The organism is Niveispirillum irakense DSM 11586 (genome assembly GCF_000429645.1).
GTDB lineage: Bacteria > Pseudomonadota > Alphaproteobacteria > Azospirillales > Azospirillaceae > Niveispirillum > Niveispirillum irakense.
This window is the reverse complement of sequence record NZ_KE386933.1, coordinates 110,903-226,245: the sequence shown is the minus strand read 5'-3', so window position 1 is coordinate 226,245 and position 115,343 is coordinate 110,903. Positions and strand designations below refer to the sequence as shown.

The window sequence follows — 115,343 nt, the reverse complement described above, 5'->3', positions numbered from 1 at the left end:
GCGGCAGGTGCCGGTGCTGGCAGCGGTACATACGGCCCTGACCCACTATCTGGAAGCCTGCCCCTACAAACTGTCCGACAGCGCCCCCCTGTTCCTGGGGGTGCGGGGGGAGCGGCTGAACGCATCGGTCGCGCGGCGGAACATGCAGCAGTTGCGCGCCGTCATGGGCCTGCCGGACAGCGCTACACCCCATGCGCTGCGCCACAGCTTCGCGACCCATCTGCTGGGCGCTGGGGCGGATTTGCGCGCCATCCAGGATCTGCTGGGCCATGCCAGCCTGTCCACCACCCAGCGCTATACCGACGTGGATACCGAAAAGCTGCTGGAAGTGTATGAGAAAGCCCATCCCAGGGCGCGGTAGCGTTTCGTCCCGTGGTTCCATCCAGCAGCGCGTTCAGTGCCAAGATGGAAAAGGCACACCCTCTGGATAGGTTAAAAGGACGGCATCAAGAGCGATAAGTTAGACGGGTATTGGTTGTGGACAGTCGCAAGGCTGTTACTGCTGAGGGAAACACCCGATATGGCTTTAGGCATCATGCGTTTTGTGACGCTGCTGACGCTTTCCCTCGGCCCCGCGCTGGCCGCCATGGCGGCTGAAGATGCCAAACCCCTGCGTCTGGTCACCAATATCGCGCCCCCTTATCAGATGCTGGTGAACGGCAAACTCGGCGGCTCTTCCACCGAGGCACTCGATTGCATCATGAAAGCGATGAATGTGCCCTACGAGGTGGAAGTCGCCCCCTGGCCCCGGGCGCGGGAGCAGGTGCGGGTGGGCACCATGGATGGCTTCTTCTCCGTCGCGCCGGAATCGGAGCCGGATGCGGATGGCCGCCTGTCCCAGCCCCTGGCATTGGAGCGGTGGCTCTGGGTAATTCCGGCGGATAGCCAGATTACAAGCACGGGACTTCTATCCGGCAGGCCCGATGCCCGTGTGGGGGCCGTGATGGGGTCCAACCAGCTTAAATGGCTGCAGCGCAATCAATTCACCGCCGATGATTCCGCCCGCTCCGCCACTCAGCTCCTGCGCATGCTGGCCGGCGGGCGGCTTCAGGCTGTCCTGATGGATGAAGCCGGTTTGACCTTGGCCCTGACAGAAGCCGGTATTCCGCCAGAGAACGTAAAAACCAGTTTCCAGAAATATGCCCCGCTGGGTGTCTATTTCTCCGCTCAGCTTTTGCAGCAACAACCCGGTTTCCTGAAGGATTTCAATGACCGAATCGGTGCTTGTGCCGCTGCCAACTTCCAGCTCCCCGATCGGGAACGTGCAGAGGTGGAGCGCGATGCCCGCCGTATCCTGGAAAAACTGCGCCGCGACCCGGAACTGATCGACGCCATGACCGGCGGTTCCCGTCAGCATGCGGGGCTTACCAAGGCAGAATTGCTGGAACAGGACCGGCTCTATCTGGCCCAGTTGCAGGCCGGTGATGGCAGCATCCTCAAAGGTCTGCGCGAGGCCACCGCCTCCAAACGCCTGACCGACCTGCTGAAGATGGAAAAAGGGATCGTGGGAGAGTTGATGGCCTTCGACAGGAGTGGCCTCACCATCGCCGCAGCCCACCTGCCCAGCGACTATTGGCAGGGGGATGAAAGCAAATTCACCCGCACGGTCGCGGAAGGCGCCAACGCCCTTTTCATCGATACCATCGCCTTCGACCAGTCCAGCGGCCTGTTCCTGGTACAGGTCAGCCTGAGTGTGACCGATCCCGACAGCGGAGAGGTGATTGGCGGGCTGACCATCGGGCTGGATGTGGAACATGCCTTGATCAACTAAAGCGGACGGCCATGAAAAAGGCGGCGCCGGTTACCCGACGCCGCCTGGAACTTCGGACCTTCCGGTCCACACCTCACGGTGGAGATCACATATGGATCGCACGGCCATCGACGGCCAGGGCTGCTTCCTTGATCGCCTCGGTCAGGGTCGGGTGGGCATGGCTGGTACGGGCCACATCTTCCGAGGAGGCGCCGAACTCCACGGCCAGGCACAGTTCCTCGATCATCTCGCCGGCGGAAGCGCCGATGATATGGGCACCCAGGATCTTGTCCGTCTTGGCATCGGCCAGGATCTTCACGAAGCCATCGGTCGCGTTCATGGAACGGGCGCGGCCATTGGCGGTGAACGGGAACTTGCCGGCCTTGTAGGCGACGCCTTCGGCCTTCAACTGCTCTTCCGTCTTGCCGACGGTGGCGATTTCCGGCCAGGTGTAAACAACGCCGGGGATGGCGTCGTAATTCACATGCCCGGACTGGCCCGCCATCACCTCGGCGGCGACCACGCCCTCTTCTTCCGCCTTGTGGGCCAGCATCTGGCCGGCGATCACGTCACCGATGGCCCAGATGCCCGCCACATTGGTGCGGAAATGATGGTCGGTCTTGACGCGGCGGCGCTCATCCAGTTCCACGCCCACGGCTTCCAGGCCCAGCCCTTCCGTGTAGGGACGGCGACCGATGGCGACCAGCACGATATCGGCCTCGATCGTCTCCGCATTGCCGCCCTTGGCCGGCTCCACCGTCAGCTTCACGGTCTCACCTTCGACGGTGGCGCCCGTCACCTTGGTGGACAGCTTGAACTCAATCCCCTGCTTGCCGAAAATGCGCTGGGACTGCTTGGAGACCTCGCCATCCATGGTCGGCAGGATGCGGTCCAGATATTCGATCACGGTAACCTTGGCGCCCAGGCGCTGATAGACCGAGCCCAGTTCCAGACCGATCACGCCACCGCCGATGACCACCATGCGGCCCGGCACCTTCTCCAGCACCAGCGCGCCGGTGGAGGAGACGATCCGCTTCTCGTCGATGGTGACGCCGGGCAGCGGCATCACATCGGAACCGGTAGCGATCAGGATGTTCTTGGCGGTCACTTCCTCAGTGGCGCCATCTTCCTTGGTCACCAGGACCACGCCTTGGGCCTTGATGGAACCCTTGCCGAGGATGCGGGTGACCTTGTTCTTCTTGAACAGGAAATCCACGCCCGTGACGTTGGACTTCACCACCTCGTCCTTGTGCTTCATCAGGCCGGCATAATCCAGCTCGACCCCGGACACCTTCACGCCGAAGGAGGCCAGGTGATGCTGGGCCTCGTTATACTTTTCCGACGCGACCAGCAGGGCCTTGGACGGGATACAGCCGACATTCAGGCAGGTGCCGCCGAGAGTCTTGCGCATTTCCACGCACGCCACGCGCATGCCAAGCTGCGCCGCGCGGATGGCGGCAACATAACCGCCGGGACCGGCACCAATGACGACGAGATCGAATTGCGTGTCCGCCATGGGAATGACCATCCATTCAATGTTGGGCGCCCGTCCAGGGGCGTTTCTTCAGGCTGTGCCCGTTATGGCAAGCCACGGGGCCGCTGTCCACCGCCCGACCGTTGGGCCTGCTGCCGCCATCCGGCATGGCTTGGCGGTGACAAGGTCGGGAACGGGGGTGTATCGCGGAAAAATCGACCAAAGGCCTATAGCTTCGCGGCAGGCGAGCGTTCACCTTTAATGAAAAATGACAAACAAAAGTCGCAAGCGGGGATAGATCCAAATCCCCGCGGCCATCGGGAGGTACAATGGATCACGCCCATAGCTGGAATGATTCCGGCACCAAGGCCCATCGCACCAATGCCGCAATCGCGGAGCTTGCCCGTGAGATCGGCACCCTGGGCGTCACCATCGCGGATATTGCCGGCCATGTGGATGATGTCAGCGGCCGGGTATCCGAACAGGCCCATATTTTCGAGGCGCTGAAACAGGAAGCGCATGAAATGGCCACCGGCAATGCGCGGGTGACGGCCGCCACGGCCAAGGCGCGCGACGTGACCGCCAAGGCCCGGCGGGAGGCCGTGGCCAGCCGCGAACAGGTCGAACATGCGCTGGGGGAAATCCGCGCCCTTGCCGAGGATGTAACCGGGATCGAACAGCAGCTTGCCGGCCTGACCGAAGCGCTGAACCGGGTGGGCCGGGTGGCCGGCGAGATCAATACCATCGCCAAACAGACCAACCTTCTGGCCCTTAATGCCACCATCGAGGCGGCGCGTGCCGGCGATGCCGGGCGCGGTTTCGCCGTGGTGGCCACAGAGGTCAAGGCCCTGGCGAATAAGACCGCAGAAGCGACGCAGGAGATCGACGCCACCCTGCGCGACCTGACCGCCCAGGTAAAAGCCCTTTCCACACGCAGCGCCGCCGGTGTGGCCAAGGCCGGCAGCGTGCGCAGCGAAACCAACCAGATCGGCCAGGTGATGCGCAGTCTGGCCGACGCGATGGGCGAGGTGGACGGGGAGCAGGAGCAGATCGACGAGGCCGCCAACGCCATCGGCCGATCCATCGGCGCGGTGGATAGCCGCATCGGCGGGCTGGCCGGCGGGGTGGCAAATTCCAGCCGTTCCCTGACCCAGGCCAGCGAACGGCTGAACAGCCTGTTGAGCCTGTCGGAAAAGCTGATCGGCAATACGGCGGAACTGGATGTGGAGACGGTCGACACACCCTATATCCGCACCGTGCAGGAAGGGGCCGCGCGGATCAGTGCTGCTTTTGAGCGGGCGCTGGCCGATGGCACGATCCAGCTAGCCGACCTGTTTGACGAGCATTACGCGCCCATTGCCGGCAGTGACCCGCAACAGCACATGGCCCGCTTCACCACCCTGACCGACCGGCTGCTGCCGGAGGTGCAGGAGGCGGCCCTGGGCCTGTCGGACAAGGTGGTGTTCTGCGCGGCGGTGGACCGCAACGGCTATCTGCCCACGCACAACAAGAAATTCAGCCAGCCCCAACGGCCCGGCGACCCGGCCTGGAACGGCGCCAACTGCCGCAACCGCCGCATCTTCAATGACCGGGTGGGGCTGGCCGCCGGCCGCAACACAAGGCCCTTTCTGTTACAGGCCTATCGTCGCGACATGGGCAATGGCCGATTCGCGTTGATGAAGGATTGCTCCGCCCCCATCACCGTTGCCGGCCGCCACTGGGGCGGCCTGCGGCTGGCCTATCAGGTGTGATGGGGGGCGCTCGATACCAATCCGCCTAGAGTCTGTCAGGTTTAGTTGAAATCAGAAATGGTTCTCACCACCGTCACCCCGGCGCAGGCCGGGGTCCAGTTTCGTAGAGCAATGCGCTTGTGAGCCTGGACCCCGGCCGCAGCATGGGTGACGGTGTAGGTTGATCCAACCTAACCCTGACAAACTCTAGGGCAGATCGCGGAAAAGCGGAATCGCTTTGGAGCGTGAATCTGCTCGCTGAACAAGGCCCTAGAGCCGTGTGCGTTTCCGATTAAACGCACACGGCTCTAGGGCGCGGATGCGCCCGTCCCGGCGAGTGGGGGAGCACGAAATCTCCCGGATCAGTAAACCCCGCCGGTGCCGGTCCCGATGGAAGGCGGCGGCGGGGGGGCTGCGCCCGGCTGGCCGCCGGAAACAAAACTGGCGCCCCCGTCACCACCATCCAGCACGCCCTGCCCGCTGGTCGGCTCCGTGCCCGGAATGAAGCCCTCCCAGATGGCGCCGGGGGTGCCCGGCGGCACAGCGCGGCCATTCTCCGGGTTGACCCGCATCAGTTGCAGGCCGGGCGGGATACGGAAGGGCGTGGCCGGCTGGTCCTTCAAGGCCACGCTCATGAAATCCTTGAAGATCGGCACCGCGATGGAGGAGCCGGTTTCCCGGTCGCCGAGGGAGCGCGGCTGGTCATAACCGACAAAGACACCCACGGCCAGATCGGGGGAAAAGCCGACGAACCAGGCATCCATCGAATCGTTGGTGGTGCCTGTCTTGCCGGCCACCGGCTTGCCAATTTCCTTCAGCCGGGCGGCTGTACCCCGCTGAACCACACCTTCCAGCATGGAGACGACCTGATAGACGGTACGCGGATCATCCACCTGCTCGCGGTCATCGGGAACGACGGGGACGGTGTTGGGATCAGGCAGCGGCGGGGCCACCGGCAGGGCGCCGGTTGCGGCGGCAGGCATCACCTGGGGCACAGGGATGGTGCCATTTTCCGGCGGGGCGGCCACCGCTTCCAGCGGCATCTGGCAGCCGACGCAATCACGCTGATCATGCCGATAAACGGTCTTGCCGTTCCGGTCCTGCACCCGGTCGATGAAGCTGGGCTCGATCTTGCGGCCGCCATTGACCAGCATGGCGTAAGCCGTGGTCAGGCGCAGCACCGTCGTTTCCCCCGCCCCCAACGACATGGCAAGCTGATGGGGCAGATTATCGGTGATGCCAAAACGCCGGGCGGTTTCGGCTATCGGCTCCATCCCCACATATTGGGCCAGACGCACGGTCATGACATTGCGCGACTTCTCGATCCCGACGCGCAGCGGCGTGGGGCCATAGAATTTGTCGCTGTAATTGTTGGGCTTCCATTTCGGCAGGCCGGGCCCCTGGTCCAGGGCGATGGGCGCATCCAGCACCAGGGTGCTGGGCGTGAACCCATGGTCCAAAGCCGTCAGATAGACGAAGGGCTTGAAGGCGGAACCGGGCTGGCGCATCGCCTGGGTCGCGCGGTTGAACACGCTGATCCGGGCGCTGAACCCACCTGACATGGCCATGACGCGCCCCGTATGCGGGTCGATCGCCACCAGGGCGCCCTGCACTTCCGGGATCTGGCGCAGGGCGAACTGTCCGCCCTTGTCGCTCTTCTCCTCCTTGGTGCCCAGCGCCTCCACAAAGATGACATCGCCGGGCGACAGGGCGTCAGAGGCTTTCTGGATGGAAGGGCCGACATAGCGGCCATTTTCCACCTTGCGGGCCCATTTCAGCTCGGCCAGCGGGATCGTGCCCTCCCGGCCATCCGCCAGGGTGACGGAAACCGCATCGGCCCCGGTGCCCTGCACCACGGCCACATCCCATTCCTCCCCGCCGGGGGGGATGCGCACCTCGTCCAGCTTTTCCTGCCAGCCATCCAGGCTGTCCAGATGGGCGATGGGGCCGCGCCAGCCATCACGCCGGTCATAGGCCATCAAGCCCTGGCGCAGCGCGGTGGACGCGGCAGCCTGAAGATGCGGGTCCAGCGTGGTGCGGACGGACAGTCCGCCGGCATAAAGCGTCTGCTCGCCATAGAGCTTGGCCAGTTCGCGGCGCACTTCCTCGATGAAGTAATCGGCACGGACCTGCTCATCACCGCTGCGATCGGCGAAGGTCAGCGGCTCGGCCCTGGCGGCATCGGCCTCTTCACGGCTGATATAGCCATCATCCTGCATGCGGCCGATGACATAGTTGCGCCGGGCGATGGCCGCGTCGCGATGACGTTCGCGGTAATAGCGGTCCGGCGCCTTGGGCAGGCTGGCCAGGAAGGCCGCCTCGGCCACGGTCAATTCATCCAGCGACTTGTTGAAATAGTTGAGCGCCGCCGCCCCCACGCCATAGGCGCGGTTGCCCAGGAAAATCTCGTTCATATAGATTTCAAGGATCTGGTCCTTGGTCATCGCATCTTCGATGCGGTTGGCCAGGATCGCTTCCTTGATCTTGCGGACATAGGAGACTTCGTTGGACAGCAGGAAGATACGCGTCACCTGCTGGGTGATGGTGGACGCGCCGATGGGCCGCCGGCCGGACCCGATATTCTTGAGGTTCTGAAGCTGGGCGCGCACCACGGCCAGCCAGTCCACACCATGATGGCTGAAGAAATTCTGATCCTCGGCCGACACAAACGCATGAACGACGCGCGACGGCACGGCAGCAATGGGCACGAAGACGCGGCGTTCACTGGCGAATTCCGCCACCAGACGGCCATCGCCAGCATGGACGCGGGTGGCCACCGAGGGCGTGTAATTAGCAAGCTGCGTATGGTCGGGCAGTCCCTGGCTGTAATGCATATAGCCCAGCACACCAACGCCGACACCCGCACCAATTGCCACCGTGGCCAGCGCCACGCCGCCCAGCAGGATCCCCTTCGCCACGCGATTCATCGTTCAACCCGTCCGCCCGGCGCCTTTGATGCGGCACCGGTCCAATTTGCCCCAGATAGCAACAGAACAGCGGTGCCGCGCATTCGGCCCGCCGTCTACCGCACTTAATGTATCAATGTCCGGCGGATTATGTCGCGGTCATGACCGCTTCCGCCCCGCGCCCGGCGAAAAGTAGCCATCCACGGCACGCACGAGAGAAGCAGCCATGCGGCGGCGATGGGTGGCATTGTTCAGAAGGGACGCATCCTGGGCATGGGAGAGATAGCCCATCTCCACCAGGACAGACGGGACATCCGGCGCCGTCAGCACGCCAAAGCCGGCGGAACGCAGGGGCGATGGCAGAACCGCGATATTCTTGTCCAGGCTGGAAACCACCAGACCGGCGAAGCGGCGGGACTGGTTCATCTTTTCCCGCTGCGACAGGCTGATCAGGATATTGGCGACCTCTGCACTCTGGGTCTTCAGGTTCAGCCCGCCGGCCGCATCCGCCTTGTTTTCGCGCTGGGCCAGCATTTCTGCCTCACGGTCCGACGCCTTGTCCGACAGGGTATAGACCGACAGGCCGCGCACTTTCCTGGACGACATGCTGTCGGCATGAAGGGATATGAAAAGATGCGCGTCATTGGACCGCGCCACGGCTGCCCGATCACGCAGCGGCAGGAACACATCCTTGTCCCGCGTCATCACCACGCGGTACCGGCCCGTTGCCAATAGCTGGCGCCGCAATTCCCGCGCCATGGCCAGGGTCACATCCTTTTCATGGATGCCATTGACGCCGATGGCGCCGGGATCCTGCCCGCCATGGCCGGCATCCAGCACGATCAGCGGCAATTCCGGTGCCTTGGGCCGCTCCTTGGGGGGAATCGGCGGCCTGGGCGCCGATGCCAGGGAGGCGGCAACGGTGGCCGCACTGGTCCCGCCGGTACCCGGCAGCGGGGAAAGACTCCCCACCGCCCGGCGGTCGGCAGCCGCCCCGGCAGAAGGTTCCAGGTCCAGGATGAAGCGTGGTGGCTTGCCATCGCGCGGCGGGATCACTTCTGCCCAGGCGATGCGCACCGGCACGGTGGTGGCCAGCACCAGCCGCAGCCGATCCGCCGTCACCATCTCCGACGCGATGGCGGACACCAGCCCCCGCCCCGGCAGGATGCCACCGGCCCAGCGGGCATTGCCCAGTTCCACCACGACGCTGGCCGGGCTGGCCTGCGGTTCCACACGGAAGGCCACAGCCTCCGTCAGTTCCATGACGAAGCGGGTTTTGTCGGGATGCACACCCAGCCTTGCATCCAGCACCTGGGCCGGGACAGGCAATGGCGGGGCCTGGATGGCCGCGGTTTGCACCGGCTGCGCGCCCGCAAGGGCCGGCATCAGCGCGCACGCAAGCAGCCATGCCAGCAACGCCAAAAAGGCGCGCCAGGCACGGATGGGGACTGCAAATGCTGGCTGACAAGAACGCCGCACGCGCTCCGCTCCCCTCCCCCATGGACCGACGGGATCGTCTGATCCGTTATAGGCACGGAAAATCAGGCACTTCAACGGCGATGATGAGAAATCGCTTCATCTGCGGCGAATCTCAATCCGACCGTGGGATGGAAAACACACATCACGGCATGGCCCTGTACAAATCTTCCATTGTAGAAGGGGGCCGGGAATGTTTATGGTGTCGCTTGCGACAACCGCGTCCTGCCCAGGTCCTGCACCGGGCTTCGGCGTCGCGCTTCGGGACCCGTGCTGCCGGCTTTTGCTTTGTCGCCGTCGCCCCCGATGATCGTGACGCCTTCGGGATTGTCCCGGCGGGACGTGGTGCTGTGGAAACCTTGAGGCTGGCCTTGCTCCGGTTAACCGGAGCAAGACCCGGCAAAGGTCGGGATTGCGTCCTGGCTGCTTCCCAATTCCGGGCAGCGCTGTTCGACGCCGCGTACCGCCCTTTCCTGTGTGCCTCGCACCAATATGGTGGCAGGTCGTCGCCCTCCGTCCCGTCGCACGGGCGGGCGGCGCTTATGCCACGGGGAAGACATATGGCCAAGCGTATGCTTGTCGATGCCACGCATCCGGAAGAAACCCGGGTCGTCGTGGTCAATGGTAACCGCCTGGAAGAGCTTGATTTCGAGATCGCCTCCAGGAAGCAACTCAAGGGCAATATCTATCTCGCCCGGGTGATCCGGGTGGAGCCGTCGCTCCAGGCGGCCTTCGTCGAATATGGCGGCAACCGTCACGGTTTCCTCGCCTTCTCCGAAATCCATCCCGATTATTACCGCATCCCGGTCGCCGACCGTGAAGCCCTGCTGCGCGAACAGCAGGAACTGGCGGAAGAGCGGGAAGCCCGCGCGATGGAACGCGCGGAAGCTGAAACCGACGGCGAAGTGCCGATTGAACAGGCCCCGCCGCCGGCTGCCCCGGAGGATGTGGGCGGTGCCGCCCCCGCCCCGATTGAGGTGGATGAGGCCAATGGCGCTGGCTCTGTGCCGGCCTTTATCGGCGATGCCGATGGCGAAACCAGCGACAATAGCGACCCGACCGCCGAGGCAGGCGAGAATGGTGCCGCTGGCTCCCCCTTCACCCACAGCAATGGCCGGGGGGATGAACGGCGCGGCCGCCGCCGCCGGGGTCCGCCGCCGACTCAGCAGACCCAGGTCCAGCAGGATGATGCCGATCTGGTGGAAGAAGAGCTGGAAAGCGAAGAGAGCCGCCCGGCCCGTCGCCGCCCGCTGAAAAGCTACAAGATCCAGGAAGTCATCAAGCGCAAGCAGATCCTGCTGGTGCAGGTGACGAAGGAAGAGCGCGGCAACAAGGGCGCTGCCCTGACCACCTTCCTGTCGCTGCCCGGCCGTTATGCGGTGCTGATGCCCAACACCCCCCGCGGTGGTGGCATCTCCCGCAAGATCACCAACCCGGCTGATCGCAAGCGCCTGAAGGAAATGCTGGAGGATTTCGACGTGCCGTCGGGCATGTCCGTCATCCTGCGCACCGCCGGGATCGAACGGTCGAAGCCGGAAATCCGGCGCGATCTGGAATATCTGATGCGTCTGTGGGACAGCATCCGGGAAACGACGCTGCAATCCGTCGCCCCGGCGCTGATCTATGAAGAGGCCAACCTCATCAAGCGCACCATCCGCGATCTTTATTCCAGCGATATCGACGAGGTTTATGTCGAGGGCGAGCAGGGCCACCGCACCGCCAAGGATTTCATGCGGATGCTGATGCCCAGCCACGCCAAGAAAATTCAGCTTTACCAGGATGAGGGCATCCCGCTGTTCCACCGGTTCCAGGTGGAGGGCGCCATCGAGACGATGTTCAACCCCATCGTCCAGTTGAAGTCCGGCGGTTATATCGTCATCAACCAGACCGAAGCGCTGGTCGCCATCGACGTCAATTCCGGCCGCTCCACCAAGGAACGGAATATCGAGGAGACGGCGCTGCGCACCAACCTGGAAGCCGCCGAAGAGGTGGCCCGCCAGTTGCGTCTGCGCGACCTGGCCGGCCTGATCGTCATCGACTTCATCGATATGGAAGATAGCCGCAACAACGCGGCCGTCGAAAAGCGCCTGAAGGATGCGATGAAGGCCGACCGCGCCCGCATCCAGTTGGGTCGCATCTCCGCCTTCGGCCTGCTGGAACTGTCGCGTCAGCGCCTGCGTCCCAGCCTGCAGGAGATCAATTTCGAACGCTGCCCGCACTGCCAGGGCACCGGCCTGATCCGCAGCCAGGAAAGCGCGGCGCTCGCCGTGCTGCGCGCCGTGGAGGAAGAGGGTATCCGCAAGCGTTCGGCGGAAATCACCGTCACCTGCGCCACCCATGTCACGCTCTATATCCTGAACCACAAGCGTGAAGCGCTGGCCGATATTGAACGGCGCCATGGCTTGCGCGTCTACCTGCAAGCCGATGATCATCTGACCGGTACCGACCACCGGCTGGAGCGTCTGCGTGCCCGCACGGCTGCTGATGAAGCCGCGGTGGCACCCGTCAGCGCGGATCGCGTATTCGCCCAGACCGAACGCCAGATGGAGACCGAAGAGGTCGAGGTTGCCGAGGAAGCGATTGCCGCCGAGGAAGCCGAAGAGACGGTGGAAACCACCGCCCCGCAGGCCGCCCGTGGCGAAAGCAATGGCGATCGGGATCGCCGTCGCCGTCGTCGCCGTCGCCGCCGGGGTGAGCGGGGCGAAGGCTTTGGCCCCGAGGGCAATGGCGAGGCCGGCGAAGAGGATGCGGACGAAGGTGAGGTGGAAGCCTCTGCCGATGGTGTCGTGACCGAAGAAGCCACCGTCGCTGACGAAAGCTCCGAAACGGATGCTGCCCCCGACGCGACCAATGGCGACGACGAAAACGCGCAGAAGAAGCGCCGTCGTGGCAAGCGTGGTGGCCGTCGCCGTGGCCGTCGCGGTGAAGAGGGCATGTCCGATCTGGAGGCCACTGAAGGCGAGGCTGAAGGTGATGACGGGAGCGACGAGGCAGAGCCGGCCGCCGCCGAGCCTGTCGCCGCAGAAGCCCCGGTCGAGGCCACCCCGGTGGCTGAGCCGGCCATTGCCGCCGATGCACCGGTGGAACTGGTGAGCGAACCGGTTGTGGAAGCCGCCGAACCGGTAGCCGAAGAGGCTAAGCCGAAGAAGCGCCCCACCCGCAGCCGCAAAAAGGTTGCTGAACCGGCCGCCGAGGCAGCCGTGACCGAGACGGCACCCATCGCCGAACCGGTCGTGGTGACCCCGGTCGTGGAAGCCGAACCGGTGGCTGAAGAGGCAAAGCCGAAGAAGCGTCCCACCCGCAGCCGCAAAAAGGTTGCGGAACCGGCCGCCGAGGCAGCCGTGACCGAGACGGCACCCGTCGCCGAACCGGTTGTGGTCGCCCCGGCCGTGGAAGCCGAACCGGTGGCTGAAGAGGCAAAGCCGAAGAAGCGCCCCACCCGCAGCCGCAAAAAGGTTGCTGAACCGGCTGCCGAAGCAGCCGTGACCGAGACGGCACCTGTCGCCGAACCGGTTGTGGTGGCCCCGGTCGCAGAACCCGTACCCGCACCCGCACCCGCCGCCGAAGGCGAAGTCAAAGCCAAGCGGGGTTGGTGGAGCCGCAAGGGCTAAGGTTCATTCCTGAACCGAAATGATAAGGGGAAGGGCAATAACGTCCTTCCCCTTTTTCATTACGTACCCGTAACAAGCCTCCGCGGCGCCGTGCCACGCCAAAGGCAGCCCTTGATTGATGCCGGGATGCTTTCCCGGCTGGGCCGAATGCGCTAAGCAACCCACCATTCCCCCCTTCGCTGACAGGGACCGATATGAGTAGCGTCTCCCCCTCCCCCACCGGCCGTCTGGCGGGCCGTGTTGCCCTGATCACCGGCGCGTCACGCGGGATCGGTGCCGCCACGGCCGAGCAACTGGCCGCCGAGGGCGCCCATGTCGTGCTGGTCGCCCGGACCGTCGGCGGCCTGGAAGAACTGGACGATCGTATCCGGGCTGCCGGCGGCGCTGCGACCCTGATCCCCCAGGACCTGGCCGATGGTGCCAAGCTGGATGCGCTGGGCCCCGCCCTTTATGAGCGGTTCGGCCGGCTGGACATTCTGGTCCATGCCGCCGCGCAGCTCGGCACGCTGGGCCCCATCGCCCATTCCGATCCCAAGGATTGGGAGCGGGTCTTCGGGGTCAGCGTCGCCGCCCTGATGCGCCTGATCCGCACCACCGACCCGCTGCTGCGCCGGTCCGATGCCGGTCGTGCCCTGCTGTTGACCGACCGTGTGGGCCGGCAGCCCACCGCCTATTGGAGCGCCTATGCTGCCGCCAAGGCGGCTGCCGACATGATGGGGCGGACCTGGGCGGCGGAAACGCTGAACACCAGCCTGCGTATCAACATGGTCGATCCGGGGCCCGCCCGCACCGGCCTGCGCGCCAAGGCCTTTCCCGGCGAGGACACAGCCACCCAGGGCGATCCCGCGGACATTGCCCGCGCCCTGGTGGAATTTGTCGTCCCGGCCTGCGCCCTGCATGGTGAACTGATCGACTTGGCGACCGCGTAACGGCCTATCCGGAAGGGCGTAGAAAAAAGCGCACATGCTGGTGATGGGGGTCACAGCGAGCCCAGGTGGCCTGGGGCAAAGTCAAGCCACTGATCGTTCCCCGCTCAGTGGCCGGATGGGTCCCCCCTACCCCTTCTTCCCCGTCCGGCGCCAATAACCGCACCTGACCCGCCATCCGCCCCCGGATGGCGGGTTTTTCTTGGTCTCTCGCCCTTATGATCGCGGGGTCAGGGCGGGGCGGGCTTTCGCCGCGGGTGCACTTGGCCCTATAATCCCTTTTGAAAAGGGCGCTGTGCCGTCCAAGAAGCCGGTGCCGGAACAGACATGCTGGAAAAACTGGTCGAAGCCGCCATTGTGTTCGCCATTATCGGCGGCCTGTCCTATCTGGTGGGCATGGCGATCTCCCATAGTATGGAAAGCGCTTTGCGACGCCGGCTGGAGGGGGAAGGGCTGGATGGCCGGCTGATGCGCCTTAATCTGCTGGCCCAGCGCTTCCAGGCCCGCAAGGACAGTATGCTGCCCCGGCTGGTGAAGCTGGACGCGCAGGTAAAATCGGCCCGCCGCCGCCAATATATGATCACCAAAAAACTGAACGATCTGAAGATCGCCCGATCCCGGCTTATGCGTGTGCTGGGAGAGGAGGATGCCTTCCTGCGACCGGAGCGACCGGCCCGCAAATTCATCGCCGAGGTGGTGAACCGGCATGTGCAGCGCACCCTGTTTGAGCATAAGGAACACCCGTTCCTGTCCCGCGCCTGGTCACGCACACAGCAGGTGGTGATCTGGGCCCCGACCATCGGCGATGCCAAAGCGATGGCGGAAAAATCCTATCCTCCCGCCACAGGCTTTTTCATCGCTGGCATCACAGAGCCACAAAGCGATGCTGAGGAGGAATTGAGCGCCCTGGAAGAAGCCAGTTTGAAGGCAGCCGAAGCAGGACACAGCACCCCATGATGGAGCGCATTTTTGATCTGCTGCCGCTCTGGTTCGGAATATTGGCCGGCGGTGTCGTCGCCATGCAGGTGACCACCAGCATCTCCAAGCGTATCCGCCGCGCCCATGGCCTGCGCAAAGCGCAGTTGGGCCGGGTTGCCCAGGCCAGCAAAGTCCTGCGGGAAAAGGTTAAGGTGACCCTGGACCTGCGCCGCGAGGAACGCCAGATGGAGGTTGAACTGATAGTGCTCGACCGTTCCATCGCCGAGGGCGAGGCCCAGGCGGAACGGGAAAAGCGCACCGAATCCCAGATTTATGTCTTTGATGAACGCAAGAATACCGGTGATCAGGCCTTCCTGTTCACCATCACCCATCCCGATTTTAACAATCTGGCCCGCAACGCTCCGCCGGAAATCTGCACCTCCTGGCGCAGCGGCCGTCGCTATATGGTCTGGGCAGCCAGTGAGAAAATGGCCGCCGCCAAAGCCAATATGCGCTTCAACCAGGATAAGGGATATCGGGTGTCGCCGCCCCAGGCGGTTGAGGGCGATATGGAAGAATATTGAACTGTCGGGCAGATGAAATGTTGTAAAATAACCGAAAAATAGGGTCTTTCCGTTACATGATGCTTGTAGACGGCGCGCATCGTGGTATCAATTTGGTCTGCTTTGCCATCGGCCCCCGCCGGAGAAGGATGCTTCAATGTCCGCCTTGACCCAATCCCCCGCCTGGAAGGCGCTTGCTGCCCATCGTGCCGCCCTGGAAGGCACCAGCATGCGCGACCTGTTCGCCGCCGATACGGGACGGTTCGACCGGTACAAGGTGGGTTTCGACGGCATGCTGCTGGACTATGCCAAGAACCGCATCACCGATGAGACGATGGCATTGCTGGTCGATCTGGCCCGCCAGCAGAATGTTGAAGCCATGCGCGATGCCATGTTCGCCGGTGAAAAGATCAACATCACCGAAGATCGCGCCGTCCTGCATGTGGCCCTGCGCAACCGTGCCGACCGGCCGGTCCTGGTGGATGGCCAGGATGTGATGCCCGATGTACAGGGCGTTCTGGCCCGCATGTATGCCTTCTGTCATAAGGTGCGCGACGGGGAATGGCGCGGCTTCAGCGACCAGCCCATCACCGATATCGTCAATATCGGCATTGGCGGGTCCGATCTGGGCCCGGTAATGGTGACACAGGCGCTGACGCCCTGGCACCATCCGCATCTGGCCGCCCATTTCGTCTCCAATGTTGATGGCACCCATATCGCGGAAGTGCTGAAGAAGGTGGACCCGGCCACCACCCTGTTCATCATCGCGTCCAAGACCTTCACCACCCAGGAAACGCTCGCCAATGCCCATACGGCGCGGGACTGGTTCCTGGCCAATGGCGGGACGGAAGCCGATGTGGCCAAGCATTTCGTGGCCCTGTCCACCAATGCCGGCGAGGTGGCGAAATTCGGCATTGATACCGACAATATGTTTGGTTTCTGGGACTGGGTGGGCGGTCGTTACAGCCTGTGGTCAGCCATTGGCCTGCCCATCGCCCTGATGGTGGGGCCGGAGAAGTTCGGCGAATTGCTGGCCGGCGCCCATGCCATGGATGAACATTTCCGCACCGCCCCCCTGGCGCAGAACATGCCGGTGGTCCTGGGCCTGCTGGGCGTGTGGTACGGCAATTTCTGGGGTGCATCGGCCCATGCCGTGCTGCCTTATGACCAGTATCTGGCCCGCCTGCCGGCATACCTGCAGCAGTTGGATATGGAGAGCAACGGCAAGTCGGTGGACCGCCAGGGCAACCCGGTGGATTACACCACCGGCCCGATCATTTTCGGGGAGCCGGGGACCAATGGCCAGCACGCCTTCTATCAGTTGATCCACCAGGGCACCCACCTGATCCCGTGCGATTTTATCGCGCCCGTGGCCTCGCAGAACCCGGTGGGGCGCCACCATGCCATGCTGCTGTCCAACACCTTCGCCCAGACCGAAGCGCTGATGCGCGGCAAGAATGGCGATGAGGTGCGGGCCGAACTGGTGAAGGAAGGCAAGGAAGGCGACGCCCTGGAAGCCTTGCTGCCGCACAAGATTTTCACCGGCAACCGCCCCACCAACACCATTCTGGTGGATGCGATGGACCCGCACCGGCTGGGCATGCTGATCGCCCTTTACGAGCACAAGGTGTTTGTCCAGGGCATCATCTGGAACATCAACAGCTTCGACCAATGGGGCGTTGAGCTGGGCAAGCAACTGGCCAAGGTGATCCTGCCCGAGTTGGAGGGCGAGGCTGCCAAGGACCATGATGCCAGCACCAAGGGCCTGATCGCCGTGGCCAATGCGGGCAAGGTGGGGTGAGCTTCCCGGCGGACTGCGTAGCCTTGTAAACCCCCTGTCCCTGATCCATCATCGGGGACAGGATGGGAGGCAGCCATGGAAGTATCTGTTGGCGACGCTTTGGTACGTTGGCAGGAGTTGATCCAGCGGGCATAGCTATATAGGTGCTTTATGAAGGCCTTGCTTGGAGTTGCTGCTTTGATTGCAATGGCATGGGGCACAACAGCCTATGCCGCTGTTGAAGCAGACGCTATATGCCCTGTCCTTCCATCTGAAAGCGGACTCTCTTGGTCTCTCAAGCGCGGCCCTGATTTTTATGTTTGCTACGCCGAGGACAAGGGTACGATTTCGCCGGGATTGATTGGGGTTTATCTAGGGTTGGCGCCAAGTTTTGTCGCCAATAATGAGGCTTTCGTAGGTGAAGGTCTTATGGATGGGATGCCAGTCCGTTGGCAACGAAAGCCAGTGGATGGCTACAAGTTCGGACTTGAGTCACTGCGCGGGCAAATGATCCTGGAAGCCCCGCTAGAACAATCGGATAACTCGGCGATAGAGCCTCCGCCACCACCGCCGCCTCAGGATATAGGTCACATTTGGGTGCTGTCGAATGATGAGTTGACGCTGGAGTCCTTACGGGCCGTCGCAGAAAAACTCAGGTTTAAGCCAACGCGACGGTCTGGATGGTAAGTGGTGGCTAATGAAGCTCTGGCTAACGCCATCTTTCCGCCCAATCACCCCCTGATATAGCATCCTATCTTCGGGGGGATTTCCATGCTGCATCCATCCAGCGCCAGGGCGTGGCCCTTTCTGGCGCATTTCATTGACCGGGAAGCCCGGTTCGCCCAGGCCGCCGCCACCCGTGGCGGCCTGGCGCTGGCAGCTTATGAATTTGTCCGGTTTGGCGTGAAACAGGCCTGGGCCTGTTTTTATGGCGGATTGATGCTGGCCCTGCTGCTGGGGACCTGGCTGTTCTATCCCAGCGATCTGCCGCTGGCGCGTTATGATTTCCTCACCCTGGCCGCCCTCACCCTGCAGGTGGCGCTGATCACATTCCGGCTGGAAACGCGGGAGGAAGCGCTGGTCATCGCGCTTTTTCATATCGTCGGCACGGGCATGGAGATTTTCAAGACGGCCATGGGGTCATGGGTCTATCCGGAGCCCAGCCTGCTGCGCCTCGGCGGCGTGCCTTTGTTCACCGGCTTCATGTATGCCGCCGTCGGTTCCTATATTGCCAGGGCGTGGCGGTTGTTCGATTTTCGCTTCACCCGCCATCCGCCGCTCTGGGCCACGCTGGGATTCGCGGTCGCCGCCTATGTCAATTTCTTCACCCATCATTATTGGTGGGACATGCGCTGGGGCCTGTTCGCGCTGGCGGGGCTGCTGTTCGGGCCCTGCTGGGTGCATTTCCGCATCTGGCGCCGGCATCGCCATATGCCCCTGCTGCTGGGCTTCGCGCTGGTAGCCCTGTTCATCTGGTTTGCAGAGAATATCGGCACCTTTGCCGGGGCCTGGATCTATCCCAGCCAGAAGGCGGAATGGACCCTGGTATCGCCGGCCAAGTTTGGTTCCTGGTTCCTGCTGATGATCCTGTCCTACGCCCTGGTCTGCCTGGTGCGACGCCCCCTGCCATTGGGTGAGGTTTTTCATTATTGCGGATGGCGGATCATAGGGATAAGGCATCAGGTAGCAGCAACCGAAGGTCGCCCCGTTGAGCGAAGCAAGGCCGATCTATAAATTGACGCAGGCCCAGCTTGACCAGTTGGTCAAGCGGCATGAGATGTTCCGCAACGCCCGCATGGGCGGGGCCCGCGCCGTCCTGTCCAATTTTGATCTGACCGGGCTGGATCTGTCGGGCCGTGACCTAGCCCATGCCGACCTGACAGGCGCCATCCTGCGCCGCGCCAATCTGGCTGGCGCCAATCTGGATTGCACCAGCCTGTTCGCCGCCGACCTGCGGGAAACCGACATGACCGGCGCATCCTTGGTAAAGGCGGACCTGCGTGGTGCCTGCCTGCGCGGGGCGGACCTGTCGGGGGCCAATCTAGTCAATGCCGACCTGCGGGACGGGTCATTGGCCGAACGCGGGGCCGATGGCAGCCTGAAAATTGTGGTCGTGGATCAGGACAGTCCCACCGATATGCAGGGGGCCCGGCTGGCCAATGCCAACCTGTCCCAGGCCAAACTGTCCGGTGCGGTTGCCATGCACACGGATTTCACCGACGCGGTGATGCGTGGCACCAAGCTGGTCCGCGCCAATCTGCGCAATGCCACGCTGGATGGCGCCATCCTGGAAGGGGCGGACCTGTCGGGTGCCGATATACGCGGCGCCAGCCTGAAAGGCGCCGTGCTGACCCAGACCCAGATGGTGATGACGGAGCTGGGCGGCGCCAATCTGGAAGGCGCCCTGACCGACAAGCCCGCCGGCCGCCCCCTGGCCGACCTGCCCCAGTCGCTGGAAGAAATGGTGCGTCAGCATGCGCTGTGGGTTGGCAGCGCCGGGCAACAGGGCCGCGCACTGGACCTGTCCGGCTTCGACCTGCGTGGCACCGGCGCCCTGTCCCATGCCTGCCTGACCCGGTTGCTGGCGAAAGGGGCCGTACTGTATGGGGTGGACCTTTCATCGGCCCAGATTCAGGCTGGGCAGATGCAGGATGCCGATCTGCGCGGGGCCAACCTGTCAGCCAGCGACCTGCGGGGACTGAACCTGACTGGCGCCAATCTCAACAATGCCAATCTGGCGGGCGCCAACCTGGCCTATCTCCAGATCAGCGAGAGCCGTGTGGTGCGGGCGGAGCTTGCGGGGGCAAGGCTCCGCTATGCCGACCTGACAGGCGTGCGGCTGGTCCGGGCCAATCTGGCCGGTGCCGATCTGTCTTTTGCCAACCTGATGCGGGCGGAACTGAAAGGGGCAGACCTGACCGGCGCCCGCCTGTCCGGCGCCCGGATGCGGCGGGAGCAGTTGGAAGGGGTTATTGGGGTGAAGTACTAAGTGTCTGTCCGGAAGATTTTCGTTCTTTATCAACATGTTAATGCTTTAATCCCGTCACCCCGGCGAAGGCCGGGGTCCAGTTCGTAGAGCAAAGCGCCTGTGATTCTGGACCCCGGCCTTCGCCGGGGTGACGGTAGCGTTTAAAGATAAGACGTGTAAGACGTTGAGATAACGTGAAACTTTCCGGACGGACTCTAACACCCCCCGATATGGGGCCCACCTTGGCGGCCAGCCCCAATCGGTGCTATGACCTGGGCATGCCGATCATCCGCCGCCTGCCCGAAACGCTTGTCAACCAGATCGCCGCCGGCGAGGTGGTGGAGCGCCCTGCCGCCGCCGTGAAGGAACTGGTGGAAAACGCGCTGGATGCCGGCGCGCGGCGGATTGATGTCACCCTGCGCGACGGCGGCAAGGCGCTGCTGTCGGTGGTGGATGATGGCGTGGGCATGGTGCCGGAACAGTTGGAACTGGCGTTGGAGCGCCACGCCACGTCCAAACTGCCTGATGGCGACCTGACCGATATCCGCACCTTGGGTTTCCGCGGCGAGGCCCTGCCCTCCATCGGTGCTGTCAGCCGGCTGACCATCACCAGCCGCACGGCGGATGCCGACCATGCGAGCAGCATCCTGGTGGAAGGGGGGGCCAAGGGGCCCGTCGGCCCGGCACCGGGCGGCCAGGGCACACGGGTGGAGGTGCGCGACCTGTTTTTTGCCACGCCCGCGCGGCTGAAATTCCTGAAAGGCAGCCGCACCGAAAGCCAGCATGCGGTGGATGTGGTGGAGCGGCTGGCCATGGCGCACCCCCATGTCGCCTTCACGGTGAATGATGAGGGGCGCACGCCGGTAAGGCTGGCGGCCAGCACGGGGGAGGCGGAACAGGCCCGTCTGGTGCGGTTAGGCGCCGTGCTGGGACGGGAGTTCCAGGAAAATGCCATCCCCGTCAATGCCGAACGCGCAGGCGTGCGACTGACCGGCCATATCGGCCTGCCCACCTACAACAAGCCCACCGCCGCCGGGCAATATCTGTTCGTCAATGGCCGCCCGGTGAAGGATCGGCTGATGGTGGGAGCCGTGCGCGGTGCCTATGCCGATTTCCTGGCCCGTGACCGTCACCCCGTGCTGGCCCTGTTCCTGGACCTGGACCCGCATGAGGTGGATGTGAATGTGCATCCAGCCAAGACGGAGGTGCGGTTCCGCGATCAGGCCCTGGTGCGCGGGCTGATCGTGGGCGCCCTGAAACATGCGCTGGCCGCTGCCGGGCACCGGGCCAGTACCACGGTGGCCGCCGACACCCTGTCCAGCCTGACGCCGCGTGTCGCCCCGCAGACCAGCCTGTTGTGGGAACCGCCGGCCCGGCCCGCCGGGACCGGCTATAATCCCTACCAATATCAGGCCCCGCCGCCCGTGCCCCGCCAGATGGCGGAAGCGGCATGGCAGTTCCAGGCCCCGCTGCCGCCGGGGGAAACAGCGCCCCCCTCCGATGGCACGGGGGCCAGCTTCGCGCCTGCTGCCCGCAATGAGGTGGTGACGGATGCCGCCCCGCCGCCGGCCAGCCAATTCCCCCTGGGGGCTGCGCGGGCGCAATTGCACGCCACCTATATCGTCGCCCAGACGGAAAATGGCATCGTCATCGTGGACCAGCATGCCGCCCATGAACGGCTGGTCTATGAGCGGATGAAGCAGGACATGCTGGGCGGCGGGGTGAAGCGCCAGATGCTGCTGATCCCCGAAGTCGTGGAACTGGACCCGGCGGATGCCGACCGGGTGGGAGAACGGTCGGCGGAACTGGCGGAAATGGGCCTGATCCTGGAAACCTTCGGATCGGGTGCCGTGGTGGTACGGGAAGTGCCAGCCATGCTGGGGGCACGCGCCGATGTGCGCGGGCTGATCAAGGATATCGCGGACGAGCTGGCGGAGCTGGGCGATGCCCATGCCCTGAAGGAGAAGCTGGAGGCGATCTGTTCCCGCATGGCCTGCCATGGCAGCGTGCGCGCCGGCCGCCCGATGAATGTCGATGAGATGAACGCCCTGCTGCGCCAGATGGAGGCCACGCCCCATAGCGGCCAGTGCAACCATGGCCGCCCCACCTATGTGGAACTGAAGCTGGGGGATATTGAACGGCTGTTTGGCCGGCGCTGAGGAGAAAACCTGGCTGCGTTAAACGAAATCAGCCTGGCGCAGAAGATTGTGGAAATTGCGCAGCGCCTGGGCCTGTTCCTGCGGGCTGGACAAGCCTTCAACGAACTTGCCGTCGAAATTGGGCTGGCGCAGATGACCGACAATCTGGTCACGCACCATGCGCCGCGCCTTGGGGCTGGACAGCACATCATTGGCCGCGAACTGCATCAGACGGGTCGCCCGCACCCGCAGGCTGGCGCCAGGATCGTCCAGCTTCTCAATCACGCGGGATGCCACGATATAGTCGGCCACCATCCCATCCACCTGATCGGCCAACCGTTCCGCCTCCTCCCCCGGCAGGCCGCTGGCGCCTATGGCACGGTAGAGGGCGGCCATGGCCTGCATTTTGGGCTTCAACGGCACCTGCGCGCCGACCAGCGTGTTGACATCCATCCCCCGGCCCAGCAGCGGCCGCAGCCGCACGACCAACGTATCCATTTCCCGACGACCAAGGTCGCTATCGGCCAGTTCCGTCAGATACAGCGCCCGATCGCGCGGCAACGCAATGATGCCCAGCATGCCATCAATGGAAAGACGCCGGCCTTCCGACCCGCCCTGTTCCAGAAAACGCAGATAGCCAGAGGTCAGCGCCTCCGCCATGCGGCTGCCGCCGATCAAGCCGGACGGGGTGATGACACGCGCCGTCAACTGGCTGAAAGCCGCCCGGTTGCGTTGCGGATCACGCGCCAGCGGGGCCGTTCCCCGCAGGCTGCGCAGCAGGCTTTCAAACATCACCTGCCCGCTTTGCGGCGCCTGACCCGTGCCCAGCCAGCGGGAGAGGATAGCGGTAATGGCCGGGGCGCTTTCCCGCCCATCGGTTTCAAACTGCCCGTCCAGCACATCCAGCAGCCGGCCCAGCGCGGTGCCCAGATCGGGCTGGCGGCCCAGCAGATCCTGCACCACGCTGGGGAAGGAAATGGCATCCGCCACCAGCGTATCAATGATAGCGAGATGAGAGGCCGGTCCGTTGGCGGCATCCGCCGCTGTTTCCAGCAGCCATTCCACCTTGCCCAGCAGATTGCGGATCTGCACCAGATCGCGGCAGAAGACCACCTTGGACAGATAATCCACCGTTGCCGGATCGCCAGCGCCCAGCGCCGCCGCCTTGGTCATGGCGGTGGTGAAACCATCCTGCCGGATGGAAAAGGGCGCCCGCTTCTGCGCTGCATCGGCCCGGTTCTGCAATTCCGTCAGGCTGGCATAGATCTGGTCGCGGCGTTCGCGCATATCCAGGCTGGCGGCCTTGCCCTGAACGGTCGCGACACGGCCCACAGCAATGGGCACCATATTTTCGTAATTGAAGGCCCGCTTCATCTCGCCGGCATTATAGAGAAGCTCCGACGCCGTCAGCGACCGTTCCTCCAGATATTGCCGCAGCATGCGGGAAATGACCTGCCGGCTGCCTTCCTGCAGATAATCCGTGCTTTCCATGCATAACGGTGCCTCATCCACCGGCTGCACGGTGATGGCCCGGGTCTGCCCGTCCCGCATCTCGGAAAAAAGAATGGTCTGGGTGGGCGGCATGCCGGGGGCGCCCGTGAAATCGCGTACGATACGCACCCCTTCACGCAGGGGCAGCAGGCGCGTGGCAACCGCCTTCGCCTCTTCCTCAGAGGCGCAGATTTCCTCAATCACCCAGTGATCGACCTTATAGGCCTGTACTTCAAAATTTAGTCGCCGGCCAATCCCGCCTTTTGCGGTGCTGCCGCCAACCAGACTGGATAGCCACATTTTGCGCCCCGTCCGCCCACCCCGTTCGGATATATACCATCGGACAGTTCAGCGGGAAATTCAATTGGCCGCAAACAACCGCACAGTAATTAAGCGGCTACGATTTTATTGCGGCTTGCCCTTCACCCATACGGGATTGGCCGCGAACAGGGGCACCGAAGTGATGGACATCTTGGCAGAGGCATCCTTTACCTGACGGCTGTAGACGACATAGATCAGCGTGTCATTCTCCCGGTCATAGATGCGGCGCACCGCAATGGCCTTGAAAACAAGACTTTTACGTTCGGAGAAGACCTCTTCCCCCCGTTTGGACAGGTCGATATCGCCAATCTCGATGGGTCCGGTCTGGCGGCAGGCAATAGAAGCATTGGACGGATCCTCAAACCAGTTACCCTTGGACAGACGGTCAATCAGCGACCGGTCGAAATCCACGATATGGCAGGTGACGCCCTTGACCTCAGGGTCGCTGAAGGCCGTCACCTTGAGCCCGTTGCCCGTCCAGTCATTGCTGAATTCCCCCACCTCCTGCTGAGCAGCAGCGGGCAGCGCCGGCAGAAAAGCCAGCAGACAGACGGCGGCGAGGCGGCACAGGGATTTCATGGGGGCGATCCGGTAAGGATAAGGGATGGGCGCAGGCTATCCCGACCGCCTCTCCGCTTCAATGGCCGTCGCTCAGCATATCAACGCTACCAATAAAGCTGCGGACCTTCCCCGCCTGTACCGCGTTAAAGCATCGGTTTCATGACAGGGGGATTTGATGGGGATCGAGGACCGGGCAGGTACGGGGCGGGCGCTGGCCGCGAGGATGATGCCGGCGGTGAAGGGGCAGGAACAGATCCGCCGGGTCCAGACCTGGCTGCTGGGTTTTCTGTTGGCCCTGGCCGTGATGTACACGCTTTTTGTGGCGCAGGACATCCTGCTGCCCATCTTCCTCGCCATCCTGCTGGCGCTGCTGCTGCGACCGGCAGTGCGGGGGTTGAACCGCCTGCGCCTGCCTGATCCCGTTGGCGCGGCCCTTGTTATTGTCCTGGTCCTGGGGATTGCCGGCAGCGGCGTGCGGGTGCTGGCCGAACCGGCGGTGGCCTGGGTGGAGCGGGCGCCGCAGGTCATGGAAACTTTGCAGGACCGTATGCACGGCCTGCAGCGCGCCCTGGCCCCCGCCCGGCAGGCCACCGAACGGCTGCAACGCATGACCCGCAGCGAAGGCGCCCAACGGGAAGTGGTGATGCGAGGACCCTCCCTGGCAGAAGCCGTCATGGCCCAGGCGCAGGTGGTGGTAGGGCAAAGCCTGGTGGTGCTGGCCTTGACCTATTTCATCCTGGCCTTCGGCAAAAACACGCTGACCTGTGTATTATCCTCCCTGCCAAGGCGGGATGATCGCACGCATCTGTCCGATATCGTCGTGACAGTACAGACCAATATCACCCAATATCTGGTGACCATCACCATCATCAACAGCGCGCTGGCCCTTGTGACGGCGGGGGTCATGACGTTGCTGGGCGTCCCGTCCCCGATATTATGGGGCGCGCTGGCGGGTCTGTTCAATTTCGTGCCCTATCTGGGGCCGGCCGTGACAACGGCGATGCTGTTCGTCGTCGGTGTGGTCAGTTTCGACAACTGGACCCAATCCCTGCTGCCTGCGCTCTGTTTCATCGCCATCACCTCGATAGAAGGTAATTTCCTCACCCCCATGATCGTGGGACGGCGCTTGACGCTGAATCCGATTTTCGTTTTCGCCACCGTTTTGTTCTGGGGCTGGCTCTGGGGGATTGCCGGGGCGCTGCTGGCCGTCCCCATCCTGGCCGTGTTCCGCATCGTCTGCGAGGCGACCCCGGTTCTGCGTCCCATCGGCGCCCTGGTCGGCGGCGTACCTCTTCCGACCAGTCTGGCGAAATAGACCGTCCGGCGGTTGCATCCCGCTTGCGCCTTTCCCCACCTGGAATGATAGAATGGGGAAAGGGCCACAACGCATAAAGGGATGGAAAAGCATGGAGTTCGGTATTTTCGCCGGCGTGGTCGCCGTCTTTGGCATCCTGCTGGCCTTCGCCGGGATCAAGACCGTGCCCCAGGGGCAGGAATTCACGGTGGAGCGGTTCGGCCGCTATACCCATACCCTGCGCCCCGGCCTGCATTTCATCATTCCCTTCGTGGATCGGATCGGCACAAAGCTGAGCATGATGGAAACGGTGCTGGACGTGCCCAGCCAGGAAGTGATCACCAAGGACAATGCCATGGTGACCGTGGATGGCGTCGTCTTCTATCAGGTGCTGGATGCTGCCCGCGCCGCCTATGAGGTGAACCAGCTTCAACTGGCCATCCTGAACCTGACCATGACCAATGTGCGTACCGTCATGGGCTCCATGGACCTGGACGAGCTGCTGTCCCAGCGCGACCGCATCAACGCCCAGCTTCTGCATGTGGTCGATGATGCCACCCAGCCCTGGGGCATCAAGGTCACCCGCATCGAAATTCGCGATATCCAGCCGCCGCGCGATCTGGTGGACAGCATGGCCCGGCAGATGAAAGCCGAACGTGACCGTCGCGCCCAGATCCTGGAAGCAGAGGGCGCACGGCAATCCGCCATCCTGAAGGCGGAAGGCCAGAAGCAGGCCGCCATTCTGGAAGCCGAAGGCCGCCGGGAGGCCGCCTTCCGCGATGCCGAGGCGCGTGAACGCGAAGCGGAAGCCGAAGCCGCTGCCACCCGCATGGTGTCGGACGCCATTGCCGGCGGCAATGTCCAGGCCATCAACTATTTCGTGGCCCAGCAATATCTGACCACTTTCAAGGAATTTGCTCATAGCCCGAACCAGAAAGTGCTGTTCATGCCGATGGAAACCACCGGCATCATCGGCACGCTGGGCGGGTTGGCAGAAATTGCCCGTGACGCCTTCGGCCCGAAGGAGGGAGAGGGCAACAAGGGGCCGCGCCCGCCATCGCCAAACCGTCCGGCATCGCCGCCGCCCTCCCCCTGGGGCACGCCTCAGGGGCCGGCCTGACGCATCCATTATCCCATCTCCTATCCGACCCTTTGCCTTGAGGGAGGCGGCCCATGATCTTCTGGTACTGGTGGTGTCTGGCATTGGCGCTGGCGGCACTGGAAATGTTCATTCCAGGTGCCGCCTTTCTTTGGGTTGCGGGTGCGGCGGCGCTGACCGGCATCATCGCCTGGGTCCTGCCCGACATGGCCCTGGCGGTGGAACTGGTCCTGTTCGGCGTGCTGGCCGCCCTGGCCTATGCGCTGTCGCGCCGGTTTATGCCGCGTGGTCGGGAAGATGGGCCGGCCAGCACCTTGAACCGCAGGGCGGAGCAATATGTCGGCCATATCTTCACGCTGGAAACGGCGCTGAGCGGCGGGCGGGGCCGTGTCCATGTCGGTGACACGCTCTGGCCCGTGACGGCGGAAGAGGATTTGCCCGCCGGGGCAAAGGTGCGGGTGGTGGCGGTGGATGGCGCCCTGATGCGGGTCACCGCCGCCCCCGCCGCCGGCATATCCCCCCCCGGTCCGTGAAGCTTTCCACCCACCATTGTGCAAAGCCGCATGGTTTGCCATGATCCGGCCGGACGGCGCGCGTGGCCGTGCCCTTGAAGCCGGAGATCCCCGCCGACCATGGCAGCCAGCATGGCAACCAGCGCCGCCCCTGACGAGATGCCGGAGCCGCCCGCAATGCGGCCGGCGGCCCATTATGCGCCGGTCGATCTGGGCGGCCGGTGCGAGATCATGCCCGGCTCCCCCCTGGCCGGACTGGATTCGGCTGGCGGCAGCGCCTTTGCCAGCCGCATGGCCCGCGACCGCAAGACGGAAAGCTTCGCCATCATCACCGATCGCCCCGTCCCGGCGCGGGTGGAAGCACTGAGCGGGTTCCGCACCATCGAGAACCCCGCCCTGATGCGCCTGCTGGATTGGGGCACGGTGGACTGGACGCCCGATGGCAAGCGCCGCTTCGCCCTGGTCTATGAACGGCCCGGTGGCCGGCGGGTGATGAATGACCTGTCCGATGTGCGCGAACCATTCAACGATGATCTGGTGACGCGCACCCTGATGCCCAACCTGCTGTACGTCCTGCGGGAGATGAATGCGCGGGGCCTGACCTGCGGGGCGATCCGGCCGAACAATCTTTTTTACAAGGATACGGTTTCCAGCGCCGTCATGCTGGGCGACTGCCTGTCGACCCCGACCGGCTATGCCCAGCCGGTGCTGATGGAGACGATCGAGAGGGCCCAGGCCCAGCCCGCCGGGCGCGGCCCCGGCACGATCGGCGATGATCTCTATGCCCTGGGCATCACGCTGCTGGTGCTGGTGCTGGGCCGGCACCCCCTGCCCGACCTGGATGACGAGGGGCTGATCCGCGCCAAGATGGACCGGGGCACCTATTCCGCGCTGACGGGCCATCTGCGCCTGCCGCAAAGCCTGCTGGAACCGCTGCGCGGGCTGATGACGGATGATGCCAAACAGCGGTGGAGCCTGTCCGACCTGGATATGTGGCTGCAAGGCCGCCGCCATTCCTCCAAACAGCCGCAAATTCCCCGGCGCGGCGCCCGCCCGTTTGATTTCCAGGGCGACCAGTTGCTGCATTGCCGCTCACTGGCCCGCGCCCTGGCCCGGAATACGGCCGCCGCCGCCCCCCTGATCGAACGCGGGGAGGTGGAAAAATGGGTCCGCCGCAGCGTGGGCGACGAGACCCGGGCCGAGATGGTGCAGACGGCCATCACCTCCGCCAGTGTGGGCGGGCGGGCCGCCACGCAGGAAGAAAAGCTGGTCGCCCGCGTGACCATCGCCCTGGACCCGCCGTCCCCCATCCGCTATCGCGGCATCGCCGTCATGCCGGACGGGCTGGGACCAGCCATGGCGGAAGCGATGTGGCAGAATGGCAGCATACAGCCTTATGCCGAATTGGTGCTGGCGCAGTTGCCCATGTTCTGGGTGAATTGCCAGCCTGATTTCCGGCCCGAATATGTCCCCATGGTGCAGAGCTATGACGGGCAGCGGACCTTGCTGGAACATGTCGGGATGGGGTTCGGTATTGAGCGGGTGCTGTATGAACTCTGCCCCGCCTGCCCCTGCCTGGCACCGCACCTGCGCGATTATTATGTGCTGACCCCGGCAGAATTGCTGGCCGCACTGGAACAGATCGCCACCAAGCCGACACGCGGCCGTGACCCGGTGGATCGCCATGTCATGGCCTTCCTGACAACCCATCACAAAAAGCTGAACGACCGGCTGCTCCAGCCCCTGTCCAGCCAGCATGATCCGGCACGGCGGATCATTGCCATGATCAGCATCCTGGCCGATGTGCAGAACCGTTTCGGGCCGGCGCGGCTGCCCCATCTCTGCGCCTGGATGGTCACCTTGATGGAACCGGTGTTCAAACGGTTCAAGAACAAGGAAACCCGGGAGAAGATGAAGATAGAGGTGGCCCAGGCCGCCCGCGATGGCGTGCTGGATGCGCTGGTCCGCATCGTTGACAATATCGACGTGATCCGGGCCGACGATAAGGGCTTTCTGACCGCGATGCGGCAATATGAGTCCCTGACCCGGCAGATCGACCGGCTGCGGTCAGGTGCTTCATTGAAAAGCGATGCGACGGACCATGCCGGTCGGCAGATCGCAGCAGTTGTCACCTCCGTCATTGCCGGCCTGACCATGATCGGAACCGTCATCTTTATGCTGAGGGGCGGATGAGCCGGGGATATTACAATAATAACCGGAAGCCCCGGCGGCGGGGCCGCCGCTTGCTGCTGCTATGCCTGCTGCTGCTGCCGGTCGGCGTCATCATCCTCCCCACCAGCGCCCTGGTGCTGGCCGGGATGATCCCCACCTTCGTTGCCATCTTTGTGGATCGCGATCCGGAAAAATCCGCGGCCCTGACCGTAGGGGCAATGAACCTGTCCGGCGTCGCCCCCTATATCGTCCGGCTTTGGCAGCATGGGCATACGCTGGCCATCTCTTTCCAAATGCTGGCCACGCCCAGCACATGGCTGGTCATGTTCGGTGCCGCCGCCATCGGCTGGATGATGTATTTCTTCATCCCCCAGATCGTGACCGCCATCATCGCCCTGCGCAGCCAGTCCAAGATCAAGGAACTGGAAGAAAAGCGCGCCCTGCTGATCGCCGATTGGGGCACCGACATCATGGCAAAGCCCGATCCCGACCGGGCAGAGCCTGCCGGCCTGACCGACGGGGCATAGGGCGCCGGCAGCGGCAACCCCTTAAAGACACGACGAAAAAGCGAAACAGACCATCCCGGCATGAGGCTTGCTTGTTCACAAGAGAGGCTTCATCCGGGAGGTACATCGCATGTATGAGCGTCTGATCCGTCCGCCAACGGCCAAACCCAACGCTTTCGCCAAACGTGCCAAGGAAGGCGCCCGTTACAAGGGCCTGGGCGATGCGATGGATATGCCCCTGGCGGGCCAGGAAGACCGCGCAGGGAATGAAAGCCTGGCGGAAATTCTTGCCGCCCTCCCGGCACATCCTGCCGGGCCCGAAACCCGGCTGCAAGAGGTGGAGGAAGCGATCCGCCGCCATTGGACGGTGCTGCGCAATCTGGTGCGTGAGCACGCGGACCTGACAAAGGCCGCCCGCCAGGGCAGCATGGCTCCCGCCCTGCCGGACACGGAACGGGACGCCAAAGTGACCATTTTCATGCGGGGCCGAGGGGGCGTCGCGGCGGAATAACCGCAAGAGCAGGGCCTGTGACAAAAGCGGGCGATCAGCCACTATCACGGCATCACCGCCCAACTGCCCCCTACCGGCCCGCTCAATGACCGGCTTTCGCCGCAATCAGCGCCCAGATTACGGTTCATCGGCGAACCGGAGATCAGCGCCATGTCGGCCCCCATCAAAGCCACCCTTCTTATCAGCTTCGCGGCCCTTCTCGGGGCCTGCGCCGGCATGTGGGATATGACCGACGGGACGTTGGCCGTCACCCTGACGATCCTGGTTGTGTCCGCTTTTGCCCTTTCACTGTTCGTCCCCCGCTTGACCTGGGTCGTCGTTCTGGGGTTGGCCGCCGGGGTTCTGGTGGCCAATCTGGCTGGATGGCCGCCACCCGGTACGGAATTGCGGGAAATGGAGCGCAGCCTGATCGCAGCGGCTGTCGCCGCACTGCCCGCGACGTTGGGCGGTCTGCTGGGGCTATGTGCGGCCACGCTCGCCCGGCGACACATGCGGTAAGCGTCACCTTTCTCCCTGTTCTGCCGAGCATAGCTTCCATGAGAGAATGCAAACGCGATTGACTCGCACTTAACAATGCCCTTAGACCGGCGGCAACAAGCTGCCGAGATCAAGGGGATAGAGATGCGCGGTTCAATGCTGCTGGCGGGTGTGGCTGCCCTGGCGATGACAGGGATCATGCCGGCCCAGGCGCAACAAGTGGCGGATGCCGGTACGGTGGAAGAAATCATCGTCACCGGTCGCGCCCAGCGGCTGTACCGGGTGGAAGAAACCAGCATCGGCAAGATGCCGGCCAACATTCTGGACATTCCCCAGGCTGTGCAGGTCATCAATGAAGAGATGATCCGCGATATGGGCGCCCGCAATGTCATCGACCTTTATCGCAATATCTCCGGCGTCAGCTATTTCACCTATGGCGGCGTCACCTTCCGCGGCTTCCGCCAGGAACAGAATTATTACGATGGCATGCGCGGTGACCCGTTCATCGGCTTCGCCGTGCCGCAATTGTTCAATATTGAACGGGTGGAAGTGCTGAAGGGCCCGGCCGGGATGCTCTATGGCCCCGCCGCCCCCGGCGGCACCATCAACTATGTCACCAAGGGTCCGACGGACGAGTTCCAGGGCGATGTGCGCCTGACCATCGGCAATTACGACCGGATCGGCGGATCAGCCCAGATTTCCGGCCCCGCCGACCCCGAAGGGCGCTTCACCTACCGCGTCGGCGCCTTCTACGAGAAGATGGACAGTTTCCGTATCGGCGCCGGCAACGACACCAAGACGGGCGATGCCAGCCTGGGCATCAAACTGACCGACGATATCAAGCTCACCCTGCAGGCCATCCATTTCGACCAGACCCTGGCCGCCAACCGGCTGCGTGGCATCCCGGTCAGCGATGATGGTGTCTATCTGGGGCCGATCAGTTGGAACCATAATGAGCCGACGGATTTCTCCAAGCTGACCTCCAACGTGTTGCAGGCCAAGCTGGATGCAAGGATCACGGATAGCATCCGCCTGGATGCCGGTATCCGCTGGTTCAAATCCAACGAGCAGCAGAATTATCATGAGCCGCGCGGCACCTATGACAGCAACGGCGATGGCGTGCTGGATATGGTGCGGCGGGAGTTCCGCGACCAGCGTCGCGAAGGCGACGCCCTCGCCGTGGCCGCCAACCTGATCGCTGATGCCGAAACCGGCAGCATCCGTCACAAGATCCTGTTCGGCGCCGACTGGTACCGGGAAGATTCGCTGCTGCTGAGCCGTATCGCCCCCACGCAGGCATCGCGCGGCCCCGTTCCCGATGCCAGCCTGACCAACCGGGTCTATGGCCTGACATCGGCCGCCAATTACGCCGCCTATTTCGCCACCCGCCCCTATACCCCGACCGATACCAGGGCGGAGCGTGAAGGCATCTACCTGCAGGATCAGATCAGCCTGACCGAGCAATGGGACGTGATTGCCGGTGTCCGCTATGACCATTTCACCGATACCAATCGGGTCAATGATACCGACTATTCCGACGGGGATTATTCCTGGCGTGCCGGTCTGATCTACAAGCCCGTGGATGACGTGTCGGTCTATGCAAGCTGGTCCACCAGCTTTGAGCCGCAGGCGGTGGCCAACCAGGATGGCAGCGCCGGCGGCCCGTTTGACCCGATCACCGGCAAGCAGGTGGAAGCCGGTGTCAAGACCGCCCTGCTGGGCGGTCGCATCCAGGCCAATGGGGCCGTCTACCGCATCGTGCGGGAGAACATGCTGCAGACCGACACCACCCTGCCGCCGGTCAATGGTGTCAACCAGCTTTCTCCCATCGGGGAGGTGACGTCCAAGGGCTTTGAGCTGGACCTGTCCACCGACATCACGCCGGATTGGGTGTTCACCGCCAATTACGGCTATAATGATACCAAGATCACCGGCACCGTGCCGGGTCAGAGCCTGACCAACGCGGTGGGTGACCGGTTCGCCAATGCGCCGCGCAACAAGGTCGGCTTCTGGACCCGTTATCAGGTGCAGGAAATCAACACCGCCTTCGCCTTTGGCGGGGAATATGTCTCCCAGCGGGTCAGCCTGTCGGGCCAGACGGTGAAGCCCTACACGATCTTCGATAGCTCCATCATCACCGATCTGGGCTTTGCCGAGGCCATGTTCCGGGTGAAGAATATCTTCAACAAGGAATATGCCGCCTCTGGCTTTACCGTGCATAACGGCCACTTCCCCGGTGAGCCGCGCACCTGGTTCATCGAACTGCGCAAGCAGTTCTGATGGCGCGCAAGGGCCGATCCCTCTGGTGGTCTGTCCATGCCTGGGCAGGGTTGAAGCTCAGCCTGTTCATGGGCTTCATCCTGGCCACCGGCACGCTGGCCGTTTTCGCGCATGAATTGGACTGGCTGGTGACGCCATCGATGCGGGTGATGCCGCAGGATGCGGCGCCGGCCAGTTGGGGCCAGTTGGTGGATGGCGCGCAGGAAGCCGTGCCCGGCGCACGGCTGAACAGCCTCTATGCCCCCACCCATCCGGGCTTTGCCGCCGAAGCCTGGATGGATGCCGGCGGTGCCCGCATGGTGCGGGTCCATCTGGACCCCTATACCGGGGCCGCCACCGGCACGGCCCCCTGGTACAATATTCACCGCTTTCTGCGGGAAACGCACCGTCACCTGATGCTGCCGGTGAAGATCGGCGTGCCCATCGTCTGTACGCTGGCCCTGTTGCTGGTCGCCTCCCTGATCAGTGGCATCGTGACCTATAAGAAATGGTGGCGTGGCTTCTTCAAACGCCCGCGCGGCGGTGACGGGCGGCGGCTGACCGGTGACCTGCACCGGCTGGCGGGCCTGTGGAGCCTGTGGTTCACCGCCCTGATCGCCGTGACCGGGCTTTGGTACATGGTGGAATCGCTGGGGGGCGATGCCCCCGACCAGCCTTACCCCCCGGTGCTGGCCACCCCCTCCCCCACCCTTGACGGTGCCGCACTTGACCGGCTGGTGGCGGCGGGACTGGCCGCCTATCCGGGGTTGGAGATCCGGGAAATCCGTTTCCCCACCCCCAAGGGTGACCGGGGGTTGATGGTGATGGGGCAGGCCGATGCCTGGCTGGTGCGCGACCGGGCCAACGCCGTCTGGCTGGACCCGGCCAGCGGAGCGGTGCGTCTGGTGACGAAGGGGGAGGAACTGTCCGTCCACCAGCGTATTTCCGAAATGGCCGATCCGCTGCATTTCGGCACGCTGGGCGGCTTTGCCACCAAGATCATCTGGTTCATCGCCGGCCTGTTGCTGACCAGCCTGTCGGTGACCGGCGTGATGATCTACAGCCTGCGCCTGCATAATGGCCGCCCGGCCCCGGCGGCCCCGGCCAATGGTTGGGTCCGGGCCTGGCGCGGCATGGGGGTCTGGGCCTATCCGGCCTTGGGCCTGGTGATCCTGTCCCTGGCCTTGACGCCGGGGGCGATCATGGCAGCGGCGGGGTGACGGTGCGCCCACACTGCCCCGCCTTGCAGCCCTGTCATTTGCATTCAGCGCCGCAATCGCCCATAACCGGTGCCAATCCTGAACCATCCAAAGCAGCGAAGTACCACCCATGGGATTTAATTGCGGCATCGTCGGCCTGCCCAATGTCGGCAAGTCCACCCTGTTCAACGCGCTGACCAGCACGGCCGCGGCCGAGGCCGCGAATTACCCGTTCTGCACCATTGAGCCGAATGTCGGCCGCGTCGGCGTGCCTGACCCGCGCCTGGACAAGCTGGTGGAAATCGCCAAGTCGCAGAAGACGGTGCCCACCCAGCTTGAGTTCGTGGATATTGCCGGTCTGGTGCGTGGTGCGTCGAAGGGTGAAGGGCTGGGCAACCAGTTCCTGGCCAATATCCGTGAAGTGGACGCCATCGTCCATGTGCTGCGCTGCTTTGAAGATGGCGACATCACCCATGTCGAAGGCTCCATCGACCCCGTCCGCGATGCGGAGACGGTGGAGACGGAGCTGATGCTGGCCGACATGGAAAGCCTGGAAAAGCGCCTGCCGCCGTTGCAGAAAAAGGCCAAGGGCGGCGACAAGGACGCCAAGGCCCTGTCCGACCTGATGGAACGCGTGCTGGCCGTGCTGCGGGAGGGCAAGCCCGCCCGCACGGTGGAAGTCTCCAACGAAGAGCGCGATGCCTTCAAGCAGATGGCGCTGCTGACCGGCAAACCCGTGCTCTATGTCTGCAATGTGGAAGAGGAATCGGCCGGCAGCGGCAATTCGCTGTCCGCCAAGGTCGCTGAAATGGCCGCCCGCCAGGGTGCCGGCAGCGTCGTGATCTCCGCCGCCATTGAGGCGGAGCTGTCCCAACTGGCTGACGCGGACAAGCTGGATTATCTGGCCTCCCTGGGGCTGGAGGAGCCGGGCCTGAACCGGCTGATCCGCGCTGGCTACAGCCTGCTGGGCCTCTTGACCTTCTTCACCGTCGGCCCGAAGGAAGCCCGCGCCTGGACCGTGCGCAAGGGCGCCAAGGCCCCGGAAGCCGCCGGCGTCATCCACACCGATTTCGAGCGTGGCTTCATTAAGGCGGAAACGGTGGATTATAATTCCTACGTCACGCTGGGCGGCGAGTCCGGCGCCAAGGAAGCCGGCAAGATGCGCATGGAAGGGAAGGAATATCTCGTCCAGGATGGCGACATCTTCCATTTCCGCTTCAACGTCTGATGCGGCCCTAAGGACAGCATGACGAAGCGCACGCCCTTGTCGCGTTTCGTCGTGCTGTCCGGCTGTTCCGGCGGGGGCAAGTCCACCCTGCTGGCGGAACTGGCCCGCCGGGGCCATACCATTGTGGAAGAACCCGGTCGCCGCATTGTGGCGGCGGAAACCGCCTGTGGCGGAACAGCCTTGCCCTGGCTTGATATGGCGGGCTTTCTTGCCCGCGCCTTTGCCATGGCACAGGCCGATCTGGCGATGGCGGCGCAGGCCCCGCCGGGCTGGGTCTTTTTTGATCGCGGCATGATTGATGCCGCCTGCGGCTTGGCGCATGAGACGGGCGCCCCCAGCCTGGACGGGTTCAGGCCCGGCGCCCCTTACCATCCCCTGGTGTTTCTCACCCCACCCTGGCCGGAAATCTATGTCACGGACAAGGAGCGACGCCACGACATGGCCGCCGCCGTGGCGGAATATGACCGGTTGATAGAAGCCTATCGAGGGATCGGCCATCAGGTCGAGATTCTGGCGAAGGTGGATGTGGCGCGCCGCGCCGACCATATGCTGGATTTGCTGGGGTCAACCCCCGAGCCATGAGCCCCCCGACGGTTGGTCGCATTGACCGGCATGATGGAATGTGAGCTATCATCGCTCATCTTTTCGAAGCAGGAGCCATGGTCGCCAATGCGTACCCCCCGCATGATCACCGCCGCCCTTGCCACCGCGATTGCGCTGGCCGCCGGCATTTCCTCCGCCCAGGCCGCCGGTGATGCGGCCAAGGGTGAGAAGGTGTTCGCCCGCTGCAAGGCGTGCCACGCCATTGAAGCCAACGCGCCAAAGAAGATCGGCCCGCCGCTGCACGGCCTGTTCGGTCGCCATACCGCTGCGGTTGAGGGCTTCAACTATTCCGACGCGCTGAAGAAGGCCGATTTCGTCTGGAGCCAGGATAAGCTGGACCAGTGGCTGGCCTCGCCCAAGACCTTCCTGCCGGGCAACCGGATGGCCTTCCCCGGCGTGCCGAACCCGCAGGATCGCGCCGACCTGATTGCCTATCTGGAAGAAGCCTCCAAGTAAGAAAAGGCTGAGCCGGGCCATTTTTGACCAATGGCCCGGCTTCCCGCCTCAGAATAATAAGAAGAAATGCGATCCATACATCCCAGACGTGGATCAGTGCATTCGCTCTACCGCCTTCATCTGAGAGCTGCTGTGTTTAAGAACCAGAAAATATTCGCCATCGCGGCCCTTTCAGGGCTTCTTCTGGCCGGTTGCGGCGGCTCTGAGCCGTCAGAGGCGGATATACGCAGCGCCTTTGATCACCAGCTTGAGGGCGCCAACAGCCTCATCGGACGCCTTGGCACCGACCAGAAGGTGGAAATCCTTAGCCTGACCAAGCATCAGTGCAAGGAAAAGCAGGATTCGACGGCGGTGATATGCTCCTTCACCGTAAAAATGAAAATTCCCATGCTTGGGGAACAAGAACAGACCACCGAAAATGCCTTTATCAAAGGGCCGGATGGATGGCGTCTTCTGGGTAACTGACCAATAATCGACCGCGCATTGGCATCATCCCAAGCCGGAAACCGCTTCCGCCCTCGCTCATTGCGGGCGATCTGTTGCATAAGCGTCTCATAAGCATCAATTCCGGCCGGAAGTACCCACCTTCCGTAACGTCACCCCCTTTCCCCTGCCAAGCGCTCTGCGTTAGCCTTCCAACTGTAACAAACGGGCGCGTCCAAGCAGCCCGATCATGGGAGGTAGCGCATGAATTCGCGATTGCTGGGCGGCACCGCCCTTGCGGCTTTTCTTTGCCTTGGCGCTGGCGCGGCTCAGGCCCAGACGCTGGACTACTCCTCCTTCGTCGTGTTCGGTGATAGCCTCAGCGACACCGACAATCTGAAAAATCTTAATCCGGCGCTGCGCCCCGGCGCGCCCTATGTCAATGGCCGCTTCACCAATGGCCCTGTCTGGGCGGAGGGGTTTGCCGCCGCCCGTGGCCTGTCCCTGGACAGCCGGGCTTATGGTGGCGCGCGGGCCACCCGCACCGACCCGATCGACCTGACGGCACAGGTATCAGCCTATCTGGCCCGTAACAGCTCCATCCCGTCCGACCGCCTGGTCGGTATCTGGATCGGCGGCAATGATTATATCGCCGTACTGACCCAGCCGCAGACCAACCCGACGGCCGCGGCCCAGGCAGCGGTGGCCGCCACCGCCAATGCCGTGGCCACCCAGGCGGCACGGCTGGCCGGTGCCGGGGCAGAACATTTCGTGCTGATCAACCTGCCCCCCCTGGGCAGCATCCCGCTGACCAGCAGCCTGTCCGCCGCCGACCGCGCATCGGCCAACACTGTTGCCGATCTGCATGCCCAGGCCATTGCCCGCGTGGCCGAGGGGCTGCGGGAAAATGGGATGTCGGCAACGGTCGTGGATGTGAATGCCCTGTTCCGCGATCTGCTGGCCTCACCCCAGACCTATGGCCTGGCCAACGCCACCATCCCCTGCATTGCCCCGGTCGGTCCTGGCGGGTCCACGGTGGCGACGGGAGCCTGCGCCACGGCGGCGGGTGCGGCCAGCACCGTCTTCTTCGACCCGCTGCACCCCACAGCCGCCGCCCATGCCATTGTCGGGCAGTTTGTGGATGGCACCCTGTCCGCCACGTTTGAAGCACCGGCCATCAATGCCACGGCCACGGAAATCTCGCAGCGCCTGTACGATCTGGCCAACCAGGGCATCGCCTCCCGCATGGCCGGCGCCCGCAGCGGCCAGGGGTCGGTGAATATCACCGCTGCCCAGGCCGGCGCCGATGGCAGGGTCGGGATCTACGGCTTCGGCACCTATCTGGATGGCGAGCGCGATGCCACGACGGGCCGCATGGGCTATAAGTATGACGGCTTCAATGCCGGCATCGGCGCGGATTATCAGGTGGATGACAAGGTCACCGCCGGCCTCGCCTTTTCCTATGGCAAGGCGGATAGCTCCACGGACGGCAAGATGGGGTCGGTGGATGCCAAGGCCTATAATGTGACGGCCTATTTCACCGCCGCCGCATCGCGGGAATTGTGGATGGATGGCTATCTGTCCCTGAGCTTCGATGATTATGACCTGTCCCGCCAGACCCGGTTCGGCCCCTACGCCACCGCCGGTGGCAGCACCAAGGGCACGACCTATGGTGCGGGTGGTACGGTCGGCTATACGCCGGACATGGGCAGCTTCGGCATGGGTCCGGTCTTCGGCCTGCGCTATGCCCAGACCCGGATCGAAGGCTATGCCGAGCAGGGCGGCGGTCCCCTGGCGCTGACCTGGGATGATTGGGAAGCCAAGAGCCTGGTGGGCATGGCTGGTGTCCAGCTCAGCGGGTATGGCCACAGTTTCATCCCGCATATGCGCCTGGCGTATGAGCATGAATTCAACAATGACGGGCGCGAGGTGACCGGTCGCTTCGCCAATCTTGAACAAGCCCGTGGCGAAGCGGGTGCGGGCAAGCGCGGCCGTTTTGCCATCAGCACATCCGTGGCCATGGTGGCGGATGACAATGTGATGATCGGCATCGGCTATGATGGCCGGATTGAGGGCGGTTCCCCCAGCGACCATGCCTTCAACGCCCGGATCAAATTCACCTACTGACCTTAATCCAGCGGCAGGAAATCTTGACCTTTGGTCAATCTTTCCTGCCGCTCAAGCACCGGGCGGCGGCAGTCGCCGCCATACGAACGGTGATGAATTAGGGCCGTTCGCATTAGCCTGTCCCAAAAGAAAGGCCGCGGAGGATGCACCCTCCGCGGCCTTTTTCATGCCGGCATCGGACCTGCCTTTCCCTTGCCGGAAAGGCAGGCCCTCTCCCCTCAATGCGCCGCGAAGGTCCGCTTGGAGGCGCGCTTGACCTCCGCTTCGAACAGCTTCGGGAACAGCTTGTACAGCAGGGCCGCCACCGCTGGCAGCAGCACGATGGCGCCGATCATGTTGGCCAGGAAGATGAAGGTCAGCAATACGCCCATATCGGCCTGGAATTTCAGGTCAGAGAAAATCCAGGTCGCCGTACCCACGGCCAGGGTCAGGCCGGTGAACAGGACCGAGCTGCCGGTTTCCTGCAAGGTGCGGTAATAGGCATCCGCGAAACTCAACCCATGCTTCAGATAGCTCTGCAGCCGGTTGAAGATGTAAAGGCCGTAATCCACACCGATCCCCACGCCCAGCGCCGCCGCCGGCAGTGTGGAAATCTTCAACCCGATGCCCAGCCACGCCATCATGGCGTTGCACAGGATCGACACGACGATCAGCGGCAGCACCGTGGCCAGGGAGCCAACCAGGGACCGGAAGGTCAGGGCGCAGAACAGGATCACCGTGGCATAGACCAGCAGCAGCATCGGCTTTTCCGCCGTCATCACCGCCTCGTTCGTGGCGGCCATGACGCCGACATTGCCGGTCGCCAGCTTGAACTGCACCGTTTCCGACGGGTTGGCCTTGTTATAGGCCTCCACCGCATCAACGATGCCCTGGATGGTGCCCGCCTTATGGTCCTTGGTGTAGATCACCACGGGCATGACGGAGCAGTTGGAGTTCAACAGGCCGGTGGAAGTCTCAATCGGCGTGACCGTGCGCACCAGCACCTGGCTGTTGCGGGGCAGAACGCGCCAGTTCAGGTTGCCTTCGTTCCAGCCCGTATTCACCACCTTCATGGCCGTGGCCATGGATATGGTGGATTGCACGCCGGGCACATTGGTCATGGCCCAGGTGAAATCATCGATCTGTTTGATGATGCCGTAATCGATACAGCCATCAGCCTTGGTTTCGGCAATGACCTGGATGATATCCACGCCAATGGCGAACCGGTCGACGATCAGTTGCGCATCCAGATTATAGCGGCTGTCCGGCCAGAGTTCCGGCACGCCGGCCTCCGTATCGCCCACCGTCATGTTGCGCTGTTCGTAGAAGGAAACACCCAGCACGACCAGGGCCACCAGGATCATGGCGATGGCGCCTTTTGGCCGGGCGAAAATCGCCATCCGGCTCCATACCTTGTCGAAACGGCCCACCTGCCCTTCCACACGGCTGCGATATTTGTCGCCCAGCGGCAGATAGGAGAGGACGACAGGCAGGATCCAGAGATGGGTGATGATGATGATCAGCATGCCCACGGAGGCGGAGACCGCCAGTTCCTGGATCATCTGGATCTGGATGATGGCGATGGTGACGAAGGCCAGCGCATCGGTGATCAGCGCCGACCCGCCAGGGATCAGCAGACGTTCAAAGCTGATACGGGCTGCCGTTGTTGCATCCGCACCCTTGCTGATTTCCTGCGTCATGGTGCCGATATTCTGCACGCCATGGGAAATGGCGATGGCAAATACCAGGAACGGCACCAGGATGGACAGCGGATCAATGCCATAGCCCAGCAACACCAGCAGGCCGAACTGCCAGATCACGGTGCAGAGCGAGATGCCCAGCATGGCAAAGGTCATCATCCAGCTTTTGCCATAGCCATAGACCAGCACCGCCGTGATGACGAAGGCGATGGCGAAGAACATCACCACGCTTTTGGCGCCATCCGCGATATCGCCCATGGCCTTGGCAAAGCCGATGATATGGACCTGGATGCGCTCATCCTCGAACTTGGCGCGGATATCCTCCAACTGCTGCGCGACTTGCATATAGTCCAGCTTTTCGCCGGTACGCGGGTCGGTTTCCACCAGTTGCACGCTGACCAATGCTGCGGTGAAATCCTCTGCCACCAGCCGGCCGACCTGTCCGGATTTCAGCACATTCTCACGGACGATCGGCAGCCATTGGTCATTGGGCTGGAATTCCGCCGGGATGACATTGCCGCCGGCAAACCCATCCTCCACAATCTCAATGAAGCGCACATTCGGGGTGAAGAGGCTGGTCACACTGGCCCGGTCCACGCCGGGCACGAAGAAGACCGCATCCGTCACCTGCTTCAGCCGGGTCATGAATTCCGGCGTGTAGATATCGCCTTCCTTCACCGACAGGGCCACCAGCACCCGGTTGGCGCCGCCGAACTCCTTCATATGTTTGGTGAAGGTCTGCATATAGGGATGTTCGAGCGGCAGCGTCTTTTCAAACCCCGCATCGACACGCAGCTTCGCCCCCTGCCAGCCCATGAACAGGGTCAGCAGCGCAAAGATCACCAGCACCAGCCCCCGGTGACGGAAGGTCCAATATTCAAGCCGGGAAGGAAGGGACGGGGATTGGGACATGTCCGGGCACCTCGGGAAACGGTAGGGTCAGGCGGGTTACGGTCGGCGCGGATCAGGATCGCGCCCGGCCTTGTGTCAGGGATTGGCCGGTATCGGCCCCGCCTCCCCGAGAAGGATGAGACCGCCATTGGCAGCCTGGACGATATCGGCCAGACCAACACGGTCAGGCCGACGGGTCGCACTGAAACTGTGCCCGCCATCGCGGCTGGTCAGGATCGTGCCTTGCGCACCGACCAGCATGACGCCGCCATCGGTCAGCACGGCCCCGCCCATCAGGCCCGCCGTGCCGCCGCTATCAATTTCAGTCCAGGTGGCACCGGCATCATCGGTGCGGAAGATATGGCCTTGCAGCCCATAAACCAGGAAACTCTGCGGCCCCAGCACCAGCGCATCGAAGAAAGAACCGTCATAGGGGCTTTCCAGCGCCGTCCAGGTAGTACCGGCATCGGCACTGAACAGCAGCGTCCCCGCCTCCCCCGCAATCAGCCGCGTCTCAGGCGTAGGGGCCAGCACGGCATTGAAATGGAAATCATCCTCGCTGACGGTGCGTGGTGTCCAGGTGGCGCCGCCATCGGTGGTTTCCAGATACAGCCCATAGGCGCCGACAGCGATGCCGTTACTGGCATCGGTGAACAGCACATCCATCAGCGGCTGTTCCAGTTCGGGTTCAGCATGCTGAAGCGTCCAGGTCTCACCGCCATCCTGGGTGTGCAGGATCACGGCATCATGGCCGACAGCCCATCCGTGCCGTGCGTCAACGAACGTGACGCCGGTCAGAGCAGCATTGGCCGGGGACGGCACCTGACGCCAGGTGGTGCCATTATCATCGGAAAGCAGGATATGCCCCCGCTCCCCCACCGCGACCAGCCGATCGCCAGCGCGGGTGGCCGCCAGAACCAGGGAGTGGCTCGCCAGCGGTGCCATGATGGCAGGCCGCATGGAAGGCGCCGGCGTCTGCGCCAGCGCGGAAACGGGGAGGCCGGCGGCCAGGAGAAGGGCTGCGGCGATCCGGGCGGACGCTTGCACGATCATCTTGACCTATACGAGAATCAAAGGAAAAGGCCAGGGACGGCAAAGGGGCCGGCCCTCAGGCCGGCCCCCTGCCATCCAGATATCAGCGCACGCCGGCCCGACGCAGGCTGTCGGGAGAGAAGTCCGCGTCAGAGAACTGGGCGTCGAACTTGTAAGGCGCTTCCTGGTTGTCCAGACCCAGCACAGTGTAACGGCCGGACTGGAGATCATAGAGCGCATCCAGCGTCGACCAGTAGGCCGGCACCGAATAATAGTTCACACCATGGCTTTCAGCCACGCGCCACATCTGGCCGCGCGCGTCCAGATGGTCGGCAACCAGGATCTGCCAGCTATCCTCGTCAATATAGAAGCGGCGCTTGGCATAGATGTGGCTGGTGCCCTGCTTCAGCGTGGCTTCCACCACCCAGACGCGGTGCAACTCATACCGGGCCAGATCCTGGTTGATATGGCCCGGCTTGATGATGTCGTCGTACTTCGTGTCTTTGGAGTGGAGCTTGTAGCCGTTGTAAGGAACATACATTTCCTGGCGACCGACCAGCTTCCAGTCATACCGGTCGGGCGCGCCGGAATAGATGTCGAAATTGTCGGTGGTGCGCAGACCGTCCGACGCCGTGCCCGGATTGTCATAGGCGACATTGGGCGCACGGCGCACGCGGCGCTGGCCGGGATTGTAGGTCCAGGCGGAGCGCGGCTCCTTCACCTGATTGATCGTCTCATGCACCAGCAGGATTTCACCGGCCAGACGGGCCGGGCTGGTCACTTCCTGCAGGAAGTAGAGCGAGTTGTTGGAGTTGGTGCCACCCGGCGCGCCATAGAGATACTTCACCTTCTCACTGAGCATGATCAGGGTGTAGCTGCCATTGGTCTGCGGGTTGGCCTGGCCGACCATACGCTCCGTCGCGTTACCGCGATAACGCAGCAGATGGTTCCAGACCGCTTCCACCCCTTCCTTGGGGATCGGGAAGGGCACGCCTTCCTTGGCGCCTTCCACACCATTGCCGCCATCCACCAGCTTGGCCCGCTTGGCGTTGGCCATTGTCTCATCATAGATGCGCTGGGGAACCGACGCGCTGCGGCGGGTCGGATAAACATTCATCTTGTAGGAGGGATACTGCTTCAGCAGGGCCTTCAGCCCTTCCGGCAGCTTCGCCTCATACTGCGCCATGTTGGCGGCGGTGATGGTGAACTGCACCTTGTCATCGGGGAACGGATCGGTCTCGATCGTTCCTGGCTTCCAGCTTGCCGGCGGCTTGGTAATGCCACCGGTCCATTCCGGAATGGACCCATCGGCGTTACCGGCCTTGATGGCACCCATCGGGGTCAGCGTCTTGCCCAGATCATCGGCCGTCTGGGCCATGGCGGGAAGCGCCAGGCCAATGGCAAGGGCGCTGCCCAACAAAGCTGCTTTCATACTGAACATACGTTTCCTCCTCGGTCGCTCTTCCGTCTTGCGCGGCGTTTATTAGAAAGAATATTTGACGCTGGCCGACACGAAGTCGCGATCATTGATCAGGTTGTAGGCTCCTGCCCCGAAGAAGTTGGAATAGGAGAGGTCGATCGTGACCGTCTCGCGCACCACGGCGCGCAGGCCCAGGCTGACGGCCTTGCGGCCTTCCACAAAATTGCCCAGCGGCGACGGCGTGGTACCATTCACGTCATGCTGCCAGGAGATGCTGGGGAACAGGTTGATGCCCGGCAGCGCGTTCAGATAATCGAAGCGCGCCGCGACGCGATAACCCCAGGAGAAGGGATCGGCGAAACCATCCGTCGCCACATCCGCCATGCCGCCACGGCCCAGGAAGGCGGCATTGCCGCCAACAAAGGTGCCGGGGCCTTCATAGCGCATCTCGCTCTTGCCCGGCATATTGTGGATCCAGGTGCCACCCACTTCCGATACCAGCACCCACTGGTCGGCACCGAACGCACGCTCGAACGCCTTGGTGGCGGTCATCTGCGCCTGGGTAACGTCATGTTCCTTCCAGCCCTGGATACGGCGGCCAAACCAGTTGGTAGCCAGATCCTGCTGGATGGTAGCGGCCGTATTGCCCTTGATGCCGCCCAGATCGCGCACGACCTGATTGGTGTTGAACAGGGCCGCGCCCTGGTTGGCGGCACTATTGGCCCCGGCCGTGACAAAGGCCGCACGGGTGCCGCCGGGAGAGCCCGCGGCAGCGGCGATACCGGCGCTGATGGCACCGGCAGCCGCCGGGCTGGCCGCCTGGATCTGCTCAAACGTGCGACCAGTGAAGACAGCCAGCGCCGGGTTTGACGCAACGGCACGCGCCACGGCCTGATCGAAGGAGGCACTGCCCGCCGTCTGGCCCTGGGTAACCAAGCCGAGGATGGTGGGGGCAGCAAGGGTGGCCTGCAACAGTTCCACATCATCCAGCGCCAAAGGCTGGTCCTTGCGGAAGCTGACCTCACCCTGCAGGGAAACGCCGAAGATGTTGGTATTGAAGCTACCGCCGAACAGCTTGATATCTTCCGGATATTCCGCGCGATAACCGCTGAAATCGGTGAAGCGGGTGGTGTTTGACAGGAATTGCGGCAGCGGCGCCACGAAGCCGCTCAGCACCGGCAGACGGGAATGGTAGTTGATGAAATAGGCGCCAAACTCCGTATTGCCGAGATTTTCGGCGAAATAGCGGGCGGCAAAGCCATACTGGCCCGTATCGCTGGGCTTGTCATCATCCACACGCGGCACCACGGTACCGAACGGAGTCAGCGACTGCACCCCCCGGAAGCCATTCAGCTTGGGATCTGGGTAAAGATTGGTCGGGAAGACATTGCCGCCGGCCACTGCACCCTGATTACGGCTGTCGGTGAACAGATAGTTACCGAAGCCGATAAACAGATGGTCGCCACCCGGCGAGGCGAAATCATTGGTGGAGAAGAAGGAATTGGCTGCCTCCGGCTCCGTTCTCTTCCAGCCGAACTGATAGAACGCCTCCATCGAGAAATTCTGGTTGAAGGAGATGTTCACGTCGGCGATCGGGACGGGCAGGAATGCCTCGCGCAGTTCGGAGCCCGGCACGCGCAGGGCCGACACGTCGACGGGGTTGATCGTGTTGATACCGTTCTGGATGAAGGTGCTTTCGCCCCAGCTTAACACCTGGTTACCCAGGCGCACGTCAATGGAGCTGCTGTCACCAACCGCGAAATTGCCATAGACGAAGGCATCCAGCAGGTCGAAATCACGCCCCACCCGTTCCTGCGCATCATCGGACAGCGCAAAACGGTTGGTGCGGCCGAAACTGCTGCTGGATTTCTTGGCGTTCACCACATCGTAGAAATAGGTGCCACGGACGAAGGCGCCGAGATTGCCGTAATTCAGCTTCAACTCGTGCGTGGCGCGTCCGGCCAGTGAAACCAGGCCCTTGCCGTAATTCAGATTGCCGTTATCGCCATTGATCGAATGGGCCCGACCGCCATTTGCCACACCGATCAGGTCCGGGTCACGGTCCTGCACACGGAACAGGGCCCCGACAGTCAGGGTCGTATCGAAACTGCCACTGAGATCACCCCGATTGAACGTCGCAGCCGCCGCCGGGGCCGCCATCATCAGTGGCGTCAAAATGGCCGCGGCACTGACGCCGGCCAATATGCGTCGATCCAGGCGCGCCTGCGGCGTCGATTTCCGTGCCATGCGTTTCCTCCTCGCATCCCAATTCTTTTTCTTCCCCCGGCTTGCCGGTTGACCGGCACTTGGGGAGCGCGCGGGGAAGTGCGAATCCGAGTAAAAATCCGCCATGTGGAAGCGTCAAGGCTTCTATGCAACGGAAAACACGCGGCGAAGCGTTTGATCCGCACATTGGCAAAAAAGACACGATTTTTGGCCTTTTTCCAACGGTTTGCGCATTTAGTCAGCAGTGCATTCAAACGGTCGTTTGTTGTGCAGGCGCGAAGGACATGAGGGTGTTTTTGCACTTGCGGGATACGCTGAAGGGGAAAAGCCTTGTGACGTCTACGTCAACCTTTGCGGCAGGGCAACGGGAGACAGGCCCCCGATTCGCCCCCCGGCAGATCCCTTTCCTGGCCGATCAACCGGCCGGAAGCAGCAGGTCCTGACGCCGCAGGAAACGGGATTCCAGATCACCGGCCGGCAGGGGGCGGGAGAAATAGTAACCCTGCATCTCATCGCAATGATGGGCCCGCAGGAATTCCAGTTGCTCCTCCGTCTCGATCCCTTCCGCCACCACTTTCAGGCCAAGCTGGCGGCCCATGGCAATGATGGTGGCGGCGATGGCCCCGGTATCGGCATTGGTCGGCGCCTCGCTGACGAAGGAGCGGTCCACCTTCAGCGTCGTGATGGGCAAGCGCCGCAAATAGGAGAGGGAGGAGTAGCCCGTGCCGAAATCATCAATGGCGATGCGGAAGCCGTGGTTGCGGAGATCCGTCAAAGTATCAACGATATAGGCGAGATTGGACATCATCGCCGTTTCAGTGATCTCGATCTCCAGCAGGTCATGGCGCACGCCATATTCCTGGCACAGGGCCACAACCCTTTCACCGAATTGCGGCAGGGTGATCTGCCGGACCGAAACATTCACCGCCACCGGGATGGGCGCGAAACCACGGCTCTGCCAGTCGCGGATCTGCGCCAGGGCCGCCCGCATCACCCAGTCGCCTAAGGGCACGATCAGCCCGGTCTCCTCCGCGACGGGAATGAACTTGGCCGGGGAGATCATGCCGATCTCCGGATGCTGCCAGCGCAAAAGCGCCTCCACACCCACGGCGCGCATGGTCTGCATATCGATCTTGGGCTGGTAATGCAGGAAGAACTGACCCTGATCCAGGGCCTCCCGCATGGACCGCTCCAGCGACAGCCGCGCCACGGCGGCCTCGTTCATTTCAGGCGTGAAAAAGCGATAGCCGTTACCGCCCGCCGCCTTGGCATTGTGCATGGCGGTATCGGCATCGCGCATCAGGGCATGGATATCCTGCCCATCACCGGGGAACAGGCTGATCCCGATGGAACAGGTGACAAAAAGCTGCTGCCCGTCAACGCCGAACGGACGGGACAGGCCGACCAGGATCGTCTCCGCCACACGGCCAGCCATCTGCGGGTCGGACAGGTCTTCCGCGACCACCAGATATTCGTCCGCCCCCAGGCGGCCCACCGTGTCGGTGCCGCGCACACAGGCACCCAGGCGCTGTGCGATGGCACGCAGCAGCTTGTCCCCCACCTGATGGCCCAGACTGTCATTGACCAGCTTGAAACGGTCGACATCCAGCAGCAGGACGGCCACCGTGGTGCCCTTGCGGCTGGCATGGGCCAGCGCATGTTCCAGCCGGTCCTGCACCAGCGTCCGGTTGGGCAGCCCGGTCAGCGGATCATGTGTGCTGACATACATAAGCTGTTCTTCAAACCGCTTGCGGTCAGTCACGTCCGTCATGGTGCCGGTGAAGCGTAGCGGCCGGCCATGGTCATCACGGATGGCCTGGCCGCGCGCCTCGATCCAGACCCAGCTTCCATCGCGATGGCGCAGCCGGTAGACCGACAGATAATCGCCCACCTCCCCCTGGAGGTAGCGGTTGATCTGGCTCTGCGTGTTCTCCTTGTCATCGGGATGGATCAGGCCGTCGAACAGCTTGTTCGCCAGCAGGGCATCCACCGGCTCATATCCCAGCATTTCAATGAATTCCGGGCTCCACCAGTAGGTGTCCTTGACATAATTATTGTCGAACACGCCGGAACGGGTGGCACGCACGGCAAGCTTCAGCCGTTCCTCGCTTTCGCGCAGCGCCTGCTCGCCCCGCTTGCGCTGGGTGATGTCCTGCACCACGCAGATGGCGGTGCGACGTTCGCCCAGCCGCATCTGGCTGACGCCGAAGGCCATGGCGAAAATCTCGCCATGGCGGCGGCGTCCCTGAATTTCAGCCCGGTTTTCAGGGCGCTGTTCCTCGTCCCCCCGGCGCAGGCAGGCCATCAGCGCCACGGCAACACGGGTCCAGTCCCGCTCCTCAATCAGCGTCACAAAGGGCTGGCCCACCGCCGCTTCCCGTTCATAGCCGAACAGTTGCAGGGCGGCGGCATTCATGGTTTCGATCCGCAGATCCTCATCCAGGGTGATGATGCCGTCGGCGACATTATCCATGATCCCTGACAGGCGGGTTTCCCGCTCCCGCAGCGCCTGTTCAGCGCGCCCGCGCTCCACCAGCGAATGGTCGAACTGGACCAGCAGCGCGTTGGTCGTGTTGGCCAGCAGCCCCAGCTCGTCATCATGATGGCGATCCGGCACCTGCAGCAGCCGGGCCGCCGGCCGGGCCGGGTCCACTTCCGCGATGGCGGATGACATGCGCAGGAAGGGTTTGGTGATGGTGGAATAGAACATCACCACCAGGATCAGCGCCAGCCCCAGTGTCCAGATGATGCCGGTGGTCAGCACCAGACCGGACCGGCGGAAAAATTCCTGCGCGATGATCAGACGGTCGACGCTGACGCGCAGCTCCCCCACATTCTGATTGTTGCGCTCAATGACCAGGGGGATGGAGAAGGTCCGCTCAGCCGGCAGCAGGATCTCAATCAGCCATTTCAACCCACCCTCGATTTGCGGTCGTTCGCGGGCGGCAAGCTGGTTGCCGAAATCCTCCAGGATCACGGCGCGATAAACGGGACGATATTCAAAAAGGCCGGTCACTACCCGGTCGGCCAGGGCCTGATCAAAGGAGTAAGCGGCTTCCGCCGCCGGTTCCCGCAGGGTGGAAAGAACCTGATGGATCAGTTGGTCAGACTGTTTTTCCATATCCAGCAGGTCGATGCTGATCTGGGCCGTGCTGACCACAAAACCCAGAGCAAGCGTCAGCAAAGCCGTGTTGCGCGCCTGTTTGAACGACAGGCGCTTGCGCAACGGTACGCGCGCGGGTGCCACCGCAGCCCCCTTGTCCGCTTCCGGCCAATCCGCCTTCGCACCGCTCTTCACACCCACACCGCCTTCAAACCCGCCCCCCGGCGGCGCCTTTGCCTGGCCGCCCCGGATGGATCGTGCAACCCCACGCCTCCGGCAGCCTGACTCGACCGCACAATCGGCATAGTCTGCCCTCGACCTCGGGGGTATTACAATCCCTTTGCTCCATCCTTAAGTGGAGGAGATGGTAAATAGCGTGGGACGCGGCGGGAGCAAGACCATTGGCGGGGATCATATCGGGATTAGAGGATCGCGGCGCCCGCGCAGTGGACGGGCTGGCCCAGCTTGCGGCCCGCTTTTCCGGCGGCACCCTGCGCCTGGGCGTGACCGGGCTGCGCCGCGCCGGCAAGACCGTCTTCATCACCTCGCTGCTGCATAACCTTCTCCAGGCCGGGCGCCTGCCCTTTCTGGACGTGATGGCGCAGGGGCGCTTCATCGGGGCCCGCCTGCTGGCCCAACCCGATGGTGCCATTCCCCGTTTCGATTACGAGAATCATCTGGCCGCCCTGACAGCCGCATCGCCGGACTGGCCGCACGCCACCCGCGCCGTATCGGAAATCCGGGTGGCCTTGAAGTTCCGGCCCGCCGGGCTGGTGCGCCGGCGGTTGGGCGGGGTGGGGACGCTGAACCTGGATATCATCGATTATCCGGGGGAATGGCTGCTGGACCTGCCGATGCTGGGCCAGGATTATGCCACCTGGTCAGCCCAAACCCTGTCCCTGATGCAAACGGAACCCCGCCTCAGCCTGGCCGGCGCATTCCATGCGGCACTGACGGCTGTTGATCCGGGCGGGCCGGCGGATGAGACGGCGGCCCGCCATCTGGCCGGGCTTTATACCGATTTCCTGCGGGCCTGCCGCGACAGCAATGTCGGCCTTTCCCTGTTGCAGCCCGGCCGGTTCCTGGAGCCGGGGGAGATGGAGGGCGCCCCCATCCTGACATTCTGCCCCCTGCCACCGGGATCGGCGGAGGGCCGATCCGGCACCTTGGCCGGGCTGATGGCGGAACGGTTTGAGGGGTACAAGGACAAGGTCGTCCGCCGTTTCTTCCGCGATCATTTCGCGCGCCTGGACCGGCAGATCGTGCTGGTGGATCTGCTTTCAGCCCTGAATGCCGGGGAACCGGGGATGGAGGATCTGCGCCGGTCCCTGTCCGCCACGATGGAGAGTTTCCGCCATGGTCAGCGCAGTTGGCTGAACTGGCTGGGCGGCGCCAGGGTGGACCGGGTGCTGTTTGCCGCGACCAAGGCCGACCATGTCGCCGCCCCCCAGCACGCCGCGCTGACCCGCCTGATGGAAGGGTTGATGGAAGATCGCATGCGGCAAATCCGATTTGACGGCGCCGCGATGAAAAGCCTGTCGCTGGCCTCGGTCAAATGCACTGACAGCGTGCTGACCCGCCATGAAGGCCGGGAACTGGCCTGTGTCCAGGGCATCCCGCGGGGCCGGACACAGCCGACGGTGATCTTTCCCGGTGAATTGCCGGACAGCCATCTGGGCGTCGGCGCGGCGGTGGAAGACCGGTTCCGCTTTACCGACTTCCAGCCCCCACCCGGCCTGGGGCGCGACGGGCGCGGACTGCCCAATATCCGCCTGGACCAGGCGTTGGAATTCCTGATCGGGGACCGGCTGGCATGAAGACCGACACGCGCAATCAACCCGGCTGGGCACCGCCCATGGAGTTTGACCCGGCCGCCGCCATGCCGCTGCCGCCGGACCAGGAGGCCGACGGGGCCATACCGCTGGACGGTCATATCCTGCCACCGCGACGGCGGGGCCGTGGCGCTGCAAAGCTGCTGGTCCTGTCGCTGGCCGCCCTGGTGCTGGCCGCCATCGGGTTCGACACCGCCGATCTGGTCACCCGCGCCTTCGCCTGGTCGCCCTGGGCTGGCGGCGCGCTCGCCGCCCTGGCCGCAATGGCCGTGGGCAGCCTTTGCGTGATGACCGGGCGGGAAGCCCTGGCCTGGCGGCGGCTGCGCCGGGTGGATGGGTTGCGCCAGCACGCCATCCGGTTGCTGCGGACCGGCGGTACGGGGGCGGAGGCGAAAGGCCTGCGCCGGGACGTACAGGCACTGTACCAGCACCGGCCGGCACTGACCCCGGCGCTGCGGGAACTGGACGCCGCCATTACCGATGCCCATGACGCACGGGAAACATTGGTGCTGACCGACCGTATCCTGCTGGCCCCGGTGGATGCGGCGGCCTACCGGCTGGTGGTGGCGGCATCGCGTGATGTGGCAGTGGGAACGGCACTGAGCCCGGCGGCCCTGCTGGATGCCGCCCTGGTCCTGTGGCGCAATATGCGGCTGGTACGGGAAATCGCCACCCTTTATGCCGCCCGGCCGGGGCTGATCGGCTCCGCCCGGCTGGTGCGGCGCATGGCGGAAAATATCGGCGTGGCCGGCATTGCGGGAGGTGGCGACGGGCTGGTGGTCGATATGCTGGGCGGTACATTGGCCGCCGCCCTGTCCGCCCGGCTGGGCCAGGGCATGATCAACGGGCTGCTGACCGCCCGCATCGGCCTGACCGCCATGCATCTGTGCCGCCCCCTGCCCTTCCCCGGTGACCGGCAGCCGGGCCTGGATGATATCCGCAAGGAATTACTGCGCCTGCCACGGCAGGTATTGTGAGCCAAGCCCGCCCCCAGGCGGCATGGACAGCCAGAGAGAGTGTAAGCGATGCGTATCCTTTTCCTGGGCGCCGGCGGGGTCGGCGGTTATTTCGGCGGCCGTCTGATGGAAGCCGGCGCCAATGTCAGCTTCCTGGTCCGCCAGCGCCGCTATGCCCAGTTGATGGAAGGCCGGCTGCGGGTCACCAGCCAGCATGGCGACATGCTGCTGCCGGCCCAGGCCATCACCAAGGCCCGCAAGCCCTATGATCTGGTGGTGCTGACCTGCAAAGCCTATGACCTGGACAGCGCGATGGAAGCGATCGGGCCGGCTGTGGGGCCGGATACGATCATCATGCCGCTGCTGAACGGCCTGCGTCATATGGAGGTTCTGGACCGGCATTTCGGGCCTGAACGGGTGATGGGCGGGCTGTGCCATATCCCGATCACCCTGGATGGCGAAGGCGTGGTGCGCCACCTGTCCCCCATCCACCGGCTGATCTTCGGCGCCCGACAGCCGGAACAGAAGCTGATGGTGGACAAGCTGGCCAGCGCCCTGGCCCCGGCCAAGGTGGATTGGCAGCAAAGTGACGCCATCATGCAGGATATGTGGGAGAAGTTTGTCTTCCTGACCACGCTGGCCGCGGGCACCTGCCTGATGCGCGGCCCTGTCGGCGCCATCTGCCGCCAGCCCGGCGGTACCGCCTTCATGGAAGCGCTGCTGGCGGAATGTGCGGCGATTGCCACGGCGGAAGGCCATGCCCCGCGCCCGGCGGTGATGCAGGGTTATCGGGCCCAGGTCACCGACAAGACCAGTGATGTCGCTGCGTCCATGGCGCGTGACATGGCCCGCGGCAGCCGGACAGAGGTTGAGCATATCCTGGGCGATATGGTGCAAAAAGGCGCCGCAAAGGGGGTGACAACATCGCTGCTGTCACTGGCCCTGCTGCATCTGCGGGTGCATGAAGAAAAGGTGGCGGCAGCAAAACCGTGACAGACGGGGTCCTGGCGGATCAGGCGATCCGGCGCAGGGCTTCGCGCACGCTGCCGACATATTTATTGGCCGTCTGGGTGCTGTTGGCAATCTCGTCCACGCTATGGTGGATTTGGGCCACGGCACCCGATGCCCCCCGCATATTCGTGTTCATCAACCGGGCGACGGCGCTCTGTTCCTCGACCGCGCTGCTGGTGCCCATGACATAGTTGCGTACGGCATCAATGGCGCCCCGGATGGCGGCCAGCTTTTCCGCCACATCATCAGCCACGCCCTGCAGGCCGTTGATCTCCCCGGTAATCTTCTGCGTCGCATCGCTGGCCTGACGGGCAAGGCTCTTCACCTCCGCCGCGACGACAGCGAAGCCCCGCCCGGCATCGCCAGCCCGTGCGCTCTCAATAGTGGCATTCAGGGCCAGCATATTGATCTGGCCGGCAATATCGCCAATCAGCTTGACGATGCCCCCCATCGACTGGGTGGTGGTCAGCAGGCGTTGCGTCGCCTCATCTACGACAGTGGCTTCCGAAAAGGCCTTCTCCGTCGCTTCCTTCGACCGGGACATGCTGCGCGCAATTTCCTGGATGGAAGCATCGAGCTGTTCGGAACCGGAAGCGACCGCCGCAACATTGACCGATGTCTGCTGCGACGCGGATGCGGCCGTCAGGGCCTGATTGTTGGATTGCTCCACGGCCTGGACGATATCGCCGAGATATTTCTGCACCGCATCCAGCGTCTCTTCCTTGTCGTGGCGGGCCAGGACCGTTGCCGTAATGTCGGTTGCGAACTTCACGACCTTGAAAGGCTTACCCTCGCCATCCAGGATGGGATTGTAGGTTGCCTGGATATAGACAACCCGCCCCCCTTTACCCACACGCTTGAACTCCGACTGGGAATAACGGCCAGCGCGCAACCCTTCCCAGAAGGCGCGGTAATCGGGGCTGGCTGCCTCCTCCGGCGTCACGAACATGCGATGGTGACGGCCTTTGATTTCTCCCAGCGTATAGCCGACTGTCTTCAGGAAGTTGTCGTTGGCCTCCAGGATGGTGCCATCCATGTCGAAGGAAATGACCGCCTGGGACCGGTTCAGGGCCGCGATCTGGCCTTCCAGTTCCAGCATACGGCGATGCTCCTCGGTGACCAGAGAGGCAACCTTGACCACCTTGGTCACCCGGCCCTGCCGGTCAAAGACGGGATTATAGGAGCCGTGGATCCAGATTTCCCGGCCACCCTTGGCCAGGCGCTTGACCGTTTGGGCAATCCCTTTCTTGCCCTTGGCCAGGGCTTGCCAGAAATCGGCATAGTCGGCGCTGGCCTTGGTCACCGGGTCCACGAAAATGCTGTGATGCCGGCCCTTGATCTCTGTCAGAGCATATCCGACCGCCGCCAGAAAATTGGGGTTGGCGTTCAGAATGGTGCCATTCGGCGTGAACTCAATGATGGCCTGGGCATCACCGACCGCGTGAAGGACTGCCTCTGCATCATGATTGTTGAACAGCATCATATATCCCCTGATCCCGTCCCGGCCTATCTGGTGCCGGATTATGGGAGGAGCTTCGCACCTAAAAAATTAGAAGTAAATTATACGAACCATGTACTGAAGTTCATGTTTCCCATTTAATAGATAATAAACGATTTCCACACAAACAAAACCACAAGAACCATAATCCACGAATTCGAAATATAAAATGAATATAACATGTGTTTGTTTGGAAAATTCAGGAAATTGATACCAAAAATTGGCAAACAGAGAAAAGAGAACAGAAATTTACTGTTCTCTTGGCTGCCTACATCCGGATGTTTTGAGGGCTGAAAAGAAAAAAGCCCGGCTTGCGCCGGGCTTCTTATGGCTGGGGGACTAGGATTCGAACCTAGACTGGCGGAGTCAGAGTCCGCTGTCCTACCGTTAGACGATCCCCCATCAGATCGTCGACACCGGCTTTGAAGATTGTCTTCAGCGCCGCCGTCGGGGTGGGCGGGCTTATAGCACCCACCTCACGGGTTGGGAAGCCCTCAAGGCGAACAAATTTGCATATCTTGCATGCATTCAATGAACCATGACGAATAGCTACATGATATAAGCGCCTGATCACAGGTCGGACGCGGATGGATGCTTGCAGGCAGCCCATCAATGGTTACGATATGATATCGGAATGATGACATGGGGTGCGGACGCGCGTGGCGCAGCCCCCTGGACTGAGGATCAGAGCGTGGAGGTGGGGTTAGCGCAGCGACCTGCGGACAAGCAGGGTCTTGAACCGGCGGAGACGCCGGCAGGATCCCTATTGCCGCCCGGTGATACGCGCTACGCCATGTCGCCTTTTACCTGCCTGGAAGAATATGGACGCGCGCCTGTGCTGGCCGCGCTGGATCTGGGCACCAATAATTGCCGGCTGCTGATCGCCCGCCCCTGCCGGGAAGGGTTCCGCGTCGTGGACGCCTTTTCCCGCATCGTGCGGCTGGGTGAAGGCTTATCCCGGTCCGACACGCTGCGCGATGATGCCATGTCGCGCACAGTCCAGGCCCTGAAGGTCTGCCGGTCGAAAATGGAGCGGCGTGGCGTCAATCTGGTCCGCGCCGTCGGTACCGAAGCGTGCCGCCGGGCCGATAATTGTGATGCCTTCCTAGACCGGGTACAGACCGAAACCGGATTGCAGATCGAGATTATTTCCCCGAAGGAGGAGGCGCGGCTGGCCATGACCGGCTGCTCCCCCCTGCTGGACCCGACCATCCCCAACGCCCTGGTCTTCGATATTGGCGGCGGCTCCACAGAGATGATCTGGATCGAACTGATCCGCGGCCGCCCCGTGGTGCTGGACCAGATTTCCGTGCCATTGGGTGTGGTGAACCTGACGGAAACCTATGGCGGTGACCGCGTCTGCCCGCACGATTACCGCCGCATGATGGATAAGGTCGCCGCCGGACTGACCGATTTCGACCGGCGCAATGGCATCGCTGCCGCTGTGAAGACCGGGCGGGTACAGATGCTGGGCGCATCCGGCACCGTGACCACATTGGCCGGCATTCAGATGGGCCTGTCACGCTATGACCGGTCCCGCGTGGATGGGGCATGGCTGGACCGGGACCAGGCCCGCTCCATCTCTGAAACGCTGCTGGGGCTGGATTATATGGGCCGCGCCGGGCAACCCTGTGTCGGTCGCGACCGGGCCGATCTGGTGGTGGCGGGCTGTGCCATCCTGGATGCGATCTGGCGGCAATGGCCCGTACCGCAACTGCGCATCGCCGATCGGGGGGTGCGCGAAGGCATCCTGTTTGAACTGGCGGCCCAGGCCCGGCGCCGCCGGCGGTGATCTGTCCCGCAGCGGCGTGCCGATGGGCAGGGTTGCGGCCGCCGGTCTTGCGCGCCTGCTGCTTTCAGCCGATATCCGCCCTGTAGATCATTTTCTTTTCCTGGGTTTTTACGACCATGACGAAATCTTCCGGCAATATTCCCACCGGCCGTAATCAGGCCGTGCGCGTGAAGACGGCGAAGCGTCGGTCGGTATCCTCTGCCCGGTGGCTGGAACGCCAGCTTAACGACCCTTATGTGGTTGAAGCGAAGAAGCGGGGGCTGCGCAGCCGTGCCGCCTTCAAGCTGTTGCAGCTTGACGAGAAATTTGGCCTGCTGAAGCGGGGCCAGCGCGTCGTTGATCTGGGCGCCGCGCCGGGGGGCTGGACCCAGGTTGCGGTGGAAAAATCCAAATCCGACAAGGGTGGCACCGGACAGGTGATCGGCCTTGACCTGCTGGAGATGGAGCCGGTGCCTGGTGCCACCACCTTCCAGATGGATTTCACCGTGCCGGAAGCCCCGGAGCGGCTGAAATCGCTGTTGAAAGGCCCAGCCGATATCGTCATGTCCGACATGGCGGCCAACACGACCGGCCACACCCAGACCGACCATCTGCGCATCATGGGGCTGGCCGAAATGGCCTATCAGTTCGCCACCGAGGTGCTGGCGCCGGGCGGCCATTTCATCTGCAAGCTGTTCCAGGGCGGGGCGGAGCGGGAATTGCTGGCCCAGATGAAAAAGGACTTCACCACCGTCCGCCACGCCAAGCCCGCCGCCAGCCGGCAGGACAGCAGCGAGACCTATATTGTCGCCATGGGCTTCCGCGGTGGGGCTGCCGCGGCGCAGGAAGAGTAACTGGATAGAACGCTGGGGTCAGGAGCCGGCAAAGCCCAAAGCCGGCTCCAGCCGTTCAAAACTGTCATCCATCGCATAAGGTGCCAGGATCGGCAGGCTGAGATGGCCATACAGAAGTGAAAGCTGCCCCTCCGATGCCGCCTCTCCCTGGCCCGCAATGGCAGCAAGATAAAGCGCCGCCGCCAGGCCGGTGCGGTCTGCCCCGGCCTGGCAATGGATCAGCACCGGTTTAGGCACACTGCGTAACAGGGCGATCAACTGCGCCGCCCTGCCATCATCCAGCGGCCGTTTGGCGGACATGGCAAAATCCACATGCAGGATGCCCAGCCGCCGGGCCATGGCGCGTTCCCCCTCATACCAGTCACGGCCAGGATTCCCGCCGCGCAGATTGATAATGCTGCGGATGCCATAGGTGGCGGCATAGGCCGCAATCTGCGTCGGCGACGGTTGGGCAGAACGATAAAGTTCATGCGGCAGAACCGTATGGAAATTGCCCGTCAGTTGCAGGCCGCCCAGATAGGCGCCAACCAGCAATAAGGTGGCAACACCCGTGAGCATAACCCGCAGAGGCCACCTCCACCGCCGGGTTCCCACGCGAACATATTCTGTAAACCGCATGATGGTGCCCCACCAAATAAAGGCGTGGGCGCCTTCACATCCGCCCTTTGGGATGACGTCATGGCCCTTCCCTCACCGGACCTATCCGGAAGGATAGGTGTGGGCGCGATGTCCCTGCACGCACCTCGCGACTCAGATATTCAGAGAATTCGCAGCCGACACGGTAAGGGTGAATTATCTGCCCTCACCCACCAAAACGCATACTTAAGGATGGTTTCGCGACCACCCCGTCTGCCAGTATTACTACCTTCGTTGTATGAAATTAGATAGAAAGCCCTCGCATGCTTCAATCTTTGAACCTTCCTATTTTGCCTGGAAGAGGCGCCTGTAAATCACCAAGAAGCTGATACCGTTCTTCTACTCGCCTTCTTGCCGACGCAAATGGGCTGAAGCAGCTTTCCCTACCCCACCAATCAGATGAAAGAATCGCCATGGAACAACGGGCGATGACATGCTTTAATGCTTAATATTAAGCATTAAAGCATCTACTCCTTCATCTTGTGCGGTGCCACATGCATATGGCGGAGAGGCCCTGATGGCGATGGAGATGATCCATTCCGGTGACGCTTGGGTGCGCCGGGCCAAAGTGCTTATCGTGGATGATCTTCAATTCAGCGTCGACGTGATCAGCGCGATGCTGAAGGGAAACGGCCTGTCCCAGATCACAGGGACGGTTGATCCCTTGCAGGGGCTGGCCCTGTGCCATGACGACCCGCCGGATCTGGTCCTGCTGGATTATAATATGCCCGTGATGGACGGCCCCACCTTCATTGAGCGGATGCGCGCGATGCTGGGGAACGAGGCGCCGCCCGTCCTGATGATCACGGCGGACAATAGCGAGGCCTGCCGCCGCCGGGCGCTGGAAACCGGCGCCATCGACTATGTGCTGAAGCCCTTCACCGCCTGGGAACTGAATGTCCGGGCCCGCAATCTGCTACAGCTTCATATGCTGCATCGCGCCCAGCGTGACCATGCCCGCGTGCTGGAGCGGCTGGTGGAGGAACGGACGGCGGAACTGGAACGGGCCCGGACGGAGATTATCCATCGCTTATGCAGCGCCGGCGAATTCCGTGACGAGGATACCGGCAAGCATATCGTGCGCATTGGCCAGTTGGCCGGCACCCTGGCCGAACTTTCCGGACAAAGCCCGGATTTCTGCAGCACCATCACCCATGCTGCCCCCCTGCATGATATCGGCAAGATCGGCGTTCCGGACCGGGTATTGCTGAAGCCGGGCAAGCTGGATGCGGATGAATGGGTGGTGATGCGCAACCATTGCACCATGGGCGCGCAGATATTGGCCGGCAGCGGTCAGCCCTTGCTGGATATGGCGTCGGAAATCGCGCTGACCCATCACGAGAAATGGGATGGCAGCGGCTATCCGCACGGGCTTGCCGGGGAGGGTATCCCCCTGAGCGGGCGGATCGTGGCGGTATGCGATGTCTTTGACGCGCTCTTATCGCCCCGCCCCTATAAACACCCCTGGCCCGTGCCGGACGTGCTGGAATTTCTGCACGGCGCTGCCGGCCAGCATCTGGACCCGGACCTGACCAAGCTGTTCCTGGCCAATATCGACCAGATGCTGGAAATCCGCCACAACCTGCGCGACCTGCACTGAGCGGGCGGCAGGCAAAACGCTTAGAGCCCCACAATCGCCGGGCGGGCGCTCCCCGCCCTTGGGCACGCCGCACGCGCAGCACGGCGGCAGTGGGCGGCCCGCGCATCGGCCAAAATCCTTGCCGATGGCGTTACTCCGAGCCGCCGCCGCCATCCTGCTGGCGGGAAAAGCGGATGGAGGCGACTTCATCGAACATCTGGGTTTCCCGATGACGGCGGGCCTCCTTGGCGGCCAGATCGCGCTGTTCTTGTACCTGCTCAAACTTTTTCAGCTCGCGGAAGGCTTCCGCCACCATTTCTTCCGCCTTGGCGATCTCCACCCGCAGCAGGGCATGGGACCGGTCAAACTGTTCCAGCCGGTCTTTGGCGTGGCGCAGGAAGGAAGGTAGCGCGCGGGCCAGCAGCAGGTCGGTGCCCGCCAGGGTGCGTTCCTGCACCACCCGGTCCTCAAACGCGGCGCGATCCTCCAGCAGCTTCTGCTCAACGCGCTGAAGCTCCCCCAGATGGCGGCGGCGTTCATCGACAGATCGCTGGTTCAGCCGGATGATCGGCTTCAGATCTTTCATGCGGCACCATGCAGGATGGCTTCAAGCTCGGCATAGCCCTGGTCCAGCGTGCTGCGATCCCCCTTGCCCTGGCGCAGGAAGGTCTCCAGCGCCGGGTTGAAATGGATTGCCTCGTCCACCTGCGGGTCGCTGCCCTTGCGATAAGCGCCCAGCCGGATCATCTCCTCCATGTCGGAATAGACCGACATCAAGCGGCGCGCACGCCCGACCAGGGCATTCTGCTCCGCCGTGTTGCAGCCCGGCATGGTGCGGCTGACGGAACGCAGGATATTGATGGCGGGATAGCGCCCGCGCTCCCCGATGCGGCGCTCCATGACGATATGGCCATCCAGAATACCGCGCACGGCGTCGGCAATGGGTTCTTCCATATCGCCGCCTTCCACCAGCACGGTGAACAGGCCGCTGATCGTGCCCTGCCCCGTGCCGGGACCGGCCCGTTCCAACAGGCGCGGCAATTCAGCGAAGACGGTGGGCGGATAGCCCTTGGTGGTCGGCGGCTCCCCCGCCGACAGGCCGATCTCACGCTGGGCCATGGCGAAACGGGTGACGCTGTCCATCAGGCACAGCACATCCTGGTCCAGATCACGGAAATATTCCGACACGGCCAGCGTCATATAGGCCGCCTGACGGCGCATCAGCGGCGGCTCGTCACTGGTGGCGACCACCACGACGGACCGGGCAATACCATCCGGCCCCAGATCATGTTCCAGGAATTCCTGCACCTCGCGCCCACGCTCACCGATCAGGCCGATGACGCTGATATTGGCCTCGGTATATTTCGCCAGCATGGACATCAGCACCGATTTGCCGACACCGGAGCCGGCAAAAATACCCATGCGCTGGCCCCGGCAGCAGGACAGGAAGGTGTTGATGGCCTTCACCCCCAGATCCATCTTGCCGCCCACACGCTTGCGGGTATGGGCTGGCGGCGGGCTGGCCTTGATCATCACCGCCCGGTCACCCTGCGGCAGCGGCCCCTTGCCGTCGATAGGCTGCCCCAGCGCATTGATCACCCGGCCCAGCCAGGCTGGGGTGGGATATATCGCCGCCTGTCCTTCCGCCACCTCCGCCCGGCAGCCCAGGCCGATATCATCCAGAGTGCCGAATGGCATCAGCAGGGCGCGGCCATTGCGGAAGCCCACCACCTCACACGGGACGACACGGCCGCCCCGGCTGAACACGCGGCAGCGCCCGCCGATGGACAGCCGCCGCTCCACGCCGCCCACCTCCACCATCATGCCCAGCACGGACGTGACACGGCCGAACACACGATAGGCGGGCAAAGCCTCGATATCCTGCAGCATCTGTTCCGGATCGGGCACAGCCATGATGGGGGTCTCCAACGCGAAGGGCGGCTCCAAACCCTATACCACATACCAATGCACCAGCATGGTTAACCCATGATGGCCCGCCGCCGCATAGCATAAGCGTAAGCGCTCTGTTAACCTGATCCAAGATTGGCGGCGAACCCTGACCCCATTTCCCGTGTTAGGAGAAGAGAGGGGGGACGGCGCCACGGGATCGTCCCAGCGGGCCCGGCCCGCACGACCAAGGCTATCGGCTGCAAGGAACAAGTCATGCGCGTCCTGCTGGTAGAAGATGACACCGCGATGCAGAAGAGCATCCAGCTCATGCTGACATCGGAAGGCGGTTATATTGTGGATGCCACCAGCCTTGGCGAAGACGGGCTGGAAATCGGCAAACTGTATGATTACGACATCATCATCCTGGATCTGATGCTGCCCGACATGGACGGCTATGAGGTGCTGCGCCGCCTGCGCGCCGCCCGGGTGACGACGCCGATCCTGATCCTGTCCGGCCTGTCCGACCTGGACAACAAGATCAAGGGTCTGGGCTTCGGCGCTGATGATTACATCACCAAGCCGTTCGACAAGCGCGAGCTGGTGGCCCGCATCCAGGCGATCATCCGCCGGTCCAAGGGCCATTCGCAAAGCGTGATCAAGACCGGCCGCATGGTCGTGAACCTGGACACCAAGACGGTCAGCGTCGATGACCAGCCGGTCCATCTGACCGGCAAGGAATATGGCATCGTGGAGTTGCTGTCCCTGCGCAAGGGCACGACCCTGACCAAGGAGATGTTCCTCAACCATCTCTATGGCGGGATGGATGAGCCGGAACTGAAGATCATCGACGTGTTCGTCTGCAAGCTGCGCAAGAAGCTGGTGACGGCCACGGAGGGCGAGAACTATATCGAAACGGTCTGGGGCCGTGGCTATGTGCTGCGCGATCCGGTCGGCGCGGCCGCGACCGCCAAGGCGGCGGGCTGAGCGGTACCGGTGGCGCGTATCCTGCTGGTCGGTGCCGGCCATGCGCATCTGCATGTCCTGGCCCAGGCGGGCACCCTGACCGGGGCCGGTCATGATGTCGGGTTGATCTCGCCCGGCCCTTTCCATGCCTGCTGCCATGCCGCCCCACTTTTGTCGGGCGAGGAAGGGCATGAGCAGGGCGTGCCCCTGTCGCAGTTGGTGGCCGGCGGCAAGGCACATCTTTTCGACGATGCCGTGATTGGCATCGACGCTGCCGCCCGTCTGGTTCATCGGCATGACGGGGCGCCCCTTTCCTATGACATCCTGTCCCTCTCCGTCGGCAGCATCCCACGCCCCCTGCCCGGCACGGAAAACCATCCGCGCTGTTTCCAGCCCAAGCCATTCTCCCGCCTTCTGGCCCTGCGCGACGAACTGACGGAACGGTTCATCCGCCATCCCGGACGGCCGGTGGCGCTGGTGATTGCGGGTGGCGGGGTGACGGCGGTGGAACTGGCAATGGCGATCCTTACCCTGGCGGGCCGACAGGGTGGACAGGTGGTGATCACCATCCTGTGCCGGGGGCGATTGCTGACCGAATTGCCGGAGCGGGCGGGCATCCGCATCATCGAAAAACTAGCCGCCGCCGGCACGATCCTGCAGGAACAGGCCGCCGTGACCGGCGTAGAGGAGAATGAGGCGGTGCTGGCCACTGGCGACCGTATCGCCTTCGACCTGTTCATCAATGCCACGGGGCTGATACCGCCGCCCCTGGCGCGCGTCAGCGGCCTGCCCGTCACGCCGGACGGTGCCATCCGGGTGGATGAGCGGTTACAGGTGGAAGGGGTCGCCACCATGCTGGCCAGCGGCGATTGCAGCAACGCCCCCGGCCCGGCCCTGCGCCATGGCCGCACCCTGGCGCGTAATCTGATGGCATTGGCGGCAGGACAGTCCCTGCGCGCCCTGCCCCCGGCCAAACCCAGCCACCGCCTGGCCCTGGGGCATGAGGGGCTGGTCCGGTCGGGTCAGCGCTGGTGGCTGGGGCGCAGCGCCCTATGGCTGAAACACTGGCATGACCGGCGCCTGCCGGGCTGAAAGACGGCCTTCAGCCCCTGGCCGCATTGGCTGGGGAGGAAGCCAGGGGACGGCCGGCCCCCGACCGGGCCGGCATCTCGATCGTGCGGCGGGCGGGAAAGCGGATATGGATGGTGGTGCCCCGGCCCGGTGCCGTCTGGATCACCATAGTGCCTTCATGCAGCCGGACCAGGGCATTGACCAGCGACAGGCCCAGGCCCGATCCACCATGTCCCTTGGCCAGCCCGCCCTCCAACTGGGTGAAGGGTTCAAGCGCCTTGGGCACCTGTTGCGGGTCCATGCCGATGCCCTGATCGGCAACCGTGATGCACAGGCGCCAATCCGGCTCCAACCGGGCCTGGATGCGGACATGGGCGCCAGCGGGGGTGAATTTCACCGCATTGCCCACCAGATTGATCAATATCTGGCGCACGGCCCGTTCATCCGCCAGCAGCGGCGGCAGCGCTTCCGGCATGTCCAATGTCAGGCCCAGCGCCCCTTCTTCTGCCAAGGGCAGCATCAGCCGATGCACGCCCACCATCACGCGGCGCAAATCCACCGGCTGTTCGTTAAGCTGGAACTTGCCCGCCTCCAGCCGGGAGAAATCCAGCACATCATTGACCAGCGCCAGCAGATGCTTACCGCCATCATTGATATCCTGGGCATGTTCCACATAGCGCTCATCAATCGGGCCATAGGCCTGATCCGCGATCAGGTGGGAAAAGCCGATCACGGCATTCAGCGGCGTGCGCAACTCGTGGCTCATCGTCGCCAGGAACTGGGATTTGGCGGTGTTGGAATTTTCCGCCTCCACCTTGGCTTTGCCCAGTTCCTCCAGCAACAGTTCGTGGCGCTGTATCTCGGTCTGCACCTTGGAAATGACGCGGTTATATTGCGCGGCGATCAGTTCCACATCCGATTGCGGCTCCACATGCACGGGACGGTCGAACTTGCCCTCCGACCGGTGCCGCTCCATCTCCGCCGCCAGATCCAGCATGGGCGATGTCGCGCCATGTTCGGCGATATTCAGGCCCAGCCGCTCCGCCTCCACATCAATCCTCAAGGGGACCAGCATGTTCAGCAGCCGCAGCAACCCATAGCCGGCGCCAAACGTGAAGGTGCCACAGGCCACCACGCCCAGCGCCTGAACCTGCAATTGCTCCCATCGGCCAAGGCCAGTGCCGAACAGCGCAACATCACCGAACAAGGCCACCGCCAGGGTGCCCCAGATGCCCGCGAACAGGTGCACCGGCACGGCTCCCACGGCATCATCCACGCGCAGCCGTTCCAGCAGGCGCCCGCCTGCGATGACCAGCACGCCGCCAATGGCGCCGATCAACGCCGCAGCGCCGGCACCGACATAAAGCGCGCCCGCCGTGACCGCCACCAGCCCGCCCAGAATGCCATTGAGGAAATGTTCGACCGCCGGCTTGCGCATCAGCAGGGATGACGCAAAATGCCCGGCCAGCCCGCCGGCACAGCCGGCCAGCATCGTGTTCAGCAACACGCCCGGCGCCCGTTCCAGATCCCCCAGGACGGAGCCGCCATTAAAGCCCAGCCAGCCAAACCACAAGACCAGCACCCCTGCCGAGGCCATGGTCAGATTGCCGTTGCCCAGCGTGTTGACCCCGGCATCGAACCGGCCCGTGCGCGGCCCGATGACCAGGACCGCCGCCAGGGCCAGCCACCCGCCTACGGAATGGACGACGGTGGAGCCGGCAAAATCAAGAAAGCCCAGGGCCGCCAGCCAGCCCTGGCTTTCCGGACCCGCCAGCCCGCCCCAGGCCCAATGGCCAAAAATCGGATAGATCAATGCCGATAGCAGGGCCGACACCATGATATAGGCGCCATAGCCCATCCGCTCGGCCACGGCACCGGAAACGATGGTGGTGGCGGTGCCGCAAAACATCATCTGGAACAGCAGGAAAACAAGCTGTTGCGACGGCAGATCGGCGCCGGGCATGACAGGCCCCACCCCGACCAAGGCCGCAACGCTGGGGCCAAACATCAACGCATAGCCGAACAGCCAGAACAGGAAACCGGCAATGCAGAAATCCATCACATTCTTGATGGCGACATTGATGCTGTTCTTGGCGCGGACGAAGCCGATTTCCAGCAGGCAGAAGCCCAACTGCATGACGAAGACCAGCCCGGCCGCCGACAATATCCAGATATGCGCGATCGGATCGTTCGTCATCCGTGGTCCCGTCAGCCCGCCCCTGCCCGGTAATGGTTTTTCTGTTTCCACCATTTTCCGGTAATATCCATGCCAACATGAATAATGCCGCAGCGCAACAGCGCAATGTAAAGTCACCCTGTGCGCCCGATGCAGGGCGGGGGTGGCACCATGGGGCTGGGAATGGCCGGGGGCTGGCTCTATCTATTGGATATTACGGGGTGATCCCCGCCTGGATGGGAATTGGGCAGATGAAATATCTCCACACGATGGTCCGCGTGACCGATCTGGAACAGTCGCTGGATTTTTATTGCAACAAGCTGGGGTTGAAGGAAACGCGGCGGATGGAGAATGAGGCCGGCCGTTTCACCCTGGTCTATCTCGGCGCTGATGAGAACCCGGAAGCCGAGGTTGAACTGACCTATAACTGGGATCCGGAGGTCTATACTGGCGGCCGCAATTTCGGCCATCTCGCCTTCCGCGTGGATGATATCTACGCCACCTGTCAGGCCCTGCTGGACAAGGGTGTGACCATCAACCGCCCGCCGCGCGACGGCTACATGGCCTTCATCCGCTCGCCCGACAATATCTCCATCGAGTTGTTGCAGAAGGGCCCGGCCCTGCCCAAGCAGGAACCCTGGGCCAGCATGCCCAATACGGGTGTGTGGTAACAATAAAGACCGGCCCCCACCGCCGCAGCGACGGGGGCCGACCTGCCTTCAGCCATAAAGATCCTGGCGCAAGGCACGCTGGTAGTCGGCGTCGATCATATCCGCCGTCACCTCCGGCATAGTCGACTGTGCCTTGATCATCGTGCCGACCGACGGCAATTCCGGCTTTGCCCATTGCGCCGGCTCCCAGATATGGGAGCGGCGAAGCGCCTTGCCGCAATGGAAATAAGCCTCTTCCACGGTCACCAGGACCACCAGCTTAGGCAGACTGCCATTCTCTGCCATGCTTGCCAGCAGATCGGCACGGCGTGACAGCACCGCCTTGCCATTGATCCGCAGGAACGTGTCCATATGCGGCACGACAAAGACCAATCCGCAGCGCCCATCGGCATGCAGGATGTTGGTCATGCTTTCCAGCTTGTTATTGCCCGGCCAGTCGGGAATGGCCAGGTGCCCCGCATCCACCACCCGCACAAAGCCCGGCTTGCCGCCACGGGGCGAGTTATCCAGGACGTCTGGCCCAGCCGTGGCGATGAAGACCAGCGGGCTGGCCGCGATGAAGCCCTCCATGAAACTGTCCAGCCGGGGAAACTTCATCCGCAAGATACGATCCTGCGGCATCTCATAGAGCGTGCGTAACTGTTCCAGACTTTCCACCCGATCCGTATCAGCCTCGATCATCTCGTCCCTCCAGCCAAAATCTAACAACGTTAGTTAAACTAACACTGTTAGAGTGACAAGGGGAAACCGAGGAGATGTGAGTGCGGATCACGCGGGAACAGGTGACAGAGGCAGCGCTGGCACTGCTGGATGAGGTGGGGCTGGAAGGGCTGACCATGCGGCGGCTGGCCCAGGCCTTGAACATCCAGGCGCCATCGCTTTACTGGCATTTCAAAAATAAGGAGGCCCTGATCGACCATCTGGCCGATCGGCTGCTGGATCGGGTCTGCATCGATATCGACCCCGCCGCCCCCTGGCGGGTGCAGGTGGAACAGATCGCCCGCCAGTTACGCCAGGGCCTGTTATCCCGGCGGGATGGCGGGCGGCTTTATGCCGGCACCTATATCGTCACCCCCAACATCCTGCGGGTGAATGACGGGGTGATGGGCGCGCTTGTCAGCGCTGGCTTTTCCGCCGAGGTCGCCGCCTGGGCCAACGGCTCCCTGTTCTTTTACGTGATCGGCTTCACGATTGAAGAACAGGGGCTGGTGGATGCGACAGGCGCCTTGGTTGTCGACCTTGCGGCACTGAAATCCCGCTTTGCCGAGGCGGCCGGCGCCAGCCATCCCAGGCTGCTGGGCATGATGGAGGCGCTTTTCGATACTGATCTTGAAGCGCGATTCCAGTTCGGACTGGATATGTTGCTGGACGGGCTGGCCCGCCAGATGGCACGCGAATAAGCCGGATCAGACGACTGGCATATTATCCAGCAGCCGCACCCCGCCAATCCGGGCGGTGCAGAGGATGCGGGCGGGGGCGGTGCCCAGCGTGGATAGCGGTTCCAGGGTGGCGGCATCCACGATGGCGAGATAATCCACCGAAGCGAACCCGGCCGCCAGCAGGGCCGAAGCCCCCTCCTGGCAGGCGGCTTCCACCGCATCCGGGCGGGTCAGGGCCTTGGTGATCGTGTCGCGCAAAACCCGGTTCAACTGCCCGGCCACCTGCCGCTGATCGGCGGAAAGGTAGGCATTGCGGGAGGAAAGGGCCAGACCATCGGCCTCCCGCACCGTGGGCACGCCCTCAATCGCCACCGGCAAATCCAGGTCGCGCACCAGTTGGCGGATGACCGCTAATTGCTGGAAATCCTTTTCCCCGAAACAGGCAATATCGGCCCGCGCCTGGGACAGCAGCTTGGTCACCACCGTGGCCACGCCCTGGAAATGGCCGGGGCGGAAGGCGCCTTCCCAGCGGGTGGCGATGGGGCCGACATCGATACTGGTGGCGAAACCGGTGGGATACATCACCTCCACCCCCGGCGCGAACAGCAGGTCGCAGCCGGCGCTGGCCAGCTTGGCGGCATCGCCGGCCTCATCGCGTGGATAGCGGGTGAAATCTTCGTTGGGGCCGAACTGGGTGGGGTTGACGAAGACGCTGGCCACCACCTTGTCCGCCCGTTCCCGGCCCCGGCGCACCAGGGTCAGGTGCCCGTCATGCAGGGCGCCCATGGTGGGCACCATGGCCACGCGCAGGCCGGCGCGGTGCCATTGGTCCACCTGGGCGCGCAGGTCGGCAACGGTACGGACGATGGCGATGCTCATGGCTGTTTCCCGCGTGGCTGGCCGGTATCTCCTGCGCCAGCGGGTTACGGCAGGAACCTTATCGCCGCAAGTGCTAATCCGCCATGCGGGCCTTGATCTGGCGCAGCACCCAGCCCAGCACGGGCAGCCGCTCATAAAACTGCTCTGCCGCGTCCCAATGGTCGATATGGGAGGTCACCTGCCCCGCCAGATCGAACCGCACTTCCGACATGCCCTCAATCGTCGTGGGCCGGGGGCTGGCGCGGTTGCGGAAGGACATTCCCCAGCGCAGATAGGCAATCTGGCCACTGACCGCATGGTCGCGGATGATGAAGCGCGGCTGCTCCACCAGTTCGAACATGCGGGAGAAGACATGCTTCATCCGGTCGCGGGAGCGGAAATTGTTGAACGGGTCTTTGAAATGCACATCGGGTACGGCCAGCCTGTCCAGGCGCGCCACCGTTTCCGGGCGCAGATCCTGATAGAACCGCATATAGGCGGCCAGCGCCTCTTCCAGGGGAACCCGTCCGTCCATCCGCCGTTGCCCGACCTTTCCCGCCAAGAAACCAGGGACGGGGTGGCCCCGCCCATCGCGCATGCCTTACCGCACCGTCCGTTTCGCCAGCATGAAATACAGCGCATCGGGAAAGCGGCGCAATAGCTGAAGCAGCAGGGTGAAGCGGCGTGGGAAGGTGATCTGGAACCTGTTGCTTTTCAGCCCCGCCACCATCCGCGCCGCCGCCTTCTCCACCGGCATCAGGAAGGGCATGGGAAAGTCATTCTTGTCCGTCAGCGGGGTTTTGATGAAGCCGGGGCACACCAGTTGGGTTTTCAGCCCATAGCGTTCCACATCCATCTTCAGGCTTTCCGCCATATTGATCAGCGCCGCCTTGGTCGCGCCATAGGAGAGGGAGCGCGGCAATCCGCGATACCCTGCCACCGAGGCCACAATGACAATATGCCCCTTGCCCCGCCCGATCATGCCGGGCAGCAGGGCATCCAGGCAATTGACCGTGCCCATCAGGTTGACCCCAACCGTCTGGCCAAACCGTTCCGCATCCAGCCCCTTGGCCCCATCAGGCTTGTAGGTGCCGGCATTCAGGATCGCCAGCGCCATCGGCCCCTGGGCTTCCACCGCCTGCCCCATCCGGGCCCGCACCGCTTCCAGATCGGTAACATCCACCGGCCAGGGGATGATCCGCCCCGGCCCTTTGGCCTTGGCCGCCACCGCCGCCAGCGCATCCGCCCGCCGCGCCGACGCCAGCACCGTCCACCCCTCCGCTGCCAACGCCAGTGCCACATGCTCCCCGATCCCGCTGGACGCACCAGTGACCCAGGCAAAACCATCGGCGGGTGTGGGGGTGTGCATCGGCTGGCTCCGCATGTTGTGGGGGTAGGAAGTGATGTAGGGCGCGCGGGGTCGGGGGGAAGGGTGATGGGGGGCAAGGTTACTTTGGACGCCCCTTGGCAACTTGTTTCATTGCCTCCCTTAACCGTCATTCCCGCGAAGGCGGGAATCCAAACCCCACGCTGTCATATGGATTCCCGCCTTCGCGGGAATGACGGTGGTGAAAGGGCAAGGCACCGAAAAACAAGCTCCCCCCGCCCCCACCCTCACCCCTCCAGTGCCCGCAGCGCCCCTTCAAAATAGCCCTTATCCTTCTGCCATTGCGGATGGTCCGGCTGTTTTGCCAGCAAGCCCTTCATGATCCTCAATCCCCGCTGAAACCAGCCCCTGGCCCCTTCCACATCCCGCTGCGCCGCCGCCACCGCGCCCATTTTCGCGCAACTAACGGCCAGATCGCGCTGCCATTCCTTGTTTTCCGGCTGCGCGGCGGACAGTTTCTCCATGATCGCCAACCCCTGGCGATAGGCTGCCAGCGCACCCGTCCGATCGCCCTGCGCCGACAGCGTGTCACCGATCTTGTTATGGCTGATGGAAAGGTCGCGCTGCCATGCCGCATGATCCGGCTGCGCGGCGGACAGTTTCTCCATGATCGCCAACCGCTGACGATAGGCTGTCAGCGCGCCCGACAGATCGCCCTGCGCAGACAACGTGTTACCGATCTTCTCATAGGAGATAGAAAGGTCACGCTGCCATTCCGCATTATTCGGTTGCCCAACTGAAAGTTTCTCTAGGAGTGCCAGCCCCTGCTGATATGATGACAACGCATCAAGTAGATTGCCCTGCGCCAAATGCACATCACCGATGTTGGAATGGCTGACCGAAAGGATGCGCCGCCATTCCTTGTAATCCGGTTGTGCGGCGGAAAGTTTCTCCGCAATAAACAGCCCTTTGAGATATGCGGATAACGCTCCCGGAAGATCATCCTGCGTCACCAGAGTGTAACCAACCTTGATATGACTGACGAGGATGTCGCGCTGCCATGGTGCATAATCCGCCTGTGTAACGGACAGCTTTTCCACAATCAACAAACCCTGACGATATGCGGCCAACGCTCCCGGAAGATCGCCCTGCGCCGACAGCGTGTCACCGATCTTGTGATGGCTAACAAAAAGGTCCCGCTGCCATGCCGCATGTTCCGGCTGCGCGGCGGACAGTTTCTCACGGATCACCAAACCCCTGCGATAGGCTGCCAGCGCACCCGCCCGATCGCCCTGCATCGACAACGCATCACCAATATTATCATGGCTGACGGAAAGATCGCGCTGGGCTTCCGCATTATCCGGCTGCGCCCCGGACAAATTCTCCCGGATCGACAAACCCTGGCGATAGGCGGCCAGCGCACCCACCAGATCGCCCTGCGCCGACAGCGTGTCACCGATCTTGTTATGGCTGACGGAAAGGTCGCGCTGCCAACCTATATTATACTGCTGCGAAACGGAAAGTTTGTCCCGGATATTCAACCCCTGGCGATAAGCCGCCAAGGCCCCCGCCAGATCGCCCTGCGCCGACAGCAGATCGCCGAACCGATTTTTCAGCACAGATTTTTCCCGCTGCCAGTCTGTGCTATCCGGTTCGTCCCTTAATGTTGCTTCCACAATCACCCGGGCCTGATCCAGCAAGGAACGGGCGGCCGGCCCATCCCCCTGGTCCATGGCCAGATCGCCCAAGCGGAGATTGGCCCGATAGCGTTCATAGGCACTCGCCCCAGCAAGGGCCAGCACGCGGCGCAGGCGGGGGGCGGCGGCGGCAGGGTCGCCAGTATCCAAGGCGAAATCGCCCGCCAGAAATTGCGCGCGGGCATTATCCGGGTCCAGTTCCGCCGCGCGGCGATAGGCGGCCAAGGCCCGCATCGGGTCTTTCACCCCGGCAATGGCACCGAGGTTGAGATAGGCCTGGGCGGCCTGCCGGTTGCTGTCGCGGGCCGCAGCCTCCTGCGCCGTCGCCTCCTGCTGGAACAGGTCGCTGGCGCCGGTGATATCGCCCGCCTGCAAGCGTTTCACCGCCGCTGCCATGCGGTCATTACCCGCCGCTGCCGCCTGGATGGCGCTGTCAACCGCCGTTTCCTGTGCCTGTTGCGTCAGGGGGGAGGGGGTGCCCTCTTGCTGCTGTCGCAGCATGTCAAGGATTTGATCCAGCTTCGCCGAATCAGCAGTCTGGGCATCCGCGATCTTTTGCTGGCCTTGCTCCACGCGGCGCAGCATGTCCTGCATGTTGCGCACGACGGCAAAATACGCCGCCAGCAGGCCGCGTTCCTTGTCCCCCTTCACATGCGCAAGATGAAGCACCAGCATCGCCAGCGCGGTGGGCAGGGCATAGGCCTGGATTGTCCAGACATCCGCCGCAAGCGGCGGATGGACCAGGGCCAGGACGAAACTGCCGCCGCCAACCAGCACCGCAACGATCAGGAACCAAAAGGCGAAAGGCGCCAGCAGGGTCAGGGCATCGGCCACCAACCCCAGCAGGGTGGCGAAACCCGTTATCCATCCCCATTCCGCCGCCAGAACCTGCCAGATGGCGCCAAACTGCGCCGCCAGTTGCTGCCCCATGCCCACCGCCGGCCAAACCATTCAATTCAGCCAAAGGCGCTGAACCGAGGCAGCATACCAATCAGTGGTTGAAAGGGGCAAGGGGTGGATATGCCGGCCCCCTTCAACCTCTCCCGACATCTGTTGTGTCATATCCGTCATTCCCGCGAAGGCGGGAATCCAAAATCCGCGCTGTCGATGGATTCCCGCCTTCGCGGGAATGACGGTTATGTATATGGAGTAAAAAAGAAAATTCCCAAATAAATGCTAAGGATGAAAGGCATCACCCCGCCGGATAACCCGCCACCAACCCCGCCATAAACCGCGCCGCATCCCGCTGCACCGCGGCGCGTTTCTCCGCACTCATCCGATCCAGGCCCTTATACATCATCGCCATGCGGGGATTGCCGCGCAACGCTCCCGCATTCTCGGCAATGAAATTCCAGTAGAGATAGTTGAAGGGGCAGGCATCCGGCCCTTCTGTCTGTTTCACATCATAGCGGCAGCGGCTGCAATAGTCCGACATGCGGTGGATATATTTGCCGCTGGCCGCATAGGGCTTGCTGGCCAGGTAGCCGCCATCGGCGAACATCACCATGCCATGCACATTGGGCAATTCCACCCATTCATAGGCATCCAGATAGACGGCCAGATACCATTCCTCGATCTGCGCCGGCTCCACGCCCAGCAGCAGGGCGAAATTGCCCGTCACCATCAGGCGCTGGATATGGTGGGCATAGGCCGTGCGCCGTGTCTGGCCGATCACCTGGGCCAGACAGTTCAAATCCGTCTCCCCCGTCCAATAGAATGCCGGCAGGGGCCGGTGGGCGGAGAGCGCGTTGCCGTTGGCGTATTCCGGCATGTTCAGCCAGTAAATGCCGCGCACATATTCCCGCCAGCCCAAGATCTGGCGGATGAAACCTTCCACCGCGTTCAAGGGGGCCTTGCCCTGGCGATAGGCTTTCTCTGCCGCCGCCACCGCCGCGCGCGGGTCCAGCAGGCCGGCATTCAGGTAAGGCGACAGGATGGAATGGAACAAGGTGTCCTGCCCCATCGCCATGGCATCCTGATAATCGCCGAAATCCGCCAGACCATGGCGGATGAAATGATCCAGCGCGCGGGTGGCATCCGCCGCCGTGACGGCATAGCCAAACCCCTCCAGGCTACCGAAATGCTGGCCGAAGCGGCGGGCGACCAGGGCCAGAACCTCAGTCGTGATGGCATCCGGTTCCACCGTGAAGGGCGGGGGCGGCAGCAGACCCTTGGGCAGGCGCTTGCGGTTTTCCGCATCGAAATTCCACTGGCCGCCTTCCGGCTCCCCCGCCTGGGTCAGCAGCACGCCATGGTCGCGCCGCATCTCCCGGTAAAAGAACTCCATCCGCATCTGGCGGCGGCCCTTTGCATGGGCGCGGAACCGGGAAATGGAGCAGAAGAACCGGTCATCCTCCCGCACCTCCACCGGGATGGGCAGGGTGCGCTGCCAGTCCCGCATCTGTTTCCACACCCGCCATTCACCTGGAAAGGTCAGTTCCACCTGCGCTGGCTGGTGCTTTTCGATGGCGCGGCGCAACTCCCCATCCAGGCTGCCGATATTGCCTTCATCCTCCAGCGCCACATAATCCACCACCACACCACGGGCGCGCAGTTCCCCGGCGAAGTGGCGCATGGCGCTGAACAGGAAGGCGATTTTCTGCGGGTGATGGGGCACATAGGTTGCCTCCCCCATCACCTCGGCCATCAGCACCACGTCACAGGCCGGGTCCAGCCCACGCAGGCTGGGCAGGGTGTGGGAAAGCTGGTCGCCCAGGACCAGCCGCAAGGTACCGCCAGCACTCACGACCGGTTCCCGCCCTGCTTATCCTCCTCCTTCACGAGGGGGAGCGGCGTGGGGATGCCGGCACCATCCAGCACATAATGGATCTGCTGGTCCTTCGCCTCAAACGCCAGCCCCACCCAGGCCCCGGTTTCATCGTACCAAAGGTCGATCCTGTCGGTATTGCCGGGCTTGTTGGTCTGGATATTGATGCGGTGATGGCGGGCAGCGAGGGTACTGCCCGGCGGGCTGTCCGGCCCCAGATCCTCCATCACCACCTCCATGATCAGGCCGCGCTGGCTGTCCAGCAATTGCGTGGCGCTGGTGATGTCATGGTTCCAATAGCTGGTGGGGATGATGGTGGCCGGCGCGATGAAGCGGCCATTGGCGCTGCTTTCCACCTCCAGCCCGGCATCGGTGGCGCGCCCTGTCACCTCGTACCGGTCGCCATCATCATTGGTCCTGGTGTCGATGGCGATCAGCCGCCCATCGCGCCAGACCTCCCGGTTGAAATGCTGGTAGCGATAGGCCGTGATGAAGGCCAGCTTCACCTCCAGATGGATTTCCTTCTCCATGATCAGGTCATCGCCCTGGCGGGAAAAGCGCAGCCGGTGATAGCCCATGGGGCTGTCACCCTGGCGGAAGACGCTGAAGGCGATCTGCCCGCCCTCCGGAATGGTGGGGGCGGCAAAGGCGCGACCGGCAAGACCGGTGCAGGCCATGCCCAACAGCAGGAAACGGCGGTCGATCATCATCGGCATGTCCCTCCGGCTTATCCTTTGGTGCGCAAGACCCCGCGCCCGCCATCCACCCCCAGCACCTGCCCCGTGATCCAGCCCGCGTCGGGCGACAGCAGGAAGGATGCTGCCGATGCCTGGTCGTCCGCCTCTCCCAGACGGGGGATCGGGTGCATGGCGGCGATACCCTGGGCCATCTGTTCCGATGCCAGCAGGGGGGCCGCCAGCGGCGTGCGGGTCAGCGACGGGGCAATGACATTCACCCGCACATGCGGCGCCCATTCCGCCGCCAGCGACCGGCCCAAAGCCGCCACCGCGCCCTTGGCCGTAGCGATGGCGGTATGGTTGGCAAAACCCTGTTCCACCGCAACGGTGGAGAAGAGCACCACGGCCCCCTTGGCCGCCTTCAACCCTTTCTCCGCCGCGCGCAGGGCCGTGACGGCGCCCAGCACATTCAACTGATACGCGGCCAGGAAATCCTCATTCTTCAGCGCCTTCAGCGGCTTGATGGTGATGGACCCGACACAGTAAGCCAGCCCGGCAATCCCCTCGCCCCGATCCCCCGCCGCGACGGCTGCGGCCAGCGCCGCCTCGTCCCGCACATCGGCACTGGCATGGCTGGCACCCAGGGTCGCTGCCAGATCAGCGGTGCGGGCTTCATCCCGGCCGATCAGATGCAGGTTGACGCCGCGGCCGGCCAGGGTCCGCGCCAGGGCCGCCCCCACGCCGCCGGTGGCGCCGATGATGATGACGGGTGCCGGCATATCTTCCCTCTATTGCCTGAAAGCCGGACTGTTTCCCGGCCAACGGAACATGAGCTAGAGCGCCACCGGCATCCGTCCAGCATCCCGCCCTCGCATTTCCCACGCGGGACGCCTAGATTAAGCCTATCGCTACCGGCTTCACGCGACGGGTCTGCCCGATTATGGATCATCATTCCCATGCCCATCCGCATTCCCATGCGGACCACCACCGCCACGACCATGGCGCCTGCGTCAAGGATGCGCTGGCCCGGGCAGAGGATGTGTGCGCCAGCCGGGGGGCCCGATTGACCGCCCAGCGCGCCCGCGTGCTGGAACTGGTCTGGTCCAGCCACAAGCCGCGCGGCGCCTATGCCATCCTGGAGGATCTGTCCAAGGACGGCAAACGGGTGGCGCCGCTGACGGTTTATCGCGCGCTGGATTTCCTGCTGGAACAGGGGCTGATTCACCGGATCGAAAGCCAGAACGCCTTTGTCGGCTGTCCCACCCCCGGCACCGCCCATAGCGGCCAGTTCCTGGTCTGCGAGAAATGCGGCGATGCCACGGAACTGGTCGATCCCCGCATCGCCCAGGCCATCAACGAAACCGCCTCGGCCCAGGGCTTCACCGTCACCCGCCAGACGGTGGAAGTGACGGGCATCTGCCCTGCCTGCCGCGCCGGTTGACGAAACAGTTCCATCCGATCACATCCACCCCATGATCCGGCCCGGTATAGCGGGCCTTTCCAATCAGACAGGAACAGTGCCTTGTCGACCCAGACGACCCCTCCCTCCCCGCCGCCCCGCCTGCCGATCTCGGTCCTGACCGGCTTCCTCGGCTCTGGCAAGACCACGCTGCTGTCGCGCCTGATCCGCGACCCGGCCATGGCCCGCACCGCCGTCATCATCAATGAATTCGGTGAGGTCGGGCTGGACCATCTGCTGGTCTCCAAGGCCGATGAAAATACGGTGCTGATGGATAGCGGCTGCCTGTGCTGCACCATCCGGTCCGACCTGTCCGACACGCTGCGCGACCTGTATCTGCGCCGCAACAAGGGCGAAGTGCCGGAATTTGACCGGGTGGTGATCGAGACGACCGGTCTGGCCGACCCCGCGCCCATCCTGCACACGCTGATGACCGATCCGCTGATCGCCTCACGCTTCCGCCTGGATGGTGTGGTGACGACCATCGACAGCGTGCACGGCATGGGCCAGTTGGACAATCACGAGGAAAGCCTGAAGCAGGCCGCCGTGGCCGACCGCGTGGTGCTGACCAAGACCGATCTGGCCGACAAGGCAACCGTGGATGCCCTGCGCCGCCGCCTGCACGACCTGAACCCCGGTGCCGTGCATGTGGATGCCCAGACCGACAATGCCCTGCCCGTACTCCTGTTCGATGCCGGCCTGTACAACCCGGAGACCAAGTCGCTGGATGTACAGCGCTGGCTGAAGGCCGAAGCCTATGATGGCGGTCATGATCACGACCATCATCATGACCACGATCATGGTCATTGCGATCACGACCATGGCCATTGCCACCATGATCACGGGCACGAGCATCATGATCATGGGCACCATGATCACGGTCATCATGCCCACGGGCATGGACATGACCACGATCATGATCATTCCCACTGCGACCATGATCACGGCCATTGCGACCATGACCATGGCGAACATGGCCACCATCACCATGATGTGAACCGCCATAACGACAAGATCACCAGCTTCGTCATCAAGGCGGACAAGCCGCTGCCCTGGGACAATCTGGTCACTTTCTTTGAAACGGTCGCCAAGGCGAAGGGTGACAATATCCTGCGCGTGAAGGGCCTGCTGAATGTGGAAGAGGCCGAGCGCCCCATCGTCATTCATGGCGTGCAGCACCTGTTCCACCCACCGGTGCAACTGGATGCCTGGCCGACCGATGATCACAGCACGCGCATCGTCTTCATCGTGAAAGACCTGACCCGCCCGGTGGTGCAGACCTTGTTCGATAGCTGCATGCCCAGGGCGTAAACGACCCCGTTTTTATTCACAGTAATGCCCTCGCCCGATGGAGTTCTACCCTTGGGCGGGGGCATTATTTTGTATGAATATTGAACATGTGCATTTTAATCGCGGATGATTATCACCCGATCAGGGGTCCAAAAGATCATATATTCTAAAGTGTGATTCCAGCATTGCTGTTCCAGTGCAACCTTGCAGGTAACGCCGAAGACCAATTGCAAGGGAGTGCCCGACATGCGTGCCCATATGTTGACAGCATTGATCATTGGAATGGCCATGGCCAGCTTCCAGCCGGTGAAGGCAGCCGAAGGCAACGCCACCCGCGACGAGGCCATCGCCATGGTCCAGCGGGCGGCAAAGCACATGACCGCCGCCGGACCGGAAAAAGCCTTCACGGATTTTTCCACCAAGGGCGGGGCGTTCACCGACCGCGATCTCTATGTCGTCGTCTATGACCTGAACGGCAAATGCCTGGCCCATGGTGCCAACGAAAAGCTGATCGGCAAGGACCTGATCGACGCCGAGGATATTGACGGCAAGCTCTATATCAAAGAGCGGGTGGACATGGCCAAGGCCAATAAAAGCTTCTGGCAGGATTACAAGTTCACCAATCCGACCACCAAGAAGGTGGAGCCGAAGGAAATGTACTGCCAGGTGGAAAGCAACCTCGCGATCTGCGCCGGCGTCTACAAGAAATGATGCGGCCCTGATGCCGCCGGCGGGTAGCGCGTTTGCCACCCGCCCTCCCCTCTTCACCCAAAGCCGCGCCAGCGCGCATGGCAGCGTGAGGTGAATCATGCCCATTGCCCGGAAAGTCGCCCTCTATTTCATCTGTCTGGCCGTTGCGATGGTTGGGCTGGGGATCGTCCAGATCATTGCCGTGCGGGGCATCGACAGCCGGGTTGGCACCATATTGGGGCCAACCATGCATGACAGCGCGGTGATGAATGATTTCCTGATCCACATGCCGCAGCAGCGCAAGGCGCTCTACCAATTGGTGGCGACGGCAGCCACGGGCTTGAGCGTCGAAAAGGTGGGGGAACGGAAGAAGGTTGTTGTTGAACTGACGGCCCTGCTGGAAGCCGATGTGCAGAAGCTGATGACCGTCACCGCCAATAACAATATGACCGAACTGGCCGAACCCATGGCGGCGGCGGCCAAGAAATACATCACCCGCAGCATGGACCTTATCGACGTCATTGATGGGGATGTGAACACAACCCTTGCCTTCATGAATGGATTGGAACGGGCTGGACTGGGACTGGAGGAGCAGGTTGCGAAAATCCAGGCGGCGCAAACATTAACCATTGATACCCATGCCAAAGCCGTGGAGCGTTCCCTTCTGTTGACCTATGCCATGGTGGGTGGGGCCATCCTGGCGCTGATCATTGCCATCCTGGCCGTGAACTACTTCATCTCCCGCAACATTGCTCGCCCCCTGGTGGACCTTGCCGGTATCACCCGGCGCCTGACTGCGGGTGAGCGGGGGCTGACCATTGATGCCGCCCTTGGCCGCCGCCGGGATGAGATTGGCCACCTGTCCGAAGCTTTGACCATCCTCGTCCGCAACGAGGAGGAACGACGGACCCTGCAGGCAGAACAGGAAGCCACAGCCAAAGCCAGCCAGCAGCGGGCAGCCCTGATGCAGGATTTGTCCGCACAGTTCGACAGAGAGGCCACAACCTCCCTGCAGCAGACCCTGTCCGCCGTCGCGGAATTGCGGGATACGGCGCAGGAGATGGAACAGGTGGCAGACACGACCCGCGAGGCCGTGCTGAGCATGGCCGAAGCCATTGAGACGACGACACAGCAGGTCACCGTTGTTTCCAACGCCACCGATCAGCTTTCAGGCAGCATCCGGGAAATCGGCAGCCGCGTCGATCATTCCACCGCCATCGCCGCGCAGGCGGTGGAAGAAGCCGAGCGCACCGATGCCATGGTGAAGGGTCTGGCCGGTGCCGCCGAGAAGATTGGCACGGTCGTACAGTTGATCAGCGAGATCGCCAGCCAGACCAACCTGCTGGCCTTGAATGCGACCATTGAGGCCGCCCGCGCCGGAGAGGCTGGCAAAGGTTTTGCCGTGGTGGCCGCAGAGGTGAAGGCGCTGGCCCGCCAGACGGCTGACGCGACCAGCGAGATCGGCGGGCAGGTCGCGGACATCCAGACAGCCACCCAGGACGCCGTGGCAGCACTCAACGCCATTACCGAGCGGATCGGCAATATCCGCGGCGCCAGCCTGGAGATTGCCAGTGCCGTCAAACAGCAGGCCCAGATGACACACGAGATCGTCCACAGCGTTCAGCAAACCAGCGATAGCACCCGGCAGGTGGCGGCCCGCGTGGACCATGTGCTGAAAGGGGCAGGCGCCACCAAGGACGCCTCCCGACGGGTGAATGACGCCTCTGGCGGGCTCAGCAAACGGTCCGATGCCTTGGGCGACCAGATCCGGGGCTTCCTGTCCCGGGTCCGGGCTTGACCAGTCAGTCAACGGACAAGGCCGGTGGTGGCATCCACCGGCCTTTATTCCCTGATACGAGTTTCATTATCCAGGGCGGCGCTGCCTTTCAGCCAGGACACTGAAAAGCCAATCCTCCCGCGACAAGGTCCGGGCTGATCCCCCGTTGGAGAGGGAGGGCGCCTCGCCAGTGGCCGATGTGATCATTGCTGTCTGTGAAGCGGGTTCTTCCGCAAGAACGGAAGGCACCGGCACAAATCCCCGCGCCGCTGCTTCGGCAAGCGTGGCAAGGGGCGCGTTTGTCACGGCGAGGGAGGATAAATCCAGCGCAGTCCCTGCCAAAGTGTAGAGATTTCCATCGAAGCGCAGCTTGAAGGTTTCGGTCGCCTCACCGGAAGCGAGCTTTTCAGAAGTTCTGCTTTGGCTACGCTCCAGGCTGGCCTTGATATAGTCGTTGGCACCCAGATGGGCATGGGCTTTGGTGAAGGCTTCAGACTCTGCCCGTGCCTTCTCCAGCGCTTCGCCCGTCAGCACACTGGGACGGGGTGGCTTGGTGGCCAAAGGTTGGGCGCCACCCGCCCCTGGCAGCGCAGCCGATCCAATAGCAGTCATTATGTCCCGCTCCCCATTACATGTCCTCGCGCCTGGACAAGCAAATCCCGCGCCGACATTATCGGCGCGGGATCAAAGGGGAATGGGCGGCGATCACGGCTCACCCGGTAAAATATGCACCATCGCGATGGGCAAAATCATCCCAGCGCGACAGGTTGCGGTACCCGTCAGCCCACCTTGCGACCGCCGGTCAGGTAGGAGACTTCTGCCTGACGGTTGGGGTCAAAATCGGTCAGCGGGATCGGATATTCGCCGGTGAAGCAGGCATCGCAATATTGCGGCATGTCACCATCGCGCTTGGCGTGGTTCAGCGACTTGTACAGCCCGTCCAGGCTGATGAAGGCCAGGCTGTCCGCCTTGATATAGTCGCGCATCTCGTCCACCGACATGCGGTGGGCCAGCAGCTTTTCCTTCTCCGGCGTATCGATGCCGTAGAAGCAGCTATGGCTGGTCGGCGGGCTGGAAATGCGCATATGCACTTCCTTGGCGCCAGCATCGCGCATCATCTCCACGATCTTCAGCGAAGTGGTGCCGCGCACGATGCTGTCATCCACCAGCACGATGCGCTTGCCCTGGATGAAATGCCGGTTGGCATTATGTTTCAGCTTCACACCCAGGCGGCGGATCTTGTCCGTCGGCTGGATGAAGGTGCGGCCAACATAATGGTTGCGGATGATGCCCAGATCAAACGGCACGCCGCTCTGTTCGGCATAACCCAGCGCCGCCGGCACGCCCGAATCCGGCACCGGGATGATCAGATCGGCATCGACATGGCTTTCGATAGCCAGTTGCGCGCCGATCTTCTTGCGCACGCCGTAAACCGAGTGGCCTTCCATATAGCTGTCGGGCCGGGCAAAATAGATATATTCGAAAATGCAGAACTTGGACGGGACGTCCTGGAAGGGGCGCAGGCTCTGCACCCCGTCCTTGTCCAGCACCACCATCTCACCCGGATCAATGTCACGGACATAATCGGCACCGATAATGTCCAGCGCCACCGTCTCCGACGCCAGCACATGCACATCACCCAGGCGGCCCAGCACCAGCGGACGCACGCCATTGGGGTCACGCACACCGATCACCTGATCCTTGGCCATGCAGACCAGGGAATAGGCGCCTTCGATCTGGCGCAGCGCCTCAACCAGCCGGTCAATGACATTGCCGCCACGCGCCGTCGCCATCAGATGGATGATGGTTTCAGTGTCAGACGTGGACTGGAACAGGCAGCCCCGGCGCACCAACTGGCGGCGCAACTGCATGGCGTTGGTCAGGTTGCCATTATGCGCCAGCGCGAAGCCGCCAAACTCGAACTCCGCGAACAGCGGCTGCACATTGCGCAAGGACCGTTCGCCGGCCGTGGCGTAGCGGACATGGCCGATCGCCTGATCACCGGTCAGGTTGCGCATGACCATTTCGCTGCCGAAAATATCCCCGACCTGCCCCAGCGCGCGATGGTGCGGGAAGTCCTGGCCGTCAAAGCTGACGATGCCCGCCGCTTCCTGGCCGCGATGCTGCAGGGCGTGCAGGCCCAGCGCCACCAGGGCTGCCGCGTCCTGCGGACCGTAGACGCCGAAGACGCCGCATTCTTCACGCAGCTTGTCATCGTCGAAGGGGTGGGTCGTAAGCATGGGCAGGCGGCCTTTCACGCAGTCGATGTCCGGGTATCGTTTCCGATGGACGAATTCTGTCTCCAGCATCCGGCCTATCGGGAGCCGGTACCGGTTGGCTTGGTTTCCTGGTCGGTATTCTTGATCAACTGGTCGAGACGACCCAGCGCTTCATCATTATAGCCGCGTTCGGGGTCCGGCGCAGCCGCGTTCCCTGCAGAGGCGGGTAGCGGATTGGCAAGGCGGTCCAGGGTCCGCTCTGCCTCCTCCGCGTCCTGAAGGCGGCGGCGGACCCGTTCGGCTTCCCGCTCTGCCGGGGTCATGTTGGCATCAGGCAGCAGGTCACGCAGCGTATCGGCACCAGCCGCCAGGAACGGCCTTGCCTTTGCTTCCCGCAGCCAGACCGGCGGCTCCGGCCATAGCCAGGTGGCGAACATATAGGTAAGGCTGAGCAGCGCGGCACCCCGGACAATGCCAAAGGCAAAGCCCAGCGACCGGTCCACCGCCGACAGGCTGCTTTCCTGCACCCGGGTGGATACCGTGTGGGTGACGACGGAAAAGACAATCAGGGCCGCGGTGAAGACGGCCAGTATGGTGATGCCGTCGGCCACATAGCGCGTGTCCACATGCCCGCGCATGAAAGGTGCCGCGATGGGGAACAGCCAGAGCGTCGCCAGCGCCGCCCCGATCCAGGCTGCCACCGACAGCACCTCCCGCACGAAGCCGCGGGCAAACGCCATCAGGGCGGAGATCAGAAGGACGACCAGAACGGCGATATCGACCGGGTTCAGGCTGCTATTTTCCATCACCCGTCCCCTATTCCCGCCCGCGCGGCGGACGCGGCGGCACATCGGCCTGGAACAAGGGCAGCAGGTCCGTCAGATGGTCCAGTTCCACCCGGCCCAGCCCATCGGCAGAGCCGCCGCCGCGCGACCGGCGCGGCTGGGGCATCAGCGCCCGGTTGAAGCCCAGCTTGGCGGCTTCCTTCAGTCTCTGGTCGGTCTGACTCACGGCGCGGATTTCCCCCGACAGGCCGATTTCCCCGAAAACCACGGCATCGGCCGGCACCGGCTCGCCCGTCAGACTGCTGACCAGGGCCGCCGCAACCGCCAGATCGGCCGCCGGCTCGCTGATTTTCAGCCCGCCCGCGACGCTCAGATACACATCATTGGCGCCGATGGCCACGCCACAGCGCGCCTCCAGCACCGCCAGCACCATGGCAAGGCGGGAACTGTCCCAGCCTACCACGGCCCGGCGCGGCGTCCCCAGCGGCGAGGGCGCCACCAGGGCCTGCACCTCCACCAGCACGGGCCGCGTGCCCTCCAGCCCCGCGAATACCGCTGTACCCGTTATATCGCGCCGGCGGTCAGCCAGAAATAGCTCTGAAGGATTGGGCACTTCGACCAGCCCATCCTCCCCCATCTCGAACACGCCGATCTCGTCGGTCGGGCCGAAACGGTTCTTGACCGCGCGCAAGATGCGGAACTGGTGCCCCCGCTCCCCTTCAAAATAGAGAACGGTATCAACCATATGTTCCAGCACGCGGGGGCCGGCGATCTGGCCATCCTTGGTGACATGGCCAACGATCAGCAGCGTAATGCCGCGCTTCTTGGCCACGCGGATGAGTTCCGACGCGCAGGCGCGCACCTGCGCCACGGTGCCCGGCGCACTGTCCAGCGTGTCGATATACATGGTCTGGATCGAGTCGATCACTGCCACCTGCGGCCCGTCCGCCGCTTCCAGGCTGGCGATGATGTCGCGGACATTGTTGGCGGCAGCCAGCGCCACCGGCGCATTGACCAGCCCCAGCCGGGCGGCGCGCATGCGCACCTGATCCACCGCCTCTTCGCCCGAGATATAGGCGCAGCGCGTTTCCTGGGCCAGGCAGCAGGTGACCTGCAAAAGCAGCGTTGATTTGCCGATACCGGGATCGCCGCCGACCAGCAGGGCCGATCCATTGACCAGCCCGCCGCCACACACACGATCGAATTCCTGAATACCGGTCATCCGGCGCGGCGCATCCTTGGACACGCCCGACAGGGCGACAAACTCGATCTTGCGGCCTTGGCCCTTGCCCAGCCCCTTGGGCACAGACTCGGTCGCCTGTTCTTCGACAAGCGTATTCCACTCCCCGCAGGCATCACACTTGCCAGACCATTTGGGGTAAGAGGCCCCGCAATTCTGGCAGACATATCGGCTGGTGGTGCGGGCCAATGTGGTCTCGTGTCCCGGTTGGATCGACGCGCCCCGTATATAGCCGCTCCGCTCCCCTTTTCGCAGCCCCTCATAACACATTTGCAACATGCGCGGGGCGAGGGGAGCGGGTTAAGGCAGCGCTCACCCCCAGGGATTGAGAAGGGCAACACCAGTGCGCTGATAATCAGTGATAAAGCACCACATCCCGGACCGGCATGGCATCCCGGTCGGCGACCAGTTCGATCTCCGGATAAGGCGAGGATTGCAGCGCATCAATCAGCGCCTGTCCCGTAGTGGCCCCTTTCAGGCGACGGAATTCCGCAGCCGAAATAATGACCACCTCTTCCTTGCCATGGACTGTCACATGCTGCGGCCCATCATGACGGGCGCGGTTGACCAGTTCACTAAAACGGGACTCGGCGTCCCGCAGCGACCAATGGTCGGACGGTGGTGAGGAGGATTTCTTACCGGTGCCGGCCATTCCCGATCCCCATGATCTGCACGATCCAAGCTGATTATGGGAGACGGGCGGATAAACGACAAGGCGGTCACGAGGGAGGAAGCAGTTCCACAGGACAGAACCGCTTCCCCCACCCCTTATCAGTCCACCAGCTTCTGGGTCAGGTAGACGATCTGCAAGGCCGTCACCTCGGCCCGCTGCTTCAGGTTGGCGGCCGCGGAATGGCCGCCTTCCATGTTCTCGTAATACATCACCGGATGGCCTTCGCTTTCCAGCTTAGCCACGAACTTACGGGCATGGCCCGGATGCACGCGGTCATCCTTGGTGGAGGTATAGACGAAGGCTTCCGGGTATTTCACATCCTTGCGGATGTTCTGGTACGGGCTGTATTTCGCGATCCATTCCCGCTCCGCCGGGATTTCCGGATTGCCATATTCGCCCATCCAGGACGCCCCGGCCAACAGGGTGTGGTAGCGCATCATATCCAGCAGCGGCACGGCCACGATGACGGCACCAAACAGGTCCGGGCGCTGGGTCATGGTCACCCCGGTCAAAAGCCCGCCATTGGAACCACCCTGGATGCCCAGCTTGGCCGGCTTGGTCACCTTGGTCTTGATCAGATCCTCGGCCACAGCCTGGAAATCATCATAGGCGCGCTGGCGGTTCTGCTTCAGGGCCGCCTGATGCCAGCGGGGGCCGAATTCACCGCCGCCCCGGATATTCGCCACCACATAGGTGCCGCCCTGTTCCAGCCAGGCCTTGCCCAGCACGGACATATAGGACGGGGTCAGCGCAATCTCGAACCCGCCATAGCCATAGAGCAGGGTCGGGTTCTCCCCGTTCGGCTTCTGGTTCTTCGCCCGGACGATGAAGTAAGGCACCTTGGTGCCGTCCTTGCTGGTCGCAAAACGCTGTTCGGTGGTGAAGGGAGCGGCATCGAACCGGGCCGGCAGTGACTTGATCGCCTGCGGTGCGCCACCCTTTTCCATCACATACAGCGTGTCGGGCTGCAGGAAGTTGGTGTAATTGACCAGCACATCGGTGCTGAACCCATCGGTGGAGACGATGTTGACGCTGCCATTGGCCGGCAGGTCGATGGGCTTTGCGGCCCAGCCCTTGGCGCCCTTGCGCAGGGCCAGCAGCTTGCCGGTCACATTGTCCAGCACATCCAGATAAATGGCATCCTTGGCCACACCCACGCCCTGGATGGCCGCCGTTTCTGCCGGGGCATAGACGATATCGGCACGGGTGATGGCGCCCGCTGCCGCCTGATCCAGCGGGACCGCCACCAGATCGCCCTTCTTGAACTGCTTGCCGGCCACAGACCAGTCACCGCGCAGGGCGATGATCAGATCACCTTCGATTACGCCGCGCATCTCAATGGCCAGCGGCAAGGCCAGCTTGGTGACCTTGTTGTCCTTGCCGACGACATGCCATTCCTCGGTAAAGAAGTCCGGCCCGCGCTGGACCAGCAGCGTGGTGCCTTCCGGCCGGCGCACGGCATAGGGCCGCGCCCAGACATCCTGCTTGCCCACTTCCAGCAGCAGCGGCGCCTTGGCCAGATCGGTGCCGCGCTTCCACAGGCGCACCTGACGGGCATAGCCGCTGTCGGTCATGCTGTCGGGGCCGAAATCGGTCGCCACCATCAGCGTGTCCTTATCGGCCCAGTCAATGGTCTGCTTCGATTCCGGCAACTGGAACCCGTCCTTGACGAAGCTCTTGGTCGCAACGTCAAATTCCCGCACCACCACGGCATCCTTGCCGCCGTCGGACAGGTAGACGAGGCAGCGGCTGGCATCCTCGCCAACGCAATTATGGCCCTTATAGACCCAGTTCTTGCCCTCTTCCTTGGCAAGCTGGTCGATATCCAGGATCACATCCCACTTGGTGTCCGGGGACTTGTAGCTTTCCAGGCTGGTGCGGCGCCAGACGCCGCGGACATTGGTCTGGTCCTGCCAGAAATTATCGACCTTGCCGCCTTCCAGGCTGCCATAGGCGATACGATCCTGTGCGGTCAGGAACTTCTCGGCCTCCGCACGGATTTTCTCGAACCGGGGGTCGGCCTTCAGGCGGGCGAAGGTGGTGTCATTATGCTTGCGACCCCAGTCCAGCGCCTTCTGGCCTTCCACCTCTTCCAGCCAGACGAACGGGTCCTTGGCGGCTTCCGCGGCCGCAAAGGGGGCCGCGTCGGGCGCATCGGCCGCGATGCCAGGGGTCGCTGAAAGGGCCATAATGGCTGCCGCCGTCATCAACGCGCTCCGTAGTGACATTGTCCATGTGTCCTTTGTCGCCTCCGATGGCGGTCCGAAGCCACCGGTTCTTATGGCACCCTGGGTATCATCGGAATGGGCCCCGGGTCAGCGCCTGATACAAAGGTGAAACAAATCGGGGTGAAACAAATCGGGATGCTCCGGATCAGGTGAAATAGCGGCTGGGCGCCATGCCGGTGACGCGCTTGAACATGGTGGAGAAGTTCCCCGGCCCGTCATAGCCAAGGTCGAGGGCGACAGACGTCACCGTCTCCCCTGCCGCCAGCCTTGGCAGGGCCACAGAGATGCAGGCCTGCTGACGCCACTCGGTAAAGCTCATCCCCGTCTCCTGGCGGAACAGACGGGTGAAGCTACGCCGGTTCATGGCCAGCGCATCGGCCCACTCATCAATGGTGGCGGTCGCCTGGGGTTGCCCCAGAAAGGCATGGCAGCGGCGGGCCAGCCCCGGATGGGACGGGAACGGCACAGCCAGCGGCAGCGGCGGCGCGCGGTCAATCTCGGCCAGCAGCAGCTTCACCACCAGGCCGTCGCGCCCCTGCTCATCATAGGCCGGGGGGATGTCGCCCGATGCCACCATCAATTGCCGCAGCAGCGGGGAGACGGCCACAACCTGACAGGTCTGCCCGCGCGACGGGCACTGATCCGGCTCAATCAGCAGGCTGCGGGTCTGCACAGCCCCCACCATGCGCACAGAATGGGGGGTGCCCCCCGGTATCCAGACCGCCCGCTCCGGCGGCGCCACCCATGCGCCATGCGGTGTGCTGACGGCCATCACCCCGCTGGCCGCATAAAGTAACTGGCTGCGCCGATGCTGATGCTCCGCCAGTTCAAAGGCCGGTGGATACTGCTCACCGCGCGCCATGGCGGGGCGCCGGGCCAGAAGGTTCTCGTCTGCCTGCATTGCATCGCTCTGTCCCACTCACACAAAATATTGTCTCACGCAGCGAAGCGGGATGAAAGTGAATAGCCTAAAACGGATCGGATGGAAGCTGCCTTCCGATCAAACGCGTTCGAGCGAGCATTATCGTGACCCTGCAGACAGCCAGTCTTGCCGAGACAAATCCCACCCCCAAAGCCACCCCGGCTCCGCAATTCGTGGTGCGCATCGTGGGCGCGGTGGCCCTTGCCCATCTGTTGAACGATCTGATCCAGGCGGTGCTACCCGCCATCTATCCGATGCTGAAGTCGCATTATACGCTGACATTCGGGCAGATCGGCTGGCTGGCCATGACCTATCAGTTCGTGGCGTCACTGCTGCAGCCCTGGATCGGGCTTTATACCGACAAGCATCCCAAGCCCTGGCTGCTGCCTATGGGCATGGGGGTGACCCTGCTGGGCATCTTCTGTCTGGCCTTGTCGGGCAGCTATCCGATGCTGCTGGTATCGTCTGTCATTATCGGCATTGGTTCGGCCACCTTCCATCCTGAAGCATCGCGCGTGGCGCGCATGGCTTCGGGCGGTCGGTTCGGCACGGCGCAGTCGGCCTTTCAGGTGGGGGGCAATACAGGTTCGGCCATCGGCCCGCTGGTGGCATCGGCCGTGATCCTGCCCTTTGGCCAGATGGCCGTCGGCTGGGTTGCCTTCGCGGCGGTTGCGGCCATCTGGGTCCTGTTCGGGGTCACGCGCTGGCGGCTTCATCATCCGCAGGCAAAGGCGGCAGCAGCAGGCTTGGCACCGGCCTTCCGCTATGGCCGGACCACGGTCATCCGGGCGCTGGCGGTGATCGGCCTGCTGATGTTCGCCAAGTTCATCTATATCGGGGCTTTCACCAACTACTTTACCTTCTATCTGATCGAACGGTTCGATCTGACGGTGCAGCAGTCGCAGCTTTACCTGTTCTGCTTCCTGGCCGCGATCGCGGCGGGCACGTTCGCGGGCGGCCCCGTGGGGGACCGTATCGGGCGCAAGGCGGTGATCTGGGTCTCCTTCCTGGGTGTCGCTCCCTTTGCCCTGCTGCTGCCCCATGCCAACCTGTTCTGGACGGCGGTCCTGGCCGTCACCATCGGGCTGATCATGTCCTCGGCCTTCGCGGCCCTGGTGGTCTATGCCCAGGAGATCGTGCCCGGCCGTGTCGGGCTGGTATCGGGCCTGATGTTCGGGTTGATGTTCGGTATCAGCGGCATCGGGGCGGCAGCGCTGGGCAATCTGGCCGATATCTACGGCATCACCTGGGTTTACCAGTTCTGTGCCTATCTGCCGCTGCTGGGCCTGGCCACAGCGCTGTTGCCGGCCTCCCCGGAACGGCGGGTCAAGGGCGGGGGCTGAAACGCCCCCCCTTCATCGGGGCCGGCACGCCCGTCGTGCCCGGCAGCGACAAGGGCAGACCCTGCCGCGACCGCACCGCCAGATAGGCAAAGGCCTCGGCCTCCAGCGCATCGCCGTTCCAGCCCAACCCATCCACGGGGCTGACGGGCACGCCCAGCCCCTCGGCCAGATGCCACATCAGCGTTTCATTATGCCGCCCCCCGCCGCAGACCAGCCAGCGGCGCGGGGCCTCCGGCATATGGTCCAGCGCCCGCAGCACGGTGCGGGCGGTGAAGGCCGTCAGGGTGGCGGCGGCGTCAGCCGTGTCCAGATTGGTCAGGGCCGTGCCGGACCATTGGTCGCGGTCCAGCGATTTGGGCGGTGCGGCATCGAAATAGGGATGCGCCAGCAGCCGGGCCAGCAGGGCGGCATCCACCTGCCCGCCAGCGGCAATGCGCCCGCCCTCGTCATAGGGCATGTCCAGCCGCGACAGGACCAGATCATCCACCAGCGCGTTGCCGGGGCCGGTATCAAAGGCCAGCACATCCAGATCACCCGTCCCCAGCCAGGTGACATTGGCGACCCCGCCAATGTTCAGGATGGCCAGCGGCCGTTCCAGATCACCGGCCAGCGCCTGATGGTACAGCGGCACCAGCGGCGCCCCCTGCCCGCCGGCCTGCACATCGGCGGTGCGGAAATCAAACACGACATCAATGCCGGTCGCTGCCGCCAGCCGCGCCCCGTCGCCGATCTGCCAGGTATGGCGCCGGTCGGGCGCATGCAGGATGGTGTGGCCATGGAAGCCGATCAGGTCGACCTCACCCGCCACCATCCCCTGATCGCGCAGCAGCAGGGAAACCGCCTCGGCATGCAGATCGGTCAATTCCTGCTCCACCGATGCCACATCGCCCCGCCCGCCCAGGCTGGCGCGCAGCCGGTCGCGGAAGGCCTGGCGATAGGGGGTGAAGATGAAACCCACCGGCTCCACCCAGCCCTGCCCGTCGGTGCGGATCAAGGCAGCGTCGATCCCGTCCATTGACGTGCCGCTCATCAGCCCCAATGCGGTGAAAACCTGCCCTGCCATCGTGCCCCCGTGCCGTAGTGCGGCTTCTGTGCTAACACGGCGCTGCCCTGAAGGGCGATTATGATCAAATGAAAGACCAAGGTTAAAGACATGACCACGACCACCGCACCCGCGAACATCAAGTCCGACTTCCTGCGCGTGATGGTGGAGCGTGGTTATTATCACCAGGCCACCGACCTGGAAGCCCTGGACAAGAAATTCCTGGAAGGGCCGGTCGCGGCCTATAATGGCTATGACGCCACCGCCGACAGCCTGCATGTCGGCCATCTGCTGCCAACCATGATCCAGCGCTGGCTGGGCAAGACGGGCAACAACCCCATCCTGCTGATGGGCGGCGGCACGACGAAGATTGGCGACCCCTCGGGCCGCGATGAAACCCGCAAGCTGCTGACGACCGAGGATATCAATACCAATATCGACAGCATCAAGGGTGTATTCGACCGCATGTTCACCTTTGGCGATGGCGCCCCCGGCACCGCCCGGCTGGTGAACAATGCCGACTGGCTGGATAAGCTGGAATATATCCCGTTCCTGCGTGATATCGGCCGCCACTTCACCATCAACCGCATGCTGAGCTTTGATTCGGTGAAGCTGCGCCTGGACCGTGAACAGCCGCTGACCTTCCTGGAATTCAATTACATGATCCTCCAGGCCTATGATTTTGTGGAACTGAGCCGCCGGTACGGCTGCTCCCTGCAAACCGGCGGCAGCGACCAGTGGGGCAATATCCTGAATGGCGTGGAACTGGGCCGCCGCATCGCCCAGGCCGACCTGTACGGCTTCACCTGCCCGCTGCTGACCACTTCGTCCGGCGCCAAGATGGGCAAGACCGCCGCCGGCGCCGTGTGGCTGAACGAGGACCGGCTGTCCAACCTGGATTTCTGGCAATATTGGCGCAACACGGAAGATGCGGATGTGGTCCGCTTCCTGAAGCTGTTCACCGAACTGCCGCTGGATGAAATCGCCCGGCTGGGTGCGTTGCAGGGCGCGGAGATCAACGAGGCCAAGAAGATCCTGGCCACCGAGATCACCGCCCTGGTGCGCGGTCGCGACGCCGCCGAACAGGCCGCCGAAACCGCCCGCCGCACGTTCGAGGAAGGGGCGGCGGCGGACGGCCTGCCGACGGTGGAAATCCCACAAGGCGTACTGGTTGAAGGGGCTTATCTGGCTGACCTGATGGTGCAGACCGGCCTGTCCGCCAGCAAGGGCGAAGCGCGCCGGCTGATCAAGGGCAATGGCGTGAAGGTGAATGACGTCGCCGTGTCGGACGAGGCCTATAAGCTGCACCCGTCCCATATCGGCAATGACGGCGTGATCAAATTGTCCGCCGGCAAGAAGCGCCACGCCCTGGTGAAGCCGGTCTGAAGGGGCGGAGCGCTGTGTTGAACAGTGCGTCATGGAGCGCCTCGGTCGCAACAACCGGAGCGCTCCACATTCCCGGCCTGATCAAGGCGCAAGCCGTGACGGCTTTGCGCGATGCCCTGGCCCCCTTCCCGCTGGACAGGCCAGGGCTGCGGCTCGGCCACACGCCTTTGCTGTCCCGCTTGCTGGCAGGGGATGGGGCTGTCGGCGGGCTGGCGCGTCACTTGCTGGGGGAAGCGGCAAAACCTGTCCGGGCTTTGCTGTTCGACAAATCCGCGCAGACCAATTGGCAAGTCCCCTGGCATCAGGACCGGGTGATCATCGTGGCCGAGCGCCATGATGTGCCGGGATTCGGCCCCTGGTCGGTCAAAGGCGGCGTACAGCATGTGACGCCACCCGTGGACATCCTGGCCGGCATGGTGACCATCCGCCTGCATCTGGATGATGTGGGGGCGGATAACGCGCCTCTGTTGATTGCTCCCGGTTCCCATCAGATGGGCGTGGTGTCGGAAGCCAATATCCCTGCCGTTGTTGCCGCCGCCGGTCATGAGGTCTGTGTTGCCCAAGCCGGCGATGCCTGGGCCTATGCCAGCCTGATCGTGCATGCGTCAGAGCCGGCGCGGGCTTTGGGAAGACGGCGGGTTCTCCATGTCGATTATGCTGCGACCGACCTTCCTCTGCCCTTGAAATGGCCTGACATCTTTGCGGCCTGTTGAAATCACCGTGTTGCAGCGGGTTGGCGATAACAAAAAGGGCGGCACCGGATTGGGCCGCCCTTTCCATGTCAATGGTCCCACGGGAGAGGAACCAGCCGACCTTACTTGTCCGTCGCGTCCTCGATCTTGTCGCCTGCCTTTTCCACGGCATCATCGACCTTTTCGCCGGCGCGCTCAGCCGGGCCCTTCTCCTCACACGCGGTCAGGGCCAGCGGGGTGGCGGCGATGGTGGCAAGGGCGGCGATATGGGCGAGCTTGCGGATATTCATGACATTACCCCTTCTCTGTCCGGGGCATGACCGATGCGGTACCCCGTTTTACGGACAGAAGAACGGCGCGCGGGTTCCGGTTGTTCCGACCCCGATCAAGGAATGATTGCGGCGATCAGGCGGCGGGATCGGGGCTGTCCCCTTCACCCCAGCGGCGCACCCGCCCGCTTTCCAGGCCGAACAGGTCCAGCACCCGGCCCAGCGTGTGGTCCACCATCTCTTCCAATGTGGCCGGGCGGGCATAAAAGGCGGGGACCGGCGGATAGATGATGGCGCCCATCTCCGTCGCCTGGGCCATGTTGCGGATATGGCCCAGATGCAGCGGCGTTTCCCGCAGCATCAGCACAAGGCGGCGGCGTTCCTTCAGCACCACATCGGCGGCACGGGTCAACAGGCTGCTGGTCACCCCGCCCGCCACTTCTGCCAGGGTGCGCACCGAACAGGGGGCCACAACCATGCCCATGGTGCGGAAGCTGCCCGACGAAATGGCCGCCCCGATATCGGCAGGGGAATAGGCGACATCGGCCAGCGCCCGGACATCGGCCGCTTTCAGCCCTGTTTCATGTGCAAGGGTCACCTCGGCAGACCTGCTCATAACGAGATGGGTTTCAACATCCAGCAGGCGTAAGGTTTCAAGCAGGCGTATGCCGTAAATAACGCCAGACGCACCGCTGATCCCGACAATAAGCCGGGGGCGGCGGGGATGTTTGGCGTTGTCGCCAGGACCGGGAAAACCGGCCGGATCGTCGGGAGGAAAAGCCATAGAGGTGATGTAGCGCTGCCACCGGCTTTCGTCCATAGCCCCCGTTCAGAAGAGTGAGGGGACATCAATGGGGTGCGACATGACCGCATGCGCTATTAAAAGTCACGAACCGTACCCCTATATTGATGAAGTCGGGATGACGGTTCCGTGTCACTATCACGGCGTCCGGACCAAATGATAAGCCAGCGGCCGCCCCTGACCGGGGTCCCTGACAGGGATCAAAGGCCGCTGCGGGAGCACGAAGGTAGAGGTTTCAATCCGTCAGCCATATCCATCAGCAACCGAAGGAGGGACTTGATGTTGTTTCCCGAGCGCGTGGAATCGCTTCGCATGAAACATGAAACCCTGGACAATGAGGTGCGGGTTGAAAGCCGGCGCCCCCTTCCCGATGCGACTGTGCTGAAGAAATTGAAACTGGAAAAACTCCGCGTGAAGGAGGAGATCGACCGTCTGGCACGGGCCTGACGCTCATCTCCCAAGCGATGAACAGGAAAGGCGGCCAGGGGTTCCCGGCCGCCTTTTCAATGCGCGCTATCTTAGAGTTTTTAGGTGTAGGTTTGATCAACCTATACCTGTCACCCCGGCGCAGGCCGGGGTCCAGTTTCGTAAAGCAAAGCGCTAGTGATTCTGGACCCCGGCCTGCGCCGGGGTGACGGTGGTGAGAACCATTTTCGATTCTGCCTAAACCTGGAAAACTGTAGAGCTGTTTCCGGCCAACCGAAAATAGCGCTGGCGACTGAGGCACATGAAAGCCTGGAGCGTATTTCTGCTGAACGGAAATGCGCTCCAGGCGCCCCTTCTGTTAATGGTGATCTTCCGGCACCGGACGGTCGGACAGATAGACCTGCCCGCCCTTCTCCTTGAACGCCGCTGACATTTCCGCCATGCCGGCTTCCGCCTGTGCTTCGGCCTCTTGGGCCGCCGCATAATCCCGCACTTCCTGCGTGATCTTCATGGAGCAGAATTTCGGCCCGCACATGGAGCAGAAATGCGCCAGCTTGGCCCCTTCCGCCGGCAGAGTCTGGTCGTGGTACTTCTCCGCCGTTTCCGGGTCCAGCGACAGGTTGAACTGGTCGCGCCAGCGGAATTCAAACCGGGCGCGTGACAAAGCATCATCGCGCTCCTGCGCCCCCGGATGGCCCTTGGCCAGATCGGCGGCATGGGCGGCCAGCTTATAGGTGATCACGCCGACCTTCACATCATCGCGGTCCGGCAGGCCCAGATGTTCCTTGGGCGTGACATAGCAAAGCATGGCCGTGCCGAACCAGCCGATCATCGCAGCACCAATGCCGCTGGTGATGTGGTCATAGCCCGGCGCGATATCCGTGGTCAGCGGCCCCAGCGTATAAAACGGGGCTTCGCCGCAATGGGCCAGTTGCTTGTCCATATTGGCCTTGATCTTGTGCATGGGCACATGGCCCGGCCCTTCGATCATCACCTGCACATCATGCTTCCAGGCGATCTGGGTCAGCTCGCCCAGCGTTTCCAGCTCCGCAAACTGGGCGCGGTCATTGGCGTCGGCGATGGAGCCAGGGCGCAAGCCATCACCCAGGGAGAAGGCGATATCATACGCCTTCATGATCTCGCAGATTTCCTCAAAATGCGTGTAGAGGAAGTTCTCTTTGTGATGGGCGAGGCACCATTTCGCCATGATGGAGCCGCCCCGGCTGACAATGCCGGTCACGCGCTTGGCCGTCAGCGGGATATAGGGCAGGCGCACCCCGGCATGGATGGTGAAATAATCCACACCCTGTTCGGCCTGTTCGATCAGCGTGTCGCGGAAGATTTCCCAGGTCAGGTCTTCGGCCTTGCCATTGACCTTCTCCAACGCCTGATAGATCGGCACGGTGCCGATGGGGACGGGCGAATTGCGGATGATCCATTCACGGATCGTGTGGATATTGCGGCCGGTGGACAGGTCCATCACCGTGTCGGCCCCCCAGCGGGTGGCCCAGACCAGCTTGTCCACCTCGTCCGCGACCGACGAAGTGACGGCGGAATTGCCGATATTGGCGTTGATCTTCACCAGAAAATTCCGCCCGATGATCATCGGTTCGGTTTCCGGGTGGTTGATATTGTTGGGGATGATCGCGCGGCCACGGGCAATCTCATCCCGCACAAATTCCGGCGTCACATAATCGGGGATGGATGCCCCGAAATCCTCGCCATCACGGGCGGCCTGCTGCGCCAGCTTGGCCCGGCCCAGATTTTCGCGGATGGCGACATATTCCATCTCCGGCGTGATGATGCCGGCCTTGGCATAATGCATCTGGCTGACATTGCGGCCCGGCTTGGCACGCAGCGGCTGGCGGGCAGCACGGTCGAACAGGGGAACGGGGCTTTCCTGGCCGGCACGCAGGCCATTATCCTCCGGCTTCACTTCGCGTCCGGCATAGGCTTCCACATCGCCACGCCCTTCGATCCAGGCGCGGCGCAGCTCCGCCAAGCCTTTGCGGATATCGGTCTTCACGGTGGGGTCGGTATAGGGGCCGGACGGATCATAGGCCCGCACCGGCGGCTCATTGGCGCTGGGCGACAGGTCAATTTCCCGCATGGCAACGCGGATATCGGGGAACAGCGTACCCGGCACATGCACCTTGCGGCTGGCCGGCAAGGGCCCGGTGGTGACGCTGAAATCGTCGGGAATGGAAAGACTATCTGGCATTTCTGGACCTCCCTCGAATGATGGAGATCCGGGCAGCGCGCGTGGCGGCTCTCATAGGCGGGGCAGATATGTGGCCCCTATATGAATCCCATCCCTACGCCGGTACGACCCGGATCAGGTTCTAAGGGTTCCCGCGCCAGCACCGTTAGAACGGCACCATAGCGGTATCTCAGCCCCTTGCCGGGGTTCCCCTTGGACGGTTCGGAAGGTGAAGAATTGCCTTGGCTATGTCAAGGTCGGGCTGGCTGGACCAACCTCAGCGCACTTCGGCGATATTCAGGCTTTCGCGCCAGCGGGCACGCAGCAGGGCGGGCCTGTCTGTTCGGGAACTGGCGGATGCCTGGGCGATTGAGCGGATGCTAGAGCATAGGTGTCGGTGATGCAAAATCTTAAATTGCGCAAAACATTGAAAAAATAAAAATTTCCGAACAGACATGTAGAGCCGGGCACGTTTCCGGTTAAACACACCCGGCTCTAAAGCGGTGTCCTGAAGAAGCGAGCGTTTTAGAGAAAATCTTGTGAATTATATTATAGGTCTGGCGAAGGCTTTGGTGTTTTCTTTTTGGCGTTCAGGTACTCCTCCATCATAAATGATGTGATTCCAACTACTGACTCGTCAATTTTTTTGCCATATTGGCTTAGCGCGATGGTGCAACTATCCTTAGCCCAGCTTAGTTGCTCACCTTTAAAAACAGCGCCAAATCCATTTGAATAAACCTCTGTAGTGTTTGTTGAAGGTTCGCCCCACTTTTGGATAAAAGATGTCTTCATCTGATTGAAATCGGAAGATGAAAACGATGAAGCAATAGAAATGAGTTTTTTATTAAAAAAAATATAATATGTTTTTGCTTTGATGTTGGCAATGGTACCGGCTTCACCTGCGCTCAGCATGGATCTCTCCACGCACCATACCTCTCCTATGTCGTCACGAGCCAATTTCTTTAAAACAGGAAACTCGGCGTAATCTCTATCGCTGCATAACATATTTTTTCCATGTTTTGTTTCGAATTCATCTAATGATGTGACCTGTACTTGATCGCCTCGGATATCACAAGCTTCTACTTTTTGTGCAGTTAGGGTAAGCGCTATAAGCAGGATCATGAACGAACGCATCACACAGCCTTTCATTTGTAATGAATGCGAGTAGTCATTGACCATGAAACAATGACAAAATTTAATTTATACTACAGCGTGTTTCCGGTCAGGGCAAATACGCTTTAACGACGGCTCTTGATACGATTGGCTCCCGCACGCTGGCCCGTCAAGGATCCGATGGTACAAATTGATGCGCGCGGGCCGCCACCTCCGTCACCATGCCTTCCATCGGGCGATGGCGGGCCAGCAGCTCGGCATAGAACGGACTGCCCAACAGGGCGGCATAGGCCGTCTCAAACGCCCCGCGCGCGGGGCTGGCGGCAAAGGCACTCCCATAACCCATGTAGGAACGCTGCTCGGAAAGCGGCGGGCCATAGGGCTCGAAACGCAGCGACGGGCGGGTCTGCAGAAACCGCGCCACCGCCCTGGCATGGGCGACCACCCCATCCAGCCGGCCGCTTACCAGCAGATTGAAGGCGATATCGACATTGCGCACCGGCTCCACCTGCGCCCCGATGCGGCTGGCCAGCCCGTCCATCACCGCCCAGCCCAGGGGAACACCGATCCTGCCGGGCGGCGGCGGAACCATGCCATCCGGCATCTTCAACCGGAACAGGGTGATCTGATCGACATAGAAATAATCGCTGGAGAACACCATCCAGCGCGCGCGGTCCGACGTGAAATACGGGCCGATCAGAATATCGGCTTGCCCGGTTTCAATTTCCTTCTGTGCCCGTGGCCAGGGAAATTGTTCAAAAAGGCAGGAAAGACCAGCATTCTGGCAGGCACGGCGGGCCAGTTCCGCCCCGATGCCGCTCTCACACCGCTCCCCATCGGATACATGGGGCAGTGGACCACAAACAACGCGGATGACATCCCCCAGTGCGCGCCCCTGGGGTGGGTCTGGCGATGCCAGGGCGGGAGGACCTTGTGTGCCAAGCGCCATGGTGGCGCATGCCAGCACCACCGCTATGCAGACCCGGACCAACCGGATGCGAAGGCGCATATTTCCCCCGTGATCCAGGCGCACATGGAGAGGACGCGCATGGAGGTTGCAGCGTAAACGTGTATAGGTGACGGGTCAACCAAAGCGATTGTAATTTTGCAAAGGCAGTCAGCGCACAGTCTGACGTTCCCTCACTGCAAACCCGTTCTTCCGTGGCGGCGCTTGAGCCAGTGTGCCATCCGCCCTAAACATCCCCAGCCCCGTCTTTGAAGGATGCAAGCGCCGCCATGACCGACCAGCCCCAGCGTATCACCCTGCGCCGCCCCGATGACTGGCACCTGCATCTGCGTACCGGGGCCATGTTGCAGGCCGTGCTGCCGCACAGTGCCGCGCAATTGGGCCGGGCCATTGTCATGCCCAATCTGGTGCCGCCCGTCACCGATACGGCGCGGGCCGAGGTCTACCGCGACGAAATTCTGGCGGCATTACCCGCCGGCAGCAGCTTCCGCCCGCTGATGACGGCCTACCTGACCGACGGCACCGACGCCGATGATATCGAAGCCGGCCATGCCAAGGGCGTGTTCACGGCGGTGAAGCTCTATCCCGCCCACGCCACCACCAATTCCGCCCATGGCGTCACCGATTTCGACAAGGTGGCCCCGGTGCTGGACCGCATGGCCAAGATCGGGATGCCGCTGCTGGTGCATGGCGAGGTGACGGACCAGAGCGTCGATATTTTCGACCGCGAGGCCGTGTTCATCGACACCGTGCTGCCCAAGCTGATGGGCCGGCACCCAGACCTGAAAATCGTACTGGAACATATCACCACGGAAGAGGGCGTGGCCGTGGTGCGCCAGCATGGGCCGGGCGGCAAGCTGGCCGCCACCATCACGGCGCATCATCTGATGATCAACCGGTCCAGCATCTTTGTCGGCGGCATCCGCCCGCATCTCTATTGCCTGCCCATCGCCAAGCGGGAAAAGCATCGCCTCGCCCTGCGCGCCGCCGCCACCTCTGGCGAGCCCTGGTTCTTCTTCGGCACCGACAGCGCACCGCACCCGATCGGGGCCAAGGAAAGCGCCTGCGGCTGCGCGGGCATCTATACCGCCGCCACGGCGGTGGAACTGTACGCGCAGGTGTTTGACGAGGAAGGTGCACTGGACAAGCTGGAAGCCTTTGCCAGCCTGAACGGCCCCGCCTTCTATGGGCTGCCGGTGAATGAGGATTTTATCACCCTGGAGAAATCCGGCCTGATCGTACCCGATGTGCTGGATGTCGGCGGCAATCTTGCCGTGCTGCCCTTCCGGTCGGGCGAACGGCTGGATTGGCGGGTGATTGGATAAGCAGCGCTGAACCAGCCGCTCACAATCATATCAACTTCTCAACCATCACCTCGGCAAAACCCACAGGCGCGAACTTCGCCCCTTGCGCCTACATGCCTTCCCCGCGAAAGCGGGGATCCAGGGGCCAAGGGCACTCAGGCGTGGTTCCTGGAGCCCCTGGATCCCCGCTTTCGCGGGGGAGGCACCTTATTTCAGGGGGCGAAGTTAGCGCCTGTAGTCGAAGGCTGGGGGGACAGTTACGGGAACGTCCCTCTCGCCCCCTTCACCTTTTCTGTTATTTTCACCCCCAACCCGCCCATCCCTGGAGCCATTTGACATGATCGACGCACAGACCGCCGCCACCCAGGCGGCCCGTATCCTGATTGAGACCAAGTCGGTCCTGTTCAATGCCGAAAAGCCCTTCATCTTCACCTCGGGCCGCGCCAGCCCGGTCTATATTGATTGCCGCCGCCTGATCAGCTTCCCGCGCGCCCGCCGCTTCCTGATGCAGGCGGCCAAGGACCAGCTCTGCCGGGAGGTGGGGTTTGAAGCGTTTGACGTGGTGGCCGGCGGGGAGACGGCGGGCATTCCCTATGCCGCCTTTGTCTCCGACGTGCTGGACCTGCCGATGGTTTATGTGCGCAAGAAGCCCAAGGGTTTTGGTCGCAACGCCCAGATCGAGGGCAACCTGCCCGAAGGCCAGCGCGTGCTGCTGGTGGAGGATCTGGCCAGCGAAGGCACCTCCAAGGTCAATTTCGTCAATGCGCTGCGCCAGGCCGGCAGCATTGTTGAACATATCTGGGTGGTCTTCCATTACGGCATCTTCCCGCAGTCGGAAGCGACCATGGCCGAGATGGGCGTGAAGCTGCATTCCCTGGCCAATTGGTGGGATGTGCTGCGCGTGGCCCGCGACGGCAATTATTTCGACAGCTTCACCCTGAACGAGGTGGAGAAGTTCCTGCACAATCCGGAAAGCTGGGTCGCACCGACCGCCTCCTGATCATCTTTAAAGCCCCCCACCCGGCTTGTGCCGGGTGGGGGATGGCCTAGAGCCCGTAGCGGGCCCGTGCCATGAGGCAGGCCTCATCGCCGGCCTCACAATCCCGGCAGACAAGCGGGCGAACGGCATAAATGCCGCAGGAGACATGCTCCCCGACCACGCCTTTCAAGGCGGCGCACCGGTCACCCTCGCACCGCATACCGGCACCGCTGGCCGATATAAGCTCAGCCGGGATCAGGCCGATCTCCGCATCATCTTCCAGTGTAAAACGCGGCCATTCCGCTGAAAAAGCGCAGCAAGCACCGCAATCCTGGCAGGAGAAGGCAGCGCCTTCCCCCTCCCTATTCGCCCCCGTCATGGGTGCCTCCCCGTGCCGCATCTGAGCCAGCAGATAGGAGCATTGCGCGTCATTTCGCAAGTATGAGTCCGAATTACCTTGTACCGGCCGGCATAGGCGCCCATATGTGTCGGGTCATTCTGTGACGGACTGCCGGCCTGCTGCCTTCGGGTTTCCAGATCGACGACTATCTGGACACGTCTGATGCGGTGTGCGTGTGCGCGCTGCCATCCCAATAAACCGAAGGAGAGGCACAATGCCGATCGGTACCGTCAAGTGGTTCAACAGCACCAAGGGCTTTGGCTTCATTCAGCCGGAAAACGGTGGTTCGGACGTTTTCGTTCACATCTCCGCCGTTGAGCGCGCTGGCATGTCCGGCCTGAACGAAGGTCAGAAGATCTCGTTCGAAGAAGAGCGCGATCCGCGCCGTGGCAAGACCTCGGCGGTTAACCTGAAGGCTGTCTAAGCTCTTCAGCGACCATCAAGGATCAGCAAAGGGGTGCCGGGCAACCGGCACCCCTTTCGCCTTTTATGCCCTAAAAATGGAGGCCAACCATGGCCAAGAAAAAGGCACCGGTGGAAACCGGCCATGTCCTGTTCGATATCATCTATGAAGATGGCAGCCGCAGTTCCAACCGCAAGGTGCCGCGCGCCCTGGTCGGTGGCCTGGATGGCGACGATCCGGTGCGTGGCTTCATTGAGGAGCAGGACCGCGAGATCGCCCTGATGTCAGGCCGGCCGCGCGGGCCCATCAAATCCATGACCCGCTCGCCAAACTGACCCGGACGGGGCATGGTGGGGCCACGGTTCCCCCTGCCCCCGCCAGACGAAAATGCTGCATATCTTCATCGACGCCGATGCCTGCCCCGTGAAGGAAGAAACTTTCCGTGTGGCTCTCCGCTACGGGCTGACGGTCCATCTTGTTGCCAACGGGCCGCTGCGCGTGCCAGCGGAAGGGGATGTCCGGCTGGTGGTGGTATCGGACGGGTTCGATGCCGCCGACAACTGGATTGCGGAGCAGGCCGGCCCCGGCGATATCGTGATCACTGCCGATATCCAGCTTGCCAAGCGTTGCCTGGATAATCAGGCCAAGGTTATCGGCCCCTCGGGCCGTTCCTTCACCCCCGCCAATATCGGATCTGCCCTCGCCTCCCGCGCGCTGATGCAGGACCTGCGCGATATGGGCGTGGTCCAGGGCGGCAATGCCCCCATGACCAAGCAGGACAAGTCGCAATTCCTTCAGGAACTGGACCGCGTGATCCATGCGGTGAAACGGGGCCGCTAGATCCCGTTCAGCGAGCGGATTCACGCTCCAAAGCGATTCCGCTTTTCCGCGATCCGCTCTAAGGGCCCCGTGCGCATTCCCGCTTACAGATAGCGCGCCTGCAGGTGCGCCTTGAAGATAGCGGCATCCAGCGGCTTGCCCGTGGCCTGCACCATCAGTTCTCGCGTGGACAGGCGCCGGCCCCAGCGATGCACCTTATCGCCCAGCCAGGCGACCAGATCACCAAATTCGGCCCGGCCGATCTGCCCTTCCAGGTCCGGCAACTCCTTGCGGGCGGTGTCGAACAGTTGCGCCGCCATCATCGCGCCCAGCGTATAGGTGGGAAAATAGCCCCAGGCCCCGCTGGGCCAGTGGATATCCTGCATGCAGCCCAACGCATCATCCGGCGGGGTAATGCCCAGCAGGTCGCGCATGCCCTGGTTCCAGGCGTCAGGCAGGTCTGCCAGTTCCATCTGGCCTTCGATCAGGGCCTGTTCCAGCCGCCAGCGCAGGATGACATGGGCGGGATATGTCACCTCATCCGCATCAACACGGATGAAGCTGCGCTGCACCTGACGGAAACGGCGGCGCAGATTGTCCGCCGACCAAGCCTCCCCCTCGCGCCCAAAGGTGCGGGCCAGATAAGGCGCCAGCCATTCCAGGAAGGCCGGATGGCGGCCCACCTGCATGTCGAAGGTCAGGCTCTGGCTTTCATGCACGCCCAGGCCCCGCGCCAACCCGACCGGCTGGCTCTGCCATGCTGCCGGGCGGGCCATCTCATACAGGGCATGTCCGGTTTCATGCAGGGCGGACTTCAGGGCCTTGAAAAAATTATCCTCATCAAACCGCGTGGTGATGCGCACATCCCCCGTCGCCCCGCCGCAGAAAGCATGCAGCGAAGCGTCCAGCCGGCCGGTAAAGCCGATCCGGGCCGCCAGATCCGCCGCCATGCGCCGCTGGGTCTCAAGCGGGAACGGGCCTTCAAACGGATCGGGCGCCGGTTCTGCCGCCTGCCTCTCCTCCGCCGCGGCGAGGAACCCCGGCAGGAAAGCGGCATAATCATCAAACAGGGGGCCGAACTCCGCCACCCGGCTGCCCGGCTCATATTGCTCATGCAGGGCATCATACAGGCCACAGCCCAGCGTGCCGGCCAGGGCGGCGGCGATTTCCCGCTGGCGGTCCAGCACCACGGACAGGCTGGGCAGCAGCAGGCGGAAATCCTTCTCCGCCTTGGCCGTGCGCCAGATGATCTCACACTGTGACGCCGCGCGGGCATTGGCTTCCACCAGATCGGCCGGCAGGGCCTGAGCCAGATCAACCTCGCGCTTCATCTCCGCCAGATTGGCGCGCTGCCATTCATCCAGGCCGAAATCATCATCCGCCGCCGCCAGCCAGTCCGGCAGATGCGGGTCCAGCAGGGCGCTATGCACAGCCCCTTCCAGGGCCGCGATCTGATCCGCCCGCGCCGGGGAGGCCGCAGGTAGCATCATGGTGCGGCTATCCCAATTCAGGATGCCGAGTGCCCCCTGCAAGGCGGAACGGCGGGCGAAATGCGCCTCCAGGGCGTGATAGGCATCGGTCATTCGGCGGATTCGTCTTTGCGGCGGAAGCTGGCAGCAATATAGACGCCGATCAGGGTCAGGCCCAGGCCGTACCAGGTCAGCGCATAGGAAAGATGGTCGTTCTTGAGCTGCAGGATGGTGCGCCCGCCCACCGGATAGCCACCTGGATTGGGACTGGCATCGGCCTGCAGCAGCAAGGGGGCCAGTGCATCCACGCCGGCATGGCGGGCCAGTGCCGGCATGTCGAACCAGAACCAGCTATTGGCGGTCGGATCATTGTCGGGCTGCATCCAGGCCCGCTCTGTCGGCAGGCGCAGGATGCCGGCAATAGTCACCTCTCCTGCCAGCTGCCCTTCCGCCCGCGTCGCCGGGTCGCGCCTGTCCAGCGGAATCCAGCCCCGGTCCACCAGCACAACGCCACCGCCATCGGCACGGCGCAGTGGCGTCAGCACATGCACACCCTGCTGGGCGCGGCCATCGGGGCCGGTATAGAGGCGGGGACCAATAAAGGCCTCTGCGTCATGCAGGAACGTGCCGGTGACGGTGGCAGGCCGATAATCCCAGGAGGCCAGACCCTCGATCTGGACCGGCAGCGGCACCGGTGCCGCCTTCATCCCGGCATCAATGCGGGCCAGCAGGTCGGTTTTCCAGTGCAGCCGGTCCATCTGCCAGGTGCCAAGCCCGATCAGGATGGCAAGCGCGGCCAGCATGGCGATGGTGGGGATCAGGCGGGGGCGGAACTGGCGCGACATGAAAGGCGGGTCCTGGCAGACAAAAAAATAACGGGCGCCATTTGACGCCCGCTTTCCCCTTCAACGCAACCCCGGACCTGCAATCACACCGCTATGTGTCGAACTCGTCGCGGCGATAGCCATATTGCAGGGCGATGGTCACCCCCTTGGCAGGGCGCAGCATACCCACCGTGGCCCCCATGATGACCGGCCCCCAGATCAGCACATGCAGCCAGAGCGGCCAATCCACCCGCAGTGACACCAGCAGCGCCACCGGCACGATGGTGAAACCCAGGATGAAGATCAGAAAAACAGCAGGGCCGTCGCCACTGTCGTTGCGGGCTATTTCCAGCCCGCATACCGAACAGTGATCGACGACCCGCATGAAGCCCGTGTAGAGGGCGCCCTCACCGCAGCGCGGGCAGCGACACCGCAAACCCGCGCGCAGGAGGGAGGGAAGAGCCGGCGTGGTCAACGCAAGGACTCAGCGATCAATGGGCAACCCACTGACCATTGGCACCCCACCAGTAGATGGAGATGTAGAGGAACAGCCACACTACGTCGACGAAGTGCCAGTACCAAGCCGCCGCTTCAAAGCCGAAATGGCTCTTCGGGGTGAAATGGCCCTTCTTGGTGCGGAAGTAGCAGACGGCCAGGAACACGGTACCGACGAAGACGTGGAAGCCGTGGAAGCCGGTGGCCATGAAGAAGGCCGACGAATAGACATTCTCGCCGAAGCCGAAGGCGGCATGGCTATATTCGTAAACCTGGAAGCAGGAGAACACGATACCCAGCAGCACCGTGATGCCCAGGGCGCGGGCGGCTTCCTGCATCTTGTTCTCAACGATGGCGTGATGCGCCCAGGTCACGGTGGTGCCGGACAGCAGCAGAATCACGGTCATCATGAAGGGCAGGTCGAACGGGTTGAAGGGAACGATGCCCTTCGGCGGCCAGACGCCACCGGTCGATTCGACGCGCAGATACTGGATCGCCTGATCATAATAGATGCTGGCGTCGAAGAACGCCCAGAAGAACGCCGCGAAGAACATCACTTCCGACGCGATGAACAGCGACATGCCATAGCGCAGGCCGATCTTCACCACCGGTGTGTGGGCCTTCTCCACCACCGATTCCTTGATGATATCGCGCCACCAGCCGAACATGCAGGCCAGCACGGACGCCAGACCGGCGGCCAGCAGATACCAGCCGCTGCCATGGAACTGCATCACCGCGCCCACCGCCAGCAGGCCGGCGGCGAATGAACTCAGCATCGGCCACGGGCTGGGATTGACCAGGTGATAGGGTTGCGGAATGCCTTCCTCGGGAATGCCGCCAGCGGTTTGGGCCTGAACGTCAGCCATCTCTCTTATCCCTCGACTCAAGATCGGTCGTACTTCTTGATCTTTGACGGTTCCGGTCAGTGTTGCCGGGCCGCAGCAGCGGCATCCATCTCCGTCCCGGAGGACGGGGACGGCGCCCCTTCTTGGTAAACCTTCACGCCCCTGGCGTCCAGTGCGGCCGGGGCCGCCCCTTGTGCCGGGGATAATGCCGCCGATTGATCGGCAGCACGGAAGAACGTGTAGGACAGGGTGATCGTCTTCACATCGTCCAACTCCGGATCATCGGCAATGGCCGGATCAACGAAGAAATAGACGGGCATTTCGACCGACTGCCCTGCCTCCAGCTTCTGCTCGTCAAAGCAGAAACACTGGATTTTCTGGAAATAAATCCCCGCCTTGTCCGGCGTGACATTGTAGGTCGCCGTGCCGATGACAGGCCGATCCTCGCGGTTGCGCGCGTGATAGACCATGGTCGCCGGCTCCCCCACCTTCACCTTCATGGCGGTGATGCCGGGTTTGAAATCCCAGGCGATGGAATTGTTCACATCGGCGTTGAAGCGGATCTCGATCTCGCGGTCCAGCACCCGTTCCGACGCGCCGGTCGCAACCTGGGTCGTGCCGCCAAAACCGGTGACACGGCAGAACAGGTCATAAAGCGGGACCGAGGCGAAAGACAGGCCTACCATCCCGACCACAAGCAGGCCGAGGCCGGCGGCCATGCGGGTATTGCTGCGACGTGGACCGGTCATGGGAAAGTGCCTCCACTCATCCGGATCATGGCGACGATATAAATCAGGATGACGAAACCCAGCAGCGCCGCGAGAACAGCGAAATTCTTTCCCCGCTTGGCACGATGAATTTCGGTATCGGCACCATGGCGACGGGCCGGCTTGGTCTTCAACGGGCTAGCCATCACGCAACTCCCCCCGCCACCAGATGCTCACCGATCAGGATGGCGAACAGCAGGAACAGGTACAGAATGGAAAAAGCGAACATGCGCTTGGCGGGCTTGTGATCCTGGCTGCGCAGCACCTGGATAGCGCTGGCCACAAACAACAGGCCCAGCACGATGGACCCCGCCAGATAAGCCAGCCCACCCACACCCAGGAAATAGGGGGTCGTGGCCAGCGGCAGCAGGATCAGCGTGTAGATCAGCATCTGCTTCTTCGTTTCCGCCTCGCCGGCGACAACGGGCAGCATGGGCACACCGGCATGCTGGTAATCCAGCTTGCGGAAGATGGCCAGCGCCCAGAAATGCGGCGGGGTCCAGAAGAAGATCAGGGCAAACAGGACGATGGAAGCGAGCGACACATCACCGGTCACGGCGGCCCAGCCGATCATCGGGGGGAAAGCCCCGGCGGCGCCACCGATGACGATATTCTGCGGCGTGCTGCGCTTCAGCCACATCGTATAGATGAAGATATAGAAGGCCGACGCCAGCGCCAGAAGGCCGGCGGCCACCCAGTTCAAGGCCAGCCCCATCAGGGCAACCGACGCAATGGTCAAGATGATACCAAAGGCCAGAGCCTCTTCCGCGGGGACGCGACCCTGCGGGATCGGGCGGTTGATGGTGCGATCCATCAGGGCATCAATATCGCGATCATACCACATATTAATGGCGCCAGCCGCGCCAGAGGCAATCGCGATACAGAGCACCGCCACCGCTGCCAGCAGCGGGTGGATATGGCCAGGCGCCACAACCAGACCGGCAAAACCGGTAAACACGACCAGCGACATGACCCGCGGCTTCAGCAGGGCCACATAATCGCGCACCGAACCGCCGGCAATCGCCGGGCTGTTCAGGGCTTGGTTATCAATCACGCCGTCGGTCATGGGGGTCTCTTCACTTCACGCTACTGAAAATGGGACGGGGCTAGCCGGGTCGAAATCGGGGGAAAGATCTGAAGCCCTTGGCCCCCGAAGCCGACCCTTTTGCAAAACCGCGCGGAAGTTGCCCCCCGCGCGGTTCCGGGCCGAACCTTATGTCCGCTGCCGGCTTACTTACTTGATGCGCGGCAGGGTTTCGAACTGGTGGAACGGCGGCGGGGAGGACAGGGTCCATTCCAGCGTCGTGCCACCGGTCTGCCAATAGTCGCCTTCGACGCGGCGGCCGAAGAACAGGGTGTAGATTGCCATCACGCAGAAGAAGATCGTCGAGCAGAAGGCGATGTAGGCGCCGTAGGACGAGACCATGTTCCAGAAGTGATAGGCGTCGGTGTAGTCGGGCATGCGGCGCGGCATGCCGGCCAGGCCCAGGAAGTGCTGCGGGAAGAACAGCAGGTTCACGCCGATGAAGGTCGTCCAGAAGTGCAGGTGACCAGCCCAGGCGGGATGCTGACGGCCCGACATCTTGCCGATCCAGTAGTAATAACCGGCGAAGATGGCGAAGACGGCGCCCAGCGACAGCACATAGTGGAAGTGGGCAACCACGTAGTAGGTGTCGTGCATGGCGATGTCCATGCCGGCATTGGCCAGCACCACACCGGTCACGCCGCCGACGGTGAACAGGAAGACGAAACCGATCGCCCAGACCATCGGCACTTCGAACTTGATGGAACCGCCCCACATGGTGGCGATCCAGGAGAAGATCTTAACACCGGTCGGCACCGCGATGATCATCGTGGCGGCGGTGAAGTAGGCGCGGGTATCGACCGACAGGCCGACGGTGAACATGTGGTGCGCCCACACGATGAAGCCGACAACGCCGATGGCGACCATGGCATAGGCCATGCCCAGGTAACCGAACACCGGCTTGCGGGAGAAGGTGGAGATGATGTGGGAGATGATGCCGAAGGCCGGCAAAATCATGATGTACACTTCGGGGTGACCGAAGAACCAGAACAGATGCTGGAACAGGATCGGGTCACCACCGCCGGCCGGATTGAAGAAGTCCGTGCCGAAATTACGGTCGGTCAGCAGCATGGTGATGGCGCCGCCCAGAACCGGCACCGACAGCAGCAGCAGGAACGCGGTCACCAGCATGGCCCAGGCGAACAGCGGCATCTTGTGCAGCGTCATGCCCGGTGCGCGCATGTTGAAGATGGTGGTGATGAAATTCACCGCACCCAGGATGGACGATGCACCGGCCAGATGCAGGGCGAAGATCGCCATATCGACCGACGGGCCGTTATGACCATATTCAGCACCCGACAGCGGCGGATAAATGGTCCAGCCCGTGCCGGCGCCGGGGCCGACGAAGGCGGAGGACAGCAGCAGCAGGAAGGCCGGAACGATCAGCCAGAAGCTGATATTGTTCAGACGCGGGAACGCCATATCCGGCGCCCCCACCATCAGCGGCACGAACCAGTTGCCGAAACCGCCGATCAGGGCGGGCATCACGACGAAGAACACCATGATCAGACCGTGGGCCGTGATGAACACGTTCCACTGCTGGCCGGCGTCGGCGGAGAAGGCCGTCATATACTGGATGCCCGGATCCTGAAGCTCCAGGCGCATGATCACGGAGAACAGGCCGCCGATGAGACCCGCCAGCACCGCGAAGAACATGTAAAGCGTGCCAATATCCTTGTGGTTGGTCGAGAAGAACCAACGCGCCACAAAGCCTGGCTTATGATCATGGTGATCGTGGGCATGCGCCCCGGTGGAAGCACCCATGGTAATACCCTCTCTTCCGACCCGTTACTGGGCGCCCGTCTGGGCGAGCTGCGTGGGGACGGACCCATTGTTATTCAGGGCCTGCTTCTGCTGACCCAGCCATGCCTGGAAACGTTCCTTGGAGACGGCCTCAACCGCGATCGGCATATAACCATGACCGGTGCCGCAGATTTCCGAGCACTGACCATAGAACACGCCCTCACGGGTGGCGCGGAACCAGGTTTCATTCAGGCGGCCCGGCATCGCATCCTTCTTCACGCCCAGCGAGGGGACGGCGAAGGAGTGGATCACGTCGGCGGCGGTGACCAGCACGCGCACATCGGTATCCACCGGAACGATGACGCGCTGATCCACTTCCAGCAGACGCGGCTGGCCGGGCTTCAGATCCTTGTCCTCGATCATGCGGGCTTCGAATTCCATCCCTTCATGATCAGGATATTCAAACGACCAGTACCACTGGTGACCGGTGATCTTGACAGTCAGCTCCGGGTTCGGCGCCTTGTCCATATAATAGAGCACGCGGAAGGACGGCACGGCGATGACCAGCAGGATCAGCACCGGAATACCGGTCCACAGCACTTCCAGCAGCGTGTGGTGCGTGGTGGTGGACGGCACCGGGTTGGCCCGGCGGTTGAAGCGCAGCATCACGTAAATCAGCAGCCCGGTGACGAACAGCGTAATCGCCGCGATCGTCCACAGCAGCAGTGAATGGAAGCTGTGCAGCCGCTCCATCACCGGCGAGGCCGCTTCCTGAAGCCCAAGCTGCCCCGAAACCGGAGCGCCGATATGCTGGCCGGCTTCCTGTGCCAGAGCCATGCCCTGGAACATCATTCCCATAAAGAGGCCCGACAGCGCGGCGCCGATCTTGCGTACAGACATCCCTTACCACTCTCGTCGTTGCCGGGGATTTTACCACCCCCGTTGAGCCAGCCGGACCGCCCGCCCATCCCCGCACCGGCCTGCCGGATGACAGGGGGCGGGACTGTCGCTGCGTATGGCAGACCCGGAACGGACAAAACCGTTTCGTTGGGACACTACACGCGCGCAGGGCTCACGAACAACATATGCGCCCAAAATCGGGGCGCACATATCGTCGCAGACCATACTCGCAGGTCACAATCTCGGCAAGTTTATCGGCCATGCGCGGGACGCCTCCCCCGTGGGCAATCCGTCGCAGTGCCAATAGATAAGGCATCGAATCCCCCTTTCCGGCGCATGATTGCGCGGGTCCATCTATTCTTTTGCGTTCCGCGCCCCCCCTCCCCCACCCCGGCCCTTGCCGCCCGGAGCCTGGATCGCCATTCTAGCCCTTGATCACTGTTCCGATTCCCCCTGATGGAAGCCGTCCGCAATGTCCCTGCTGTCCCAGACCGACGATATCTTCTTCAACAAGGCCGGCCTGGACCGGAGCCGGACGGAGGCCTTGGTCCGCGATGCGCTGCACGGGGCCGATGATGGCGAGCTTTTCCTGGAATATGCCCAGAGCGAGGGGCTGGTCTGGGATGATGGCCGTCTGCGCAGTGCCAGCTTCGACACCAGCCAGGGATTCGGCCTGCGCAGCATATCCGGCGAGGCCAGCGGCTATGCCCATGCCTCTGTGCTGACCGAGGATGCGATTCGCCGGGCCGGTGACACGGTGCGCGCCGTCCATCGCGGCCAGTCGGGCACCATGTCGGAAGCGCCAATCGGCACCAACCGCCTGCTTTATGCCAGCGACAACCCCCTGTCGCTGGTCCCGTTCGAGGCCAAGGTGAAGCTGCTGGCCGATATTGACAGCTATGCCCGGGGCCGCGACAGCCGTGTGCGTCAGGTCTCCGCCTCCCTGTCCGGGGAATGGCAGGCGGTGCAGATCGTGCGCGCCGACGGCAGCCGCGTGGCCGATATCCGCCCGCTGGTGCGCCTGAATGTCTCTGTCGTCGTCGGTGAAGGCGACCGGATGGAGACGGGCAGCTACGGTGCCGGCGGTCGGCGCACCTATCAGGAGTTCCTGGACCCGTCGGTCTGGCAGTCCCAGGTGAATGAGGCGCTGCGCGGTGCCCTGATCAACCTGTCCAGCATCGATGCCCCGGCGGGTGAGATGCCGGTGGTGCTGGGGCCGGGCTGGTGCGGCATCCTGCTGCATGAAGCCATCGGCCATGGGCTGGAAGGTGACTTCAACCGCAAGAAGACGTCTGCCTTCTCCGGCCTGCTGGGCCAGCGGGTGGCCGCCCCCGGCGTGACCGTGGTGGATGATGGCAGCATCGAGGGTCGGCGCGGCTCCATCACCGTGGATGATGAGGGCACGCCCAGCCAATGCACAATGCTGATCGAGGATGGCATCCTTAAAGGCTATATGCAGGACCGGATGAATGCCCGGCTGATGGGCGTGGCCCCCACGGGCAATGGCCGCCGGCAAAGCTATGCCCACCAGCCCATGCCGCGCATGACCAACACGGTGATGCGCGGGGGCGACAAAAGCCCGGAGGAGATCATCGCCTCGGTCAAGCGCGGCCTGTTCGCCGCCAATTTCGCGGGCGGTCAGGTGGATATCGTGTCGGGCAAGTTTGTCTTCTCCGCCAGCGAGGCCTATCTGATCGAGGATGGCAAGCTGGGCCCTGCCGTGAAGGGCGCCACGCTGATCGGCAACGGACCTGATTCGCTGACCAAGGTCACCATGATCGGCAATGACAGTGCCATGGACCCCGGCATCGGCGTCTGCGGCAAGCAGGGCCAGGGCGTGCCCGTCGGCGTTGGCCAACCAACCCTGCGCATCGATGGGCTGACCGTGGGCGGCACGAAGGCGGCTTGATAAGGATGACGCGGGCCGGGGCCTTATCGGCGCCGCCCGCCGTTCCCCCACAGAGGCGGGATTACGCGAAAAGGGCGCGGATGGTTGCCATGGGCAGGAAAAGTTTCAGCGGCCTGCCCGGAAAATGCGTGAACCCTTCTTTCACATAAAAGGTCGCCGCGACGTCATCCTTTGCGTCAACAATCACAGCATAGGCGGCAATGTCGGCGCGGCTGGCACGATGCAGCGCATCGGCCAGCAGAAAGCGCCCCAATCCCCTGCCCTGTTGGCTTTGATCCACAGCCAGCCGCCCCAGCAGGATCGCCGGGATCAGCGGATAATGGGGCAGCCGTTTGGTGATGTTTTCCGGTAGTTCGGTCAACAGGATGGAACTGGCGGATAGGGTGTAATAGCCCAGCACCTGATCCGCTTCACCCAACAGCACAAATAGGGCAGCCAGATGCTTACGGACATCCTGACCTGCCTGGGTACGGAAATAGCGATCCAGCGCGGGCACCCCGCTGATGAAGCGGTCCCGGGAGTGATGGCTCGCCAATGGCTCCACCCGAAGCGGCACTCCGCCTGCCATCACGGTCAAGCGCCCGTCGCCTGCCGATAAAGCCGAACCGTCTCCCGCAGCCGGTCATTAGGCGCGGGAGGGTTCAGCAGTGCTTCGACAAGCGCCTGACTGTCTCGCAAGGATAATTCCAACCGCTGATGCTCTTCAATTGCCCGCTTGGCCGCATCCTGCACGCTGGCCAGCACGAAATCAGTCACGCTTCGCCCCTGCAGGGCAGCCGCCTGCTCGATCAACCGTTTCTGATCCGCCGTGACACGGGCTTCCAGCCGTTCGGCACGGGTACGGGTGGTGGTGGTTGCGGTCGGCATATCTGAACTCCGGTCTTGCCGGATCAGTGTACGGCCAATGGCCGGTCCCGTCAAATATTGGACGGGTCAGGGGAAGGGGGCGGGACGCGACAAGGCGTATACCTCCCCCCATCATGAAAACGGGGGCCTTATCGGCCCCCGCTCTCCCCTTACAGCACCCTTACATTCTTGAACTGCCACGGATCGGACATATCCACATCCTCCGGGAACAGCTTGTTGCGGCCTTCCAGCGGGGTCCAGTCGGTATAGGCACCAACCACCGGGCCCAGATAGGGCATGCAGATATCCAGGCAGCGCTGGAAATCCATGTCGTCGGCTTCCACGATGCCCCGGTTCGGGTTCTCAATGGCCCAGATCATGCCGGACAGGGCCGCCACGGTCACCTGCAGGCTGGTGGCGCTGTTAAATTCCACCAGCTCACGCGCTTCGGCACAGGAAAGCTGGGACCCGTACCAATAGGCCCCCTTCTCGTGCCCGGCCAGCAGCACGCCCAACTCGTCCACGCCTTCGATGATTTCCTTCATCAACAGGCGCTGGGTTTCCTGCTGCACATAATTCTTGCCGGCGAATTCGTGGATCGATTTCACGGCATCGTCGCAGGGGTGATAGGCGTAATGGCAGGTCGGGCGGTAGATGGCGTTGCCCGCCTCATCCCGCACCGTCAGGTAATCGGGGATGGACAAAGCCTCGCTATGGGTGATCAGGAAGCCATGGAAGGGGCCTTCCATCGGCGTCCAGGTACGCACCCGCTGGGTCACGCCCGGCCGGTTCAGGATGATGCCGGCCTGGCAGCCGAAATCATGCCGGATACCATCGGGCGGGAACGTCGCCTCATGCGTGCCCCAGCCCATTTCCGCGGGCTGGCAGCCTTCGGAAATGAAACCGTCGATCGACCAGGTATTGACGAATTCGCCCCGGCGCTTGGGCACGCTGGAAATCTGGGTGTCGCGTTCGGCGATATGGATCACCTTGACGCCCAGATCCTTGGCCAGCGCCGCCCAGCCGGCACGGTCAGCCGGCGCGGTCGCATCGCGGCCGGTATCTTCCGCGATGTTCAGCAGCGCCTGCTTCACAAAATGCGACACCAGCCCCGGATTGGCACCATGGGTCAGCACGGCGGTGGGGGCGTTCGGCCCCAGCTTCGCCTGCACCGCCAGCGCCTGCTCACGCAAGGCATAGTTGGAGCGCATGGACGGCGACAGATTGGGGTCGGTGTAGCCGCCGGGCCAGGGCTCGATGCAGGTATCCAGATACAGCGCGCCCTGCTCTGCGCACAATTCCACCAGCGCAAGGGAAGAAACATCGACCGACAGGTTGAGCAGGAAATCACCCTTGCTCAATAACGGCGCCAGGATGGCGCGGTAATTCTCGCGGGTCAGCGGTTCCTTGACGAACTTGATGCCGAAATAGTCAGCCTCACCGTGTCCACGCTCGTCCGCCGTGACGATGGTGATGTTCTGAGGTTTGATGTCGATATGCCTCAGAATCAGCGGCAGCACGCCTTGGCCAATGCTGCCGAAACCTACCATCACAAGACGCCCGGGAAGGGCACAATGCTTCTGATATTGG

At 63.0% G+C, this 115,343-nt stretch carries 99 protein-coding genes, 1 tRNA gene and 1 riboswitch (2 of these 101 running past the window's edge); of the genes, 50 read left to right on the top strand and 50 right to left on the bottom strand.

Annotation, left to right across the window (positions count from 1 at the left end; genetic code table 11):
- Nucleotides 1–361, top strand: the 3' end of a protein-coding gene (locus tag G473_RS0115040) for a tyrosine recombinase XerC (RefSeq protein WP_029013777.1). Its footprint begins 584 nt before the window's first position; only the last 361 of its 945 coding nucleotides appear in the window; the start codon falls outside the window, past its left edge; the stop codon is at nt 359–361.
- Nucleotides 362–520: 159 nt separating this feature from the next.
- Nucleotides 521–1,771 carry a substrate-binding periplasmic protein gene (locus G473_RS0115035; protein ID WP_029013776.1) on the top strand — a complete coding sequence of 417 codons (1,251 nt, stop codon included), beginning with the start codon at nt 521–523 and terminating at the stop codon, nt 1,769–1,771.
- An 85-nt stretch (nt 1,772–1,856) separates the two neighbouring features.
- On the opposite strand, the gene lpdA is transcribed toward G473_RS0115035, so the two are convergent.
- Nucleotides 1,857–3,266, bottom strand: a complete 1,410-nt coding sequence (lpdA, locus tag G473_RS0115030; protein ID WP_029013775.1) for a dihydrolipoyl dehydrogenase — start codon at nt 3,264–3,266, stop codon at nt 1,857–1,859.
- Nucleotides 3,267–3,553: 287 nt separating this feature from the next.
- On the opposite strand from lpdA, the gene G473_RS0115025 reads away from it, so the two are divergent.
- Nucleotides 3,554–4,975, top strand: coding sequence for a methyl-accepting chemotaxis protein (locus G473_RS0115025; protein WP_029013774.1), 1,422 nt, complete (start codon nt 3,554–3,556; stop codon nt 4,973–4,975).
- 341 nt (nt 4,976–5,316) lie between these two features.
- On the opposite strand, the gene G473_RS0115020 is transcribed toward G473_RS0115025, so the two are convergent.
- Together G473_RS0115020 and G473_RS0115015 are read right to left on the bottom strand one after the other, a co-directional pair.
- Nucleotides 5,317–7,881 carry a penicillin-binding protein 1A gene (locus tag G473_RS0115020; RefSeq protein WP_035707450.1) on the bottom strand — a complete coding sequence of 855 codons (2,565 nt, stop codon included), beginning with the start codon at nt 7,879–7,881 and terminating at the stop codon, nt 5,317–5,319.
- 138 nt (nt 7,882–8,019) lie between these two features.
- Nucleotides 8,020–9,246, bottom strand: coding sequence for an N-acetylmuramoyl-L-alanine amidase (locus G473_RS0115015; protein ID WP_084438322.1), 1,227 nt, complete (start codon nt 9,244–9,246; stop codon nt 8,020–8,022).
- Between the two features lie 650 nt (nt 9,247–9,896).
- On the opposite strand from G473_RS0115015, the gene G473_RS0115010 reads away from it, so the two are divergent.
- The 9 genes from G473_RS0115010 to mutL all read left to right on the top strand — a co-directional run bounded on the left by G473_RS0115010 (nt 9,897) and on the right by mutL (nt 22,261).
- Nucleotides 9,897–12,947, top strand: coding sequence for an Rne/Rng family ribonuclease (locus G473_RS0115010; RefSeq protein ID WP_029013771.1), 3,051 nt, complete (start codon nt 9,897–9,899; stop codon nt 12,945–12,947).
- A 194-nt stretch (nt 12,948–13,141) separates the two neighbouring features.
- The gene (locus G473_RS0115000) at nt 13,142–13,876 is read left to right on the top strand and encodes an SDR family NAD(P)-dependent oxidoreductase (RefSeq protein ID WP_029013770.1); all 735 of its coding nucleotides are present in this window, start codon (nt 13,142–13,144) and stop codon (nt 13,874–13,876) included.
- Nucleotides 13,877–14,200: 324 nt separating this feature from the next.
- The gene (locus tag G473_RS0114995; RefSeq protein ID WP_029013769.1) at nt 14,201–14,830 is read left to right on the top strand and encodes a hypothetical protein; all 630 of its coding nucleotides are present in this window, start codon (nt 14,201–14,203) and stop codon (nt 14,828–14,830) included.
- The gene (locus tag G473_RS0114990) at nt 14,827–15,375 is read left to right on the top strand and encodes a hypothetical protein (RefSeq protein WP_029013768.1); all 549 of its coding nucleotides are present in this window, start codon (nt 14,827–14,829) and stop codon (nt 15,373–15,375) included. Before G473_RS0114995 ends, G473_RS0114990 begins: the two co-directional genes overlap by 4 nt.
- Before the next feature lie 136 nt (nt 15,376–15,511).
- Entirely contained in the window at nt 15,512–17,155 is a 1,644-nt protein-coding gene (pgi, locus tag G473_RS0114985; RefSeq protein WP_029013767.1) for a glucose-6-phosphate isomerase, read from the top strand.
- Nucleotides 17,156–17,305: 150 nt separating this feature from the next.
- Nucleotides 17,306–17,821, top strand: a complete 516-nt coding sequence (locus G473_RS30390; RefSeq protein ID WP_154667422.1) for a hypothetical protein — start codon at nt 17,306–17,308, stop codon at nt 17,819–17,821.
- Nucleotides 17,822–17,905: 84 nt separating this feature from the next.
- Nucleotides 17,906–18,868: a DUF817 domain-containing protein gene (locus tag G473_RS27135; RefSeq protein ID WP_084438189.1), complete on the top strand. Its 963-nt coding sequence runs from the start codon at nt 17,906–17,908 to the stop codon at nt 18,866–18,868.
- On the top strand, nt 18,843–20,123 hold the full coding sequence (locus G473_RS0114975; protein ID WP_029013766.1) for a pentapeptide repeat-containing protein: 1,281 nt from the start codon (nt 18,843–18,845) through the stop codon (nt 20,121–20,123). Before G473_RS27135 ends, G473_RS0114975 begins: the two co-directional genes overlap by 26 nt.
- 257 nt (nt 20,124–20,380) lie before the next feature.
- Nucleotides 20,381–22,261: a DNA mismatch repair endonuclease MutL gene (mutL, locus tag G473_RS0114970; RefSeq protein ID WP_029013765.1), complete on the top strand. Its 1,881-nt coding sequence runs from the start codon at nt 20,381–20,383 to the stop codon at nt 22,259–22,261.
- Nucleotides 22,262–22,279: 18 nt separating this feature from the next.
- Here the strand turns inward: mutL and G473_RS0114965 are convergent, their stop codons facing one another.
- Together G473_RS0114965 and G473_RS0114960 are read right to left on the bottom strand one after the other, a co-directional pair.
- On the bottom strand, nt 22,280–24,031 hold the full coding sequence (locus tag G473_RS0114965) for a hypothetical protein (protein WP_029013764.1): 1,752 nt from the start codon (nt 24,029–24,031) through the stop codon (nt 22,280–22,282).
- A gap of 105 nt (nt 24,032–24,136) precedes the next feature.
- Nucleotides 24,137–24,631, bottom strand: coding sequence for a CreA family protein (locus G473_RS0114960; RefSeq protein WP_035707446.1), 495 nt, complete (start codon nt 24,629–24,631; stop codon nt 24,137–24,139).
- A 157-nt stretch (nt 24,632–24,788) separates the two neighbouring features.
- On the opposite strand from G473_RS0114960, the gene G473_RS0114955 reads away from it, so the two are divergent.
- The 14 genes from G473_RS0114955 (at nt 24,789) to G473_RS27125 (ending at nt 39,479) form a co-directional block, all read left to right on the top strand.
- The gene (locus G473_RS0114955) at nt 24,789–25,928 is read left to right on the top strand and encodes an AI-2E family transporter (RefSeq protein WP_029013762.1); all 1,140 of its coding nucleotides are present in this window, start codon (nt 24,789–24,791) and stop codon (nt 25,926–25,928) included.
- A gap of 91 nt (nt 25,929–26,019) precedes the next feature.
- Entirely contained in the window at nt 26,020–27,027 is a 1,008-nt protein-coding gene (locus tag G473_RS0114950; RefSeq protein WP_029013761.1) for an SPFH domain-containing protein, read from the top strand.
- Between the two features lie 53 nt (nt 27,028–27,080).
- On the top strand, nt 27,081–27,539 hold the full coding sequence (locus G473_RS0114945; RefSeq protein WP_029013760.1) for an NfeD family protein: 459 nt from the start codon (nt 27,081–27,083) through the stop codon (nt 27,537–27,539).
- A gap of 111 nt (nt 27,540–27,650) precedes the next feature.
- A complete protein-coding gene (locus G473_RS0114940) occupies nt 27,651–29,711 on the top strand; it encodes a serine/threonine-protein kinase (RefSeq protein WP_245580077.1) in 2,061 nt (686 codons plus the stop codon).
- Nucleotides 29,708–30,217, top strand: coding sequence for a hypothetical protein (locus tag G473_RS27130; protein WP_051330319.1), 510 nt, complete (start codon nt 29,708–29,710; stop codon nt 30,215–30,217). Before G473_RS0114940 ends, G473_RS27130 begins: the two co-directional genes overlap by 4 nt.
- Before the next feature lie 109 nt (nt 30,218–30,326).
- Complete coding sequence (locus tag G473_RS0114930) at nt 30,327–30,707, top strand: hypothetical protein (protein WP_029013758.1); 381 nt, start codon at nt 30,327–30,329, stop codon at nt 30,705–30,707.
- 150 nt (nt 30,708–30,857) lie between these two features.
- On the top strand, nt 30,858–31,205 hold the full coding sequence (locus tag G473_RS0114920; RefSeq protein ID WP_029013757.1) for a hypothetical protein: 348 nt from the start codon (nt 30,858–30,860) through the stop codon (nt 31,203–31,205).
- 123 nt (nt 31,206–31,328) lie between these two features.
- Nucleotides 31,329–33,464: a TonB-dependent siderophore receptor gene (locus G473_RS0114915; protein ID WP_029013756.1), complete on the top strand. Its 2,136-nt coding sequence runs from the start codon at nt 31,329–31,331 to the stop codon at nt 33,462–33,464.
- Nucleotides 33,464–34,663: a PepSY-associated TM helix domain-containing protein gene (locus tag G473_RS0114910; protein ID WP_051330318.1), complete on the top strand. Its 1,200-nt coding sequence runs from the start codon at nt 33,464–33,466 to the stop codon at nt 34,661–34,663. The genes G473_RS0114915 and G473_RS0114910 overlap by 1 nt, the downstream gene beginning before the upstream one ends.
- Nucleotides 34,664–34,772: 109 nt before the next feature.
- Complete coding sequence (gene ychF, locus G473_RS0114905) at nt 34,773–35,870, top strand: redox-regulated ATPase YchF (RefSeq protein WP_029013754.1); 1,098 nt, start codon at nt 34,773–34,775, stop codon at nt 35,868–35,870.
- 18 nt (nt 35,871–35,888) lie between these two features.
- Nucleotides 35,889–36,452: an AAA family ATPase gene (locus tag G473_RS0114900; RefSeq protein WP_245580076.1), complete on the top strand. Its 564-nt coding sequence runs from the start codon at nt 35,889–35,891 to the stop codon at nt 36,450–36,452.
- Nucleotides 36,453–36,539: 87 nt separating this feature from the next.
- Entirely contained in the window at nt 36,540–36,929 is a 390-nt protein-coding gene (locus G473_RS0114895) for a c-type cytochrome (protein WP_029013752.1), read from the top strand.
- Nucleotides 36,930–37,025: 96 nt separating this feature from the next.
- Nucleotides 37,026–37,394, top strand: coding sequence for a hypothetical protein (locus G473_RS0114890; protein WP_210163329.1), 369 nt, complete (start codon nt 37,026–37,028; stop codon nt 37,392–37,394).
- 222 nt (nt 37,395–37,616) lie between these two features.
- Nucleotides 37,617–39,479, top strand: coding sequence for an autotransporter domain-containing protein (locus tag G473_RS27125; RefSeq protein ID WP_035707442.1), 1,863 nt, complete (start codon nt 37,617–37,619; stop codon nt 39,477–39,479).
- Between the two features lie 218 nt (nt 39,480–39,697).
- Here the strand turns inward: G473_RS27125 and G473_RS27120 are convergent, their stop codons facing one another.
- The 5 genes from G473_RS27120 to G473_RS27110 all read right to left on the bottom strand — a co-directional run bounded on the left by G473_RS27120 (nt 39,698) and on the right by G473_RS27110 (nt 50,025).
- Nucleotides 39,698–42,070, bottom strand: a complete 2,373-nt coding sequence (locus G473_RS27120; RefSeq protein WP_035707439.1) for an efflux RND transporter permease subunit — start codon at nt 42,068–42,070, stop codon at nt 39,698–39,700.
- A 75-nt stretch (nt 42,071–42,145) separates the two neighbouring features.
- Nucleotides 42,146–43,102, bottom strand: coding sequence for a WD40/YVTN/BNR-like repeat-containing protein (locus G473_RS0114875; RefSeq protein WP_029013750.1), 957 nt, complete (start codon nt 43,100–43,102; stop codon nt 42,146–42,148).
- 82 nt (nt 43,103–43,184) lie between these two features.
- Entirely contained in the window at nt 43,185–44,522 is a 1,338-nt protein-coding gene (locus G473_RS0114870; RefSeq protein WP_029013749.1) for a DUF1329 domain-containing protein, read from the bottom strand.
- Between the two features lie 42 nt (nt 44,523–44,564).
- Nucleotides 44,565–46,748 (bottom strand): DUF1302 domain-containing protein, encoded by a 2,184-nt coding sequence (locus G473_RS29400; protein ID WP_029013748.1) that lies wholly within the window; start codon nt 46,746–46,748, stop codon nt 44,565–44,567.
- A 394-nt stretch (nt 46,749–47,142) separates the two neighbouring features.
- Entirely contained in the window at nt 47,143–50,025 is a 2,883-nt protein-coding gene (locus G473_RS27110) for an EAL domain-containing protein (RefSeq protein ID WP_245580075.1), read from the bottom strand.
- Nucleotides 50,026–50,231: 206 nt separating this feature from the next.
- Between G473_RS27110 and G473_RS0114850 the strand changes: the two genes are divergently transcribed.
- Genes G473_RS0114850 through G473_RS0114840 form a run of 3 tightly spaced genes read left to right on the top strand, consistent with a single transcriptional unit; the run spans nt 50,232 to nt 53,611 of the window.
- Nucleotides 50,232–51,647 (top strand): YcjX family GTP-binding protein, encoded by a 1,416-nt coding sequence (locus tag G473_RS0114850; RefSeq protein WP_029013747.1) that lies wholly within the window; start codon nt 50,232–50,234, stop codon nt 51,645–51,647.
- Complete coding sequence (locus tag G473_RS0114845; protein WP_029013746.1) at nt 51,644–52,639, top strand: TIGR01620 family protein; 996 nt, start codon at nt 51,644–51,646, stop codon at nt 52,637–52,639. The genes G473_RS0114850 and G473_RS0114845 overlap by 4 nt, the downstream gene beginning before the upstream one ends.
- A 48-nt stretch (nt 52,640–52,687) precedes the next feature.
- Nucleotides 52,688–53,611, top strand: a complete 924-nt coding sequence (locus G473_RS0114840; RefSeq protein ID WP_029013745.1) for a ketopantoate reductase family protein — start codon at nt 52,688–52,690, stop codon at nt 53,609–53,611.
- A 19-nt stretch (nt 53,612–53,630) separates the two neighbouring features.
- Here the strand turns inward: G473_RS0114840 and G473_RS31095 are convergent, their stop codons facing one another.
- Complete coding sequence (locus G473_RS31095; protein WP_029013744.1) at nt 53,631–55,112, bottom strand: methyl-accepting chemotaxis protein; 1,482 nt, start codon at nt 55,110–55,112, stop codon at nt 53,631–53,633.
- Nucleotides 55,113–55,455: 343 nt separating this feature from the next.
- A tRNA-Gln gene (locus G473_RS0114830) sits at nt 55,456–55,529 on the bottom strand.
- Between the two features lie 232 nt (nt 55,530–55,761).
- Between G473_RS0114830 and G473_RS27105 the strand changes: the two genes are divergently transcribed.
- Nucleotides 55,762–56,919 carry a Ppx/GppA phosphatase family protein gene (locus G473_RS27105; RefSeq protein WP_245580074.1) on the top strand — a complete coding sequence of 386 codons (1,158 nt, stop codon included), beginning with the start codon at nt 55,762–55,764 and terminating at the stop codon, nt 56,917–56,919.
- 116 nt (nt 56,920–57,035) lie between these two features.
- Nucleotides 57,036–57,752 (top strand): RlmE family RNA methyltransferase, encoded by a 717-nt coding sequence (locus G473_RS0114815; RefSeq protein WP_051330315.1) that lies wholly within the window; start codon nt 57,036–57,038, stop codon nt 57,750–57,752.
- A gap of 18 nt (nt 57,753–57,770) precedes the next feature.
- Here the strand turns inward: G473_RS0114815 and G473_RS0114810 are convergent, their stop codons facing one another.
- Nucleotides 57,771–58,310: a tyrosine-protein phosphatase gene (locus G473_RS0114810; RefSeq protein ID WP_035707434.1), complete on the bottom strand. Its 540-nt coding sequence runs from the start codon at nt 58,308–58,310 to the stop codon at nt 57,771–57,773.
- Nucleotides 58,311–58,905: 595 nt separating this feature from the next.
- Here G473_RS0114810 and G473_RS0114805 point away from each other — a divergent pair.
- On the top strand, nt 58,906–59,988 hold the full coding sequence (locus G473_RS0114805) for an HD domain-containing phosphohydrolase (RefSeq protein WP_051330314.1): 1,083 nt from the start codon (nt 58,906–58,908) through the stop codon (nt 59,986–59,988).
- A gap of 130 nt (nt 59,989–60,118) precedes the next feature.
- On the opposite strand, the gene G473_RS0114800 is transcribed toward G473_RS0114805, so the two are convergent.
- Together G473_RS0114800 and fliI are read right to left on the bottom strand one after the other, a co-directional pair.
- Nucleotides 60,119–60,553 carry a flagellar export protein FliJ gene (locus G473_RS0114800; protein WP_029013739.1) on the bottom strand — a complete coding sequence of 145 codons (435 nt, stop codon included), beginning with the start codon at nt 60,551–60,553 and terminating at the stop codon, nt 60,119–60,121.
- Complete coding sequence (gene fliI, locus G473_RS0114795) at nt 60,550–61,881, bottom strand: flagellar protein export ATPase FliI (protein ID WP_035707431.1); 1,332 nt, start codon at nt 61,879–61,881, stop codon at nt 60,550–60,552. Before fliI ends, G473_RS0114800 begins: the two co-directional genes overlap by 4 nt.
- Nucleotides 61,882–62,130: 249 nt before the next feature.
- Between fliI and ctrA the strand changes: the two genes are divergently transcribed.
- Together ctrA and G473_RS0114785 are read left to right on the top strand one after the other, a co-directional pair.
- Nucleotides 62,131–62,841 (top strand): response regulator transcription factor CtrA, encoded by a 711-nt coding sequence (ctrA, locus tag G473_RS0114790; protein WP_029013737.1) that lies wholly within the window; start codon nt 62,131–62,133, stop codon nt 62,839–62,841.
- Between the two features lie 9 nt (nt 62,842–62,850).
- Nucleotides 62,851–63,912 (top strand): NAD(P)/FAD-dependent oxidoreductase, encoded by a 1,062-nt coding sequence (locus G473_RS0114785; protein ID WP_029013736.1) that lies wholly within the window; start codon nt 62,851–62,853, stop codon nt 63,910–63,912.
- Nucleotides 63,913–63,922: 10 nt separating this feature from the next.
- Here the strand turns inward: G473_RS0114785 and amt are convergent, their stop codons facing one another.
- A complete protein-coding gene (gene amt, locus G473_RS29395) occupies nt 63,923–66,088 on the bottom strand; it encodes an ammonium transporter (protein ID WP_161630996.1) in 2,166 nt (721 codons plus the stop codon).
- 230 nt (nt 66,089–66,318) lie between these two features.
- Here amt and G473_RS0114775 point away from each other — a divergent pair, with 230 nt between their 5' ends.
- A complete protein-coding gene (locus G473_RS0114775; RefSeq protein WP_029013735.1) occupies nt 66,319–66,738 on the top strand; it encodes a VOC family protein in 420 nt (139 codons plus the stop codon).
- Nucleotides 66,739–66,786: 48 nt separating this feature from the next.
- Here G473_RS0114775 and G473_RS0114770 read toward each other — a convergent pair whose 3' ends face one another.
- Complete coding sequence (locus tag G473_RS0114770) at nt 66,787–67,419, bottom strand: MSMEG_1061 family FMN-dependent PPOX-type flavoprotein (RefSeq protein ID WP_035707428.1); 633 nt, start codon at nt 67,417–67,419, stop codon at nt 66,787–66,789.
- An 80-nt stretch (nt 67,420–67,499) separates the two neighbouring features.
- Here G473_RS0114770 and G473_RS0114765 point away from each other — a divergent pair, with 80 nt between their 5' ends.
- The gene (locus tag G473_RS0114765; protein WP_029013733.1) at nt 67,500–68,138 is read left to right on the top strand and encodes a TetR/AcrR family transcriptional regulator C-terminal domain-containing protein; all 639 of its coding nucleotides are present in this window, start codon (nt 67,500–67,502) and stop codon (nt 68,136–68,138) included.
- Between the two features lie 6 nt (nt 68,139–68,144).
- On the opposite strand, the gene panC is transcribed toward G473_RS0114765, so the two are convergent.
- The 7 genes from panC to G473_RS0114730 all read right to left on the bottom strand — a co-directional run bounded on the left by panC (nt 68,145) and on the right by G473_RS0114730 (nt 76,222).
- Nucleotides 68,145–68,996 carry a pantoate--beta-alanine ligase gene (panC, locus tag G473_RS0114760; RefSeq protein WP_029013732.1) on the bottom strand — a complete coding sequence of 284 codons (852 nt, stop codon included), beginning with the start codon at nt 68,994–68,996 and terminating at the stop codon, nt 68,145–68,147.
- 73 nt (nt 68,997–69,069) lie between these two features.
- The gene (locus tag G473_RS0114755) at nt 69,070–69,510 is read right to left on the bottom strand and encodes a nuclear transport factor 2 family protein (RefSeq protein ID WP_029013731.1); all 441 of its coding nucleotides are present in this window, start codon (nt 69,508–69,510) and stop codon (nt 69,070–69,072) included.
- Between the two features lie 66 nt (nt 69,511–69,576).
- On the bottom strand, nt 69,577–70,344 hold the full coding sequence (locus tag G473_RS0114750; protein WP_029013730.1) for an SDR family NAD(P)-dependent oxidoreductase: 768 nt from the start codon (nt 70,342–70,344) through the stop codon (nt 69,577–69,579).
- Between the two features lie 245 nt (nt 70,345–70,589).
- Nucleotides 70,590–72,950, bottom strand: coding sequence for a tetratricopeptide repeat protein (locus G473_RS29390; RefSeq protein ID WP_029013729.1), 2,361 nt, complete (start codon nt 72,948–72,950; stop codon nt 70,590–70,592).
- Nucleotides 72,951–73,191: 241 nt separating this feature from the next.
- On the bottom strand, nt 73,192–74,745 hold the full coding sequence (locus G473_RS0114740; protein WP_029013728.1) for a cryptochrome/photolyase family protein: 1,554 nt from the start codon (nt 74,743–74,745) through the stop codon (nt 73,192–73,194).
- The gene (locus G473_RS0114735; RefSeq protein WP_154667421.1) at nt 74,742–75,476 is read right to left on the bottom strand and encodes a DUF6134 family protein; all 735 of its coding nucleotides are present in this window, start codon (nt 75,474–75,476) and stop codon (nt 74,742–74,744) included. The genes G473_RS0114740 and G473_RS0114735 overlap by 4 nt, the downstream gene beginning before the upstream one ends.
- Before the next feature lie 17 nt (nt 75,477–75,493).
- Nucleotides 75,494–76,222, bottom strand: coding sequence for an SDR family NAD(P)-dependent oxidoreductase (locus G473_RS0114730; protein WP_029013726.1), 729 nt, complete (start codon nt 76,220–76,222; stop codon nt 75,494–75,496).
- Between the two features lie 161 nt (nt 76,223–76,383).
- On the opposite strand from G473_RS0114730, the gene G473_RS27090 reads away from it, so the two are divergent.
- From G473_RS27090 to G473_RS29385, 4 genes are all read left to right on the top strand, one after another.
- Complete coding sequence (locus tag G473_RS27090; protein ID WP_051330312.1) at nt 76,384–76,884, top strand: Fur family transcriptional regulator; 501 nt, start codon at nt 76,384–76,386, stop codon at nt 76,882–76,884.
- Nucleotides 76,885–76,965: 81 nt separating this feature from the next.
- A complete protein-coding gene (locus G473_RS0114720; RefSeq protein WP_035707424.1) occupies nt 76,966–78,213 on the top strand; it encodes a CobW family GTP-binding protein in 1,248 nt (415 codons plus the stop codon).
- 225 nt (nt 78,214–78,438) lie between these two features.
- Nucleotides 78,439–78,903 (top strand): cache domain-containing protein, encoded by a 465-nt coding sequence (locus G473_RS0114715; protein WP_035707421.1) that lies wholly within the window; start codon nt 78,439–78,441, stop codon nt 78,901–78,903.
- Between the two features lie 97 nt (nt 78,904–79,000).
- Nucleotides 79,001–80,680, top strand: coding sequence for a methyl-accepting chemotaxis protein (locus G473_RS29385; RefSeq protein ID WP_051330311.1), 1,680 nt, complete (start codon nt 79,001–79,003; stop codon nt 80,678–80,680).
- 66 nt (nt 80,681–80,746) lie between these two features.
- Here the strand turns inward: G473_RS29385 and G473_RS0114705 are convergent, their stop codons facing one another.
- The 7 genes from G473_RS0114705 to G473_RS0114675 all read right to left on the bottom strand — a co-directional run bounded on the left by G473_RS0114705 (nt 80,747) and on the right by G473_RS0114675 (nt 88,705).
- A complete protein-coding gene (locus G473_RS0114705; protein ID WP_154667420.1) occupies nt 80,747–81,271 on the bottom strand; it encodes a hypothetical protein in 525 nt (174 codons plus the stop codon).
- 167 nt (nt 81,272–81,438) lie between these two features.
- The gene (gene purF, locus G473_RS27080; protein WP_035707800.1) at nt 81,439–82,899 is read right to left on the bottom strand and encodes an amidophosphoribosyltransferase; all 1,461 of its coding nucleotides are present in this window, start codon (nt 82,897–82,899) and stop codon (nt 81,439–81,441) included.
- A 74-nt stretch (nt 82,900–82,973) separates the two neighbouring features.
- Complete coding sequence (locus G473_RS0114695) at nt 82,974–83,684, bottom strand: CvpA family protein (protein ID WP_029013722.1); 711 nt, start codon at nt 83,682–83,684, stop codon at nt 82,974–82,976.
- 10 nt (nt 83,685–83,694) lie between these two features.
- A complete protein-coding gene (gene radA, locus G473_RS27075; RefSeq protein ID WP_035707418.1) occupies nt 83,695–85,092 on the bottom strand; it encodes a DNA repair protein RadA in 1,398 nt (465 codons plus the stop codon).
- A 166-nt stretch (nt 85,093–85,258) separates the two neighbouring features.
- Nucleotides 85,259–85,555: a type II toxin-antitoxin system Phd/YefM family antitoxin gene (locus tag G473_RS0114685; RefSeq protein WP_029013721.1), complete on the bottom strand. Its 297-nt coding sequence runs from the start codon at nt 85,553–85,555 to the stop codon at nt 85,259–85,261.
- A 119-nt stretch (nt 85,556–85,674) separates the two neighbouring features.
- Nucleotides 85,675–87,804 (bottom strand): prolyl oligopeptidase family serine peptidase, encoded by a 2,130-nt coding sequence (locus tag G473_RS0114680; protein ID WP_084438175.1) that lies wholly within the window; start codon nt 87,802–87,804, stop codon nt 85,675–85,677.
- A gap of 145 nt (nt 87,805–87,949) precedes the next feature.
- On the bottom strand, nt 87,950–88,705 hold the full coding sequence (locus G473_RS0114675) for an AraC family transcriptional regulator (RefSeq protein ID WP_035707412.1): 756 nt from the start codon (nt 88,703–88,705) through the stop codon (nt 87,950–87,952).
- Nucleotides 88,706–88,830: 125 nt separating this feature from the next.
- On the opposite strand from G473_RS0114675, the gene G473_RS0114670 reads away from it, so the two are divergent.
- Entirely contained in the window at nt 88,831–90,069 is a 1,239-nt protein-coding gene (locus tag G473_RS0114670) for an MFS transporter (protein WP_029013718.1), read from the top strand.
- On the opposite strand, the gene G473_RS0114665 is transcribed toward G473_RS0114670, so the two are convergent.
- Nucleotides 90,053–91,132, bottom strand: coding sequence for an anhydro-N-acetylmuramic acid kinase (locus tag G473_RS0114665; RefSeq protein WP_029013717.1), 1,080 nt, complete (start codon nt 91,130–91,132; stop codon nt 90,053–90,055). The genes G473_RS0114670 and G473_RS0114665 overlap by 17 nt on opposite strands.
- Before the next feature lie 90 nt (nt 91,133–91,222).
- Between G473_RS0114665 and tyrS the strand changes: the two genes are divergently transcribed.
- Nucleotides 91,223–92,497, top strand: a complete 1,275-nt coding sequence (tyrS, locus tag G473_RS0114660; protein WP_029013716.1) for a tyrosine--tRNA ligase — start codon at nt 91,223–91,225, stop codon at nt 92,495–92,497.
- A 17-nt stretch (nt 92,498–92,514) separates the two neighbouring features.
- Nucleotides 92,515–93,210: a phytanoyl-CoA dioxygenase family protein gene (locus G473_RS0114655; protein WP_035707409.1), complete on the top strand. Its 696-nt coding sequence runs from the start codon at nt 92,515–92,517 to the stop codon at nt 93,208–93,210.
- 101 nt (nt 93,211–93,311) lie between these two features.
- On the opposite strand, the gene G473_RS30780 is transcribed toward G473_RS0114655, so the two are convergent.
- Together G473_RS30780 and G473_RS27070 are read right to left on the bottom strand one after the other, a co-directional pair.
- Complete coding sequence (locus G473_RS30780; protein ID WP_169728479.1) at nt 93,312–93,479, bottom strand: hypothetical protein; 168 nt, start codon at nt 93,477–93,479, stop codon at nt 93,312–93,314.
- A gap of 115 nt (nt 93,480–93,594) precedes the next feature.
- Nucleotides 93,595–94,242 carry a UbiX family flavin prenyltransferase gene (locus tag G473_RS27070; protein ID WP_051330441.1) on the bottom strand — a complete coding sequence of 216 codons (648 nt, stop codon included), beginning with the start codon at nt 94,240–94,242 and terminating at the stop codon, nt 93,595–93,597.
- A 330-nt stretch (nt 94,243–94,572) separates the two neighbouring features.
- Here G473_RS27070 and G473_RS29965 point away from each other — a divergent pair, with 330 nt between their 5' ends.
- Complete coding sequence (locus G473_RS29965) at nt 94,573–94,707, top strand: DUF465 domain-containing protein (RefSeq protein WP_342665665.1); 135 nt, start codon at nt 94,573–94,575, stop codon at nt 94,705–94,707.
- Nucleotides 94,708–95,044: 337 nt separating this feature from the next.
- Here the strand turns inward: G473_RS29965 and thiC are convergent, their stop codons facing one another.
- The 3 genes from thiC to G473_RS0114625 all read right to left on the bottom strand — a co-directional run bounded on the left by thiC (nt 95,045) and on the right by G473_RS0114625 (nt 99,008).
- Nucleotides 95,045–96,907, bottom strand: a complete 1,863-nt coding sequence (thiC, locus tag G473_RS0114635; protein ID WP_029013714.1) for a phosphomethylpyrimidine synthase ThiC — start codon at nt 96,905–96,907, stop codon at nt 95,045–95,047.
- 74 nt (nt 96,908–96,981) lie between these two features.
- A riboswitch (TPP riboswitch) is annotated at nt 96,982–97,110 on the bottom strand.
- A 325-nt stretch (nt 97,111–97,435) separates the two neighbouring features.
- Nucleotides 97,436–98,020 (bottom strand): hypothetical protein, encoded by a 585-nt coding sequence (locus tag G473_RS30385; RefSeq protein ID WP_154667418.1) that lies wholly within the window; start codon nt 98,018–98,020, stop codon nt 97,436–97,438.
- A gap of 148 nt (nt 98,021–98,168) precedes the next feature.
- The gene (locus tag G473_RS0114625; protein ID WP_029013713.1) at nt 98,169–99,008 is read right to left on the bottom strand and encodes a substrate-binding periplasmic protein; all 840 of its coding nucleotides are present in this window, start codon (nt 99,006–99,008) and stop codon (nt 98,169–98,171) included.
- 227 nt (nt 99,009–99,235) lie between these two features.
- Here G473_RS0114625 and pyrC point away from each other — a divergent pair, with 227 nt between their 5' ends.
- Nucleotides 99,236–100,291, top strand: a complete 1,056-nt coding sequence (gene pyrC, locus G473_RS0114620) for a dihydroorotase (RefSeq protein WP_029013712.1) — start codon at nt 99,236–99,238, stop codon at nt 100,289–100,291.
- A gap of 316 nt (nt 100,292–100,607) precedes the next feature.
- Nucleotides 100,608–101,270: an orotate phosphoribosyltransferase gene (locus G473_RS0114615; protein ID WP_029013711.1), complete on the top strand. Its 663-nt coding sequence runs from the start codon at nt 100,608–100,610 to the stop codon at nt 101,268–101,270.
- A gap of 46 nt (nt 101,271–101,316) precedes the next feature.
- Here G473_RS0114615 and G473_RS0114610 read toward each other — a convergent pair whose 3' ends face one another.
- Nucleotides 101,317–101,628, bottom strand: a complete 312-nt coding sequence (locus G473_RS0114610; protein ID WP_029013710.1) for a YkgJ family cysteine cluster protein — start codon at nt 101,626–101,628, stop codon at nt 101,317–101,319.
- Between the two features lie 235 nt (nt 101,629–101,863).
- On the opposite strand from G473_RS0114610, the gene G473_RS0114605 reads away from it, so the two are divergent.
- The 3 genes from G473_RS0114605 to G473_RS0114595 all read left to right on the top strand — a co-directional run bounded on the left by G473_RS0114605 (nt 101,864) and on the right by G473_RS0114595 (nt 102,892).
- Entirely contained in the window at nt 101,864–102,073 is a 210-nt protein-coding gene (locus tag G473_RS0114605) for a cold-shock protein (protein ID WP_029013709.1), read from the top strand.
- Between the two features lie 89 nt (nt 102,074–102,162).
- On the top strand, nt 102,163–102,387 hold the full coding sequence (locus G473_RS0114600; RefSeq protein ID WP_029013708.1) for a hypothetical protein: 225 nt from the start codon (nt 102,163–102,165) through the stop codon (nt 102,385–102,387).
- A gap of 55 nt (nt 102,388–102,442) precedes the next feature.
- Entirely contained in the window at nt 102,443–102,892 is a 450-nt protein-coding gene (locus G473_RS0114595) for a YaiI/YqxD family protein (RefSeq protein ID WP_210163350.1), read from the top strand.
- Nucleotides 102,893–102,975: 83 nt separating this feature from the next.
- On the opposite strand, the gene G473_RS0114590 is transcribed toward G473_RS0114595, so the two are convergent.
- The 9 genes from G473_RS0114590 to coxB all read right to left on the bottom strand — a co-directional run bounded on the left by G473_RS0114590 (nt 102,976) and on the right by coxB (nt 110,998).
- Nucleotides 102,976–104,454: a carboxypeptidase M32 gene (locus tag G473_RS0114590; RefSeq protein WP_029013706.1), complete on the bottom strand. Its 1,479-nt coding sequence runs from the start codon at nt 104,452–104,454 to the stop codon at nt 102,976–102,978.
- Entirely contained in the window at nt 104,451–105,185 is a 735-nt protein-coding gene (locus G473_RS0114585; RefSeq protein WP_029013705.1) for an SURF1 family protein, read from the bottom strand. Before G473_RS0114585 ends, G473_RS0114590 begins: the two co-directional genes overlap by 4 nt.
- A gap of 91 nt (nt 105,186–105,276) precedes the next feature.
- Entirely contained in the window at nt 105,277–105,549 is a 273-nt protein-coding gene (locus G473_RS0114580; protein WP_084438170.1) for a DUF983 domain-containing protein, read from the bottom strand.
- Nucleotides 105,550–105,655: 106 nt separating this feature from the next.
- The gene (locus G473_RS0114575) at nt 105,656–106,525 is read right to left on the bottom strand and encodes a cytochrome c oxidase subunit 3 (RefSeq protein ID WP_051330310.1); all 870 of its coding nucleotides are present in this window, start codon (nt 106,523–106,525) and stop codon (nt 105,656–105,658) included.
- Between the two features lie 56 nt (nt 106,526–106,581).
- Nucleotides 106,582–107,253, bottom strand: a complete 672-nt coding sequence (locus tag G473_RS27065) for a cytochrome c oxidase assembly protein (protein WP_084438167.1) — start codon at nt 107,251–107,253, stop codon at nt 106,582–106,584.
- Entirely contained in the window at nt 107,250–107,417 is a 168-nt protein-coding gene (locus tag G473_RS30775) for a hypothetical protein (protein ID WP_169728478.1), read from the bottom strand. The genes G473_RS27065 and G473_RS30775 overlap by 4 nt, the downstream gene beginning before the upstream one ends.
- Nucleotides 107,417–108,337 (bottom strand): heme o synthase, encoded by a 921-nt coding sequence (gene cyoE / locus G473_RS0114560; protein WP_029013702.1) that lies wholly within the window; start codon nt 108,335–108,337, stop codon nt 107,417–107,419. The genes G473_RS30775 and cyoE overlap by 1 nt, the downstream gene beginning before the upstream one ends.
- A 168-nt stretch (nt 108,338–108,505) precedes the next feature.
- Nucleotides 108,506–110,119, bottom strand: a complete 1,614-nt coding sequence (gene ctaD, locus G473_RS0114555) for a cytochrome c oxidase subunit I (protein WP_029013701.1) — start codon at nt 110,117–110,119, stop codon at nt 108,506–108,508.
- Between the two features lie 24 nt (nt 110,120–110,143).
- Nucleotides 110,144–110,998: a cytochrome c oxidase subunit II gene (coxB, locus tag G473_RS0114550; RefSeq protein ID WP_029013700.1), complete on the bottom strand. Its 855-nt coding sequence runs from the start codon at nt 110,996–110,998 to the stop codon at nt 110,144–110,146.
- A 472-nt stretch (nt 110,999–111,470) separates the two neighbouring features.
- On the opposite strand from coxB, the gene tldD reads away from it, so the two are divergent.
- Nucleotides 111,471–112,907 carry a metalloprotease TldD gene (gene tldD / locus G473_RS0114545; RefSeq protein ID WP_029013699.1) on the top strand — a complete coding sequence of 479 codons (1,437 nt, stop codon included), beginning with the start codon at nt 111,471–111,473 and terminating at the stop codon, nt 112,905–112,907.
- Nucleotides 112,908–112,968: 61 nt separating this feature from the next.
- Here the strand turns inward: tldD and G473_RS0114540 are convergent, their stop codons facing one another.
- From G473_RS0114540 to G473_RS0114530, 3 genes are all read right to left on the bottom strand, one after another.
- Nucleotides 112,969–113,475 (bottom strand): GNAT family N-acetyltransferase, encoded by a 507-nt coding sequence (locus G473_RS0114540; protein ID WP_029013698.1) that lies wholly within the window; start codon nt 113,473–113,475, stop codon nt 112,969–112,971.
- Between the two features lie 5 nt (nt 113,476–113,480).
- Nucleotides 113,481–113,774, bottom strand: a complete 294-nt coding sequence (locus tag G473_RS0114535; RefSeq protein WP_029013697.1) for a type II toxin-antitoxin system TacA family antitoxin — start codon at nt 113,772–113,774, stop codon at nt 113,481–113,483.
- Between the two features lie 149 nt (nt 113,775–113,923).
- Nucleotides 113,924–115,343: the 3' portion of a homospermidine synthase gene (locus G473_RS0114530; RefSeq protein ID WP_029013696.1), read on the bottom strand. The gene runs 5 nt beyond the window's last position; only the last 1,420 of its 1,425 coding nucleotides appear in the window; the start codon falls outside the window, past its right edge — the gene reads right to left on this strand; its stop codon occupies nt 113,924–113,926.

What these genes read in the sequence shown, in the direction of transcription:
- G473_RS0115035 (WP_029013776.1), top strand. Translation starts at nt 521, where the DNA reads ATGGCTTTAGGCATCATGCGTTTTGTGACGCTGCTGACGCTTTCCCTC.
- lpdA (WP_029013775.1), bottom strand. Translation starts at nt 3,266, where the DNA reads ATGGCGGACACGCAATTCGATCTCGTCGTCATTGGTGCCGGTCCCGGC.
- G473_RS0115025 (WP_029013774.1), top strand. Translation starts at nt 3,554, where the DNA reads ATGGATCACGCCCATAGCTGGAATGATTCCGGCACCAAGGCCCATCGC.
- G473_RS0115020 (WP_035707450.1), bottom strand. Translation starts at nt 7,881, where the DNA reads ATGAATCGCGTGGCGAAGGGGATCCTGCTGGGCGGCGTGGCGCTGGCC.
- G473_RS0115015 (WP_084438322.1), bottom strand. Translation starts at nt 9,246, where the DNA reads ATGCCGGCCCTTGCGGGCGCGCAGCCGGTGCAAACCGCGGCCATCCAG.
- G473_RS0115010 (WP_029013771.1), top strand. Translation starts at nt 9,897, where the DNA reads ATGGCCAAGCGTATGCTTGTCGATGCCACGCATCCGGAAGAAACCCGG.
- G473_RS0115000 (WP_029013770.1), top strand. Translation starts at nt 13,142, where the DNA reads ATGAGTAGCGTCTCCCCCTCCCCCACCGGCCGTCTGGCGGGCCGTGTT.
- G473_RS0114995 (WP_029013769.1), top strand. Translation starts at nt 14,201, where the DNA reads ATGCTGGAAAAACTGGTCGAAGCCGCCATTGTGTTCGCCATTATCGGC.
- G473_RS0114990 (WP_029013768.1), top strand. Translation starts at nt 14,827, where the DNA reads ATGATGGAGCGCATTTTTGATCTGCTGCCGCTCTGGTTCGGAATATTG.
- pgi (WP_029013767.1), top strand. Translation starts at nt 15,512, where the DNA reads ATGTCCGCCTTGACCCAATCCCCCGCCTGGAAGGCGCTTGCTGCCCAT.
- G473_RS30390 (WP_154667422.1), top strand. Translation starts at nt 17,306, where the DNA reads ATGAAGGCCTTGCTTGGAGTTGCTGCTTTGATTGCAATGGCATGGGGC.
- G473_RS27135 (WP_084438189.1), top strand. Translation starts at nt 17,906, where the DNA reads ATGCTGCATCCATCCAGCGCCAGGGCGTGGCCCTTTCTGGCGCATTTC.
- mutL (WP_029013765.1), top strand. Translation starts at nt 20,381, where the DNA reads ATGCCGATCATCCGCCGCCTGCCCGAAACGCTTGTCAACCAGATCGCC.
- G473_RS0114965 (WP_029013764.1), bottom strand. Translation starts at nt 24,031, where the DNA reads ATGTGGCTATCCAGTCTGGTTGGCGGCAGCACCGCAAAAGGCGGGATT.
- G473_RS0114960 (WP_035707446.1), bottom strand. Translation starts at nt 24,631, where the DNA reads ATGAAATCCCTGTGCCGCCTCGCCGCCGTCTGTCTGCTGGCTTTTCTG.
- G473_RS0114955 (WP_029013762.1), top strand. Translation starts at nt 24,789, where the DNA reads ATGGGGATCGAGGACCGGGCAGGTACGGGGCGGGCGCTGGCCGCGAGG.
- G473_RS0114950 (WP_029013761.1), top strand. Translation starts at nt 26,020, where the DNA reads ATGGAGTTCGGTATTTTCGCCGGCGTGGTCGCCGTCTTTGGCATCCTG.
- G473_RS0114945 (WP_029013760.1), top strand. Translation starts at nt 27,081, where the DNA reads ATGATCTTCTGGTACTGGTGGTGTCTGGCATTGGCGCTGGCGGCACTG.
- G473_RS0114940 (WP_245580077.1), top strand. Translation starts at nt 27,651, where the DNA reads ATGGCAACCAGCGCCGCCCCTGACGAGATGCCGGAGCCGCCCGCAATG.
- G473_RS27130 (WP_051330319.1), top strand. Translation starts at nt 29,708, where the DNA reads ATGAGCCGGGGATATTACAATAATAACCGGAAGCCCCGGCGGCGGGGC.
- G473_RS0114930 (WP_029013758.1), top strand. Translation starts at nt 30,327, where the DNA reads ATGTATGAGCGTCTGATCCGTCCGCCAACGGCCAAACCCAACGCTTTC.
- G473_RS0114920 (WP_029013757.1), top strand. Translation starts at nt 30,858, where the DNA reads ATGTCGGCCCCCATCAAAGCCACCCTTCTTATCAGCTTCGCGGCCCTT.
- G473_RS0114915 (WP_029013756.1), top strand. Translation starts at nt 31,329, where the DNA reads ATGCGCGGTTCAATGCTGCTGGCGGGTGTGGCTGCCCTGGCGATGACA.
- G473_RS0114910 (WP_051330318.1), top strand. Translation starts at nt 33,464, where the DNA reads ATGGCGCGCAAGGGCCGATCCCTCTGGTGGTCTGTCCATGCCTGGGCA.
- ychF (WP_029013754.1), top strand. Translation starts at nt 34,773, where the DNA reads ATGGGATTTAATTGCGGCATCGTCGGCCTGCCCAATGTCGGCAAGTCC.
- G473_RS0114900 (WP_245580076.1), top strand. Translation starts at nt 35,889, where the DNA reads ATGACGAAGCGCACGCCCTTGTCGCGTTTCGTCGTGCTGTCCGGCTGT.
- G473_RS0114895 (WP_029013752.1), top strand. Translation starts at nt 36,540, where the DNA reads ATGCGTACCCCCCGCATGATCACCGCCGCCCTTGCCACCGCGATTGCG.
- G473_RS27125 (WP_035707442.1), top strand. Translation starts at nt 37,617, where the DNA reads ATGAATTCGCGATTGCTGGGCGGCACCGCCCTTGCGGCTTTTCTTTGC.
- G473_RS27120 (WP_035707439.1), bottom strand. Translation starts at nt 42,070, where the DNA reads ATGTCCCAATCCCCGTCCCTTCCTTCCCGGCTTGAATATTGGACCTTC.
- G473_RS0114875 (WP_029013750.1), bottom strand. Translation starts at nt 43,102, where the DNA reads ATGATCGTGCAAGCGTCCGCCCGGATCGCCGCAGCCCTTCTCCTGGCC.
- G473_RS0114870 (WP_029013749.1), bottom strand. Translation starts at nt 44,522, where the DNA reads ATGTTCAGTATGAAAGCAGCTTTGTTGGGCAGCGCCCTTGCCATTGGC.
- G473_RS29400 (WP_029013748.1), bottom strand. Translation starts at nt 46,748, where the DNA reads ATGGCACGGAAATCGACGCCGCAGGCGCGCCTGGATCGACGCATATTG.
- G473_RS0114845 (WP_029013746.1), top strand. Translation starts at nt 51,644, where the DNA reads ATGAAGACCGACACGCGCAATCAACCCGGCTGGGCACCGCCCATGGAG.
- G473_RS0114840 (WP_029013745.1), top strand. Translation starts at nt 52,688, where the DNA reads ATGCGTATCCTTTTCCTGGGCGCCGGCGGGGTCGGCGGTTATTTCGGC.
- G473_RS31095 (WP_029013744.1), bottom strand. Translation starts at nt 55,112, where the DNA reads ATGATGCTGTTCAACAATCATGATGCAGAGGCAGTCCTTCACGCGGTC.
- G473_RS27105 (WP_245580074.1), top strand. Translation starts at nt 55,762, where the DNA reads ATGATGACATGGGGTGCGGACGCGCGTGGCGCAGCCCCCTGGACTGAG.
- G473_RS0114815 (WP_051330315.1), top strand. Translation starts at nt 57,036, where the DNA reads ATGACGAAATCTTCCGGCAATATTCCCACCGGCCGTAATCAGGCCGTG.
- G473_RS0114810 (WP_035707434.1), bottom strand. Translation starts at nt 58,310, where the DNA reads ATGCTCACGGGTGTTGCCACCTTATTGCTGGTTGGCGCCTATCTGGGC.
- G473_RS0114805 (WP_051330314.1), top strand. Translation starts at nt 58,906, where the DNA reads ATGGCGATGGAGATGATCCATTCCGGTGACGCTTGGGTGCGCCGGGCC.
- G473_RS0114800 (WP_029013739.1), bottom strand. Translation starts at nt 60,553, where the DNA reads ATGAAAGATCTGAAGCCGATCATCCGGCTGAACCAGCGATCTGTCGAT.
- fliI (WP_035707431.1), bottom strand. Translation starts at nt 61,881, where the DNA reads ATGGCTGTGCCCGATCCGGAACAGATGCTGCAGGATATCGAGGCTTTG.
- ctrA (WP_029013737.1), top strand. Translation starts at nt 62,131, where the DNA reads ATGCGCGTCCTGCTGGTAGAAGATGACACCGCGATGCAGAAGAGCATC.
- amt (WP_161630996.1), bottom strand. Translation starts at nt 66,088, where the DNA reads ATGACGAACGATCCGATCGCGCATATCTGGATATTGTCGGCGGCCGGG.
- G473_RS0114775 (WP_029013735.1), top strand. Translation starts at nt 66,319, where the DNA reads ATGAAATATCTCCACACGATGGTCCGCGTGACCGATCTGGAACAGTCG.
- G473_RS0114770 (WP_035707428.1), bottom strand. Translation starts at nt 67,419, where the DNA reads ATGATCGAGGCTGATACGGATCGGGTGGAAAGTCTGGAACAGTTACGC.
- panC (WP_029013732.1), bottom strand. Translation starts at nt 68,996, where the DNA reads ATGAGCATCGCCATCGTCCGTACCGTTGCCGACCTGCGCGCCCAGGTG.
- G473_RS0114755 (WP_029013731.1), bottom strand. Translation starts at nt 69,510, where the DNA reads ATGGACGGACGGGTTCCCCTGGAAGAGGCGCTGGCCGCCTATATGCGG.
- G473_RS0114750 (WP_029013730.1), bottom strand. Translation starts at nt 70,344, where the DNA reads ATGCACACCCCCACACCCGCCGATGGTTTTGCCTGGGTCACTGGTGCG.
- G473_RS29390 (WP_029013729.1), bottom strand. Translation starts at nt 72,950, where the DNA reads ATGGTTTGGCCGGCGGTGGGCATGGGGCAGCAACTGGCGGCGCAGTTT.
- G473_RS0114735 (WP_154667421.1), bottom strand. Translation starts at nt 75,476, where the DNA reads ATGATGATCGACCGCCGTTTCCTGCTGTTGGGCATGGCCTGCACCGGT.
- G473_RS0114730 (WP_029013726.1), bottom strand. Translation starts at nt 76,222, where the DNA reads ATGCCGGCACCCGTCATCATCATCGGCGCCACCGGCGGCGTGGGGGCG.
- G473_RS27090 (WP_051330312.1), top strand. Translation starts at nt 76,384, where the DNA reads ATGGATCATCATTCCCATGCCCATCCGCATTCCCATGCGGACCACCAC.
- G473_RS0114715 (WP_035707421.1), top strand. Translation starts at nt 78,439, where the DNA reads ATGCGTGCCCATATGTTGACAGCATTGATCATTGGAATGGCCATGGCC.
- G473_RS29385 (WP_051330311.1), top strand. Translation starts at nt 79,001, where the DNA reads ATGCCCATTGCCCGGAAAGTCGCCCTCTATTTCATCTGTCTGGCCGTT.
- G473_RS0114705 (WP_154667420.1), bottom strand. Translation starts at nt 81,271, where the DNA reads ATGACTGCTATTGGATCGGCTGCGCTGCCAGGGGCGGGTGGCGCCCAA.
- purF (WP_035707800.1), bottom strand. Translation starts at nt 82,899, where the DNA reads ATGCTTACGACCCACCCCTTCGACGATGACAAGCTGCGTGAAGAATGC.
- G473_RS0114695 (WP_029013722.1), bottom strand. Translation starts at nt 83,684, where the DNA reads ATGGAAAATAGCAGCCTGAACCCGGTCGATATCGCCGTTCTGGTCGTC.
- G473_RS0114685 (WP_029013721.1), bottom strand. Translation starts at nt 85,555, where the DNA reads ATGGCCGGCACCGGTAAGAAATCCTCCTCACCACCGTCCGACCATTGG.
- G473_RS0114680 (WP_084438175.1), bottom strand. Translation starts at nt 87,804, where the DNA reads ATGTCACTACGGAGCGCGTTGATGACGGCGGCAGCCATTATGGCCCTT.
- G473_RS0114675 (WP_035707412.1), bottom strand. Translation starts at nt 88,705, where the DNA reads ATGCAGGCAGACGAGAACCTTCTGGCCCGGCGCCCCGCCATGGCGCGC.
- G473_RS0114665 (WP_029013717.1), bottom strand. Translation starts at nt 91,132, where the DNA reads ATGGCAGGGCAGGTTTTCACCGCATTGGGGCTGATGAGCGGCACGTCA.
- tyrS (WP_029013716.1), top strand. Translation starts at nt 91,223, where the DNA reads ATGACCACGACCACCGCACCCGCGAACATCAAGTCCGACTTCCTGCGC.
- G473_RS30780 (WP_169728479.1), bottom strand. Translation starts at nt 93,479, where the DNA reads ATGAATATCCGCAAGCTCGCCCATATCGCCGCCCTTGCCACCATCGCC.
- G473_RS27070 (WP_051330441.1), bottom strand. Translation starts at nt 94,242, where the DNA reads ATGGCTTTTCCTCCCGACGATCCGGCCGGTTTTCCCGGTCCTGGCGAC.
- G473_RS29965 (WP_342665665.1), top strand. Translation starts at nt 94,573, where the DNA reads ATGAAACATGAAACCCTGGACAATGAGGTGCGGGTTGAAAGCCGGCGC.
- thiC (WP_029013714.1), bottom strand. Translation starts at nt 96,907, where the DNA reads ATGCCAGATAGTCTTTCCATTCCCGACGATTTCAGCGTCACCACCGGG.
- G473_RS30385 (WP_154667418.1), bottom strand. Translation starts at nt 98,020, where the DNA reads ATGCGTTCGTTCATGATCCTGCTTATAGCGCTTACCCTAACTGCACAA.
- G473_RS0114625 (WP_029013713.1), bottom strand. Translation starts at nt 99,008, where the DNA reads ATGCGCCTTCGCATCCGGTTGGTCCGGGTCTGCATAGCGGTGGTGCTG.
- pyrC (WP_029013712.1), top strand. Translation starts at nt 99,236, where the DNA reads ATGACCGACCAGCCCCAGCGTATCACCCTGCGCCGCCCCGATGACTGG.
- G473_RS0114615 (WP_029013711.1), top strand. Translation starts at nt 100,608, where the DNA reads ATGATCGACGCACAGACCGCCGCCACCCAGGCGGCCCGTATCCTGATT.
- G473_RS0114610 (WP_029013710.1), bottom strand. Translation starts at nt 101,628, where the DNA reads ATGACGGGGGCGAATAGGGAGGGGGAAGGCGCTGCCTTCTCCTGCCAG.
- G473_RS0114605 (WP_029013709.1), top strand. Translation starts at nt 101,864, where the DNA reads ATGCCGATCGGTACCGTCAAGTGGTTCAACAGCACCAAGGGCTTTGGC.
- G473_RS0114600 (WP_029013708.1), top strand. Translation starts at nt 102,163, where the DNA reads ATGGCCAAGAAAAAGGCACCGGTGGAAACCGGCCATGTCCTGTTCGAT.
- G473_RS0114590 (WP_029013706.1), bottom strand. Translation starts at nt 104,454, where the DNA reads ATGACCGATGCCTATCACGCCCTGGAGGCGCATTTCGCCCGCCGTTCC.
- G473_RS0114585 (WP_029013705.1), bottom strand. Translation starts at nt 105,185, where the DNA reads ATGTCGCGCCAGTTCCGCCCCCGCCTGATCCCCACCATCGCCATGCTG.
- G473_RS0114580 (WP_084438170.1), bottom strand. Translation starts at nt 105,549, where the DNA reads ATGCGGGTCGTCGATCACTGTTCGGTATGCGGGCTGGAAATAGCCCGC.
- G473_RS0114575 (WP_051330310.1), bottom strand. Translation starts at nt 106,525, where the DNA reads ATGGCTGACGTTCAGGCCCAAACCGCTGGCGGCATTCCCGAGGAAGGC.
- G473_RS27065 (WP_084438167.1), bottom strand. Translation starts at nt 107,253, where the DNA reads ATGACCGGTCCACGTCGCAGCAATACCCGCATGGCCGCCGGCCTCGGC.
- G473_RS30775 (WP_169728478.1), bottom strand. Translation starts at nt 107,417, where the DNA reads ATGGCTAGCCCGTTGAAGACCAAGCCGGCCCGTCGCCATGGTGCCGAT.
- cyoE (WP_029013702.1), bottom strand. Translation starts at nt 108,337, where the DNA reads ATGACCGACGGCGTGATTGATAACCAAGCCCTGAACAGCCCGGCGATT.
- ctaD (WP_029013701.1), bottom strand. Translation starts at nt 110,119, where the DNA reads ATGGGTGCTTCCACCGGGGCGCATGCCCACGATCACCATGATCATAAG.
- coxB (WP_029013700.1), bottom strand. Translation starts at nt 110,998, where the DNA reads ATGTCTGTACGCAAGATCGGCGCCGCGCTGTCGGGCCTCTTTATGGGA.
- tldD (WP_029013699.1), top strand. Translation starts at nt 111,471, where the DNA reads ATGTCCCTGCTGTCCCAGACCGACGATATCTTCTTCAACAAGGCCGGC.
- G473_RS0114540 (WP_029013698.1), bottom strand. Translation starts at nt 113,475, where the DNA reads ATGGCAGGCGGAGTGCCGCTTCGGGTGGAGCCATTGGCGAGCCATCAC.
- G473_RS0114535 (WP_029013697.1), bottom strand. Translation starts at nt 113,774, where the DNA reads ATGCCGACCGCAACCACCACCACCCGTACCCGTGCCGAACGGCTGGAA.